78 protein-coding genes are annotated in these 82,211 nt (G+C 68.8%); 49 read left to right on the forward strand and 29 right to left on the reverse strand.

The window, feature by feature from the left end:
- Nucleotides 1-22: 22 nt before the first annotated feature.
- From BKH28_RS06345 to BKH28_RS06365, 5 genes are all read right to left on the reverse strand, one after another.
- Nucleotides 23-1,432 (reverse strand): ABC transporter permease, encoded by a 1,410-nt coding sequence (locus BKH28_RS06345; RefSeq protein WP_075418008.1) that lies wholly within the window; start codon nt 1,430-1,432, stop codon nt 23-25.
- Complete coding sequence (locus tag BKH28_RS06350; protein ID WP_075418009.1) at nt 1,429-2,217, reverse strand: ABC transporter ATP-binding protein; 789 nt, start codon at nt 2,215-2,217, stop codon at nt 1,429-1,431. The genes BKH28_RS06345 and BKH28_RS06350 overlap by 4 nt, the downstream gene beginning before the upstream one ends.
- A complete protein-coding gene (locus tag BKH28_RS06355) occupies nt 2,214-3,281 on the reverse strand; it encodes a biotin/lipoyl-binding protein (RefSeq protein ID WP_075418010.1) in 1,068 nt (355 codons plus the stop codon). Before BKH28_RS06355 ends, BKH28_RS06350 begins: the two co-directional genes overlap by 4 nt.
- A 183-nt stretch (nt 3,282-3,464) precedes the next feature.
- Nucleotides 3,465-4,742, reverse strand: coding sequence for a galactokinase (galK, locus tag BKH28_RS06360; RefSeq protein ID WP_075418011.1), 1,278 nt, complete (start codon nt 4,740-4,742; stop codon nt 3,465-3,467).
- 93 nt (nt 4,743-4,835) lie between these two features.
- Entirely contained in the window at nt 4,836-5,633 is a 798-nt protein-coding gene (locus tag BKH28_RS06365; protein ID WP_075418081.1) for a DeoR/GlpR family DNA-binding transcription regulator, read from the reverse strand.
- A 314-nt stretch (nt 5,634-5,947) separates the two neighbouring features.
- Between BKH28_RS06365 and BKH28_RS06370 the strand changes: the two genes are divergently transcribed.
- From BKH28_RS06370 to BKH28_RS06455, 16 genes are all read left to right on the forward strand, one after another.
- Nucleotides 5,948-6,610 carry a 2'-5' RNA ligase family protein gene (locus BKH28_RS06370; protein ID WP_075418012.1) on the forward strand — a complete coding sequence of 221 codons (663 nt, stop codon included), beginning with the start codon at nt 5,948-5,950 and terminating at the stop codon, nt 6,608-6,610.
- Complete coding sequence (locus tag BKH28_RS06375) at nt 6,607-7,629, forward strand: YihY/virulence factor BrkB family protein (protein ID WP_075418013.1); 1,023 nt, start codon at nt 6,607-6,609, stop codon at nt 7,627-7,629. Before BKH28_RS06370 ends, BKH28_RS06375 begins: the two co-directional genes overlap by 4 nt.
- A gap of 641 nt (nt 7,630-8,270) precedes the next feature.
- Nucleotides 8,271-9,500 carry a mannose-1-phosphate guanylyltransferase gene (locus BKH28_RS06385; RefSeq protein ID WP_075418015.1) on the forward strand — a complete coding sequence of 410 codons (1,230 nt, stop codon included), beginning with the start codon at nt 8,271-8,273 and terminating at the stop codon, nt 9,498-9,500.
- Nucleotides 9,501-10,299: 799 nt separating this feature from the next.
- Nucleotides 10,300-11,400, forward strand: a complete 1,101-nt coding sequence (locus BKH28_RS06395; RefSeq protein WP_075418017.1) for a BMP family lipoprotein — start codon at nt 10,300-10,302, stop codon at nt 11,398-11,400.
- A gap of 57 nt (nt 11,401-11,457) precedes the next feature.
- Complete coding sequence (locus BKH28_RS06400) at nt 11,458-12,987, forward strand: ABC transporter ATP-binding protein (protein WP_075418018.1); 1,530 nt, start codon at nt 11,458-11,460, stop codon at nt 12,985-12,987.
- Nucleotides 12,984-14,318: an ABC transporter permease gene (locus BKH28_RS06405; RefSeq protein ID WP_075418019.1), complete on the forward strand. Its 1,335-nt coding sequence runs from the start codon at nt 12,984-12,986 to the stop codon at nt 14,316-14,318. Before BKH28_RS06400 ends, BKH28_RS06405 begins: the two co-directional genes overlap by 4 nt.
- A gap of 3 nt (nt 14,319-14,321) precedes the next feature.
- Nucleotides 14,322-15,614, forward strand: a complete 1,293-nt coding sequence (locus BKH28_RS06410) for an ABC transporter permease (protein WP_075418020.1) — start codon at nt 14,322-14,324, stop codon at nt 15,612-15,614.
- On the forward strand, nt 15,611-16,045 hold the full coding sequence (locus tag BKH28_RS06415) for a cytidine deaminase (RefSeq protein WP_075418021.1): 435 nt from the start codon (nt 15,611-15,613) through the stop codon (nt 16,043-16,045). Before BKH28_RS06410 ends, BKH28_RS06415 begins: the two co-directional genes overlap by 4 nt.
- Before the next feature lie 39 nt (nt 16,046-16,084).
- Entirely contained in the window at nt 16,085-17,431 is a 1,347-nt protein-coding gene (locus tag BKH28_RS06420; RefSeq protein WP_075418022.1) for a thymidine phosphorylase, read from the forward strand.
- Nucleotides 17,428-18,237, forward strand: coding sequence for a hypothetical protein (locus tag BKH28_RS06425; RefSeq protein ID WP_075418023.1), 810 nt, complete (start codon nt 17,428-17,430; stop codon nt 18,235-18,237). Before BKH28_RS06420 ends, BKH28_RS06425 begins: the two co-directional genes overlap by 4 nt.
- A gap of 47 nt (nt 18,238-18,284) precedes the next feature.
- The gene (locus tag BKH28_RS06430) at nt 18,285-18,617 is read left to right on the forward strand and encodes a VOC family protein (RefSeq protein ID WP_081380066.1); all 333 of its coding nucleotides are present in this window, start codon (nt 18,285-18,287) and stop codon (nt 18,615-18,617) included.
- Nucleotides 18,618-18,708: 91 nt separating this feature from the next.
- Nucleotides 18,709-19,362 carry a deoxyribose-phosphate aldolase gene (gene deoC, locus BKH28_RS06435; protein WP_075418025.1) on the forward strand — a complete coding sequence of 218 codons (654 nt, stop codon included), beginning with the start codon at nt 18,709-18,711 and terminating at the stop codon, nt 19,360-19,362.
- Between the two features lie 164 nt (nt 19,363-19,526).
- Nucleotides 19,527-20,711 carry a metal ABC transporter substrate-binding protein gene (locus BKH28_RS06440; RefSeq protein ID WP_075418026.1) on the forward strand — a complete coding sequence of 395 codons (1,185 nt, stop codon included), beginning with the start codon at nt 19,527-19,529 and terminating at the stop codon, nt 20,709-20,711.
- Between the two features lie 8 nt (nt 20,712-20,719).
- On the forward strand, nt 20,720-21,547 hold the full coding sequence (locus BKH28_RS06445) for a metal ABC transporter ATP-binding protein (protein ID WP_075418027.1): 828 nt from the start codon (nt 20,720-20,722) through the stop codon (nt 21,545-21,547).
- Entirely contained in the window at nt 21,544-22,602 is a 1,059-nt protein-coding gene (locus BKH28_RS06450) for a metal ABC transporter permease (protein WP_075418028.1), read from the forward strand. The genes BKH28_RS06445 and BKH28_RS06450 overlap by 4 nt, the downstream gene beginning before the upstream one ends.
- Complete coding sequence (locus BKH28_RS06455) at nt 22,599-23,483, forward strand: metal ABC transporter permease (protein ID WP_075418029.1); 885 nt, start codon at nt 22,599-22,601, stop codon at nt 23,481-23,483. The genes BKH28_RS06450 and BKH28_RS06455 overlap by 4 nt, the downstream gene beginning before the upstream one ends.
- 70 nt (nt 23,484-23,553) lie before the next feature.
- Here BKH28_RS06455 and BKH28_RS06460 read toward each other — a convergent pair whose 3' ends face one another.
- Entirely contained in the window at nt 23,554-23,973 is a 420-nt protein-coding gene (locus tag BKH28_RS06460; RefSeq protein ID WP_075418030.1) for a DUF6157 family protein, read from the reverse strand.
- 102 nt (nt 23,974-24,075) lie between these two features.
- Between BKH28_RS06460 and BKH28_RS06465 the strand changes: the two genes are divergently transcribed.
- Nucleotides 24,076-24,936, forward strand: a complete 861-nt coding sequence (locus BKH28_RS06465; protein WP_075418031.1) for an AraC family transcriptional regulator — start codon at nt 24,076-24,078, stop codon at nt 24,934-24,936.
- A 30-nt stretch (nt 24,937-24,966) separates the two neighbouring features.
- Here the strand turns inward: BKH28_RS06465 and BKH28_RS06470 are convergent, their stop codons facing one another.
- Nucleotides 24,967-26,706 carry a phospho-sugar mutase gene (locus tag BKH28_RS06470; protein WP_075418032.1) on the reverse strand — a complete coding sequence of 580 codons (1,740 nt, stop codon included), beginning with the start codon at nt 26,704-26,706 and terminating at the stop codon, nt 24,967-24,969.
- A 299-nt stretch (nt 26,707-27,005) separates the two neighbouring features.
- Here BKH28_RS06470 and BKH28_RS06475 point away from each other — a divergent pair, with 299 nt between their 5' ends.
- A complete protein-coding gene (locus BKH28_RS06475; protein WP_075418033.1) occupies nt 27,006-27,761 on the forward strand; it encodes a TIGR00730 family Rossman fold protein in 756 nt (251 codons plus the stop codon).
- Between the two features lie 105 nt (nt 27,762-27,866).
- The gene (locus BKH28_RS06480) at nt 27,867-28,034 is read left to right on the forward strand and encodes a DUF3117 domain-containing protein (RefSeq protein ID WP_009396029.1); all 168 of its coding nucleotides are present in this window, start codon (nt 27,867-27,869) and stop codon (nt 28,032-28,034) included.
- 147 nt (nt 28,035-28,181) lie between these two features.
- On the opposite strand, the gene BKH28_RS06485 is transcribed toward BKH28_RS06480, so the two are convergent.
- Nucleotides 28,182-28,817 (reverse strand): O-methyltransferase, encoded by a 636-nt coding sequence (locus BKH28_RS06485; RefSeq protein WP_009406302.1) that lies wholly within the window; start codon nt 28,815-28,817, stop codon nt 28,182-28,184.
- 159 nt (nt 28,818-28,976) lie between these two features.
- Here BKH28_RS06485 and BKH28_RS06490 point away from each other — a divergent pair, with 159 nt between their 5' ends.
- A complete protein-coding gene (locus BKH28_RS06490) occupies nt 28,977-29,906 on the forward strand; it encodes a twin-arginine translocase TatA/TatE family subunit (protein WP_075418034.1) in 930 nt (309 codons plus the stop codon).
- A gap of 88 nt (nt 29,907-29,994) precedes the next feature.
- On the opposite strand, the gene BKH28_RS06495 is transcribed toward BKH28_RS06490, so the two are convergent.
- From BKH28_RS06495 to BKH28_RS06505, 3 genes are all read right to left on the reverse strand, one after another.
- A complete protein-coding gene (locus BKH28_RS06495) occupies nt 29,995-31,137 on the reverse strand; it encodes an Mrp/NBP35 family ATP-binding protein (RefSeq protein ID WP_075418035.1) in 1,143 nt (380 codons plus the stop codon).
- Nucleotides 31,138-31,206: 69 nt separating this feature from the next.
- A complete protein-coding gene (locus BKH28_RS06500) occupies nt 31,207-31,779 on the reverse strand; it encodes a DUF1003 domain-containing protein (protein WP_075418036.1) in 573 nt (190 codons plus the stop codon).
- A complete protein-coding gene (locus BKH28_RS06505) occupies nt 31,772-33,064 on the reverse strand; it encodes a magnesium transporter MgtE N-terminal domain-containing protein (protein ID WP_075418037.1) in 1,293 nt (430 codons plus the stop codon). Before BKH28_RS06505 ends, BKH28_RS06500 begins: the two co-directional genes overlap by 8 nt.
- A gap of 80 nt (nt 33,065-33,144) precedes the next feature.
- On the opposite strand from BKH28_RS06505, the gene BKH28_RS06510 reads away from it, so the two are divergent.
- Together BKH28_RS06510 and BKH28_RS06515 are read left to right on the forward strand one after the other, a co-directional pair.
- Nucleotides 33,145-33,951, forward strand: a complete 807-nt coding sequence (locus BKH28_RS06510) for a general stress protein (RefSeq protein ID WP_075418038.1) — start codon at nt 33,145-33,147, stop codon at nt 33,949-33,951.
- A gap of 29 nt (nt 33,952-33,980) precedes the next feature.
- Nucleotides 33,981-34,829: a sugar phosphate isomerase/epimerase family protein gene (locus tag BKH28_RS06515; RefSeq protein WP_009395917.1), complete on the forward strand. Its 849-nt coding sequence runs from the start codon at nt 33,981-33,983 to the stop codon at nt 34,827-34,829.
- Between the two features lie 8 nt (nt 34,830-34,837).
- Here BKH28_RS06515 and BKH28_RS06520 read toward each other — a convergent pair whose 3' ends face one another.
- The 4 genes from BKH28_RS06520 to BKH28_RS06535 all read right to left on the reverse strand — a co-directional run bounded on the left by BKH28_RS06520 (nt 34,838) and on the right by BKH28_RS06535 (nt 39,010).
- A complete protein-coding gene (locus BKH28_RS06520; protein WP_075418039.1) occupies nt 34,838-35,800 on the reverse strand; it encodes a cation diffusion facilitator family transporter in 963 nt (320 codons plus the stop codon).
- Nucleotides 35,797-36,168 carry an ArsR/SmtB family transcription factor gene (locus BKH28_RS06525; protein ID WP_075418040.1) on the reverse strand — a complete coding sequence of 124 codons (372 nt, stop codon included), beginning with the start codon at nt 36,166-36,168 and terminating at the stop codon, nt 35,797-35,799. The genes BKH28_RS06520 and BKH28_RS06525 overlap by 4 nt, the downstream gene beginning before the upstream one ends.
- Before the next feature lie 57 nt (nt 36,169-36,225).
- Nucleotides 36,226-37,839, reverse strand: a complete 1,614-nt coding sequence (locus BKH28_RS06530) for an aminopeptidase P family protein (protein WP_075418041.1) — start codon at nt 37,837-37,839, stop codon at nt 36,226-36,228.
- A 70-nt stretch (nt 37,840-37,909) separates the two neighbouring features.
- Nucleotides 37,910-39,010, reverse strand: a complete 1,101-nt coding sequence (locus BKH28_RS06535; protein WP_075418042.1) for a Gfo/Idh/MocA family protein — start codon at nt 39,008-39,010, stop codon at nt 37,910-37,912.
- 36 nt (nt 39,011-39,046) lie between these two features.
- On the opposite strand from BKH28_RS06535, the gene BKH28_RS06540 reads away from it, so the two are divergent.
- A complete protein-coding gene (locus tag BKH28_RS06540; RefSeq protein WP_075418043.1) occupies nt 39,047-39,892 on the forward strand; it encodes a PHP domain-containing protein in 846 nt (281 codons plus the stop codon).
- Nucleotides 39,893-39,948: 56 nt separating this feature from the next.
- Nucleotides 39,949-40,578, forward strand: a complete 630-nt coding sequence (locus tag BKH28_RS06545) for a MarC family protein (protein ID WP_075418044.1) — start codon at nt 39,949-39,951, stop codon at nt 40,576-40,578.
- A gap of 52 nt (nt 40,579-40,630) precedes the next feature.
- On the opposite strand, the gene BKH28_RS06550 is transcribed toward BKH28_RS06545, so the two are convergent.
- Nucleotides 40,631-42,292 (reverse strand): DEAD/DEAH box helicase, encoded by a 1,662-nt coding sequence (locus BKH28_RS06550; RefSeq protein ID WP_075418045.1) that lies wholly within the window; start codon nt 42,290-42,292, stop codon nt 40,631-40,633.
- 564 nt (nt 42,293-42,856) lie between these two features.
- Here BKH28_RS06550 and BKH28_RS06555 point away from each other — a divergent pair.
- From BKH28_RS06555 to BKH28_RS06580, 6 genes are all read left to right on the forward strand, one after another.
- Nucleotides 42,857-43,627: an ABC transporter ATP-binding protein gene (locus tag BKH28_RS06555; protein ID WP_081380068.1), complete on the forward strand. Its 771-nt coding sequence runs from the start codon at nt 42,857-42,859 to the stop codon at nt 43,625-43,627.
- A 37-nt stretch (nt 43,628-43,664) separates the two neighbouring features.
- On the forward strand, nt 43,665-44,852 hold the full coding sequence (locus BKH28_RS06560; RefSeq protein ID WP_143224090.1) for a hypothetical protein: 1,188 nt from the start codon (nt 43,665-43,667) through the stop codon (nt 44,850-44,852).
- Between the two features lie 311 nt (nt 44,853-45,163).
- Nucleotides 45,164-45,481 (forward strand): hypothetical protein, encoded by a 318-nt coding sequence (locus tag BKH28_RS06565; RefSeq protein ID WP_075418048.1) that lies wholly within the window; start codon nt 45,164-45,166, stop codon nt 45,479-45,481.
- 46 nt (nt 45,482-45,527) lie between these two features.
- On the forward strand, nt 45,528-46,205 hold the full coding sequence (locus BKH28_RS06570) for a ferritin-like fold-containing protein (protein WP_075418082.1): 678 nt from the start codon (nt 45,528-45,530) through the stop codon (nt 46,203-46,205).
- Nucleotides 46,206-46,368: 163 nt separating this feature from the next.
- The gene (locus tag BKH28_RS06575) at nt 46,369-47,031 is read left to right on the forward strand and encodes a peptidase (RefSeq protein ID WP_075418049.1); all 663 of its coding nucleotides are present in this window, start codon (nt 46,369-46,371) and stop codon (nt 47,029-47,031) included.
- A 38-nt stretch (nt 47,032-47,069) separates the two neighbouring features.
- On the forward strand, nt 47,070-48,278 hold the full coding sequence (locus BKH28_RS06580; protein ID WP_075418050.1) for an RCC1 domain-containing protein: 1,209 nt from the start codon (nt 47,070-47,072) through the stop codon (nt 48,276-48,278).
- 72 nt (nt 48,279-48,350) lie between these two features.
- On the opposite strand, the gene BKH28_RS06585 is transcribed toward BKH28_RS06580, so the two are convergent.
- Entirely contained in the window at nt 48,351-48,539 is a 189-nt protein-coding gene (locus BKH28_RS06585) for a CsbD family protein (protein WP_075418051.1), read from the reverse strand.
- Nucleotides 48,540-48,793: 254 nt separating this feature from the next.
- On the opposite strand from BKH28_RS06585, the gene BKH28_RS06590 reads away from it, so the two are divergent.
- Together BKH28_RS06590 and BKH28_RS06595 are read left to right on the forward strand one after the other, a co-directional pair.
- Nucleotides 48,794-50,239 carry a purine-cytosine permease family protein gene (locus tag BKH28_RS06590; RefSeq protein WP_075418052.1) on the forward strand — a complete coding sequence of 482 codons (1,446 nt, stop codon included), beginning with the start codon at nt 48,794-48,796 and terminating at the stop codon, nt 50,237-50,239.
- An 86-nt stretch (nt 50,240-50,325) separates the two neighbouring features.
- Nucleotides 50,326-51,108, forward strand: coding sequence for a purine-nucleoside phosphorylase (locus tag BKH28_RS06595; protein WP_430515699.1), 783 nt, complete (start codon nt 50,326-50,328; stop codon nt 51,106-51,108).
- Nucleotides 51,109-51,147: 39 nt separating this feature from the next.
- On the opposite strand, the gene BKH28_RS06600 is transcribed toward BKH28_RS06595, so the two are convergent.
- Nucleotides 51,148-51,528, reverse strand: a complete 381-nt coding sequence (locus BKH28_RS06600) for a nuclear transport factor 2 family protein (protein WP_075418054.1) — start codon at nt 51,526-51,528, stop codon at nt 51,148-51,150.
- 84 nt (nt 51,529-51,612) lie between these two features.
- Here BKH28_RS06600 and BKH28_RS06605 point away from each other — a divergent pair, with 84 nt between their 5' ends.
- The 4 genes from BKH28_RS06605 (at nt 51,613) to BKH28_RS06620 (ending at nt 56,276) form a co-directional block, all read left to right on the forward strand.
- A complete protein-coding gene (locus BKH28_RS06605) occupies nt 51,613-52,206 on the forward strand; it encodes a TetR/AcrR family transcriptional regulator (RefSeq protein WP_075418055.1) in 594 nt (197 codons plus the stop codon).
- A 95-nt stretch (nt 52,207-52,301) separates the two neighbouring features.
- Complete coding sequence (gene fumC / locus BKH28_RS06610; RefSeq protein ID WP_075418056.1) at nt 52,302-53,738, forward strand: class II fumarate hydratase; 1,437 nt, start codon at nt 52,302-52,304, stop codon at nt 53,736-53,738.
- A gap of 227 nt (nt 53,739-53,965) precedes the next feature.
- Nucleotides 53,966-55,795 carry a subtype A tannase gene (locus BKH28_RS06615; protein WP_075418057.1) on the forward strand — a complete coding sequence of 610 codons (1,830 nt, stop codon included), beginning with the start codon at nt 53,966-53,968 and terminating at the stop codon, nt 55,793-55,795.
- Between the two features lie 94 nt (nt 55,796-55,889).
- Nucleotides 55,890-56,276 (forward strand): DUF1304 domain-containing protein, encoded by a 387-nt coding sequence (locus tag BKH28_RS06620; RefSeq protein WP_075418058.1) that lies wholly within the window; start codon nt 55,890-55,892, stop codon nt 56,274-56,276.
- 36 nt (nt 56,277-56,312) lie between these two features.
- Here BKH28_RS06620 and BKH28_RS06625 read toward each other — a convergent pair whose 3' ends face one another.
- The gene (locus BKH28_RS06625; RefSeq protein ID WP_075418059.1) at nt 56,313-57,080 is read right to left on the reverse strand and encodes a DeoR/GlpR family DNA-binding transcription regulator; all 768 of its coding nucleotides are present in this window, start codon (nt 57,078-57,080) and stop codon (nt 56,313-56,315) included.
- A 209-nt stretch (nt 57,081-57,289) separates the two neighbouring features.
- Here BKH28_RS06625 and BKH28_RS06630 point away from each other — a divergent pair, with 209 nt between their 5' ends.
- Complete coding sequence (locus tag BKH28_RS06630; protein ID WP_075418060.1) at nt 57,290-57,730, forward strand: VOC family protein; 441 nt, start codon at nt 57,290-57,292, stop codon at nt 57,728-57,730.
- Between the two features lie 111 nt (nt 57,731-57,841).
- On the opposite strand, the gene BKH28_RS06635 is transcribed toward BKH28_RS06630, so the two are convergent.
- Nucleotides 57,842-58,615, reverse strand: a complete 774-nt coding sequence (locus tag BKH28_RS06635) for a DeoR/GlpR family DNA-binding transcription regulator (RefSeq protein ID WP_075418061.1) — start codon at nt 58,613-58,615, stop codon at nt 57,842-57,844.
- A gap of 123 nt (nt 58,616-58,738) precedes the next feature.
- Between BKH28_RS06635 and BKH28_RS06640 the strand changes: the two genes are divergently transcribed.
- Nucleotides 58,739-58,915 (forward strand): hypothetical protein, encoded by a 177-nt coding sequence (locus tag BKH28_RS06640; protein ID WP_256695520.1) that lies wholly within the window; start codon nt 58,739-58,741, stop codon nt 58,913-58,915.
- 10 nt (nt 58,916-58,925) lie between these two features.
- Here the strand turns inward: BKH28_RS06640 and BKH28_RS06645 are convergent, their stop codons facing one another.
- Nucleotides 58,926-59,933 carry a zinc-binding dehydrogenase gene (locus BKH28_RS06645; RefSeq protein ID WP_081380069.1) on the reverse strand — a complete coding sequence of 336 codons (1,008 nt, stop codon included), beginning with the start codon at nt 59,931-59,933 and terminating at the stop codon, nt 58,926-58,928.
- A gap of 172 nt (nt 59,934-60,105) precedes the next feature.
- On the opposite strand from BKH28_RS06645, the gene BKH28_RS06650 reads away from it, so the two are divergent.
- From BKH28_RS06650 to BKH28_RS06675, 6 genes are all read left to right on the forward strand, one after another.
- Nucleotides 60,106-60,975: an ABC transporter ATP-binding protein gene (locus tag BKH28_RS06650; protein WP_075418063.1), complete on the forward strand. Its 870-nt coding sequence runs from the start codon at nt 60,106-60,108 to the stop codon at nt 60,973-60,975.
- Entirely contained in the window at nt 60,972-61,646 is a 675-nt protein-coding gene (locus BKH28_RS06655; protein ID WP_075418064.1) for an ABC transporter permease, read from the forward strand. The genes BKH28_RS06650 and BKH28_RS06655 overlap by 4 nt, the downstream gene beginning before the upstream one ends.
- The gene (locus BKH28_RS06660) at nt 61,643-62,323 is read left to right on the forward strand and encodes an ABC transporter permease (protein WP_075418065.1); all 681 of its coding nucleotides are present in this window, start codon (nt 61,643-61,645) and stop codon (nt 62,321-62,323) included. Before BKH28_RS06655 ends, BKH28_RS06660 begins: the two co-directional genes overlap by 4 nt.
- Nucleotides 62,320-63,318 carry an ABC transporter substrate-binding protein gene (locus BKH28_RS06665; RefSeq protein ID WP_075418066.1) on the forward strand — a complete coding sequence of 333 codons (999 nt, stop codon included), beginning with the start codon at nt 62,320-62,322 and terminating at the stop codon, nt 63,316-63,318. The genes BKH28_RS06660 and BKH28_RS06665 overlap by 4 nt, the downstream gene beginning before the upstream one ends.
- A gap of 158 nt (nt 63,319-63,476) precedes the next feature.
- Nucleotides 63,477-64,100 (forward strand): NADPH-dependent F420 reductase, encoded by a 624-nt coding sequence (locus tag BKH28_RS06670; protein ID WP_075418067.1) that lies wholly within the window; start codon nt 63,477-63,479, stop codon nt 64,098-64,100.
- A 103-nt stretch (nt 64,101-64,203) separates the two neighbouring features.
- Nucleotides 64,204-64,611, forward strand: a complete 408-nt coding sequence (locus tag BKH28_RS06675) for a winged helix-turn-helix transcriptional regulator (protein WP_081380070.1) — start codon at nt 64,204-64,206, stop codon at nt 64,609-64,611.
- Nucleotides 64,612-64,637: 26 nt separating this feature from the next.
- Here the strand turns inward: BKH28_RS06675 and BKH28_RS06680 are convergent, their stop codons facing one another.
- The 5 genes from BKH28_RS06680 to BKH28_RS06700 all read right to left on the reverse strand — a co-directional run bounded on the left by BKH28_RS06680 (nt 64,638) and on the right by BKH28_RS06700 (nt 68,002).
- Nucleotides 64,638-65,228 carry a dihydrofolate reductase gene (locus tag BKH28_RS06680; RefSeq protein ID WP_075418068.1) on the reverse strand — a complete coding sequence of 197 codons (591 nt, stop codon included), beginning with the start codon at nt 65,226-65,228 and terminating at the stop codon, nt 64,638-64,640.
- Nucleotides 65,225-66,118 (reverse strand): thymidylate synthase, encoded by an 894-nt coding sequence (locus tag BKH28_RS06685; RefSeq protein ID WP_075418069.1) that lies wholly within the window; start codon nt 66,116-66,118, stop codon nt 65,225-65,227. The genes BKH28_RS06680 and BKH28_RS06685 overlap by 4 nt, the downstream gene beginning before the upstream one ends.
- Complete coding sequence (locus tag BKH28_RS06690; protein WP_075418070.1) at nt 66,115-66,813, reverse strand: hypothetical protein; 699 nt, start codon at nt 66,811-66,813, stop codon at nt 66,115-66,117. The genes BKH28_RS06685 and BKH28_RS06690 overlap by 4 nt, the downstream gene beginning before the upstream one ends.
- A gap of 74 nt (nt 66,814-66,887) precedes the next feature.
- The gene (locus BKH28_RS06695) at nt 66,888-67,328 is read right to left on the reverse strand and encodes an OsmC family protein (RefSeq protein ID WP_075418071.1); all 441 of its coding nucleotides are present in this window, start codon (nt 67,326-67,328) and stop codon (nt 66,888-66,890) included.
- 167 nt (nt 67,329-67,495) lie between these two features.
- The gene (locus tag BKH28_RS06700) at nt 67,496-68,002 is read right to left on the reverse strand and encodes a DUF2505 domain-containing protein (RefSeq protein ID WP_075418072.1); all 507 of its coding nucleotides are present in this window, start codon (nt 68,000-68,002) and stop codon (nt 67,496-67,498) included.
- Between the two features lie 177 nt (nt 68,003-68,179).
- On the opposite strand from BKH28_RS06700, the gene BKH28_RS06705 reads away from it, so the two are divergent.
- A complete protein-coding gene (locus BKH28_RS06705; RefSeq protein WP_075418073.1) occupies nt 68,180-69,655 on the forward strand; it encodes a sensor histidine kinase in 1,476 nt (491 codons plus the stop codon).
- 99 nt (nt 69,656-69,754) lie between these two features.
- Here the strand turns inward: BKH28_RS06705 and BKH28_RS06710 are convergent, their stop codons facing one another.
- On the reverse strand, nt 69,755-70,003 hold the full coding sequence (locus tag BKH28_RS06710) for a WhiB family transcriptional regulator (protein WP_003779481.1): 249 nt from the start codon (nt 70,001-70,003) through the stop codon (nt 69,755-69,757).
- 206 nt (nt 70,004-70,209) lie between these two features.
- A complete protein-coding gene (locus BKH28_RS06715; protein ID WP_075418084.1) occupies nt 70,210-73,812 on the reverse strand; it encodes an FtsK/SpoIIIE domain-containing protein in 3,603 nt (1,200 codons plus the stop codon).
- 141 nt (nt 73,813-73,953) lie between these two features.
- Here BKH28_RS06715 and ligA point away from each other — a divergent pair, with 141 nt between their 5' ends.
- Nucleotides 73,954-76,410 carry an NAD-dependent DNA ligase LigA gene (gene ligA, locus BKH28_RS06720; protein ID WP_075418074.1) on the forward strand — a complete coding sequence of 819 codons (2,457 nt, stop codon included), beginning with the start codon at nt 73,954-73,956 and terminating at the stop codon, nt 76,408-76,410.
- Between the two features lie 75 nt (nt 76,411-76,485).
- Here ligA and BKH28_RS06725 read toward each other — a convergent pair whose 3' ends face one another.
- Nucleotides 76,486-78,363 (reverse strand): L,D-transpeptidase, encoded by a 1,878-nt coding sequence (locus BKH28_RS06725; protein ID WP_075418075.1) that lies wholly within the window; start codon nt 78,361-78,363, stop codon nt 76,486-76,488.
- Between the two features lie 416 nt (nt 78,364-78,779).
- Here BKH28_RS06725 and gatC point away from each other — a divergent pair, with 416 nt between their 5' ends.
- From gatC to gatB, 3 genes are read left to right on the forward strand one after another with little or no spacing between them, the layout of a single operon-like run.
- Complete coding sequence (gene gatC, locus BKH28_RS06730) at nt 78,780-79,085, forward strand: Asp-tRNA(Asn)/Glu-tRNA(Gln) amidotransferase subunit GatC (RefSeq protein ID WP_075418076.1); 306 nt, start codon at nt 78,780-78,782, stop codon at nt 79,083-79,085.
- Nucleotides 79,082-80,623 carry an Asp-tRNA(Asn)/Glu-tRNA(Gln) amidotransferase subunit GatA gene (gene gatA, locus BKH28_RS06735; protein WP_075418077.1) on the forward strand — a complete coding sequence of 514 codons (1,542 nt, stop codon included), beginning with the start codon at nt 79,082-79,084 and terminating at the stop codon, nt 80,621-80,623. The genes gatC and gatA overlap by 4 nt, the downstream gene beginning before the upstream one ends.
- A complete protein-coding gene (gene gatB / locus BKH28_RS06740) occupies nt 80,620-82,116 on the forward strand; it encodes an Asp-tRNA(Asn)/Glu-tRNA(Gln) amidotransferase subunit GatB (RefSeq protein WP_075418078.1) in 1,497 nt (498 codons plus the stop codon). Before gatA ends, gatB begins: the two co-directional genes overlap by 4 nt.
- Nucleotides 82,117-82,211 lie beyond the last annotated feature (95 nt).

An 82,211-nucleotide genomic window follows, 5' to 3' on the forward strand; every position in this document is an offset into this window, starting at 1 on the left:
GTGCCCGACCCCGACATCCGTCTCAGTAGCGGATCGCGTCGATCGGCCGGATGCGGGTGGCCACGATCGCTGGGATGATGCCCGCCAGCGCGCCCACGGCGGTGGCCGCGATGAGGCCGATGACGGCCGCCATCATGGGGAAGGGCGGGGTCGTGGTCACCGGGATCCCCAGGAAGGTGCTCAGCGGCATGAAGCGCATCCCGACAATCGCGATCCCGATGCCGACGACGCCGGCGACCACGGTGGCCACCACCGACTCCAGCATGATGGAGAAGAAGATGCGTCTGCTCGTCGCCCCGAAGGAGCGCCGCACCCCGATCTCGTGGATGCGTTGGCGCACGGTCACCAGTGAGATGTTGACCAGGCTCAGGGCCCCCAGCAGCATGACGAACACGCCGGCGGCCGTGACCACCTGGGTGAAGGTGTTCGCGCTGGAGACCATGCCGCCGCCCTGGAGGTTGTCCTCGGTCTGGGTCGAGCCCTGACCGAAGCGCGCGTCCAGGTCCTTCTTGGCCAGGCTGGCGACCTCCTTCGCGCCGTCCTGACCGGCCCAGATCTCCAGTGTGGGGGCGGGGCGGGAAGCGTCCTTGGGCAGCCAGTGCTCGTAAGGCGTGTTGAGGGCGAAGGCGGTCACGGGCTGTGTGCACGGCAGGCCCGCGTCCCGCTCGGGGTCACCGCTGCAACCCATGAGGGAGAGGTCCTCCGCCTCCAGCACGCCGACGATCGTGAAGGAGGTCTGCACGGGGGAGAAGGAGGTGATGGTGACCGGCTCGGTGAGCTCCTGGATCCCCAGTGCGTCAAGGAAGCCCTGGGTGACGACCATACTCGGGGACAGGTCGTCCTCGTCCTGCGCGGTGAACCAGCGCCCCTGGGAGACGGTCTTGTGGTGCAGGAGCCCGTAGCTCAGGCTCACGGTCTGGGTGGGCACGCTCCGAGCCCCGTCGGGGAAGGAGAAGCGGACGTTGGAGGTGTAGGTCGTCGCCCAGGACTTGACGTCGTAGCGCTCGACGAAGCTGTTCATCGCTCCCGAGATCTTCGCTGCGGTCGCAGCGCTGGTCGTGGAGCCTCCGCCTGCGCCACCTGCACCTCCTGCGCCACCCGAGCCACCCGACCCGCCTGCGTCGGCGCCACTGCTGCCGGCTGAGTCGCTGCCGGCGCTCGCCTCGGGTGCGTCGTCGGCCTGGAGTGCCTGGTCCAGGCCCTTGCCGGTGGGGCTGACGTTGATCGTCACCGTGCCCTGGCGGCCGGTGTACTTCTCGCTGACCTTGTTGATGGCGTCGACGGAGACCTGCCCCAGGGCGATGACGAAGGTCATGGCCGCCACCGCCGCCGCCACGCCCACCAGGGACAGCAGGACCCTCAGCTTGCCGATGCGCAGCTGGGCCCAGGCCTCGACGATGGCGCCGAAGAATCCGGTGAGAATGCCGTTCATGAGGCTCCTTCGTGGCTGGTGGAGGGAGATGGATAGGGGGATGCCGGAGGGGCGACGACCTCACCGAACTCCTCCAGGCTGCCGACCTTGCGACGCATGACGGAGATCGGGGTGAGGGTGCCGTGATCGAGCCGGTACTGCGTGTGGGCGCGGCCGGCCACGGCCAGGTCGTGAGTGATGATGATGAGGGCGGCGCCGTTCTCGGCGCACTGTCGCTCCAGGAGCGTCATGACCGAGTTGCCGGTGTCGACGTCGAGGGCTCCGGTGGGCTCGTCGGCCAGGATGACGCTGGGGCGGCGGGACAGTGCTCGGGCGATGGCCACCCGCTGCTGCTCGCCTCCCGACAGACGTGAGATGGGCGAGCCCACCTTGTCTCCCAGGCCCACGGCCTCCAGCAGCTCCGCGGCCCGCGTGCTGCGGGCCCAGAAGGCCCTGCCGGTGTCGTACAGGAGCGGGGCGGCCACGTTCTCGGTGGTGCTCAGCCCCGGGATGAGGTTGAAGGACTGGAAGACGAATCCGAAGGTCTGCCCCCGCAGGTGGGCGCGGCGGCTCTCCCCGAGTCGGGAGGTGTCGGTGCCGGAGAGCGTGTAGTGGCCCGACGTCGGCTTGTCGATGAGACCCAGGATGTTGAGCAGGGTGGACTTGCCCGTTCCCGAGCGTCCCACGATGGCCACGTGCTCGCCGGGGGAGACGCTCAGGTTGACTCCCGTGAGAATCTCCAGGGGCTCGGAGTCGGGAACGGTGAAGGTACGGGTGATCTCCCGCAGCTCCAGCAGCCCGCTCACAGGATCTCCTTGCCTTCGGAGTCGTAGCAGGCGGAGTTGTCCGGCTCGCAGCTATCCGGCGTCCCGGTACGGCGCGTGTCCTTGTTGGGGACGAACTGCAGCACCTGCTGGTCGGCCTTGAGGCCGGCGGTGATCTGGATGTTCGTGCCGTCCGTGATCCCCAGCTTCACGGCGGTCTTGACCGCCTTGGAGGCGTCCCCGGACTCGGGGACCAGCCACACGAAGCCCGAGCCGACCTTGCCCTCCACGGCAGTAACCGGAACCATCAGGGTGTCCGAGGCGCTGCCCGCGTCAACGCTGATGGTCACCGGCATGCCGGCGAAGACCTTCTGATCGCCGGGAACCGCGCAGCGCATTTCCACGCTGGTGCCGTCACCGGAGGTGGTCGTCGTCGAGCCGTCCCCACCGGTGGTCGTGGAGGTGGATGCCTTGGTGCCGACCTTGAGGTTGTTGCACTGGAAGGGAGCCGGGCCCCCTTCCAGGGTCAGGGTCGCGGCAGTGGGGGCGTTGGTGAGCCGGTACTGCTGCGTGGCGCTGACGGTGCCGGTGGCCGAGTAGGTCGAGGGGGTGATAGTGGCCACGACGACGCCGACGCCGGTCTCCTGCTGCTTGATGACCTTGGGGGTCACGGTGCCGCTGACAGGGGCGTAGATCGTGGACCAGGTGACCTTGTCCTCGGTCGGTGTCTGGGTGACGTTGCCGTTCTCATCGGTCTTGGTCGTCGGGGACTGAGACTCGGAGTGCTTGATGTAGAGCAGTGGATCGCCAGCGTTGACCTGGCTGTCCTTCTCCACGGCGACCGAGTCCACCACGCCCGCCAGGTCGGCCTGGACCTCGACCGTGGCGTCCTGAACGATGTGACCCTTGACCGTCACCGTGTTGGAGATGTTGCCGGTGGCAACGGTGGCGGTCTTGACGTCAGCGGCGTAACCGGGGGAGATGTCAGCGGTTGTGCCATCGTTCTGCGAGGGGAAGAAGGCGATCTTCACCAGGGCGACGGCGATGATCACCGCAATGAGGGTCTTGAGGGCGGGCCAGACGAAGCGCTTCACGGCGTCCTCCATGGAAGGCAACGGAATCGGAACCGGGTAGGGAGCCCGCGTTCCTGACTAATACGCACAGAGACTACGGCAGGGGTACTTGTCTGACCTCATCCTGAAGGAGGAACGCTGAAAGCCCTCTCCAACCGAGGTTGGAGAGGGCTGATCACCGTCAAGGTGCGCCGGCCGAGCGGCGTGCTGTACAGCTCAGGCGAGCCGTCCGGCCGGGGCGGCGGGAACCGCGTCGAGGAAGGCCGGTGGGTTGAAACCCTCACGCCGGTAGGCGGCGGTCACGGCGGCGGCCACGTCGTGGACGGCGTCAGCGTCCACCAGGGCGATCGCCGAGCCTCCGAACCCGCCACCGGTCATGCGCGCCCCGTGGGCGCCGGCGGCACGGGCCGCCTCCACGGCCACATCCAGCTCGGGGCAGGTGCACTCGTAGTCCACGCGCAGTGACTCGTGCGAGGCGTCCATGAGCCTGCCCGCCTCGGCGAGCTTCTCACCGCGCAGGGGGCGCCCGTCCTGCAGGAGCGAGACGAGCCGGCGGGTGCGGTCGATCTCGGTGACGACGTGGCGGGTGCGCTTGACCAGCTCGTCGGCGTTGTCGGCGTCGGTGGCGGAGAGCCGCTCCAGGGCACCGGGCAGGTCCTCGACCGCGATGTCCGCGAGGAGCTCCACGCCAAGGATCTCGGCGGCGCGCTCGCAGGCGGCTCGCCTGGCACCGTACTGGCCGTCGTCCAGGGAGTGCTTGGCCTTGGTGTCGATGACCAGGAGGGCCAGCCCCTCGGCGGCCAGGTCGAAGGGCACGTGGGTCACCGAGCCGTCGCGGCAGTCCAGCTCCAGGGCGTGACCCTCGCGGCAGCGCAGGGAGGCCGACTGGTCCATGCCGCCGGTGGGGGCGCCGGCCATCTCATTCTCCGTGCGCACGCAGTTGGACACCAGACGGGCGCGCCCGGCGTCGTTGGGCTCCTCAGGAGTCCCGGCCAGGCCCAGGTGCGCGACCTCGTCAATGGCGACGGCCGCAGAGCACTCCAGGGCCGCCGAGGAGGACAGCCCGCCTCCCAGGGGCACGCAGGAGACGAGTGCGGCATCGAAGCCCGGCAGGCTCTCGAAGCCGTCGCGCTCCAGGGACCAGGCGACGCCGGCGATGTAGGAGGCCCAGTGCGCCACCTCCCCGGGGGTTCCCTTCGGGCCGATCGTGTCGAGGTCCATGACGTCGACCTTCTCCCGGGTCTGGGGGGAGACCAGGCGCACGACGCGGTCGTCGCGGCGCCGCAGCGCCAGGTGCGCCCGGTGGGGCAGGGCGATGGGCAGGGCCAGGCCGCCGTTGTAGTCGGTGTGCTCGCCAATGATGTTGACGCGCCCGGGTGCGTACCAGACGCCGTCGGGCTCGGCCTCGAAGACCTCGCGGAACAGGGCGGTCGCAGCCTCGGCGCCCTCCTGCGGGCTCAGCGCGGGGGCGAAGACGGGAGCATCGTTGGTCATCGTGGTCTCCTGTGAGGGTTGTTCTGTGAGTGAGAGGACGGGTGGTGGGCGGGCTGTGGAAGGGGCGAGAAGGACGGTGAGCGCGGGGTGGGGTCAGGTGGCGATGGTCAGGCGGGTGCCGGCCTGTTGCAGAGCGTCGACGCTGTCGGCGTCGGGCTCGGCCTCGGTCACCAGGACCCCGATGTCCCGGGTGGCGCAGAAGGAGCGCAGCCCCAGGACCCCCCACTTGGAGGAGTCCAGCGTGGCCACCACCGTGCGCCCGGCGGCGACCAGTGCCTGGTTGGCGGAGGCCTCCTGCAGGTTGGGGGTCATGAGCCCGGCCTCGGGTGTGAAGCCGTGGGCGCCCAGGAAGACCCACTCCACGCGCATTGTGCGCAGCGCGTCGATGGCCACCAGCCCCACCAGGGCGTTCGACGGCGTGCGCTCGCCCCCGGTGATGACCACCGTGGGGGCGTCGCGGTTCTCGGCGCGGGCAGCGTCGGCGGCGTCGAAGAGCACCTGCGCGGCGGGCAGCGAGTTCGTGATGACGGTCAGGGTGGGGAAGTGCTCCAGCTCGGTCAGGGCCTGGGCGAGCGCCAGGGTGGTGGTCCCGGCGGACAGCGCCAGGGAGTCCCCGGGGCGGACCATGGCGGCCGCGGCCTGGCCGATGCGGCGCTTGGCCTCCAGGTTGAGAGTCGACTTGGCGGTGAATCGTGGCTCGAGGGTCGTGGGGCCGGCCGCCACCGCCCCGCCGTGGACGCGTTCGACGAGCCCCTGGGTGACGAGCTCAGTGATGTCTCGGCGCACGGTCATCTCGGAGATCCCCAGCTCCTCGACGATGTCGGCCACACGGACCCCGCCGGTGGCCGCGACCCGCTCCAGGATGTGCTCCTGACGCTGACGGGCGAGCATCGGGGCCGGACGGGGCGGGGCGACGGCTGAGGCTGAGGGGCCGGGGTGCATGGGGCCAGTCTGCCAGACCTCGGCCCAGAAAACGCCATGTTCGCACGTTCCCGCACAGAGTCGCACAGGCGGTGGTGGGCGCCACGGTTTCACCCGTTCGGTCGGTCATGGCACACTTATCCCGCTCGTGCTGCACTCTCGGCTGGGATAACGGGGGTGTGACACGGTAATGTGTTCGGGTCCCCCTCGTGGGCGTGCGTTCTCCGGACGCAGGATTTCACATCAACCCGATCGACCAGTCATCCCGTAGGAGCTCAGGAGTCATGCAGATCCCCGCACCAGACGCGCACCAGTGCGTCATCGGTGTGGCCATCGCCCTGCCCTCCCACTACGCCGCCCAGGTGCGAGCGGTGCGGGAGGCCGCCGGGGATCCTCTGGCCGAGGTCGTGCCGCCCCATATCACGCTCCTGCCCCCCACGGCCGTCGACGTCGACTCCCTCGACGAGGTCATGCGGCACCTGCGCGACGTGGCTGCCGGGACGAGTCCCTTCGAGGTGCGTCTTGACGAGGTCGGCACCTTCCGGCCCGTCAGTCCCGTGGTCTACCTCGGTCTGCGCAGCGGTGCCGAGGATTGCGACCGTCTTCAGACGCGGGTCCGCGACCGCCGGGGCCCCCTGGCCCGTTCGCTCAGCTTCCCCTTCCATCCGCACGTGACCCTGGCCCACGAGATCGCCGAGGACGGCCTTGACGCCGCGGCGAGGAAGGGGGCGGATCTGACCATGGACTTCACCGTCACCAAGCTTCATCTCTACCGCCACCTCAGTCGGCCCGCCCGCCGCAGCAGCAGTGGGTGCTCGGCCTCGGAGGGGGGCTGGGAAGTGGTTGCCGCCTTCGCCTTCGGGGGTTCCCTCGCCTCCGACACCTCCGCCGACAGTGAGGCGCCCGCAGCATCGGCGGTCCCGACGACTCCGGTGGTCTCGGTGTGATCGAGCGTGTCAAGGAGCTGCTGGCGGCTGGGCGGCGCACGCGGGTCGGTCGGGCCCTGATCCGCTACGGCACGGCGCGCGGTGCGCTCATGGCCGGCGGGATCGCCTACACGGGTATGTTCTCGGTCTTCGCCGTGCTCGTCATCGGCGTGAGCATGCTCATGGCGATGCTCGGTCGGCACCCCACCATCCGGGCGGCCGTCGTGGACTCCATCAACTCTCTGCTGCCCGGTGTCATCGACACCGGCAACGGCAAGGGGCTGGTCTCGGTCGAGCAGTTGACGCTCACCTCTGCGCTCAACCTGGGCTCGGTGCTGGCGGCCGGGGCCTTCATCTACTCGGTCATCAGCCTCATGGGTACTCTCAAGATCGCCTTGCGGGCCATGTTCGGCCTGGTCAACCCCGTGATGAGACCGGTGGTCGGGCAATTGGCCAATATCGCGGGGTTCCTCGTCATCGTGGCCGGAGTGCTGGTGACCGCCGTCGCCTCGGTGGTGACGACGACGCTGTCGGGCAACGTCGGTCGGGCCCTGGGCCTGCCGCAGTCGCTGACCGGGACCGGGACATGGATGATGACGCTCCTGCTCTCCTTCCTCATCGACACCGGTGTCCTGGCGCTCCTCATCACCATGTGCGGCATCCGCCCTCCCCGACGCGACCTGGTGCAGGGCTGCATGCTGGGCGCCTTCGCGCTGGGCGCGCTGCGCCAGGTGGGAACCGGGGCGGTCGGCTCGGTGACACGTAACCCGCTGCTGGCCTCCTTCGCCGCCATCGCCGTCCTCATCCTGTGGCTGCACCTGACCAGCCGCGTCGTGCTGCTTGTGGCGGCCTGGATGGCCAACCCGCCGCTGCCCCGTGACGTCGGCCACCCCGACGAGGTCCACGCCCACGAGCGCCCCAACTACGTAACGCTCTCCGTGCCTGAGACCCTGGCCTGGCCCCGGCAGTCCATCACCGGAAGTCTCGAGGCGGACCCGACGGCGCACCCTGACTACCTCCCCCCGATTCCGGTCCCCTGAATGTGGATGAAAACACTTTTTGGGAGGGATGGGGAATGGTGGTGCTTACATCTGAAGGTGAATTTTTCACGAATCAAAAGATGGTGTGATGTGTTCCTGAGCCCCTGGTCGCCTACCGAATTGATGGGGTGCGTGCGCGTCGATAGTTCGTGAATTCTGGGGTTGAGATTCTCGTCCATACGGGTAGCATTGCGTGTCGAACACACCCCTTGTTCTCTTTTCCTGAAAGGAATCGTTGTGTCAGCGGCTAAACGAGTGCTCATCTTTGCGTTGGTTCTACTGGTAGCGGGCGTTGGGGCCATCGGGATCAGTCTTATTCCTGCGAGCGGACCGGCCCCCAAGTATGAATGCGTCACCGACGGATCCGTCAGTTCCGGGTTCAGCGATCCGGACCAGGGAGACTGCCCCGTCACCATTGAGAGCTATCGGGCTCGTGCCCAGTGGGAGAGTCAAGGATGGATCGGTGAGAGTGCCTATACGGTTCGCAAAGCAGCGGCTGGTGGAGTGGTACTCGGCATTATTGGTTTGATTGGCGCGGGTGTCATGAAAGCGACTCAGCGGAAGAAGGTCGCCCGGCCCGGGATGTAGATGCTGAGACCGGGGCGGTGGTGTGTGCGAGGTTGTGTTCCGAGCGCTAGCCTGTGCCGGTGACTGATATTTCTGGCAACCCTGGCAAGTCCGATCGCCCCGCACAGCCCGACGGCTCGGCGCCGGCCATTCACGCCATCATCCCCGCCGGCGGCGCGGGCACCCGGCTGTGGCCGCTCAGCCGGCGTCACCGCCCCAAGTTCCTCCTCGACCTCACCGGGGCCGGCCACAGTCTCCTGCAGGACACCGTCGAGCGACTCGCCCCGGTGACCGCGACGACGACGGTCGTCACCGGTGTCGCCCATATCGCCGCCGTGGCCGACCAGCTTCCGAGCATCCCGCGCGACAACCTCCTGGCCGAGCCCTCCCCACGCGACTCCATGGCGGCCATCGGCCTGGCCGCAGCTGTCATCGCCCGCCGTCACGGACGAGACGCCGTCGTCGGCTCCTTCGCCGCCGACCACACCGTGGCCGACCGGGCCGCCTTCGCCGACGCCGTCCGACAGGCCGCCCTCCTGGCCGAGCAGGGCTGGGTGGTCACCATCGGGATCGAGGCCACCGGCCCCTCGACCGCCTTCGGCTACATCCACGCGGGGGACCCCACTGACGTGCCCGGGGCCCCCGACGGTCGTCGGGTCCGGGGCTTCACCGAGAAGCCCGACGCCGACACCGCCGCCGCCTACCTGGCCACCGGCGACTACCGCTGGAACGCGGGCATGTTCGTGGTCCGCGCCGGCGTCCTCCTGGACCACCTCGCCGAGCTCAGGCCCCAGCTGGCCCAGGGCATCGAGGCCATTGCCGCCGCTTGGGACGCCCCCGAGCGTGAGGAGGTCCTGGCCGAGCGCTGGCCGGCCCTGGAGAAGATCGCCATCGACCACGCCATCGCCGAGCCGGTGGCCGCCGCCGGGGGAGTGGCCACCGTGCCGGTCTCCATGGGCTGGAACGACGTCGGCGGTTTCGACGCCCTGACCGAGCTCGTCCCGCCGCGCACCGAGGGGGTGGCGGCAGGGGCAGGCGTACTCGACGACGTCGACGGTTCTGCCTGCGTCGGCGCCGTTGACGGCGCAGCCCTCGCGGCCCCGTGCCCGGAGGTTCGGGCCCTTGACTCCGATGGTGCCCTCATCGCCTCGACGTCCGGACGCACGGTTGTGCTTCTGGGAGTGCCGGGTGCCGTCGTCGTCGATACTCCCGATGCCCTCCTGGTCACCACCCCCGAGCACGCCCAGGACGTCAAGGGCGTCGTCGACGCCCTCAAGGCGGCCGGTCGCGAGGATCTGCTCTAGCCGGACCACTGCGCCGGGGACCGTCTTGGCCCCCGACTTCTGAGGCGCTCACGCCGGCGCGATTCCGGGGTAGGGCTGGTCGCCCTGAAGGCCATGGTGGGCCGATGGGAGAAATCCGGCATCTCGCCAGTGTCCACAGCGCTGACATCAGTTCCGCATCGGCGCCGCGCGCCGAAGACAAACCGCGGCATTCCAACGATTCGCACCGGGCGCTTCCGCGGCGGGTTCGTTGATGTCAGCGCTGTGGACACTGGGCTGCCTTCAGCATCGGCCCAGCGGGGGTCTTGCGGCGCAGCCCGACGCCCTCACCCCAGGTCCGACCCCACTGGCCCCTGCTCGGCTCTTGATCGGGGCCTGGAGGTCGTGGTCCGACGTCGGCTCCGGCCCGGGGCTTGTCAGAGCTGCCCCTACTCCACGAGGGTCGGGATCTACTGGCCAAGGGTTGTGCGTACTGCACGAAGGCCCTACCTACCTGGAGTACCCCCATCCCTCCTCCAGTAGTACCCGGGCCTCGTGCATTGCGACCAGACGACGCTGGACGTCGCCCGAGTTGCTGCGAGTAGCCAGCCTCGCCGGCCCTTGGCGGTAAGGCACGCAGCGGCAATCGGGGTCGGTCAGCTGGCCCTTCGAGGGGCCCAGTGCCGGAAGAAGACGCTCCTCCGGCGCCGGGTCCCTCATCGAAACCACGACGATCATGAGGTCATTCCGGTGGATCAGGTGGTGTGAGAATGAGAGGCTTTCACCTATCCTTGACACTCGGATGTGTCCCCCGTCGCACGTGAGAACCACGGAGGTTTCCATGAAGAAGGCCTGCTCCGCGATGACGCTCGGCGCGGCCCTGGCCCTGGTCCTGGCCGCCTGCGGGACGCCGCCGGCGCAGCGGCCCACCCGTAACCTCGAGGGCGCCAAGGACTTCATCGCCTGCATGCTCTCCGATGAAGGCGGCTTCGACGACCACTCCTTCAACGAGTCCGGCAAGAAGGGACTGGATCGGGCCGGCAAGGAGCTGGGAGTCAAGACCATCGCCGTGCAGTCGGAGAGCTCCGCCGACTACGCCACCAACATCTACGCGCTCATCCAGCAGAACTGCAAGCTCGTCATCGGCGTCGGCTTCAACATCGCCGCCGACCTGGCCGAGTCGGCCAAGGCCAACCCCGACATCCAGTTCGCCCTCATCGACGCCTCCTTCATCGGCGCCGACGGGAAGCCCACCACCCTTCCCAACACCAAACCGCTGCTGTTCAAGACGGCCGAGGCCGCCTACCTGGCCGGATACGCCGCCGCCGGCACCTCACGGACCGGGGTCGTGGGCACCTACGGCGGCAAGCCCCTGCCCACCGTCCAGATCTTCATGGACGGATTCGCCAAAGGCGTGGCCCGCTACAACAAGGACACCGGTGCCTCGGTCCAGGTCAAGGGCTGGGACACCACCACCGGCAAGGGCGGCTCCTTCGTCGGCAACTTCACCGACGCCGCCAAGGGCCAGGCCATCACCGAGCAGTTCATCTCCCAGGGCGCGGACATCATCATGCCGGTGGCCGGCCCCGTCGGTCAGGGCACGCTGGCCTCCGTCAAGCAGAAGAACGACGCCGGTGGCACCAACGCCGTCATCTGGGTCGACTCCGACGGCTACACCTCCACCGGCGACGGCAGCATCATCATGACCTCCGTGGTCAAGGAGATCGGCAACTCGGTCTTCGACACCGTCAAGAACGCCTCCGAGGGGAGATTCTCCTCCGAGCCCTACATCGGAACCCTCAAGAACAAAGGGGTGGCCGCCGCGCCCTTCCACGACTTCGACTCCCGGGTACCGGCGCCGGTCAAGGCCAGGCTCGAGGAGCTGCGACAGCAGATCATCGACGGGTCCCTCGACGTCTCCACCCCCTACGACCCCTCCTGAACGCCCGGCCGGGGCCGGCGCCCCGAGCCTCCACCGCCACCTGGAAGCGAGCCTGTTGTGAAGCTTGAGCTGCGAGGGATCACGAAGGCCTTCGGGCCGCTCGTGGCCAACGACCACATCGACCTGACCGTCGAACCCGGCCAGATCCACGCCCTCCTGGGCGAGAACGGCGCGGGCAAGTCCACACTCATGAACGTCCTCTACGGTCTCCACCAGCCCGACGCCGGAGAGATCCTCATCGACGACGAGCCCGTGACCTTCTCCGGGCCGGGCGACGCCGTGGCCGCCGGCATCGGCATGGTCCACCAGCACTTCATGCTCGTGCCCGTCTTCACCGTGGCCGAGTCCGTCGCCCTGGGCTACGAGCCGGCCGGGCCGCTGGGGATCCTCAACGCCGGTGCCGCCGCGGCCAAGGTCACCGAGATCTCCCGCCGCTTCGGCTTCGACGTCGACCCCGACGCCCTCATCGAGGACCTGCCCGTGGGGGTCCAGCAGCGCGTGGAGATCATCAAGGCCCTGGCCAGAGACGCCAAGGTCCTCATCCTCGATGAGCCCACCGCCGTGCTCACCCCGCAGGAGACCGACGAGCTCATCACCATCATGCGCGAGCTCAAGGCCTCAGGAACCTCCATCGTCTTCATCACCCACAAGCTGCGCGAGATCCGCGAGGTGGCCGACACCATCACCGTCATCCGCCGCGGCCGTGTCGTCGGCACCGCCGAGCCCACCGCCTCGGCCGCCGAGCTCGCCGGCCTCATGGTCGGCCACGACGTCTCACTGACCGTCGACAAGCCACCGGCCGACCCCGGGGACGGCGGGCTCGCCCTGGAGGGCATCAGCCTCGTCGAGGACGGCGCCGTCCTGCTCGAGGACATCGACCTGCACGTGCGCGCCGGCGAGATCCTCGCCATCGCAGGCGTCCAGGGCAACGGGCAGACCGAGCTGAGCGAGGTCATCCTCGGGCTGCGCCCGCCCACAGCCGGCTCCATCGCCTTCGACGGCCACGACGTCACCCGCCACGGAGTGCGCCGCCGCCTGCGAGCCGGACTCGGCTTCGTCCCCGAGGACCGCACCACCGACGGCATGGTCGCCGAGCTCTCCGTCGCCGAGAACATGGTCCTGGACCGCTACGACGACCCCTCCCTGGGGCGGGGCCCGTCACTGTCGCCGACGCGCGTGCGCCACGCCGCCCACCGGATGCGCGAGGAGTTCGACGTGCGTGTCACCGACGTCGGCGACGCCATCTCGACCCTCTCAGGAGGCAACCAGCAGAAGGCCATCCTCGCCCGCGAGCTCTCCCGGCCCCTCAAGGTCCTCGTCGCCTCCCAACCCACCCGCGGCCTGGACGTGGGCTCCATCGAGTTCGTCCACCAGCGCATCGTCGCCGAGCGGGACACCGGCACCGCCGTCCTCATCATCTCCTCCGAGCTCGACGAGATCTATGCCCTGGCCGACCGGATCGCCGTCATGTACCGCGGACGGATCGTCGGCGCCGTCCCCGCCGACACCGCCCGCGACGCCCTGGGCCTCATGATGGCCGGCACCCCTGCCGAGCAGGCCCTCGACCCTCAGGAGCAGACACGATGAGCACCCCCACCACCGGCTCCAGCACCGAACCGACACCGACGCACCAGACCGAGGACCGCCCCGAGCCCGGCTCGAGCGGCCAGTCAGGCAGTCGGCCGGCCGGCCAGGCCGCCCTGCTGCGGCAGGCAGCCTCCTCGCCGGCCGTCGTCGGGCTGCTCGCGGTCCTGACCGCCCTGATCCTCAGCTCGATCCTCATCCTCGCGGCCGACTCCGAGGTGCGCTACACCGCCACCTACCTGTTCAACCGCCCCGGCGACTTCCTCCACGCCACCGCATCCACCCTGAGCGAGGCCTACAGCTCCCTGCTGCGCGGCGCCATCCTCGACTGGCGGGCCACCACGGGCGTGCGCATGATCCGCCCCATCACCGACACCCTGACCAACGCCACCCCGCTCATCATCGCGGGCCTGGGCATGGCGGTGGCCTTCCGCGCCGGCCTGTTCAACATCGGCGGCCAGGGGCAGATGATCCTCGGGGCGATCACGGCCTGCTACGCGGGCATCGCCTGGAACCTGCCGCCGGTGGCCCACCTGCTCGTGGCTGTCATCGGGGCGGCCCTGGGAGGACTGGTGTGGGGCGGCATCGCCGGCGTCCTCAAGGCCCGCACCGGGGCCAACGAGGTGATCGTGACGATCATGCTCAACTCCATCGCCGCCCACCTGCTGTCCCAGGTACTCAGCCTCAAGGCCTTCAACGGTGAGGGCGAGACCGGCAACCGCAAGTCCCTGACCGTGGCGGACACCGCCCAGTACCCCTCACTGGCCGGCGACTCCTTCCGTCTCCACGCCGGTTTCCTCCTGGCCCTGCTGGTCGCCGTGGCCGTGTGGTGGCTCATGGAGCGCTCCCGCCTCGGCTTCCAGCTGCGGGCCACCGGCCTCAACGCCGACGCCGCCCGCACCGCCGGCATGAGCGTGCCCTGGGTGACGAGCCTGGTCATGATGATCTCCGGCGCCCTGTGCGGGCTGGCCGCCACCGCACCGGTCCTGGGCACCCAGAAGGGCATGGACGAGTCCGTCGTGGGCACCATCGGCTTCGACGCCATCACGGTGGCGCTCCTGGGCCGATCCCGCCCCGTGGGGACCGTGCTGGCCGGCCTGCTCTTCGGTGCGCTGCGCGCCGGCGGCACCGCCATGCAGGCCGCCCCCGGCACCCACATCAAGATCGTCCTGGTCCTGCAGTCCACGATCGTGCTGTTCATCGCCGCGCCTCCTCTGGTCCGGGCCATCTTCCGGCTCCCGGAGCGCCGCGAGTCCCTCGGCGGCGGCACCGCGCCGACCCCCGCCTCAGTCTCGGCCGCAGCCCCGGCCGCTCCCGCCGCGAAGGAGGCCTGAGCCATGAACGCATCAACTGCTTCAGCCGATTCTCACGCCGCGACCGCATCGAACACGTCCGCCCTCACCCCGGTTGCGCCCATGGATCTCAAGATCCCGATCACCGGCGTCGTCGTGCTCGTCCTGCAGGGGCTCATGGCACTGGGAGCCCGTGGCTCGACAACCTTCGACCTCACCGCCTCCTCCGACCTGTTCCGGCTCGGGGCCCCCGAGCTCAACGCGCGCCTGGTCATCCTCGTCGCCGCCGGGGCTGTCGCGGCGGCCACCGCCGTCGCCTTCGACCGGGCCCGGCGTCGCAGCAGGATCCCGACCTGGAGCACCGCCCTCATCGGCATCGGATTCGTCATCGCCTTCCTGGCCTGGACCGGGGCCGGACGCGCCGGCGTCATCCCCCTGGTGACCATCCTGTCCTCCGCGCTGGGACTGAGCGTCCCCCTCGTCTACGGCTCGCTGGCCGGGATCATCGGGGAGCGCTCGGGCACCATCAACATCGCCATCGAGGGCCAGCTCCTGGGTGGGGCCTTCCTGGGGGCCGTCGTCGCCTCGGCCTGTTCCAACCCCTGGGTGGGGCTCCTGGCCGCGCCCGTGGCCGGAGTCCTCGTGGCGCTCCTGCTGGCCCTGTTCGGCCTGCGCTACCGGGTCAATCAGATCGTCGTCGGCGTCGTCCTCAACGTCCTGGTCTCCGGGCTCACCGGCTTCCTGTTCTCCACCTTCCTGTCCTCCAGCCCCAGCCTCAACCGGGCCCTGCGCCTGCCCACCCTGGCTGTGCCGCTGCTGTCCCGGCTCCCGATCATCGGGCCGGTCCTCTTCCGTCAGACGATCCTCGTCTACCTCATGTACGCGGCCGTGGCGGTCCTGTCCGTCATGCTCTTCCGCTCCCGGTGGGGGCTGAGGCTGCGGGCCTGTGGCGAGCACCCCAAGGCCGCCGACACCGTCGGCATCAATGTCATGCGCACCCGCGTGGCCAACCTGGCCCTGGCCGGGGCGCTGGCGGGACTGGGAGGGGCCTTCTTCACCGTCGGCTCGGGCCTGTCCTTCGAGAACGACATGACCGCCGGCAACGGCTACATCGCCCTGGCCGCCATGATCCTGGGTGCCTGGCGGCCCCTGGGCTCCCTGGGGGCGGCCCTGCTCTTCGGCTTCGCCACCTCCGTGGCCCAGACCCTGCCGGTCATCGGCAGCTCGGTCTCACCCGACATCATCTCCATGATCCCCTACATCGTCACGATCCTGGCTGTGGCCGGATTCGTGGGCAAGGTACGTGCCCCCGCCGCCGAGGGGGTGCCCTACCCGTGAGCAGCATCGTGCCCACCGATCTGACCGACACCCACTGGCAGGCCCTGCGCGAGCTCGCCGTGGAGGCCATGACCCGCGCCTACGCCCCTTACTCCCGCTTCAAGGTCGGCGCCGCCGCCCTGGTCGACGACGGCCGGCTCGTCTCAGGATGCAACGTGGAGAACGCCAGCTACGGCGTCACCCTGTGCGCCGAGTGCGGCCTCGTCTCCGAGCTCATCCGCACCGGAGGAGGGCGCCTGGTCGCCTTCGCCTGCGTGGATGCCCACGGCCGGGCCTGCGCGCCGTGCGGGCGCTGCCGCCAGCTCCTGAACGAGCACGCCGCCGACGGTATGGTGCTGGCCATGCCCTCAGGGATGATGAGCATCGACGAGGTCCTGCCCGACCGCTTCACCGCCGCCGACGTCGAACGCGTCGTCGGCCAGCAGAGCTGAGGGCCGGCTGACGAGCAGCCACAGATGGAGGAGAGCCCTGTGACCGTCCCCGCCACACCACCGGCCGTCGAGCCCTTCGACGCCGTCGACGTCATCGCCGCCAAGCGCGACGGAGCCGCCCTGACCGACGCCCAGATCGACTGGGTCGTGGACGCCTACACCCGCGGCGCCGTCGCCGAGGAGCAGATGAGCGCCCTGGCCATGGCCATCTACCTGCGCGGCATGAGCCGGGCCGAGATCGCCCGCTGGACCGGCGCCATGATCGCCTCCGGGGAGCGCATGGACTTCTCCGGCCTGACCCGCCCCACGGTGGACAAGCACTCCACCGGGGGAGTAGGGGACAAGATCACCCTGCCGCTGGCGCCGCTCGTGGCCGTCTTCGGCGTGAGCGTCCCTCAGCTGTCCGGGCGCGGGCTCGGGCACACCGGCGGGACCCTGGACAAGCTGGAGTCCATCCCCGGCTGGCGGGCCGACCTCACGGGCGAGGAGATCCTGGCGATGCTCGATGCCGGCGGCCCCGGCGCCGTCATCTGCGCCGCCGGGGCGGGCCTGGCCCCCGCCGACAAGCGCCTCTACGCCCTGCGCGACACCACCGCCACCGTCTCCTGCATCCCCCTCATCGCCTCCTCGATCATGTCCAAGAAGATCGCCGAGGGGACCGGCGCCCTCGTCCTGGACGTCAAGGTCGGCTCGGGCGCCTTCATGAAGGAGATCGACCAGGCCCGCGAGCTCGCCTCCACCATGGTGGCCCTGGGGACCGACGCCGGCGTGACCACCCGTGCCCTGCTGACCGACATGTCCACCCCGCTCGGGCTCACCGCCGGCAACGCCCTCGAGGTCGCCGAGTCCCTCGAGGTGCTCGCCGGCGGGGGACCGGCCGATGTCGTCGACCTCACCGTGGCCCTGGCCCTGGAGATGTGCGCCGCCGCAGGCAGGCCTGTGGAGGAGGACGAGGCCCGCACCGCCCTGGCCGACGGGCGCGCCATGGACGTCTGGCGGAACATGATCGCCCGCCAGGGAGGGGACCCGGAAGCACCCCTGCCCGTCGCCCCGGAGACCGAGACCGTCACCGCCCCGGCCGACGGCGTCCTGACCACCCTGGACGCCCTCGCCGTCGGGGTGGCCGCCTGGCGCCTCGGGGCCGGGCGGGCCCGCAAGGAGGACCCGGTCCAGGCGGTTGCCGGCGTCACCATGCACGCCAAGCCGGGCGACGAGGTGCGCGCCGGCCAGCCGCTGCTCACCCTGCACACCGCCACGCCCGAGCGCTTCACCCGCGCCCGGGAGGCGCTCGCCGGCGGCATCGTCATCTCCCAGGCCGGCTCCCCACAGGCCGCCGTCGCCGTCGCCCGCCGTGGGCATGGCGTCATCCTGGAGCGCATCGGATGACCACGCCCCGGCCGGTGCAGCCGGCCATCATCGCCCGGGCCGTCAACTCCCGGCTACGAGTGGGGCGCCTCACCCAGGCGGGCCAGGCCATCACCCTGACCCAGACCGACGGCACCACCTGCGGGCCCACCTGCCTCCTGGCCGCCCGACTGCTCCTGGCACCCGGCGAGCGCGCAGCCGTGACGGACGACCTCGCCCAGGAGATGGCCGCCTCACAGCCCGGCCGGGAGGGCAAGCACCTGCTGTCCGTCCTGTCCCACCACCAGGTACGGATCCAACGGGCCATGAACGTGCACGGCCTGGGAGTCCTGCCCTGGCCGAAGGTGCTCGGCTCCACGCCCTGGTCCGTGGCCCGGCAGATGACCGAGATCGCGAGCGTCTGCGCCCCGGGCGGCGGGCGCCGTCGCTACACGGTGAGGTGGGTGAGCGACCACGGCCCCGCGTGGGGCACTGAGGTCGCCTCGATCCGTGAGGTGCTTGCAGGTGGGCTCCCGGTCATCCTGGTCACCGGTGGTCCGCTCGTTCTCGATGACGACGCCGAGGGGGACCCCACTGCGAGGGCGAGGCTGCGCGCCTCCCTGGCGCGAACCCCGGCCGTGCCCCGCCACTACGTCCTGGCCCTGCCCTGGCGGTCCGTCGAGCAGGACGACCCCGGTGAGGGGCGCGTGCACATCTATGAGCCCTCCAGCGGATCGGTACGCCCCCTCGACCTGACCGCCCCGCGCGATCCGCACCGCCCCGGCCCCCGCGAGCTCGGCAACTGGCCCCGCGTCATCGCCGTCATCGCGCCCGAAAACAATCCATGACGAGTACCAGTTGTGTGGGAGTGATATCCATGTCGACACGGCGAGCCATGCCACTCATCACTGTGCGCGATCTTGATGCTGCCATTGAAGCCTATCGTCGCCTCACCGGGATGGAGGTGGTCATGAATCATGGCTGGATCGCCACCCTGTCCCCGCCAGGGGATCGTTCCATCCAAATCAGTTTGATCGCCTCTGATCCCACTGCTCCGGTCAACCCGGCGGTCTCCATCGAGGTGGATGATCTGGATGATGCCTACCGGATCGCTCGGGAGAACGGCTGGGAGATCGTGCATGAACTCGCTGTGGAGGAGTGGGGGGTGCGTCGTTTCTTCTTCCAGGATGCGGACGGAAACATCGTGAATGTCCTTTCCCATCTGTGATTCCAGCGTTGACGGTATGTCGTGTGGTTGCTTTGCCCGTGTCAGGTAGGTCAGTCCATGATGGTATGGACGCTCTTGAAAGGACCCCCCCATGACCACGCGCGCCCAGATCGCCCGCCTCATCGACCACACCCTCCTCAAGCCCGAGACCACTGCCGCCCAGGTCGACGCGCTCATCGCCGAAGCCGCCGCCCTGGGCGCATACAGCGTGTGCGTCTCCCCGAGCCTCCTGCCGCTGGAGGTTCCCGACACACTGCACGTGGCCACGGTCTGCGGCTTCCCCTCCGGTGCTCACGCCACTGCTGTCAAGGCTGCCGAGGCCGCCGACGCCCTCACCAAGGGGGCCGAGGAGATCGACATGGTCGTCAACCTTCGCCTCGTCAAGGAGAGCGACGTCGACGCCGTCGAGGCCGACATCCGTGGCGTGCGCGAGGCCTGCCGGGGCGCCGTCCTCAAGGTCATCATCGAGTCCGCCGCCCTCACCGACGACGAGATCGTCTCCACCTGCCGTGCCGCCGAGGCCGCCGGGGCCGACTTCGTCAAGACCTCCACCGGCTTCCACCCCGCCGGCGGCGCCTCCACCCACGCCGTTGCCCTGATGCGTGCCACCGTCGGAGACCGCCTCGGTGTCAAGGCCTCCGGCGGCATCCGCACCGCCGCCGACGCCCTCGCCATGGTTGAGGCCGGCGCCAATCGCCTGGGTCTGTCCGCCAGCGCCGCCGTCCTGGAGGGGCTGGAGGTCTGAAGAGAACCGTGCGTCGTCGCACATCACCGAACATCACTGACGGGCCCGGCATGACAGCCGGGCCCGTTGCCGTCCGCACCGGCATGAAACAGAAAGGGTCGCCTCAACTTGCCAAGTTTCGGGCAACCGAAACTATACTCGGCTCTATGAGAACCATCCCCAGTATGAGTCGCCGCAGCGCCGCGGCACTCGCCTGCCTCGCCCTGTCCGCTCCCGCCCTGGCCGCCTGTGGTCACAGCTCGACCTCGGCCGACGACTCGGGAACGGTCAAGGCAGTCGCCTCCACCACGCAGATCTGCGACTACATCACCCAGCTCGCCACCGGAGACGCCTCCAGTGACCTCTCCTTCGACCGCACCGGAGCGGACGGCAAGACCCAGCACTTCGGCGCCGACGCCGCCACGGCCAAGTCCCGCCTCAAGCTCACCTGCCTGCTGGCCCCCAACGCCTCAGCGCACGAGCACGACATGACCACGGCCCAGTCCAAGGCCCTGTCCGAGGCGGATCTCTTCTTCATCTCCGGCGTCGACCTGGAGCACTTCCTGGACTCCGCCGTCGACTCCACCGGATTCAAGGGCACCATGGTGGTGACCTCCGGGGTCGCCGGGGCCGCCGACGTCGATGACCTGGCGGCCCAGAAGAAGAAGGAGGAGGCCAAGCCCTACAAGGTCGACCGAGGCAGCGCCAAGGTCGAGGTCGCCAAGTGGCCCTTCCCCCCGGAGGAGGGCGAGAGCGAGCCCGAGTTCCGCTTCGACCCGCACGTGTGGACCTCACCGAAGAACGCCATCGTCCAGGTCACCAACATCGGTGCCGCCCTGGAGAAGGCCGCCCCCGACCAGGCCGGCGTCTTCCGCAACCACGTGGACGCCTACGTCGCCAAGCTCAAGAAGCTCGACGAGTGGGCCGCCGCCTCACTCAACTCGGTGCCCCAGAACAAGCGGGTCCTGTTCACCAGTCACGACGCCTTCGGCTACTTCAGCAAGGAGTTCGGCGTGAAGTTCGAGGGCGCCGCCCTGTCCGACTTCAACGCCCAGCAGGACGCCACCGCCGACAAGATCAAGGAGACCGCGGACAAGGTCAAGGCCTCCGGGGCCGTGGCCATCTTCGCTGAGAACTCCAACAACCCCAAGTCCGTCCAGAAGGTCGCCGAGGTCGCCGGAGTCAAGGCGGTCATCGGTGACGAGGCCCTCTACGGCGACTCCCTGGGGACCCCCGGATCCGACGGCGAGACCTACATCGGTTCCATCCTCCACAACGTCTCCAACCTCACCAAGGCCTGGGGCGGTACGGTCTCCGAGATCCCCGCCGACCTCGCCCAGTGGACCCCCAAGGCGTCCGACGTCAAGTGAGGAACCGTATGACAGACCCCCGTGATCGAGCTCCCGATATGGCCACCCCTGCCACCCCAACCGCCACCGCCGAACCGGTCGTCACCCTGGAGGGCGCCTCCTTCTCCTACGGCTCCTCCACCGTGCTCACCGGCGTCGACGGTCAGGTGCCGGCCGGGCAGGCCCTCGCACTCGTCGGCCCCAACGGCTCAGGCAAGACGACACTCATGCGGGCACTGCTCGGCATGGTGACCGTCAGCAAAGGCCGGGTGCGTGTCAATGGGGCGGCACCGGGTAGAGCGCCACGGGGGTCCGTCGGATACGTTCCCCAGCTCAGCGACCTCGACCCCACCTTTCCCGTCACCGTGCGGGAGGTGGTCCAGATGGGGATGTACTCACAGCTCGGCATCCTGCGGCGTCCCGGCGCCGAGGTCCGTCGTCGGGCGCTGGAGGCCCTCGAGAACGTGGGGCTGGCCGACCGCGCCGAACGGCGCTTCGGCACCCTGTCCGGCGGTCAGCAGCAGCGAGTCCTCGTGGCGCGCTGCGTGGCCGCCAGGCCTCGCCTCATCCTCCTCGATGAGCCCTTCAACGGCCTGGACCAGCCCAACCGCGAGGCCCTGCTGTCCATCATCACCGACCTCAAGGAGCAGGGCGTCTCCCTGATCATCTCCACCCACGACCTGGTTCTGGCCCAGGAGACCTGCGAGCAGGCGGCCCTCCTGGCCGGACGGCAGATCGCCTTCGGTCCGCGCGACGACGTGCTCGTGGCCCGCTACATCGACGAGGCCTACGGCGGCCACGGCACGACTCGGCTGCTGGGGCTTCGCTCCGGCGCGGGGGCGCAGGAGCTGTCATGAGTGACGCGATGACGCTCTTCAGCCAGGCCCTCGAGCAGCTGCGCCTGGCGGCCGTCAATGTCCCCGGACTCACGGACCTGGCTGACGCCCCCTTCCTCTTCCGCCCCCTGGTCATGGTGGTGCTTCTGGGCGTCGTCGCCGGTGTCATCGGTGTCATCGTCAACCTGCGCAGCGCCGAGTTCAGTGCCGAGGCCATGGTCCACGCCGTCTTCCCAGGGATCGTCGCCGGCGCCGTCTACTGGGGGATCGACGCGATCATCCCGGCGGCCTCCGTCGTCGCCGTCGTCGCGGCCCTGGTCCTGACCATCGTCTCCCACCGCTCGCGTCGGGGTGAGGCATCCGAGGCCGGCACCGCCGTCGTCCTCACCAGCTTCTTTTCCATCGGGCTCATTCTGTCCCTGGCCAAGGGCGACATGTCCGGCCAGCTCGAGGCCCTCATGTTCGGGCGCCTGCTGGAGGTCACCGATGCGCGCCTCGCGCAGGCGCTCATCGTGTGCGCCGTCGCGCTCCTGCTCATCATGGCGACCTGGAAGGAGCAGGTCGCCTACGCCTTCGACCGCACCGGTGCCCGGGCCTCCGGGCTGAGGCTCCTCATGCTCGACCTGGTCCTCAACACCGCCATCGCGGCCACGGTCGTCTCCGCCTCGACGGCGGTGGGCATCCTCCTCGTCATCGGCTACCTCGTCATCCCCGGGGCGACGGCGCGCATCCTCGCCTTCCGGGTGCGCACCATGGTCCTTGTCGCCATTGCTGTTGGTGTGGGCGGGGGATACCTCGGCATGCTGCTCATGGCTCTGCCCGAGACCCTCGACAAACCGATCTCCCCGCAGGCCACCGTGGCCCTGGTGATGACGGGGATCCTCCTGCTCGCCGTCTGCGTCGCCGCCGTGCGCGAGAGGCTCCGCAGACCGGCTCGGCGCGTTCGCTCGGCGCAGTCCGCAACAGCTGTGTCGACCTCGACGACGGCGAGCGCGGACGGCACCGTTGATCGTGCTGGGGGACCAGAGGGGGCGGCGAGTGCTGTTGCCCCGATGGCCGAAGGAGGCCGAGTATGAGCATCGGTCTCGACATCCTCCTGCTGCCCATCATCGAGGTCGTTCTCATGGGGCTGCTGGCCGGGCTCGTGGGCGCGCTTGCACTGGTCCATCGCCGGATCTTCTTCACCGAGTCACTCACCCACGCGACCTTCCCGGGCGCGATCGTCGGCGTGGTCGCAGCCGCCTGGTTCTCGCGGGTGATCCTCGGTCAGCGGGCCGACTTCACCCTCCTGTCCACCCTGGTACTGGTGGGGGCCGCCCTCATGTGCCTGCCGATGATCTGGCTCATGCGGCGTCTCTCCCAGGTGCCCGGGGTCTCGTCCCAGTCGGCCGCCGGCGTCGTCCTCACCTTCGGCTTCGCCCTGGGCTACTTCCTCAACAAGTGGTTCGCCCCGCTGCCGATCAAGGTGGACTCCTTCCTGGCTGGATCCGTGCTCAACGTCAACCACGTCGACGTCATCGCCGTCGGCGCCGTCCTGGTGATGACGCTCCTCGTGCTTCTGGTGGCCGGGCGGTTCCTCACCTTCTACAGCTTCGACCCACTGGGCTACCGCGCCAGCGGGCTGAACCCCGCCTGGGCCGAGGGAACCGTCATGGTCATGATCACCCTGACCATCGTGATGCTCGTTCCCGCCGTCGGCACGATTCTACCCATCGCACTCATTGCCGCGCCCGCGGCCGCGCTGGCGCCGTGGACGCGCACCATGCGGCACCTGCTGATCGCCGCCCCTGTTCTTGGTGCGGCCACGGCCCTGGCAGGGCTGTTGATCGCGGTGCGGCTCAGCCTATCCGCCGGCGGAGTCATCGCGGTGACCTCCGGGGTGGTCTACCTGGTCTCGGCCCTGGTCCACGGGGCCGTGATGAGCGGATCTCGGGTGCCGCAGCTACGCAGGGGATGAGTCCCCAGCGCCCGAATGAAAACGACCGGCGGTCTCCCGGCCTCCATGAGAACCGGAACGATTGAACACCTCAGGAGGCGCGGCGCGAGCGCATGGCTCCCAGCTGGGTGAGTGAGGAGTCCTCCGAAAGCTCCTGGTAGCGCGTCGAGCCGAGAGGGACCAGCGCCACTCGGCCCTGGCCATCGTGGTGGAATCCCCAGCCGTAGCGCTTGGCCAGTGGTGAGGAGCGCAGGCAGGCCTGGGGCTTGGCGAAGAAGGCCTCCCGCTGTGCGGCCCGCTCCGGAGGCTCAATGTTCTGACGGATGGCGTGCACCTCGAACAGCAGGTCGTCGGAGGTCAGCTCATAGGGGCGCTCACTGAGGAGCCGGTACTGGAGGAGGGCGATCGTCGGGGGCTTGCCCGCCGGGCCGGCAGGAGGCTCCTGCGCGTCCTGCGCCGGGCAGTCCTCGGCGACTCGGATGAATGTCTCAGTGTAGTTGGTGCTGCTCATGACCAGAACGCTAAGGGCGCCGGCCGGGGCGTCATAGAAGAAAGGCGACAGCTGGAGGCCGCCGGCCCCGGCGAGGCACGGGTGCGTGCCACACTAGGAGCCATGTCAGCCGATCCGGACTGCGGTCCACGCCAGTCCCCGATCCGTCCGCAGGAGCGCACAGGGGTGCTGGCACCGGACAACCTCACCCGCTACGGCGCGCACTGGCTGGCACCCGATCCCACAGTGGCCGACGTCGTCGACCAGTACTGGTACGTCTCATGGAACCTGGGCGACCAGAGCGTGGACCAGCGGATCATCGACGCCCCGGCTGTGACCTTGACGGTGGAGGACGGCGACGTGCCCGCGCCCCTGGTGATCACCGGAGTCCAGACCCGCGCCTGGCACCGCACGATCCAGGGTCGTGGAAGGGTCTTCGCCATACGGCTGCGACCGGCGGGACTCGCCGTTCTCGGCGCGCTGTCGCCCCAGTGCCTGGCCAACACCGCGCTTCCCCTGACCGAGGAGCTCGACGCTGGACTGCACGCACTCATGCGCAGGGTCGCAGCCCACCCCACGCCCCAGGCCCGCGCCCAGGCCGCCGATGAGGCGATCCGGGCACGGCTGGCCGAGCACCGGCCCTCGGAGAGCGGTCTCCTGGCCAACAGGGTGGTTGATGAGCTGCGCTCCCGGCTTCACCGGCGCACTGGCGACTCCCTGCCTGCGGCTCTGCACGTCAGTGAGCGCACGATCCAGCGCTGCCTGCGCGCCACCCTGGGACGCGGACCGAGATGGGTGGGGCACCGCATCAGGCTCCAGGAGGTGGTTCTGGCACTCACGGTGCGTCCCGAGGTCGACCTGGCCACGATCGCCGCAGACCTCGGCTTCGCCGACCAGTCTCACCTGTCGGGCGCCTTCAGGGCCGCCTGCGGGCTGAGCCCCAGCGCCTATCGGCGCAGCCTTGAGACCCTCATCAACGGATGACGCGGCGGAGGCCGCGCCTGTGAGGCCCGCTCAGGCGGCGATCCCCAGGATGCCGCGCAGATCCTCCTTGATGGCCTCCAGGCGCTCAGCGGCCGCCTCCCGCACCTCGGCCACCGGAGTGTCATTCGTCGGCAGAATCACTTCGCAGTAGCACTTGAGCTTGGGCTCAGTCCCCGAGGGACGTACGACCACCCGATCATCCGAGGCCGTCACCCACACCAGTCCGTTCGTGGGGGGCAGGGTGCCGCCGTTGCCGTCCGAGATGCCGTCGAGCAGGTCCACCGTCTTGGTGACCGGGGAACCGGCGAGTTTGGCCGGCGCCCCGCCCGAGCGCAGACGCTCCATGGTGCTGGTGATGATGTCGAGGTCCTCGACCCGCATGCTCAACGGGCTCGTGGCGTGCAGCCCGTGCTCGCGTGCGAGCCGGTTGAGCAGATCCTGCAAGGTCCGGCCCTGCTGCTTGAGCACGGAGATCAGCACCGCCAACCTCACCGAGGCGGAGATACCGTCCTTGTCCCGCACCGCGGCAGGATCGACGCAGTACCCCAGCGCCTCCTCGTAACCGAAGACCAGCCCTGGCTCCCGACTGATCCACTTGAAGCCCGTCAGGGTACGGCGGAAGCCCAACCCGTGGGACTGGGCGATCCGGCGCAGCAGGCGGGAGGAGACCACGGAGCAGGCCAGGACCCCGTTGCCGGCAAAGGCGGCCAGCTCGGCGGCCTGCTCGCCCAGGAGGGCGCCGACCTCATCGCCTGTCAGTTGACGCCAGCCGCTGGGAGCATCCGCGTCCGGGATGGCGGCGGAGCATCGATCAGCATCAGGATCGTTGGCGATCACCAGGTCCGCCTCGACCTCCCGAGCCTTCTCCAGCGCCAGGTCCAGCGCCCCGGGCTCCTCCGGATTGGGGAAGGCGACCGTCGGGAAGTCCGGATCCGGCTCGAACTGCTCGGCCACCTCGACGACGTCGGTGAACCCGACTCGCGCGAGCACCTCACGGCAGGTGGCCCCGCCCACGCCGTGCATCGCCGTCAACACGATCCTCACCGGGGCGGGGGCCGTCATCCGAGCGGCCTGAGCGGCCCGATCGATGTACTCCTCCCGGATCTCCGGGTCGACCGTCTCCCAGCCCGACTGCGGGCGAGGTACGGACCCGACCGGGCCCACGGCGTCGATCGCCGCAGCGATCTGGCTGTCATAGGGGGGAACGATCTGGGCTCCCTGACCCGAGTCGGTCACGGCCCGCCCTCCCAAGTAGACCTTGTAGCCGTTGTCCTGCGGCGGGTTGTGCGAGGCCGTCACCATGACACCGGCGTCAGCCTCCAGACGTCGCAGCGCGAAGGCGAGCACCGGGGTGGGGCAATGCGACTCGAAGAGGATGGCCCGCCCACCTGCGCCGGTGACGACCGCGGCCGTATCGCGGGCGAACTGCTCGGAGTTGTGGCGGGCGTCGTAACCGATGACGACGCTGAAACCCTCACCGAGACGGGCCTTGAGATATGCGGACAGCCCCGCCGCGGCGCGGATGACGACGACCCGGTTCATCCGGTTGGGGCCACCGCCCAGGCGACCTCGCAACCCGGCCGTGCCGAAGGCGAGCGTGCCGCTGAATGCGTCGCTGAGGGCCCTGCGAGCCGCCTGGGCCTGCTCGCCCTGTGAGCGGGCGGCACTCAGGAGCTCAGTGAGCTCGGCGCGGGTGGCTGGATCCGGATCATCCTGGATCCATGCGTTCACGGCAGCGTCGTCGTACACGTCTTCAGGGCCTCGGGTCATATCTGCGACGGTACCGCGCTAAAACCGATGGAAACGCTCACAATGGCGCTCCTCACTGGTGTTTCCAAACACAAGGAGAATTCAGTCACGGAAGTGATGGACCGCACCTGAAATAAGATGTCTTAAATTAAAACAGCAAGACAATTCGAGGTTGTTTTGGGAGTTTTGAGATATGTGGTGAAGGTGAGAAAAGAGTGGGCGGTGAGGGCGGTCATCTGGGACCTTTATCCTGTATGTGTCCTCCGCTTCTGTGTGCCGGACACGTCGCCACCTCAGCCGGATTAAGGGATCATGGCCGCATGAGTACACGCGAGTCCTACCGCAAGGGACCAGTGGTGCTGCGCGGCACCCAGATTCCCACCCAGACCACCGACGCGCGACTGCTGAGCAGTGATGCCGACGCCGACTGGCTCCACGCCGACCCGTGGCGGGTCATGCGCATCCAGGCGGAGTTCGTCGAGGGTTTCGGGGCTCTGGCTGAACTGGGGCCGGCCATCAGCGTCTTCGGCTCGGCCCGCACCAAGCCCGAGGACCCCACCTACCGAGCGGCCATGGAGGTGGGGGCGGGGCTGGCCCGCGCCGGCTACGCTGTCATCACCGGAGGCGGACCGGGCATGATGGAGGCCGCCAACCGCGGGTGCCACGAGGCCGGTGGCACCTCGGTGGGCCTGGGCATCGAGCTGCCCCACGAGCAGGGCATGAACGAGTACGTCGACCTCGGGGTCAACTTCCGCTACTTCTTCGCCCGCAAGACCATGTTCGTCAAGTACTCCGACGGATTCGTCGTCATGCCCGGTGGAATGGGGACCCTCGACGAGCTCTTCGAGGCTCTCACCCTGGTCCAGACCCAGAAGATCTCCTCCTTCCCCATCGTCCTGGTGGACCGTGGCTACTGGGGCGGGCTGCTGGAGTGGCTGCGCACCACGATGATTGAGCGCGGCATGATCGCCGCCTCCGACCCTGATCTGCTTCACGTCGTCGACGACGCCGAGGCTGCTGTGGACTACGTGGTCAGTGCTGCTCGCCGGCTGCGCAATGGCCGGGCCGGGGCGTGAGTCGCGTCATGGCGTGAGCATCCTCGAACGTTGCACCTTGAATGTCGTAGAATATGACAGGTCGCGCGGCGATGTGCCCGCGCAGCACTGACGAAAGGTGAGCACATGGCTGCCATGAAGCCCCGGACCGGAGACGGCCCTCTTGAAGTCGTCAAGGAAGGCCGCGCCATCATCATGCGGGTCCCGCTTGAGGGTGGTGGTCGACTCGTTCTCGAGATCACGGCCGACGAGGTCAAGGCACTCGGAGAGGCCCTGGCCAACGCCAAGATCTGATCGATCCTGGCGCCCGGGGGACAGCCGGTACCACTCGGTCCTCGGTGTCGAGGAACCGGTGGCCGGTTCATCCAGCCTATGAGAGAGGGTCGGACCCAATAGGGGTCCGACCCTCTTCCTCGTTCCGCCCCGTTGGAGGGCGCCCTGTCAGGTCTGGCGCACGGAGACGAGCAGGCCGTCTCCGACGGGCAGCAGGGTTGTCAGCAGCGCACGTGAGGCGCGTAGCGCCTTGCCGAGCTCGCGGGCTGCCACGGTGGTGACGTCGCGGCGGGCCGGGTCGGCCACGTGGTCGTTCCACAGGGCGCGGGTGACGGCCAGGACCCCGCCGGGGCGCAGCATCCGCAGGGCGTTGGAGGCCAGGAGGATCGCCTCCTCCGGGGCGACGTCGAGCACCACCATGTCGTAGGAGCGGGCCGCCATCCTGGGCATGACGTCCGAGGCCCGTCCCTGGATGATACGAGTGCGCGAGGAGGGGTAGCCGGCTCCGTCGAAGGCACGGCGGGCCTCGCGCTGGAGCTCGGGCTCGACGTCGATCGTCGTGAGGACCCCGTCGGTGCCCATGCCGCCCAGCAGCCACAGGCCCGAGACGCCGGTGCCGGTGCCGACCTCGGCCACGGACTTGGCGCCCACTGAGGCGGCCAGCATCCGCAGCGCCGCTCCAGTCCCCGAGGACACCGGGGTGATGCCGAGCTCGAGCCCGCGTATGCGGGCCTGGGCGGTGGCCTCGTCCTCCGCGGTGAAGTCCTCCGTGTAGGACCAGCTCAGCGTCTTGTCCGCACTCACTGTGAGCCTTTCTTCTGCTGCGGGGCGCCAGGCGCACCCCTCGACCCACATTGTTCCAGGTGTTCGGCCCGATAGGCGGAAGGGCGCTCGCCCGGGTGAGTCCGCCGGTAGGCGAACCGACTCGGACCGGGCCGGTCGGGACTCCCTATACTGAGCGGCGTGTTCGGCATCAACGGATCTGAGTTCCTCGTCATCATCCTGGTGGCGGTGATCGTGGTGGGGCCGCAGCGCTTGCCCGAGTACACCCGCAAGCTCACGCAGATGGTGCGTCAGCTCAGGGTGTTCCTGGACAACGCGCGCAGCCAGATCGCCGAGGAGGTCGGCCCGGAGATGGCCGACCTGGACCTGTCCAGCCTCGACCCGCGCCAGTACGATCCCCGCAAGATCGTGCGCGACGCCCTGGGTGAGGACATCGACGCCATCCGCGAGGACCTCGCCCACCCCTTCCGCTCCGTCGGCTCGACCGCCAAGGAGATCTCCGACGACGCCGCCCAGGCCGTCAACGACGTGGTCAAGCAGGACCGGGCCAAGTCGCTGAGCAAGCAGATCGAGTCCAAGCGGGCCGAGCAGCTGACCGAGAACGACACCGAGGCCGCTGAGAACGCGGAGAGCTCCCAGAGCTCCGAGAGCACTCAGGACTCGGAGGGGGCTGAGCAGTCCGCAGGCTCCACTCCGCCGCGGGGAGTGCTCCAGCAGGCGGATGACACCGAGCCCGAGGCTCAGTCCGAGCCGGCTGAGTCGGTCGAGTCGGCTGATCCGACTGACGGGTCCGATGAGACCGAGCCTGAGAAGGCCGAGGAGACCAAGGATACTGAGCGATCTGAGGGTGCTGAGCAGTCCGAGGACAACGAGGATGCCGGTCAGGCGGAGTCCGCTGAGCCGTTGGCCAAGCCTGGGCCGGTGGAGGTCCCGACAAGCCTGGTCGAGCCGCAGACCGCTGCCTCCGGTGAGGATTCAGGGGATGCCTCCACGGCGGGCGATGACTCCCGTACCCGCGTGCGCCCTTTGTCCCCGCGTGACATCGTGCGCGCCGCCAACGCCGCCGCCCGCACCCGCGCCGAGGCCGCGCGCGTCGCCGTCGACTTCTGAACCTCTCGAGCCGGGCAGAAAGACCATCGGGCTATGCGAAGAATGCCGGTCCCGGTGAAAGTGCTGCGAGAGAGCCGGGCGGGGTGGCTCAGGCCGGGGTGACCCCCAGGCTCTTGCCTGCCAGGCCGCGGGAGCGGTGAGTCAGGCGCTGGGCCACGGCGGACAGCTCCAGGGCCGCGGGTGCGTCGGCGAACGGCTTGCCGTCGTCGGCCACGGTGGCCGGCAGGCCGGTGTCGGAGCCCTCGCGCAGTCGGATGTCCAGCGGCAGCTGGGCCAGCAGCGGCACCTCGTAGCCGAGGGTCTCGCTCAGGGAGGCGCTGACGATCTCGCCCCCGCCGGAGCCGAAGATCTCCAGGCGTGAGCCGTCGGGCTGGGGCATGTAGGACATGTTCTCGACGACGCCCACCACCTTCTGGTGCGTCTGGGTGGCGATGAGGCCGGTGCGCTCGGCCACCTCGGCGGCGGCCGTCTGCGGGGTGGTGACCACGAGGATCTCGGCGTTGGGCAGCAGCTGGGCCACGGAGATCGTCACGTCGCCGGTCCCGGGCGGCAGGTCCAGCAGCAGGACGTCCAGGTCGCCCCAGAACACGTCGGAGAGGAACTGCTGGACGGCGCGGTGCAGCATGGGACCGCGCCAGACGACCGGCTGCTTGTCCTCCACGAACATGCCGATGGAGATGACCTTCACCCCGTGGGCCACGGGCGGCACGATCATGCCGTCGAGCTGGGTGGGCACCCTGTCCACCCCCAGCATGCGGGGGATGGAGAAGCCGTAGATATCGGCGTCGACCACGCCCACGCTCAGGCCCTGGGCGGCCATGGCGGCCGCCAGGTTCGCGGTCACCGAGGACTTGCCGACCCCGCCCTTGCCAGAGGTCACGGCGTAGACCCGGGTGAGGTTGCCCGGCTGGGTGAAGGGAACCACGGGTTCGGCGGCCCCTCCGCGCAGGCGGCGCCGCAGCTCGGCCTTCTGCTCGTCGTTCATGACGCCCAGGCTCACCTGCACCTCGGTGACACCCTCGACGGTGCCGACCTCGCGCCGGGTGTCGGCGGTGATCGTGTCCTTCAGGGGGCACCCGGCCACGGTCAGGAGCACCTCGACGCTGACCACGCCGTCCTCGGCGATGTCAACGGAGGAGACCATTCCCAGGTCGGTGATGGGGCGGTGCAGCTCGGGGTCGATGACCCTGGCCAGCGCCTCCATGACGGCGTCATGAGTCGGTTGCGGCATGGCCCCATCCTAGGGGTGCCGTCGAGGGCCACGACAGGTGGCGAGTCCCACGTGGGGGCGGTGTGCCCTTCAGTGAGCGGTGCGCTGCTCAGAAGCGGTGCCGGGCTCCTCGTCGCCGCTGTCCTGGAACTCGGCGATCTCCTCACGGGTGAGGCGCTCCTCGGCGAGGATCTCGCTGAGCATGTCACGCAGTTCGCTGCGCACGAAGTCGCGGGTGGCGACGTCGTTCATGGCCAGACGCAGGGCGGCGATCTCGCGGGTGAGGAACTCGGTGTCCTCCAGGTTGCGCTGGGCGCGCTGGCGGTCCTGCTCGGCGGTGACGCGGTCGCGGTCGTCCTGCCGGTTCTGGGCCAGCATGATGAGAGGGGCCGAGTAGGAGGCCTGGGTGGAGAAGGCCAGGTTGAGCAGGATGAAGGGGTAGGAGTCCCAGGCCCGCTGCATCTTGGCCAGGATCAGGTTCGCCACGATCCACACAGCGACGAAGATCGACATGTAGAGCACGAACTTGGGCGAGCCCATGAAGCGTGCGGTCGCCTCGGCGAAGCGGCCGAAGCCGTCCGAGCGCGAGGCACGGGCCGGATGCGTCCTGCGCAGCCACCGCAGGCGACTGTCGGGCAAGGGCTGGTCGAGCTGGTCAGGCATTGGCGCCCCTCTCGATCATCTCGTCGGTGACGGCCTCGTCGGCCACGCGCCAGTCGTCGGGCATGAGGTGGTCCAGGACGTCGTCGACACTGACGGCGCCCAGCAGGCGTCCGGCGTCGTCGAGGACCGGCAGGGCCGTCAGGTTGTAGGTGGCCAGCAGGCGGGTGACGGTACCGATGGAGTCCTCGGGGCGCACGGAGTCGACGTCGGTGTCCACGATGGAGCCGACCATGCGCTGGGGGCGCTCGCGCAGCGCCCTCTGGAAGTGGATCATGCCCACGAACTTGCCGGTGGGGGACTCCAGGGGCGGGCGGCACACGAAGCCGATGGCGGCCAGGGCGGGAGGAACCTCGGCCTTGCGGGACTGGGCCAGGAAGGTCGCCACCGTCGACTCGGGGGGCAGGATGATCGGCTCGGTGGTCATCAGGCCGCCGGCGGTGTAGTCGTCGTAGGCCATGAGGCGGCGCACGTCCTCGGCCTCCTCGGGCTCCATGAGGCCCAGCAGCTCGGTGGCCTTGAGCTGGGGCAGATCGGCGACCAGGTCGGCGGCGTCATCGGGCTGCATGGCGTCCAGGACGTCGGCGGCGCGCCCTGCCTCCAGACGGGACAGGAGGGCGACGGCGTCCTCATTACCGAGCTCCTCCAGGACGTCGGCCAGGCGCTCGTCGGTCAGCTCGGCGGCCACGCGCATCTGGCTGTCCTGGGGCAGGTCGCGCATGACGTCGGCCAGGTCGGCGGGCTTGAGGTCCTCCAAGGTGGCCAGCAGCGCGGTGGCGCCCTGCTGGTCGGCGCTGGCGGCCAGGCCGCTGACCTCGTCGGGGCGCACCGTGAAGGTCTCCCCGCGGCGCAGGCCCAGCGGGCCCGAGGAGGCCCGCTGGACGAACAGGCGGGTCACCTTCCAGTCCATGCCGCGGTCGCGCTCGATGGCCACGTCCCGCACCGTGACGTTCCCCGAGCCGTCGCGCATGGTGACCACCCGGTCCAGCAGCTCGCCGACGACCAGGGTCTCCACGTGGCGCTGGGTGAAGCGGCGGATGTTCATCAGTCCCGTGGTGATAACGGCTCCGGGCTCGATCGCGGTGATCCGGGACAGAGGCAGGAAGACACGGCGCCGGCTGGAGACGTCGATGACGAAGCCAACGGCTCTGGGCTCCCCGCGCATCTGCAGCAGGACGACGACGTCATGGACCTTGCCCACCGCATCGCCCAAGGGGTCGAAGACGGAGGTGCCGATGAGGCGGGCCACAAAAACCCTGCTGGTCGTGCGCGTCCTGGTGTTCTCCACAAGCCAAGCCTATGCGCCTGAGGCGTGATTGCCTGCCGATGGGTCCGTACCGCGTGCCCGCGCGTGCGACGATAGCCCCCATGAACGCCAATCCGAGCCCGTTGTCCTCCCTGACCTCGTCCAGTGGTGGTGTCATGCCCCAGGGGGAGGAGGTGGCCTCCTTCGCGACCTACCCCGAGGCGCAGAGGGCGGTCGACGCTCTGTCGGACCAGGGCTTCCCGGTTCAGCACCTGGCGATCATCGGCACCGACCTGCGTCAGGTCGAACGCATCACCGGGCGTATGAGCTGGGGGCGCGCAGCGATGTCAGGAGCCATGAACGGCCTGTGGATCGGCATGTTCTTCGGCATCATCATGTCGGTGGCCAGCAGCAGCGGGCCCAGACTCAGCTTCTGGGCCTGTGTCCTGCTGGGGGTGCTGTGGGGCATCGTCTTCCAGCTCTTCAGCTACGCCCTGACCCGAGGGCGGCGCGACTTCACCTCCATCAGCCAGGTTGTGGCCTCACGCTACTCGATCATCGCCGCACGTGAGATCCACGAGGCCAGTCAGGCCCTGACTGATGTTCCGGGCAACCTCTCACGCGGAGGAGAGGCGCTGCGGCGCTCCCAGGAGCGTCGTCGGGCTCGGGAGGAGGCCTCCGGACCCACCGCCTTCGGCTCGCGTCCTGACGAGCAGCCCCGCTTCGGGGTGCGGCTGCCGCAGCCCGGCAGCAGCATCCCCGACCGGACCCCCACCACCCCGGCCGGCGCCTCCTCCGACGCCCCGACCGTCTCCGATGACTACGACCCGTTCCTGCGTTCCCCACGGCCGGTGGACCGGAAGGATCAGGGCGCGTCGGCGTCGTCGCAGGAGACCCGCGATGAGGCCGACTCCGGTGACGAGAACTGACCAGTGCTGAGGGACGAGGGAGTTCAGCGATGAGCATTCCGGTGGGGCTGTCGACCGCCTGCGTGGTTCCCGGCAGTGTTCCCGACACCTTCGCCATCGCCCAGGAGCTGGGCTACGACGGCGTCGAGATCATGGTCTGGAGCGAGAAGGCATCCCAGGACGCCATCCGGCTGGCGGCCCTGGTGGAGAAGTTCGACCAGCCGGTGCTGGCGGTCCACGCTCCCACGCTGCTGGTGACCCGCGGCGTCTTCGGCGTGGATCCGTGGGACAAGGTGGACCGCTCCATCGAGCTGGCGCACTACCTCGAGGCCCCCACGGTGGTGCTGCACCCGCCCTTCTTCTGGCAGACCCGTTACGCGCGCTCCTTCATCGCCGGGGTCGCGCAGCGCGAGGCGACCACGGGCATCCACCTGGCGGTGGAGAACATGTTCACCTGGCGGCCCCGCCACGCCCACTCCACGCGTGACTTCCAGGCGTACTCACCTACCTGGGACCCGGTGGGGCAGGGGTACAAGTCGGTGACGCTGGACATCTCCCACGCCGCCACCTCCGGCTCCGACGCCCTGGCCATGGCCCGTTCGCTGGGGCCCACGCTGCGTCACCTGCACCTGACCGACGGCGTGCCCGGGCCCCTGGACGACCACCTGCTGCCTGGGCAGGGCAACCAGGACTGCGCCGGGGTCCTCAAGCACCTGGTGGCCACCGGCTTCGAGGCCGGTGGGGGACAGGTCGTCGTTGAGGTGACCACCCGGTCCATGACGGCCGCCCAGCGCCTCGAGGGGCTCGCCAGCGCCCTGGCCTTCGCCCGGGAGCACCTCGAGGGCGGGGAGCCGGCTCACATCCCTGAGCCGACCCGGAAGCGCTACCGCCGTACCTGAGCCCCGGTCTAGCAGTAGGCGACCTCGTGCTCGAGGTGCGAGACGGGCTCGAGCTGGAGGGTCGCGTGCTGGATCTTGACCGGGAAGTGCTCGGCCACGCAGCCCTGGAGCCGGTCGAGGATCTCCTCGGTATGACCGTCACGCAGGCACTCGTCGCGGACGACGACGTGCGCGGTCAGCACCGGCATGCCCGAGGCGACGGTCCATGCGTGCAGGTCGTGGACCTCCTCGACATGGTCGATGCCGAGCATGTGCGAGCGCACCCGCGCCAGATCCAGCTCCCTGGGGGTGAAGTCCATGAGGACCCCCAGGGCCGAGCGCAGCAGCGTCACCGCCCGGGGCAGGATGAGGACGGCGATGAGGAGGGAGGCCACGGCGTCGGCCCGGGTCCAGCCGGTGCGGGCCACGACGGCGGCGGCGACGATGACGCCCACCGATCCCAGGGCGTCGTTGAGGACCTCCAGGAGGGCGGCCCTCATGTTGAGGTTCTCGCTCTGTCCGTCATGCCCCCGGCCGCCGGAGAGGACCAGCAGCGCGATGACGTTGGCGGCCAGGCCGATGACGCCCATGACGAGCATGCCGGAGGCCTCGACCTGCGGGGCAACCAGCAGGTTGTGGACCGCCTTGAAGGCCACGAAGACGCCGACGACGGCGAGCATGCCCGCCTGGAGCGCGGCCCCGATGACCTCTGCGCGGCGCATGCCCCAGGTCGAGCGGTCCGTGGCCGGACGCGTGGACAGGTGGGCGGCCGTCAGGGCCATTGCCAGACCGGCGACGTCGGTGAGCATGTGCCCGGCATCGGCCAGCAGCGCCAGTGAGCCGGTGAGAAGAGCGGTGACGATCTCGGCCACCAGAACCGTGGACGACAGGCACAGGGCGACCAGGAGCCGTCCGCGCGAGGCCCTGGCGCCGTGGTTGTGCGAGTGCCCGTGGGAATGGTCGCGGTGCTCGTGGCCGTCCGAGGTGCTCACAGGGGCTCCTTGCTCCGGCTCGCGGCGTCCGCGGAGATGGTGGCGGCCAGGGACTCGGCCGCGGAGAGGACCTGCTCAATGGCCTCGGGGTTCTCGATCCGGCTGACATTGGCCCGCCCGTGGGAGTGGCTGGAGATGAGGCCGGCGCTGCGCAGGATCGCCAGGTGCTGGGAGACGGTCGACTGGGCCAGGCCCAGGTGCTCGGTCAGCTCCACCACCCGGTGCTCGCCTCCGTGGAGGTGACGCAGGATCGCCAGACGTGTGGCGTCCCCCAGGACGTCGAGCAGGGAGGCCACAGTGGAGGCCTCGCGCACGGCGCCGTGGTCCTGGGAGCGGTCCTCGGGGAGCAGTCCATGTTTCATCGTCATGCGGCGATGCTATTCGCGGATAACGATGAGAGGCAAGGGAGGTGACCGAGCAGTCAGTCAGGCGATGAGCCCGCTCACCCAGGCCTCGACCTCCTCCACGGTGCGGGGCACGTCCTGAGTGAGGCGCTCCACGCTACCGTCCTCGCGCACGACGACGTCGTCCTCGATGCGCACGCCCGTGCCGCGCATCTCGGCGGGCACCAGCAGGTCGTCCTCACGGAAGTACAGTCCCGGCTCGATGGTGAAGCACATGCCGGGCCTGAGCTCGGCCTCCATGTACATCTCGCGGCGCGCCTGGGCGCAGTCATGGACATCCAGACCCAGGTGGTGGCTGGTGCCGTGAACCATCCAGCGCCGGTGGTACTGGCCCTCGGGGGCCAGGGAGTCGGCGGCGCTCACGCCCTCGGGCAGCATCCCCCACTCCTCCAGGCGGGCGGCGATCACCTCCATGGCGGCGGCGTGGACGTCCTTGAAGCGGCAGCCCGGCGTGCCCGCACGGGCGAAGGCGGCGTCGGCGGCGTCGAGAACCGCCTGGTAGATCCGGCGCTGAGCCTCGGTGAAGCGGCCATCGACCGGGATCGTGCGGGTGACGTCGGCGGTGTAGAGCGAGTCGACCTCGACACCGGCGTCGACCAGGACCAGCTGGCCGGGCTCGACGGCGCCGTCGTTGTTGATCCAGTGCAGGGTGTTGGCGTGGTTGCCGGCCGCGGCGATCGTGTCGTAGCCCAGGCCGTTGCCCTCCTCGCGGGCCTTGGCGCCGAAGGCCCCCTCCAGGACCCGCTCACCGCGCCAGTGGCCGCGGGCGCGGGGGATGGAGCGGATGAGGTCGTCGAAGCCGGCCTTGGTGGCGGCGACGGCGGCACGCAGCTGGTCGATCTCCCAGGGGTCCTTGACCAGGCGGAGCTCGCTGGCGGCCTCGGCCAGGCCGGCGTCGACCTCCGCTGCGGCCTCGCCGGTCTCCAGCCCGACCTGCTGGCGGGTGGTGGCCACCAGGGCGGTGACGGACTCATCGGCTTCGGCGACGACACGCAGCCGCACTGCGCCGGGACCGGCGTCCTTGGCCAGCGCATCGGGCAGGGAGTCGATGTGGGCGCAGCGCATGCCGGTGGACGACTCGACCTCCTCCAGGGAGGGGCGCACGCCCACCCACAGCTCGCCATAGCGGGGGTCGCCGTAGAACTCCTGGCTGGAGCGCGAGGCGCGGGGCCGGAAGTAGAGGACCGCCTCATGCGTCGGGGCGGCACCATCCGCGTTGTCCGAGCAGCCCGCGTCCTGGCCCTGAGAGGTGAGCGGGTCCAGGACGAGCACGGCGTCAGGCTCGAAGTCCGTGCCGGTTCCGGCCAGGTGGGCGAAGGCGCTGTGGGGCCTGAACCGGTAGTCGCAGTCGTTGTTGCGCACCTTGAGAGCACCCGCGGGCAGCACCAGACGCTCGCCGGGGAAGAGCCTTCCGAGGGCCTCACGCCGGGCCGCCGCCCACGGTGCCGCCTCGCTGCGGGCGGGCAGCCCCTCAGGTCGGGGGCCCCAGCCCGAGCCGATGAAGTCCCTGAAGGCCTGGTTGTCGGGCTGGCGGGAGCGGTTGGAGCCTCGCGCCGCCAAGGACTGGGGGGCCTCCTGCGAGGAGGCGGGGGCCTCGTCGGACGGGTGGGTGTCTGCGGGAGAAGTCGATGCCATAGGGGCATCATCCCACTGTTGAGCCCCTGTCGGTGCTGAGCGGCGGGGGAGTCAGGATCCCTGAGGCGGTTCAGCCCTGCTCATCGGCCGGGAAACGAACCCCCACCTGGCGGCGAGCCTCCTGCAGAACCCCGACCGCCGCCACCGAGCGGCTCAGCGGGTGCAGATCGGACTCGCGCGCGCCGGCGCGCACCAGGCGGCACACCTCGGCCAGCTCGTAGGCGAGCTGGTGGCCGGGCCGCGCAGCGCCACGTTCGACCGACAGGTCCTCGTCCGCGCCCCTCACCGCCGCCGGGCCGCGCAGCTCGATGCGCCGGGGCCACTGGCAGTCGTCGATGCTCAGCACATCGTGGTCCCCGGCGAAGCTCGAATCCGTCCCCGGGGAGGTCTTGGAGTGCAGACAGACGACCTCCAGCCCGGCGTGCTCACCGGAGTCGTAGGACAGGACCACCGTGCCTCGTGCGTCGACACGGCAGTCCAGCAGCGCTCCCGTGGCCGTCACCCGGTCCGGCTCACCGAAGAGGTGGATGGCCAGGCTGACCGGGTAGATGCCCAGGTCCATGAGGGAGCCGCCGCCCAGTGCCGGGTCGAAGGCCGGCGGCAGGCCGCCGGAGCGGTAGGCCTCCATCCGCGAGGAGAACTGCTCCTTGGACAGCACCACCCGGTGCAGCCGCCCCAGCCGCGGCAGCTGGTCGCGCAGCCGAGCCACCCCGGGCTCGAAGGCGGAGAGCCACCCCTCCATGAGGAAACGGTCGGCGGCCCGCGCCGCCTCCACCATTGCGTGGGCCTGGGTGGACGTCAGCGCGAAGGGCTTCTCCACCAGAACGTGGAAACCGGCTTCCAGCGCCGCGATCGTATGCTCCGCGTGCAGAGAGTTGGGCGAGCCCACGTAGACGACGTCGATCGGGGCCTTCGAGCCCGGGCCGTGGGCGGCGAGCATCTCCTCGAGCGAGGAGTGGGCATACGGGATCCCGTGCTCGGCGGCGAAGGCGACGGCGCGCTCGCGGTGGGCGGAGGTGACGGACACGATCTGGGCGGCAGGCTCGCCGGAGACGGCCTCGGCGAACCACCGGGCGATGAAACCGGCCCCGATCATCCCGAAGCGGACCGGGGCGTCGTCGGTGCGCTGCGTGGCAGGCGCGGTATCCGTCATTCGGCTCAGCTCGCTCATGTCGTCCAGTCTTCCACGCCTCCCTACACTGTCACGGTGCGCATCGATCCCCACACCCACTCGGCCTGCTCCGACGGCACCGACTCGCCCGCCGAGCTCATGGTTCAGGCGGCCAGGGCCGGCCTCGACGTCGTCGGGCTGACCGACCACGACACGATTGCCGGCTGGGACGAGGCGGCCCGGGCCGTCCCGGACACCGGCGTCGCCCTGCTGCGCGGCACCGAGATCTCCTGCGCCGCGGACGGGGTCACCCTCCACCTGCTGTCCTACCTGCACCGGGCCGACGACGCTGGACTGGAGGCCGCCTTCGCCCACGCCCGCCGTTCGCGTGACAGCCGGGCGCAGCAGATGGTCGAGCGCCTCAGCCAGGACTACCCGGTCACTTGGGAGGACGTCCTTTCCCAGTCGGCCGACTCCCACACGATCGGCCGGCCCCACATCGCCGACGCCCTGGTGGCGGCCGGCTCCTTCCCTGATCGCAACGCCGCCTTCGCCGGGCCGCTGGCCACCGGCTCGCCCTACTACGTCCACCACTGGGCGCTGGACCCGGTGGAGGCCTGCCGCCTGGTGCGCGCCGCCGGCGGAGTCCCGGTGGCGGCCCACCCGCGCGCCTCCTCACGCCAGCGCCGCCTCGTGCCCGATGAGACCTTCGCCGAGATGGCCGAGGCCGGCCTGGCGGCCCTGGAGATGAACCATCGCGACCACGGCCCCGAGCAGCGCGAGCAGGTTCGCCTCCTGGCCCAGCGCCTGGGGCTGGGACTGTCGGGGGCCTCGGACTACCACGGCACCGGTAAACCCAACCGCCTGGGGGAGAACCTCATGCCGCCCGACCTGCTGGAGCGGATCCTCGAGGAGGGCGCTCTCGACCTCATCCGACCCTGACGCACGACCGACCACGGCACCAGACGCCCACCGAGTGCCGGTGATAGAAAAACACCATGCTGCAGTCCGTCTTCGACTCCACGGTCTTCGCCACGACCTTCACGACGCTCCTGGTCATTCAGGACCCCCTGGGCGCCATCCCGATCTTCCTGTCCCTGACCTCTCGGCAGACCCCCGCCGAGCGCGCCGCCTCCGCACGCCAGGCCACGGTCGTCTCCTTCGCCGTCATCGTGCTCTTCGCGGTCTTCGGTCGCTACATCCTGAAGTTCCTGGGCATCTCGGTCCCATCCCTCCAAGTGGCGGGCGGACTGCTGCTGCTCCTGGTGGCCCTGGAGCTTCTGACCGACAAAGTCGACGAGAGCCCCGACCCCGACGCCGTCACCGCCAACGCCGCCCTCGTGCCCCTGGGCACACCCCTGCTGGCCGGCCCCGGTGCCATCGTTGCGGCGATGGTCGCCGTGGACACCACGGGAGGTGGAGTGGCCGGATGGGTCTCCGTGACGGTCGCGATCATCGGCACGCACATCGCCATCTGGGCCTCGCTGCGCTTCTCCCTGGGGCTCAACCGGGTGCTGGGCGCCTCCGGCATCCGGATCCTCACCCGGGTCATGGGACTGCTCCTGGCGGCCATCGCCGTCCAGATCATGGCCGACGGTGTCTTCGCCTTCCTGGAGACCCGTCTCTGACCCGGGCTCGCCCTGAGCCGCTGCTGGTCGGCGGTCTGAGACCTAGGTGAGCCTACTCGCCGGTCGAGCCGTCAACAGGGCGACCGCCGCGAGTGCGCTTACGGGTGCGCTTGCGCCGTGGCTTCGCCTCACCGTCGGCAGAGCGCCGGGAGCGCTCACCGCGCTTGGCGTCCCGACCGCCGCGGCCCCGGCCGCGCTCCGCACGCCCGCCCTGCCGGCCGGACTGCTTCCGTCCGCGCCTGCCGGTCTCACCCAGATCCTCGATCTCCTCGGCGTCCAAGCCCTCCAGGGTGCGCTTGTGGCGGGGGAGGCGGCCGGTGACCTTCTTCGGGATCGACAGGTCGGAGAACAGGTGCTCACTGGTGTGGTAGGTCTCCACCGGCTCCTCGATGGGCAGGCCTAAGGCCTTGGCGATGATCCGCCAGCGCGGCACGTCGTCCCAGTCCACGAAGGTGACCGCCGTGCCGGAGTTGCCGGCGCGGCCGGTGCGTCCGATGCGGTGGACGTAGATCTTCTCGTCCTCGGGGCACTGGTAGTTGATGACGTGGGTGACGTCGTCGACGTCGATGCCGCGGGCGGCCACGTCGGTGGCGACGAGGACGTCCACCTTGCTGTTGCGGAAGGCGCGCAGGGCCTGCTCGCGGGCTCCCTGGCCGAGGTCGCCGTGGAGGGCCGCGGTGGCGAAGCCGCGGGCGCGCAGGTCGTCGGCCACCCGGGCCGCCGTGCGCTTGGTGCGCGCGAAGATGATGGTGCGTCCGCGGCCCTCGGCCTGGAGGATCCGGGAGACGACCTCCACCTTGTTCATCGAGTGGGTGCGGTAGACGACCTGCTGGACTGTCTGGACGGTCATGCCCTCATCGCCCGGGTCCTGGGCGCGGATATGGGTGGGGCGGGTCATGTAGCGGCGCGCCAGGGCAACCACGGCGCCGGGCATGGTGGCGCTGAAGAGCATCGTGTGCCGGTCGGCGCGGGTGCGGGCCAGGATCTTCTCCACATCCGGCAGGAACCCCAGGTCCAGCATCTCGTCGGCCTCATCCAGGACGACGGTGGTGACGTGCGCCAGGTCCAGCACGCCGCGTTCCATGAGGTCGATGAGACGGCCGGGCGTCCCTACGACGACCTCGGCCCCCCGCTCGAGATCCTCGATCTGGGGCTCGTAGGCGCGCCCGCCGTAGACCTGGACGATGCGCACGGTGCGCTTCGCCGCAGCCGTGGACAGCTCCTCGGCGACCTGCTTGGCCAGCTCACGGGTGGGCAGGATGACCAGGGCCTGGGGGCTCCCGGAGGCGGGGTCCTCGTCCCAGCCCTCCTCCCCGGGGCCCAGGGTGTCCATGAGCAGGGGAATGCCGAAGCCCAGGGTCTTTCCGGTTCCGGTCTTGGCCTGGCCGATGATGTCCTGCCCCTCCAGGGCCACCGGCAGGGTGAGGGCCTGGATGGGGAAGGGGTGGGTGATGCCCTTGGCGGCCAGGGCCTCGCAGATCTCCGGCTCGACACCGAAGTCGGCGAAGGTCCTGCGGCTCAGATCGGTCTGCTCGCCCTCATCGGTGATGTCGGGAGTGGCCTCGTCCAGCACGGGGGCGTGGGCGCCGGCCGTCTCGATGATCCCGGACGTGGTGGCAGTGGCACCGGCGTCGGTGCCGTCGATGGCGGTCTGGTCGTCTGTGGAGTTGTTGTCGGGCTCGACGGCGTCGGCCCCGTGGTGCTCGTTGCTCACGAGGTTCCTTGTCTTCTGATCGGGTTGATCCGTTCCGGCGCGGCTGTCGCTCGCGCGCACAGTCGGGTGCGCTGCGTGGGCGTTGGCGCCGTCGGATGTGGTAGCCGATCGCGAGTCATATCTGAGTCCATCTGACGACCGGGCAACCGTGGACGCCGTCAGCGTAGCGGCTTTCCAACGTATTCGCGTCGTTGGGCATCACCATGACGCCTTGAGTGTGGGTGATGTCACGGCGCCGCTAGGAGAGGGGAGGGGGCTGCGTGCTGAGAGAGGGGCTGGGCTGAATCTACTGCCGCTTTCGCGTCGACCTGAGGTGGACTTCAAGTAAGACCTCTCTGGCAGTTCATTGAAAAATTGCTGACCGGGGTTGTTGTCAGGAGTTTGGTGGTCAAAAATGAATGGTGTTCGAGTGTGTTTATAGAGTAGCTGCAGGATGGGTGTGAGCGTGTCGTTTGCCTGTCAGGGGGCGGTGGTCTGTGTGCAGGCGAGAGGTTCCTGTGCTTGATTGCTGTTCAGCAATGCCGGTCCCGCCTTTGACTACTGATCAATCGAGTACTGAAAAGCATGTCTATTTCTATCCTTGATGTCGATAATCTGCATGTCAGTCTGCGAAAAAAACCTGTGCTTCGCGAGGTGTCCCTGTCCTGCGGTTCCGGTGTGACGGCTCTCGTGGGGGCGAACGGAAGTGGCAAGTCTACTCTACTGCGCGCAGTACTGGGGTTGGTTCCACTGGTCTCCGGAGCGGTTTCGGTGGCTGGTGTGGATCTGCGTCCAGGGCTTCGGCGGGCAAGAAGGAACATGGGGTACCTCCCTCAGATTCCTTCATTTCCGGGAGGCTTCACCGTCGTGGACGCGCTCTTCTATGCCGCGTGGCTTCAGGAGATGGGGAAGGGCGATGCTCGCAAGGCGGTTGACGACGTCGTGTCCAGTTTCAATCTCACTGATGTCGTGGACCAGCCGCTCGGGTCGCTGTCAGGGGGGACGCGTCAACGTGTTCTGCTGGGGCAGGCAGTCATCCATCAGCCACCGCTGGTGCTTCTGGATGAGCCCACCTCCGGTCTGGACCTGACGCAGCAGGCGTCATTCCGGGCTGCGATATCGCGATTGTCTCAAGAGTCGGCGATCCTTCTCTCCACCCATCACACGGATGATGTCGACCTGCTGGCGGACCGTGTCCACGTGCTGTCGCAAGGGCGGCTGGTGTGGAGCGGCAGTGTTGACGAGCTGGAGGGCCGTGCGGGCGACGAGGTGCAGGGTGGTCGTCGTCTGCGACTTGAGTCCTCCCTCTCTGCGCTCATCGGCGCTCGAGACGGGAGTGGTGATGGTGGTCGATAGGGTGCCACGGCCGTTATGGCAGTACATGCTGACGTGTATGGCGACCCGTTACTGGGGGCCGTGCCTGCTTCTGATTATTGTCCTCAATTCTTTCGGCAGGTCATGGCACTGGGAGTTCGAGTGGCTCTGGGCAGTTGAGACACTCACGTTCTCATCAATTTTCATCGTGCCGCTGTGTGCCGGCGTGTCGGCCTTCGAGGCAAGCAGGTTGGCGACGGCTCGTGATCTGATATCTGTGGCACCCAGAGGAGTGAGGGCGGTACTCTCTATCGTCGTCATCGTCTGGTCGGTTGCGGTGGCAAGTGTCCTTCTGTCCCTCGTTCTTGTGGGCGGGTGGGTTCTTCATCGAACTGCAGGACTGCTCCCTCGATGGAGTGACCTTGTCTCATTGGTGCCGCTCTTTCTTCTCATCGCGCTCGGGTGCTCCGTCGGCGCCCTCGCAGGGTGGCGGTTCCCGGCGAAAGTGACTCCGGGACTCACTGCGACAGGCGCCTTCGGCCTCATGATGATGGGCTATGTGATAGGGAACGGGTCGTTGTCCGGGCTCGTCTCCACCGGGGGCGCCTCTGGGAGCCTCATCGGACTGAAGGTCTCTCTGCGGCTTATCGCCTGGCAGTCCGCCCTCTATCTATCCCTGACGCTACTTGCCTCCTGCCTGATTGGTGCATGTGTTCTCGTCATGTCGCGGCGCTTCAGGACGTGTGCGGTTCTCAGTGCGGTAGCCGTAGCGGCTTCAGTAGTCGGTGTCCTGGGCGCGGGGGAGCGCTACACGAGCGATCCGTCATCTCAGCTCGTCTGTGAAGGCGGGCATCCTGAGATCTGCCTCGTCCGCGGATACGATGGCCGGGCACATGATGTTCGAGCCGTCCTGACTCCCTACTACCAGGCATTGGAGGCCGCCGGAGTCGAGGTGCCTGACCGGGTCGTGCAAGGTACGGGCGAGTCCTCGCAGGACCTATTGGTCATTGACTCCAGTGATGTTGTGAGCCCGAATGACCAGACCCTGCGCAACTCCTTCATCCATTCACTCAGCGACAACAAGTGCCCCACCTGGGGAGGAGACCGTGAGAATGACCCGCTGCCGGTGATCTGGGACTGGTTCAGTGTGAGAGTCAAGGGCGAGGCCCCTTATGCGGGCAGCGGAGTGGATCTGGCGTCAATGACCACCGATCAGCAGGACTCGCTCCTGCGTGAGTCGATCCACAGGCTTCAACAGTGCCGCTGACTCGGGTGCGGAGCTGGTGCGGGCGGCCGCGGGGGTGTGTCGATCGACCGTGGCGGGCGGCCCTCGGATATCTCCGAGTGCGTCAGGTCGCAGGGGTCTGCCTTGTGACGGCACTCCTGTGCGTTGTCGTCCCCAAGCAGCCGGTACCAGTGCCCGGAAGGCTGAACGTTCGCGCGGTCGTGACAAATGTGCTTCCAGTCTTCCCCGCACTTTTCATTGTGAGCTCTGCGGCCGCAGTGGGGGTCAGGGAGACGGTGTCTGCTCGAGGTCGCCTGCGTGTACTGGGCGTTCTGCTGGGATGTGATGGGGCGGTGGTTGCACTGACCAGTCTCCTCGCCTGGGCGGCGGGCGTCCCCACCTTCGGGCGCAACAGCCTGTTCCTCGTGTCCGTTGGCTTGGGACTGTCCATGTGGGTGGGAGCGCGAGCGGCCGGTGTGGCGGTGACGCTGCTGGTGGCCGGCAACTGGATGGCGGGCATCGACGCCTTCAACGAGGCGAAGTGGTGGGCCTGGCTCATGGCTCCCCCTGACCGGTTCAGTGCCTGGGTGGGAGTGCTGTTGACCGCGCTCGTCGCCGTTGTGGCACTGCTCGTGGGGCCACGAAACCACGATCAGGACAGTGGCGGCTGAGGCGGGCGCCACGGCAAGGCTGCTCGGCGAGGATGTGCTGGCTACGATGATGGTCATGCCTCAGATGCCGACTCCTTCACCTCAGCCCAGTGCCTCCACTCCGATGCAGGTCGGCCCTCACGAGCTGTCCGTCGTCGGCGTCGTCGCGATCTCCAGGACGGCGGCCTGCACCCGTTACGCCAAGGACGCCGACCGGGCTCCGCGGATGACGGCCCGGGTTGACCTGCTGCGCATGAGCGCCTGGGAGGTCGCCTCCTTCGACCGAGTCGTGGCCCTGGCGTCGACCCACGGCATCGACGCCCTGGGGGCGGCCGAGCGCTTCACTGACGTCCTGGGCGACTTCGACGAGCGGCTGCGGCCACTGGACTGGGCCGAACGCCTGCTCAAGACCTACATCACCTTCGGGCTGTTCATCGACTTCGGGATGGCGCTGAGCGAGTCCCTGGACGATCTCCTGCGCAGTGGACTCGTCCACGAGCTCAGCCAGGATCCGATCGGTACGTACGCCGTCGCCGAGCTGGAGGAGGTCATCGCAGCCGACCCGCAGCTGGCTGCCCGACTGGGGCTGTGGGGCCGGCGCGTCATCGGTGAGGAGATCGGAACCTTCCAGAGGCTCCTGGGGCAGTTCCCCGAGCTTCTCGGCTCGATGGCTCAGGAGCAGCTCCACTCGGTACTCTCCCAGGGGGCCGTCTCACGTATGAGAGCGCTGGGGCTGAGGGTCTGACTCCCGTCATCCCGACGCACCGATATGTGAGGTGTCCAACAGTGGGAGTGGTGCCCGTGTCGGTGGCGTGACAGGACCGGGGCTGCGCCGGGTAAGGTGGCCGTATCCACATCCTCGTAACCCGACGTGAGAGCCATGGCTCTTAAGTCCTGAAGGAGTTCCCATGAAGCGAAGCGTATGGATGGCCGCGTCCGCGGCCGTAGCCCTGTCCGTCGTCCCGGTCGGCGCGGCTGCTGCTGAGACGGACCCCGCCCCTGCTGCCGAGCAGGCGGCGTCGCAGGCCGGTGAGGCCAAGGCTGACGCCCCGCAGCCCAATACGCCCGCCCCCGCCGTTCCCAGCCCTGAAGGCAACAAGCCCGCTCCCGCACCTGCCCCGGCGCCCGCTCCGGCGGACGACGCCGGCAAGGTCGACCCCCAGGCCTCCGGTGCCAACAATGCTGCGGCGCAGCAGCAGAACAAGCCGGAGGCGCCGGCCGAGCAGCCCCAGCAGAACCAGGGTGACCAGCAGCAGGGCGACTCCGCCGCCCCTGAGGCCGCTCCCGAGCAGCAGGCCCCTCAGGAGCAGGCGCCCGAGCAGCCCGCTGAGGGCGGCGCTCCCGCGGCCTCCGAGGAGGGTGCAGCCCCGGGCTCCGCGGACGTCTCCGGTGAGCAGGCCGCCGCTCCCCGCGACGAGCAGGCCGCGGCTCCCCGCCAGGGCGGCGCCACCAGCGCAGGTCGCTCCACCCTCGCACAGACCGGTGCGGGGACGACCGCCGCCTGGATGGTGCTGGGCACCGGTGCGACGGGCGCTGCCATGCTCATGGCGCGCCGTAGGCTGACGTACTGACGCGCATCGGTCCTTGACGTTGAGGAGAGGTCTGGCCCATGGATGACCGGATGCTCGACGGGGACAGGGTGCTGTGGTTCATCGGCGGCAGTCCTGAACGGGCTCAGGAGGCCCTCGCCGCCGGACGCGCCTGGACACCTGAGCAGCGTGCACAGCTCGAACAGATCGCAGCCTCTGCCGGATATCCCCCTCAGCAGCCAGCCGGGTACTCGCCTGCTCAGCAGCAGGTACCCGTTCAGGAGCCCGCGCCCTCGTACGGGGCGCCTGGAAACCTGGTGGCCTTTGATGACCCATTCAGAGGCGACGACGTCGGTGGCGGCACCGTGGACTACGGGGCTGCGGATTACGGGGCGACTCAGCCCACCGCGGCAGGACCGCCCCAGCCGCAGATGGCGACGCCGACGCAGCCTCAACCACAGGGCTACAGGCTTCAGCCGCTGCCCGCGGTGACTGAGATGGAGGCGCCCCAGGGCGGCACCACCCAGTACTCCAGCAGTGCTCCACGCCGCGGGTGGGTCCTCCCGGTCGTGGCGGCTGGCGTGCTTCTTCTCGGGCTGGCCGGAGGCGCTCTGGGAGGTCACTGGCTGTGGCCCAGCAAGGAGGCGGCGACTCCGTCGTCGCCCTCCGCAGCGGCAGCCCCCGCCGCCACGAAGCCGACGTCCCTGCGTGCCGGCAGCGGTTCCTTCGTCTGTTCCTCCAGCGGCACCGGAGTCTCCTGCTGGGGCGCTGACGCACAGGCCAACACCCAGGGCGCACGTGTCTCGCCGACGGCGGTGCCCGGGCTGGAGAAGGTCAAGGTCTCAGCCCTGAGCGTGGGCAAGGGCTTCGCCGTCGCCGTGGACGATTCGGGCACGGTCTACGCCTGGGGGGCCAACGAGGTCGGCCAGCTCGGCAAGAAGACCGATGAGGCGCTGGTCAATCAGGCCGTCAAGGTCGGTCAGCTGCCGGCCGTCCCCACCGAGCTCGTCTCAGGTTACGAGCACACCTGCGCACTCACCGGGGGAGCAGTCTGGTGCTTCGGCTCCAACCGCTACGGACAGGTCAACGGCACTGTCTCCGACACCCCGTCAGGGCTGGTGCAGGTGGACAAGATCGACGGGGCCACCCAGATCGGCACCTCCGGCTATGACACCTGGGCCACTGTCGACAAGGGAACCTGGACCTGGGGGAACAACTCCTGGGGTCAGGCCGACCCCTCGCAGAGCGTGGTCAACGTGGCGCCGACGCTCATTCCTGCGGAAAGCTGACGCCGGTATCGGCAACAGAACAGCGCCCAGCCTCCTTCGGGAGGCTGGGCGCTCGGCGTATTGCGCGACGCTCTACTTGTCGCCCTTGAGGCGGTTGACCGCGCCCTGGATGGCGTCCTTGGCGTCCTCGGCGACCTCCTTGACCTTGCCCTCGGCCTGCTGGAGCTTGCCCTCGGTCTCGGTCTCCTTGTTACCGGTGATCTTGCCCGCGGCCTCCTTCGCCTTGCCGGTGATCCTGTCGAAGGTTCCGTTGTCGCTCATGAGAGCTCCTTTCCATGGTGAGTCTCCGCGAGGCGGAGACGTGGAGGACAGATAGACTATACATGTGTGCATCTGAGACAGCGCTCAGTATCTAGTGGGAGTTTCTATGGAGATCACCTGAAATGTGTGGCACACCCTATTCTCGGGGTGGGGTGCTCGTCTCTTCGGCGTCGTCCGCCACACCTGAAAACGCATAGACTTCATACACCTCTCGTTCGAGAGCCTCCCGATAACGACACTGAGGTCGATCACCCATGAGCAGCGCTGCTGACGCATCCACCGCTACCCGCGTCGAGAACGCCGGTCTTGACGTCATTTCCGAGTCCGATCGCAAGGGGCGGCCGAGTGATCTCTTCATGCCCTGGTTCGCGGCCAATATCTCCGTTCTGGGACTGTCCTGGGGCGCCTGGGTCCTCGGATTCGGACTGTCCTTCTGGCAGGCGGTCGTCGCGGGCAGCGTCGGCGTCATCATCTCCTTCCTCCTGTGCGGTGTCGTGGCCGTCCTGGGCAAGCGAGGTAGCGCCCCCACCCTGGCCCTGTCCCGAGCGGCCTTCGGCTACAACGGCAATCGCCTGTCCGCGGCGCTGTCCTGGATCCTCACAGTCGGCTGGGAGACCGTCCTGTGCGTCTCGGCCACCCTGGCCTCGGCAACGGTGTTCCAGGCCCTGGGCTGGCACAACCAGGTCGGGGCCCAGATCCTCGGCTTCCTGCTCACCGTTGGCCTGGCCGCCAGCGCCGGCATCCTTGGCTTCGAGGCGATCATGAGGGTCCAGACCTGGATCACCTGGGCCACCGCGATCCTCACGATCATCTACCTCGTCCTCGTCGCTCCCCAGATCAGCTTCCGCACAATCCTGGCGCTGCCTTCCGGGGGTCCTGCGGCCTTCGTCGGAGCCCTGGTCATGGTGGCCACAGGCTTCGGCCTCGGCTGGGTGAACGCCGCCGCCGACTACTCCCGCTACCTTCCTCGCAAGGCCTCGACGGCCGGCGTCATCGGCTGGACCACGCTGGGATCGGCCCTGCCCTGCGTGGTGCTCGTCTTCTTCGGCATCCTCCTGGTGGGGTCCGACGCCGAGCTCGGACAGGCCATCAACGCCGACCCCATCGGTGCTCTGACCACGATCCTGCCCACATGGTTCCTCGTCCCCTTCGCGGTCGTCGCCATCCTCGGGCTGGCCGGAGGCATCATCATGGACCTGTACTCCTCAGGTCTGTCCCTGTTGGCCACTGGTCTGCCGGTGCGCCGGCATGTGGCCACCTCGATCGACGCCGCCATCATGACTGCGGGCACCATTGCCGTCATCTTCGGTGCCGATGACTTCCTCGGTCCCTTCCAGGGGTTCCTCACCACCCTGGGAGTCGTCATCGCCGCCTGGGCCGGCGTCATGGTCGCCGAGGTCATCATGCGTCGCCGCGACTACGACGAGGAGGCTCTCTTCACGCCCGACGGCGTCTACGGCTCAGTCAACTGGGAGGCCATCGCCCTGGTGGCGGCCGGCTCCGTCGTCGGCTGGGGGCTGGTGGTCAACTCGGCCGCCTCCTGGTTGTCCTGGCAGGGCTATCTGCTCGGGCCTCTAGGAGGCCGCGAGGGGGCCTGGGCCGGAGCCAACCTCGGCGTGCTGGTCGCCCTGCTCATCGGCGTGCTCGGGCACCTCGCCCTTGGTCGAGGCCGAGTGGCCCGCCAGGAGGCCCGTTCGTGAATGACCGTACGTCCATCTTCACCCTCGAGTCTGAGCGTCTGGAGGCCCTGAGCGCCTCCGCCGGAGCGGAAGGCCCCGGTTCGGCCATGGAAGGCGCCCATCAGATCGCCCGACGTACCGGCGTGCCTTGCCACGACCTCCTGGTGGTCCTGGGATCCGGTGCAGCTGACGCCGTGGCCGCTTGGGGTGAGCCGGCCGCGAGCCTGCGCCTGTCCGATCTGCCCGGTGTCCTCGTCCCGGTTGCGCCGGGACATGAGGATCGCCTCGACTCCTATGTCGTCAGTCGTGGCCAGAAGGTGGGCGGGGGAGGGCGGCGCGTGCTCGTGGCCCACGGACGAACCCACCTCTATGAGGGACACGGACCCGGGCCGGTGGTCGCCCTGGCCCGGATCGCGGCCGCTGCCGGCGTACGCGGGGCCGTCCTGGTCAACGCCGGCGGATGCCTGCGCAGCTGGAGGATCGGCGAGGTCATGGTGATCACCGACCACCTCAACCTCACCGGCTCCTCGCCCTTCGACGGCCCGGTCTTCACCGACGTTCGCTGCGTGTGGGACGACGAGCTCGCCGACATCCTGGGCGGTGTCTCAGAAAGGTCAGGCGTCTACGCCGCTCTACGCGGCCCGGAGTACCAGACCATGGCGGAGACACGGATGTTGGAGTCCATCGGTGCCGACTGCGTGGGCATGTCCACCGTCCTGGAGGCCATCGCCCTGCACCAGCTCGGTGTGCGAGTGGCCGGCATGAGCATCGTCTCCGACCTGTCCTTCGCGCAGGCGCCCACCGAGCCCGACGAGGTCGTCCGCCTCGCGGCCGCCGCGCACACGACGATCGCCGCCGGCATCGAGGCGGTGCTGGCGGCGATGTCCTGAGCTGTCGGCGTCGAGTCGGGTCGCTGGAGCTCCCTCGGGTCAGCTCACGCCCATGAACATGTAGGCGCGTGTCACCTTGCCGTCGATGTCGCGGAAGACGGTGTCGACTCCGCGTCCGATGACGTCGCCACTTGGGGCGGTCATCGACCAGCGCAGCAATACTGCGTCGCCGGACTCCATGCGCTGGTCATAGCTGAAGGTCAGGCCCTGGCCTGCAATGCGGTCGTTGTGGACGCGGTTGATGTGCTCGGCGATGTCGGCTGTTCCTGTGACGGTCAAGGTGGGTGAGGAGATGTGCAGCGACCCGTGCGGGGCCCACATCTGCTCGATGAGTGCAAGGCGCTTAGCGGCGTCGGGCTCAGTCCAGGTGCGCAGGTAGTTCGCGTCGAAGTCGGCGCCGGTCTGGGTGGTGTCGGTCATGACTCATTCCTCTCCTCAAGTTAAGTTGACAATGTCAGCATAGCCGGAAAGTTGACTATGTCAACATGTGGGTATGCTTGAGTCGTGAGCCCTCGTGATCCAGGTCCGACGCGTGCCGCCATCCTCGACGCCGCTGCAGCGCTGCTCGAGGACAGGGGGCCTGAGTCGGTGACGCTGCGCGCCGTTGGAGAAGCTGCGGGTGTGTCCCGCTCGGCGCCCTATCGTCACTACGCGGATAAGGCCGCGCTCATGCGTGCCCTGGCGGGACGGACACTGCGGCAGATCGCAGAGCGGATTCGTCACGGTTCGGAGCGGCATCGGGATGCGTGGCAGCGGTTGCGCGCCGGCTGCTGGGCCTATATCGACTATGCGGTCGAGTGTCCCCACCACTACCAGCTGGTCTTCGGAGACGCTCCGATTGCCGAGCCGGACTCAGGGCTGGAGGAGGCCGCTGACGACGCCATGGCCGCCGTCGGTGAGCTCGTCGCTCAGGCTCAGGATGCTGGTCTGCTGCGCCCCGGCCCCACCCGTGAGATCGCCACCGTCGTCTGGGTTCTGCTTCATGGGCTCGCTGCCCTGCAGATCACGGGTCATCTCCATGAGCCCCGGACCATTGACGGCAATGAGCATCTTGCGGATCTGCTTGACCTGGCCCTGGAGCAGCTGCGACCCGTGTGATGCGCCTTCGGTGATGTCGGCCGGTAGCGATCTGAGACGTGCCTGGGACGCCCGTCCTCGCACGGCGGGGACCATGAGCGCCTAACCTTGCACCTATGACAACTGATGCAAAGACGCCAGACCAGGCTGTCACGACCCGTACCGAATCCGACTCCATGGGCACCATCGAGGTGGATGCCAACCGCTACTGGGGGGCCCAGACCGAGCGGAGTCTGCACAACTTCGACATCGGCCGTGAGACCTTCGTGTGGGGCCGCCCCATGATCAAGGCCCTGGGAATCCTCAAGAAGTCCGCCGCCCTGGCCAACGCCGAGCTCGGCGAGCTGCCCACCGACATCGCCGAGCTCATCGCCAAGGCCGGCGATGAGGTCATCGCCGGTGACCTCGACGCCGAGTTTCCGCTCGTGGTCTTCCAGACCGGCTCGGGCACCCAGTCCAACATGAACTCCAACGAGGTCATCTCCAACCGAGCCATCGAGCTGGCCGGTGGTGAGCGCGGCTCCAAGACCCCGGTCCACCCCAACGACCACGTCAACCGCGGCCAGTCCTCCAACGACACCTTCCCCACGGCCATGCACATCGCCGTCGTCAACGAGCTGGCCGCCATGTACCCGCGTGTCCAGCAGTTGCGCGACACCCTCGACACCAAGGCCAAGGCATACGCCGACGTCGTCATGGTGGGCCGCACCCACCTGCAGGACGCCACCCCCATCACCCTGGGGCAGGTCATCAGCGGCTGGGTCGCCCAGATCGACTTCGCCCTCGACGGCATCCGCTACGCCGACTCCCGCGCCCGCGAGCTCGCCATCGGCGGGACCGCCGTCGGCACCGGCCTCAACGCCCACCCGAAGTTCGGTGCCCTGTGCGCCAAGAAGATCTCCGAGGAGACCGGCATCGAGTTCACCCAGGCGGACAACCTCTTCGCCGCCCTGGGCGCCCACGACGCCCTGGTCCAGGTCTCCGGCGCACTGCGGGTCCTGGCCGACGCCCTCATGAAGATCGCCAACGACGTGCGCTGGTACGCCTCCGGCCCCCGCAACGGCATCGGCGAGCTCCTCATCCCGGAGAACGAGCCCGGCAGCTCGATCATGCCCGGCAAGGTCAACCCCACCCAGTGCGAGGCCATGACCATGGTGGCCACGAAGGTCTTCGGCAACGACGCCACCGTCGGCTTCGCCGGATCCCAGGGCAACTTCCAGCTCAACGTCTTCAAGCCGGTCATGGCCTGGTGCGTCCTGGAGTCCATCCAGCTTCTGGGTGACTCCTGCGTCTCCTTCGACACCAACTGCGCCTACGGCATTGAGCCCAACACCGAGCGGATCGAGGCCAACCTGGAGACCAACCTCATGCAGGTCACCGCCCTCAACCGCCACATCGGCTACGACAAGGCCTCCAAGATCGCCAAGAACGCGCACCACAAGGGCCTGTCCCTGCGCGAGTCCGCCCTCGAGCTCGGCTTCGTCACCGCCGAGGAGTTCGACAAGTGGGTCGTCCCCATGGACATGACGCACCCCAGCGCCGCTGAGGACTGAGCCTCAGGGCTGTTCTTCAATCCGACGACGGCGCCGCCCTTCACACGAGGGCGGCGCCGTCGTCGTTCGGGCGAGTGGCGCCCCATGCGCTCGCCATCAGGCGGATGCCGACTCACAGAAGCGGCACAGCCACGTCCTGGGGTCGTCCTTGCCTTAAGGTGATGTGCTAGTCACGTACGCAGACACCCGAGCGAGGCACGCCACCGACTGTGCCGGAGGGAAGCACGATGAACCTGCCACGACGCACTATCCTCACCACCTTGCCCGCCACGGCGGGACTCCTGGGCCTGGGCGCCTGTTCCACGGGAGGGGCCACCGCGCAGGCCTCCGCCACGGCATCGTCGCAGGCGCCCACCGACACGAAGCTCGCCCTGGACAACACGGCCTGGCGCTACGACGCGGACCACAAGGTCTACTACCAGCTGGGGCTGCGCTACGTGACCACTCCCCAGGCCTCGGACTATGAGACCCTGGGCATCTACGTGCCCGGCGCCTATCTCAAGGGAACCGACAACGGCAACGGCACCTACACGGCCACGATCAACGCCTCCGGCACCGTCGGCAGCTTCACCGCCGCCACCGCACCCACCGTCTTCCCGGTCAACACCCCGGGGTACTCCGCCCAGAAGCCGCCCACTGAGTACTCCTACGAGACCATCAAGGCCTATATGGAGGCCGGCTTCATCTACGTCCACGCCGGCCTGCGCGGCAAGGACTCCAACTCCCAGACCTACTCCGGCAACGCGCCCTGGGGTGTCACCGACCTCAAGGCCGCCGTGCGCTACCGGCGCTACAACTCCGCCTCCGTGCCCGGCGACGCAGCGAAGGTCTACGTCTTCGGGCACAGCGGAGGAGGGGCGCAGAGCGCCGTCGCAGGGGCCTCAGGGGACAGCGAGCTGTTCGCCCCTTACCTGGCCGCTCTGGGTGCCGCCACCACTGACACCAGTGGCAAGGCTCTGTCCGACGCCGTCGCCGGAGCCATGTGCTGGTGCCCGATCACCAGCCTGGACAGCGCCAACGCCGCCTACGAGTGGAACATGGGGCAGTTCGCCTCCTCCGATACTCGGGCCGAGGGCACCTGGACGCGGGCCTACTCCCATGACCTCGCGGCCGCCTTCCCCGCTTACCTCAATGGGCTGAAGCTCACTGACGCCCAGGGCAAGCCCCTGACCCTGGAGTCCTCCTCCCAAGGCACCTACCTGGCCGGCTCCTACTACGACCATCTCGTCGCGGTCATCCAGAAGTCCCTCAACGACTTCCTGGCGGCCACGACCTTTCCGTACACGCCCTCGTCCACCGAGATGGCGGGGATGGAGCCCGGCGGGGGTGGCGGTGCGCCGTCGGGAACTCCGCCCAGTGATGGCGGTGGCACGCCTCCCAAGGGCGGGGCGTCCGGAGGCGGCAGCAAGGGCAGTAGCAAGTCCACCACCTACAACACGGTGGAGGAGTACATCGCCTTCCTCAACTCATCCTCGCAGTGGGTCACCTATGACGCCTCCAAGAAGACTGCGACGATCACCGGCCTGCAGGGCTTCGTCGCCTCCCAGAAGAACGCCTCCAAGGATGTGGGGGCCTTCGACGGCGTCGATCGGGGACAGACCGAGAACCTCGTCATGGGCTCGGGGGAGAGCAAGCTGCACTTCTCCTCCTTGAGCCGCGAGGTCATCTCCAAGGGGCAGTCGAGGTACTCGGGGCTGTCCGGCTGGAGCGACGACTACGGTGCCACCGCCTACGAGAAGGACCTGGCTACGAAGGACTCGGTCGGCACCGACATGGCCACGCGCGTGTCGATGTACGACCCCCTCTACTACCTCACCCAGGACTCCAAGGGGCGTGGCACCTCGACCATCGCCCCGGCCTGGCGAATCCGCACCGGCATCACCCAGGGCGACACCGCCTCCACCGTGGAGGTCAACCTGGCCCTGGCGCTCCAGCAGGCCGGAGCCGACAGCGTCGACTTCGCCACCATCTGGGGGCAGGGGCACACGATGGCCGAGCTGACCGGCACCGGGGAGGAGAACTTCATCGCCTGGGTGACCAAGCAGGCCTCCTCCTGAGCCGGGAAGGTTCCGGGGATCGTCCCCCGGAATAACGACAGCGGTGGGGCAGTTGAGGTTCCGGTTTCTGCTCGTCCTCATGAATCGAGAAATCGTGCTGACTGCTGCCATGGTTTTCGCCGTCCTGGCCTCCGCCCTCCACGTCCTCATCTTCTACATGGAGTCCATCGCCTGGGAGGGGCCTCTGGCCCGCAAGACCTTCGGCGGCACTCCCGAGGAGGCCAGGGCGCACGCCTTCTACGCCTTCAACCAGGGCTTCTACAACCTCTTCCTGGCTCTCCAGGCGATCATCGGGGTCGTCCTCGTAGCCCTGGGGCACACGGCGATCGGGGCGGCCCTGATGCTGGCCGGGACCGGAGCCATGCTGGCGGCGGCGATCGTCCTGGCCCTGGCGTCGGCGCCCCACCGCAGCGCGGCGGCCAAGCAGGGGACCTTCCCGTTGCTGGTCGTTGTCTGCACTCTCGCAGCACTCCTGGGCTGAGCCGCTCCGCTTCGATCCGGTCCCGGTCGTTCTCCGTTAGTCGCACAGCACGACGTCGACCCCGGCGCCCCGCAGCTCCTCGAGGGTGTCGGGGGCGATCTGACTTGTTGTCAGTAGTGCGTCGAGGTCCTCGATGCGCCCGAACCGGTAGGTGTTGGTCTGGGTGATCTTGCTCGGAGCGGTCGGCAGAATGCGTCGGGTGGAGGAGGCCATGATGGCGCGTTTGACCATGGCATCGTCGGACTCCATGACGGTCAGGCCCTCACGGGTGGACACGGCGCAGGTGGACAGGACTGCGACGTCGGCTCGGAACGCGCGCACCGCGTCGACCGCCTCGGCGGAGAACAGGGAGAGGGACTCCGGATCAACCGGGCCGCCCGCGATGGTCACCGCGGCTCCACGCACGGAGGCCACTGCCGCACCGGCGCCCAGCGACAGGCACAGGACCCGGATGTCGCGGCCGGCGAGCTGCTCGGCCACCATCTCGCAGGTGGTCCCGGAGTCGATGATCACCGCCTCCCCGTCCTCGATGAGCTCGGCGGTGGCCTGCGCCAGACGGCGCTTGATCTCCACGTCCTGCCTGCGACGCATGGAGGCCGGCCGGGCGGCCCCACGGCGTGGTGCGCGCAGAGCTCCGCCGTGGACCCGGGTCACCAGGCCCTCATGGGCCAGCTCGGCCAGGTCCCGGCGGATGGTGATGACCGAGACCCCGGTCAGCCGGGACAGCGCCTGCACACTGTGGACCGTGGTGGGGCTCAGGGCGCGCAGTATCGTGCGGCGCCTCTCGTGGGGACTGTCAGACATGATTCCTCCGCATCGGCAGCGATGAGGTGATCGTTTTGCTGGAGAACGAGCAATGACAATGATCGTATGGTCTCTTATTGTTGATGTCAACGGAGATGTGGTCAGCCAATCCGTTGAATTAACAGCAGAAAATCGCTGTTGAGAAGAGTGATCGTACGATTATCTCTGGTCGTTAACAGTGATTCCGCACCGTCACGAAGGGAACGATCATGCCGCACCTCGACCACGTTGCCATCTGGGTCGCCGATCTCGACAGCGCCCGCGACTTCTACTCCCACTGGTTCGACGGGCACGCCAACGGCCTCTACGAGAATCCGAAGACCGGCCTGCGCACCCACATCCTCCACTTCGCCGAGACTCCCGCGGACGAGCGGCGGACTCGCCTGGAGATCATGACCCGTCCGGAGCTGGGCGAGGGGTGTGAGGACCTGAGGCTGGGGTGGGCTCACGTCTCCTTCGGTCTGCCGGGACGCGAGGAAGTCGACCGTTTGGCCTCCAATATGTCCGAGGCCGGTGTGCCGGTCATTGACGGGCCCCGTGAGACCGGTGACGGCTACTACGAGGCCACCGTGCTCGACCCCGAGGGTAACCGTGTCGAGCTCGTCGCCTCCGACTACTCCGACGACGTCGCCCTGCGCCCTACCTTCTGAGCAGGAGAGGCGGCGAAAGCACTCAGTGATCCCCGGTACTCCCCGGTGGGGCTGCGCTTGACGGCGTGGCCCCACCGTACTGCTGGGTGGGACCGCGTCTCTACACGGTCTCTACACGTCGTGCACCTCGACGGACACACCTGCCTCCTGCAAGCCTGTCAGTGTTTCCGGGTCGATGTCGGTCGTTGTCAGCAGGGTGTCCAGGTTGCTCAGCTCGCCGAAGCCGTAGGTGGAGGAACGCGTCAGCTTGCGTGGCGGAGCGGGCATGAGACACCGAGATGACGAACCAATGATGGCCGCCTTGAGGACGGCGTCGTGATCCTCGGTGCAGGTCAGGCCGCTTTGCGCGGAGACGGCGCAGGCGCCCAGGATGGCGACGTCGGCGCGGAAACGGCGCACGGCGTCGACCGCGGTCGTCGTCAGCATCGCCAGCGTGTCGGTCTCGACGATCCCTCCGGGGACGGTGACGACCGGGCCGGGCGTGGAGGCCAGTGTCGCAGCGGCCGACAGTGACAGGCACAGTGCTCGGATGTCGCGCCCAACGAGATTCTCGGCCACCATCTCGCAGGTGGTTCCGTTGTCGATGATGACGCTCTCCCCGTCATCAACAAGTGCTGCTGTGGCCCGGGCCAGTACCCTCTTGGCCTCCAGGTCCTCGCTGCGGCGCAGGGAGATCGGCTGGCTGGCCCCGCGCCGAGGTGCGCGCAGGGCGCCGCCATGAACACGGGTGACAAGACCCTCGTGCGCGAGTTCCGCCAGATCGCGACGAATCGTCACTCCGGAGACATCGGTGAGTCGCGACAGGGCGTTCACGCTCATGACCGTCGTCGTGCTCAGGTTCTTGAGGATCTGACGCTGACGACTGGTGGGGGAGAAGGTGCTCACGTATGATCACTTTACGTCAAAATGACGATTCCAGATGATCATATGGTCTCCTACAGTAGTGGGTGTCGAAAGAGATCGACACAGAACTCGTTGAAATACCAGTGATTTACCAAGGAGGCCATCATGATCGGAAATGCTCTCAATCGTGTTGCCATTGCCGTCGACGCCGCCTACTCCCCGTGGCTGGAGGATGTGCTGGGTCGCACTGCAGGACCTGCGGCAAGCTCCTACGCACAAGGCATCCAGGCCCTGATCAAGGGTGACTTCCGAGTCGATGACGCCGTGTCCCTGGCGGCCTGAGCGCGTCGACTCAGTCCCAGGGCAGACCGACGAGCTTGCCTACGTAGCGTCCCAAGGCCATGTCCTCGTGCGCCTGGGCGATGTCGGTCAGAGGGTAGGAATGGACGGGCAGGAGATCGAGACCGCCCGACTCGATCCGGTCCAGGATCCGCTGAAGCACCTCTGCCGGCAGGTCCTGGGCCTGGCCGGAGTAGGCGGTCAGACGTACCCCGTTGGGGATCCAGTCCATCGGGTAGAAGTCAGAGATCGTCCACGAGTCAGACAGCATCCCGGAGAAGCAGACCGTTCCGTGAACCGCCGTCGCCGCCAGCGAGTCCTGCAGCGTCGGCACGCCGACCAGCTCAAGGACGGCGTGAACCCCACTCGGCTCTGCCTCGCGCAGCCGCGGAGCGACCTTTCGGTCGTCCAGGAGCGGGATGGCGCCTCGTGAGCGCAGTAGCTCCAGCCCGGCCTCGCGGCGGGAGGTCGCATAGACCCGGCAGCCCATGTCGGTTGCGAGTGCGGTCGTGGTCAGTCCGAGCGCCGAGGTACCTCCGCGTACGAGCAGGCTCTGCCCCGGCTGGAGATCCAGGCCTGTGGTCAGGGCTCCGTAGGCCGTCTGTAGTGTCTCGGGCACCGAGCCGATGACCTCCCAGGGCAGGCTGGAGCGGAAGGTGATGATCTGCGTGCGCGGTACGATGACGTACTGGGCGTATCCACCGTCGAAGACCCGTCCCATTCCGCCCATCATCGTGACCGCCTGGGTGCCGGGTGCCAGGATGCCCTCGGGGTCCAGGTCGATGACCCCGGAGGCCTCGATCCCCAGGATGCGAGGGAAGGTCATCCCCTCAGCCATGCCGTGCACGGAGTGGTACTCGCTGCGGTTGAGGCCGAAGGCCATGACCTTTAGACGCACCCAACCCTCGGGCGGGGCGGGAACCGGGAGCTCGACGACGTGGAGGTTGCTGATGCTCCCCGGTTCGCTGAGCCGGGCCGCCAGCATGGTTGGGGGAGTAGTAGCGTCAATCGTGTCCGGCATGTCTGCGCCTCCAGGGGACGGGGGTGGGTACCTGGGTATTTGCTTTCAATCCTGCACCAATAGTCTTGGGAAAGGCTGCCACCTGGCAGATCGGCAGGTGGCGGCTGGTACGGTGGCAATACGCCATCGGGGCGCGCCGCCAGAGGCCACGAGAGGACACCCGACACCTGCTATGAGCAGCACCATTACCTTCGATGCCGTCACCAAGTCGTACCCGGCTGGGAGGGGCGCCGGATCCGGTTCTCCCGCCGTCGATTCCTTCACAGCCCGTATCGAGGCCGGCACTACCACCGTTCTGCTGGGATCGTCCGGCTGCGGCAAGACCACGCTGCTGCGCATGGTCAACCGGATGGTGGAGCCATCCAGCGGACGGGTCCTCATCGACGACGAGGACGTCGCCACCCGCGACGCCGTCGCCCTGCGCCGCTCCATGGGCTACGTCATGCAGAACGCGGGGCTGCTGCCGCACCGACGCGTCATCGACAACATCACCCTCGTACCCCGCCTCCAGGGCGCGGACCGCCGCGACGCCCGACGCCGGGCCGTCGAGCTCATGGACATGCTGGATCTCGACCGCGACCTGGCCGGGCGCTACCCTCACCAGCTCTCCGGCGGTCAGGCCCAGCGGGTCGGCGTGGCCCGGGCGCTGGCCGCCGACCCCGAGGTGCTCCTCATGGACGAGCCCTTCGGCGCTGTCGACCCCCTCGTGCGCCGCGACCTCCAACGCGAGATGGTCCGGATCCAGGCCGAGCTGGACAAGACGATCATCTTCGTCACCCACGACGTCGATGAGGCCCTCGCTCTGGGCGACGAGATCATCCTCCTGCGCGAAGGCGCCCAGGTCGCCCAGCGCGGCAGCGGCCCCCAGCTGCTGGCTAACCCGGCCGACGACTTCGTCGCCCGCTTCCTCGGCCTCGACGACGCCGCACGCCAGTTGAGGCTCAAGGATGTCGCCGAGTTCCGCATCGTCCTGGACCGGGCCGGTCGCGCCGTCGGGCGCCTGGCCGACGAGTCCTCCACGGAGGCGGAGGAACGGGCATGAGCTGGGTCCTGGCCAACCTGCCCACCATCGCCGGACACCTGCTGGCTCACCTGCTCCAGGCGGTTCCCGCGATCATCGCCTCCTTCGTCCTGGCGATCCCCATCGCCCGGCTGGCCCGCACCGCCCGCCCGTTGCGAGTTGTGCTCGTGACCGGCTCCTCGCTGCTCTACGCCGTCCCGTCCCTGGCCCTGTTCGTCATCCTCCCCATCATCCTGGCCACTGGCATCCGCGACCCGCTCAACGTCATCGTGGCCCTGACCCTCTACGGGCTGGCGCTCCTGGTGCCGGCCACTGCCGACGCGCTCGACGCCGTTGACGCACGCGTCCTGGACGCCGCCACAGCCATGGGCATGGGGCGCATCCGCTGCTTCCTCACCGTCGAGCTGCCACTGGCCGGCCCCGCCATCCTCACGGGCCTGCGCGTGGTGACGGTCTCGACGATCTCACTGACCACCGTCGGGGCAGTCCTCGGTGTGCGCAGCCTCGGCTGGCTGTTCACCGACGGCTTCCAGCGCGGCATCACGGCCGAGATCGTCACCGGCCTGGTGTCCACCGCGGCCCTGGCCCTCATCCTGGACGGGCTCGTCCTCGCACTGGGGCGGCTGTGCCTGCCCTGGACCTGGAAACGCGCCGGCGCCGCTACCTCCGGGAGTCAGGAGGATAAGGAGTGAGGTTCGTTCTGGCCGCGCTGGCGTACATCGCCGACGCCGCTCACTGGAGCGGTGCCATGGGCATCGGCCCACTGCTGGTCCAGCATGTTCTCTACTCCCTGGCCGGTGTCCTCATCGCCGCCCTCATCGGGGTGCCCGCCGGCTGGTGGGTGGGGCACACCGGACGCGGGCGCACCTGGGTGCAGCCGCTCAGCGGTGCCGCCCGTTCCCTTCCCACCCTGGGCCTCATCACGCTGTTCGGCCTTGTGCTCGGGGTCGGCCTGAGTGCCCCTATGATCGCCTTCGTCATCCTGGCCCTGCCCAGTGTCCTCGCCGGAGCCATGAGCGGCGTGCGGGCTGCCTCGACCACGGCCGTCGACGGCGCCCGGGCCAGTGGCATGAGTGAGCTCCAGGTGCTGGGGCGGGTCGAGATCCCCCTGGGGGCGCCGCTGCTCGTCGGCGGGCTGCGCTCGGCCAGCCTCCAGGTCATCTCCACGGCCACACTGGCCGCCTACACCGGTGCCGGCGGGCTCGGCCGGCTCATGTTCCTGGGCCTCAAGACCCAGGACTACGTCATGATGCTCGCCTCGGCGCTCCTGGTCATCGCCCTCGCCCTGGCCTCCGAGGCCCTCTTCGCCCTCATCCAATGGGGTGTCACACCCCCGGGCGCCCGGCAGCACCGGAAGGAATCAGCATGACCGCACAGTCCAACCCGCGCCCCGGAAAGCAGCTGACACGACGCGGTCTGCTGGCCGGCGTCGGCGCAACCACCGGCCTGCTCGCCCTGAGCGCCTGCTCCGACACCGACCCCTTCGCCATTGACCGGGCCTCCGGGGGCTACTCCGGTGGCCCGATCATCATCGGCAGCCAGCAGTACTACTCCAACGAGATCATCGCCGAGCTCTACGCCCAGATGATGGAGAAGACCGGCCTGACCGTCACCCGCCAGTACCAGATCGGCCAACGGGAGGTCTACCTGCCCGAGCTCGAGGCCGGCAAGATCCACGTCATCCCCGAATACGGCGGCAACCTGCTGGAGTACTACAGCAAGACCTCCGCCTCAGGCAGCCCTACCGCCGCGGCCGGCACCGCAGCCCCCTCCCGCACCGCCAGTGACACTGCCTCCATCCAGGACACCCTGCTGAGGACTCTGCCGCACTCGTTGACCGTCCTGAATCCGGCCGAAGCGACGGATCAGGACTCCCTGACCGTCACCAAGGCCACCGCCCGGGCCCACTCCCTGACCTCCATCGGCGACCTGGCCTCACTGGGGCGGCCCATCACCATCGCCGCGAACTCGGAGTTCACTACCCGCCCCTACGGTCCCAAGGGACTCAAGGCCGTTTACGGCGTCGACGCCTCCGTCACGCCGGTGGAGGACTCCGGCGGACCGCTGACCGTCAAGGCGCTCACCGACGGCACCGTCGACGTCGCCGACATCTACTCCTCCGATCCCGCCATCGGGGTCAAGGACCTCGTCATCCTGTCCGACCCTCAGATGCTCATCCTCCCGCAGAACGTCACCCCGCTGGTCTCCGCCTCACTGCCGGCCATCGCGGCCACCGCCATCAACCGGGTCTCGGCCCTGCTGACACCCGACGAGCTGCGCGCCCTCAACCAGCGCTCCACCGGTGAGAAGCTCAGCTCCAAGGTCATCGCCACCGACTGGCTCACCTCCAAGAAGCTGCTCTGAGCGGCGAGAGGACCGCGGCGCTCGGCGTGTCAGTGATGACAGGGAGCGTGCGGGACGACAATCAGTGATCTCTTTCATACAGTCACTCTCTATTAGAAAGTGAGTGCGTGTGAGAGAGTTTAGTTGTTCGTTCAACAACTAACGCTCAAGGAGCTCTCATGTCCGTCCCCTCCATCTCCATCATCGGCGCCGGCAACATCGGATCAGCCGTCGCAGGCCTGGCGGTCAAGGCCGGCGCCAGCACTCAGGTCCTGGTCCGTGACACCTCCAAGGTCACCGGCCTGTCGGGTGTCGACGTCGCCGAGATCGGCTCGCCCCTGAGCGGCGACATCGTCGTCCTCGCCCTGCCGTACGCCGCCATCGACGACGTCATCGCCACCTATGGCGCGCAGGCCTTCGCCGGCAAGGTCGTCGTCGACCCGACCAACCCCCTGGACTTCACCACCCTTGACTCCGTCGTGCAGGCCGGTAGCTCTGCGGCCGCCGAGCTCGCCGTGAAGCTCCCGGGCGCCCAGGTGGTCAAGGCCTTCAACACCGTCTTCGCGGCCGTCCTCGCCGCCGGAACCGTTGGCGGTCGCCCGGCCACTGTTCTGGCCGCCGCCGACTCCGCCGAGGCCAAGGCGAGCCTGCGCTCGTTCGTCGAAGCCGCCGGGCTGAGGTGGGCGGACGCCGGAGAGCTCAAGCGGGCAGAGCGTCTGGAGGCGCTCGGGGCGCTGGGCATCGCCCTGGGCGTTACTGAGCAGATCGGTTGGACCGGGGGACTCGCCGTCGTCGCTGAGTGAGGCGCACGATCCGCAGGTAGCCTGTCGCCAACATCCGTCGTCGGCCGCTCACACTCGTGGGCGTCCGACGACGGATCAGCGACCAAGCACACGAGGAGACAATGTGGCCGACACTGAGCAGCCGACCGGCACGCATAAGGTGGGGGAGATGGCCCCCGACCCTTACAGCCGCAACTGCCCCTCACGCCCCCTACTCAAGTCGCTCGGTGACCTGTGGACCGTGCTCGTTATCGGGGCGCTGCATCATGCGGACCGGCCGCAGCGCTTCAAGGAGATATCGGTTCAAGTCGACGGTATCTCCACGAAGATGCTCACCCAGACGCTACGGGGGCTTGAACGCGATGGACTTCTTGAGCGCCATCAGTATCCAGAGATCCCACCGCGAGTGACCTACGAGCTCACTGACTCAGGGAAAGGGCTGGCGGAGGCGCTCGCTCAGGTTGAGGCCTGGGCCACCGACCACCTCGGTGCTGTCACTGAGGCGCGGGCCCGTTATGATGCCGCCCACTGAAGACCTGTTGTGCCCACTGAGCGCGTCTAGAGGTGCCGCCAGGTCTCCACTCGCCAGCGCGCGTCCCCCGACACGGGGCGCCACTGCCCTTGCGGGTCGGAGCGGGCCGGGTCGATGGCCCACTCCTGAGTGCTGATCCCCGGTGCGCGCACCAGCACTGAGTCGGGCAGGCCGCGCTCGCGGGCCCGCTCGGTGGCATCGAGGTCCAGGACGCTGACGACGAGCACATCGGGCAGACCGTCGGCCAGAGCCTGCTCGTAGACGCTTCCGCCGCCGATGACCCACAGGCGGGGCAGCCCGGCAGCATCCCCCTCACGAGGATCGTGCCCCAGGTCGGCGGTCAGGCCCCGCGCCGCCACCGAGAGCCCCTCACGCAGCGAGCCGGCACGGGTCGCCCCCTCAGCCCGCCAGGACCGGTCACGGGTGAGAACCACGTTACGCCGCCCGGGCAGGGGGCCTCCCAATGACTCCCAGGTAGTGCGTCCCATGACCAGTCCGCAGCCCATGGTCGTGGCCTTGAAGTGGGCGAAGTCCGCCGGCACACGCCACAGCATGCCGCCGTCGGCCCCCAGGATGCCGGTGACGTCCTGGGCCCAGATCATCCCCAGGCCGCTCATACCGCGACCGGGGCCTTGATCGTGGAGTGGTGCTCGTAGCCCTGGGAGGCGTCGATGTCATCCATGTCGTAGGCGTCGATGGACTCGGCCCGCTCCAGGCGCAGCGTCGGGAAGGGATGGGCGCTCGGCACCCGGGAGAGCTGGGTGCGGACCTGCTCGACATGGTTGTCGTAGATGTGGCAGTCCCCGCCGGTCCAGATGAGTTCGCCGGGCTCCAGGCCCGACTGCTGGGCGAGCATGTGGGTGAGCAGCGCGTAGGAGGCGATATTGAAGGGCACCCCCAGGAACAGGTCGGCGCTGCGCTGGTAGATCTGCAGGCTCAGGCGGCCATCGGCCACGTAGCACTGGAAGAAGGCGTGGCAGGGGGCCAGGGCCATGGAACCCAGCTCGGAGACGTTCCAGGCCGAGACCAGCATGCGCCGCGAGTCCGGGTCGGTGCGCAGCGTGTCGATAAGACTGGAGATCTGGTCGATCGCATCCCCGTCCCGGGTGGGCCAGGAGCGCCACTGCGAGCCGTAGACCGGCCCCAGCTCGCCGGAGTCATCGGCCCACTCGTCCCAGATGGTGATACCCCGCTCCTGGAGCCAGCGCACGTTCGTGTCCCCGCGCAGGAACCACAGCAGTTCGCCCTTGACGGCCTTCATGGCCACGAACTTCGTGGTGATACGCGGGAAGCCACGTCCCAGGTCGTAGCGCAGCTGGCGGGCGAAGAGCGAACGCGTCCCGGTACCGGTGCGGTCGGACTTCGGGGTCCCATTGGTCACAACGTCCGCCAGGAGGTTCTCGTAGGCGACGTCGACGTCCGGCGGGGGGACGAGCCCCATCTGCGCGAGCGCCGGGTACTGGGCGGCCGACGGCGACGGCTCGCTGGCACTGCCGAATCCGTTCATGCGTCGATCACCTCGACGTGGGAGTTGTCGACGTAGCCGCCCAGAGCGAGCTGGGGTCCCAGCGCCGCCTGTGCCCCCTCAATGACCTGGTTGGCCAGTGCCCGGCCTCCGGACCAGCCGATGGCGGCCCCGATCCCGAAGGGGAGCAGACGCCCCAGCGCCAGCGCCCCGCCCTTGGCGGCCGAGCGCTTGGCCACCCGTTTGATGAGGTGGGCATTGATCGACTTCACCGAGGGCAGGGGCATCTGCATGAGCAGCTGAGCCGCCCAGAACATCGAGGACAGGCCCAGCTGGCCCTGAACCGCCTCAGAGCCCTCCTTGCCCAGGAGGGCGGAGAGAACCAGGGCCCGACGGCGCTCGGTGTCGACGACATGGACCCCCTGGATCTCCGCGACAGTGAGAACGTAGGTGACGGCCGAGGCGATGAAGGCGGCGCTCTGGCCGACAGTCAGAGCGGCGGCCGCGCCCGTACTGATGGCCGGTATGGCCGCGGAGGCCCCGACGGCCCCCGACGACAGCCCCGCGTCCCGCCGGAAGCGGGAGGCGGCCATCTCGACGAGCTCGGCGGCGTCGGCCCCGGGGCGGTCCCGACGCATCCGTGCGACGCGCTCCTCGATGCGGGCGGCCGGGATGGCGATGGCCTTGTCGAGTGCACGTTCCAGCGCGGTGGAGCGCCCAGAGCGGGAGGTGTTCACGGTGGTCTCCTTACCTGATGGCACAGGGGGGCCTCGGGGACGGCGGCCGGTTCAGCGGATGGGGCGCTGAGCGCTCAGTCCTCGTTGGGGTCGACGATCGTCGTCGTGTAGGAAGCGCCGTGCTCGATGGTGTGACCCACGGTGCAGTGACGGTCGACGGCGCTTGCGACCCGCTGGTTCAGCAGCTCGCGCTGATCGGCGTCGAGCGAGGACAGATCGGTGACGATCTCGACCTGGAAGGACTCGTAGCGCTCCTCGGCGTCGTTCTTGACGGTCGAGCAGCCCACGGTGGCCTCGAAGTCCTCGCCCAGAGCCTTGGCCAGACGGTGGTCGGCGGACAGGGTGTTGCAGGTGGCCAACGCGATCTTCATCAGCTCGCCGGGGGAGAACTCGCCCGGCCCCATGCCGATACGGACCTCGGCGCCGGAGGAGTTGCGACCGATGTACTGCCGGGTGCCCGCGCGCTCGGCCCACACGGCGTTAGGGGCGGAGGCGGCTGTGTTGGATGTGCTCATGGCCTGATCGTGCCATGAAACAGGGCGCGACTCGGTGTCGGAACCGGTACACGGCCCCGTGCTGCGCCACTGGCGGACAGGGGCGCAGCACGGGAATAACAGCACCGGGCGACGTAGCGCACAGTGAATGACCGAGGTGAGAGATCGAGATGCGATGGAGACGGGGATCAGTGCTCGGCGAGCCAAGCGGTGGCGCGGCGCTCCTCGTCCGCCACGACTCGGCCCACCATGCCCATGGCCTTCTCCTCGATGGTCTTGCCCACCAGGGGCACAGTGACCTTGAGATCGACGTCGACGGTGACGGTGGTGGCCTCACCGGCGGCGTCCGCGGCTGGAGCCATGGTGGAGGTGGCACTGACCTTGACCGGGGCGTTCTTGATCGTCACGTCGTAGCCGCCGGAGCGTGATCCGTCGTCCTTCGGCTCGCCCCAGGACTCGGCTACGGTGAAGGACACCGCCGAGCGCACGAACCGCGAGGCGACCGAGGGCAGCTGGGAGGGCTGGACGCTCCCGGCGATGGTGGAGACGAACCCCTGGCCGCGCTGAGCGACGTCGACTGAGGCATTGTCGAGCCCGGCTCGCGAGACCCGTTCCTCCTGGTAGGCGGGGTCGGCGAGCATCTGCGCGGTGCGTGCCGGACTTGCGGGATAGGTGATGGTGATGGTCTTCCTCATGGTGCGATCCTGTCATGTTTCACCGGGCCGGGGCATGCTCCGATCATGGCGGGGCCGGGAGCCGTGACGCGGCTCGTACGGTTGAGTACGGGATTGCTCAGGTCCCGAACATGTGTCCTGCTTGGCAATTAGTCGGCTCAACGAGCCGGGTCCGCTCACTGCCGATAACCTTGAGAGGTGCCTAATCTTCTGCCCAGCGCCCTCAGAGACGCAGTCGACCTCGCCGAGGCCGACCTCGACTGGATCCACCAGCTGGTGGCCGACTGGCAGCTGATTGCGGACCTATCCACCTCTGACCTGGTCCTGTGGGTGCGTACCCGCGCGGGGCGTTTCATTGCCGCAGGCCATACCCGCCCCTCTGGTGGAACCACCGTCCACCTCGAGGACGTCGTCGGGCGGCGCATGCCGGCCTCGCGTGAGGCCATGGCCATGGAGTCGCTGTCCACCTCTCAGATTCAGGACGCCGCCGAGCCCTACTGGACCGGTACCGCCGCGGTCCAGGAGGAGTACATCCCGGTTGTTCACGCCGGCACGCCGATCGCCGTCGTGACTCGGGAGACCTCGGTGGGTGTTATCCGGGGCGGGCGCATCGTTGAGCGGGAGATGGAGGAGATCGCCGAGGTCCTGTGCCAGATGACCGCCTCGGGCGAGTTCCCCATCCAGGGGGCCGGCACCACGATCCGCCACGGCACGCCGCGCGTGGCCGACGGCGTCCTGCGCCTGGACGAGGAGGGGCGGATCGTCTACGTCAGCCCCAACGGGCGCTCCTGCTTCCACCGCCTGGGGATTGAGGGAGAGCTGGAGGGGATCCTGCTGGCTGAGGCCGTCACCTCGATCATTCCTGCTCGTACCCCCGTCGATGAGACGCTGGCCGTGGTTCTCATGGGCAGGCAGGCCTGGCTCACCGAGGTCGAGGTCGGGGGAGTGTTCCTGTCTGTGCGCTCCATTCCCCTGACGCTCCGAGGACGCCGCTCCGGGGCTGCGCTCCTGGTCCGTGATGTCACCGAGGTGCGTCGGCGTGAGCAGGTCCTGCTCAATAAGGACGCCACCATCCGGGAGGTCCACCACCGGGTCAAGAACAACCTGCAGACCGTCTCGGCGCTGCTGCGTATGCAGGCCCGCCGCGCCTCGAACGAGGAGACCCGTCAGGCCCTGTCCGAGGCCGAGCGCCGGGTGACCACTATCGCCACCGTCCACGACGCCCTGAGCCACAACGTCAACGAGCACGTGGACTTCGACGAGGTCTTCTCCTCCATCCTGCGCATGGCCGCGGTCGTGGCCACGCCCACGGGCGAGGTCAGCACCAAGCTGGAGGGCTCCTTCGGCGTGGTCGATGCCGACACGGCTCAGGCGCTGGCCACGGTGCTGGCCGAGCTCGTGACCAATGCCGTCGAGCATGGCCTTGACGGACGTGACGGCCGAGTGACAGTCACGGCCCACCGCGACGAGGACCACCTCGAGGTCCACGTGATGGACAACGGTGCAGGCCTTGCGCCGGACACCCTCATGACCGGTCTGGGAACGCGGATCGTCACCACGCTCGTGCGTGGGGAGCTGCGGGGGGTCATTGACTGGGAGCCTCTGAGCGGCGGGGGGACCGACGTCGTCATTCACGTCCGCCTTAGCCAGAGGGCTGCCAGGGCTGAAGCCTGACCTTTCGAATCCGGGCTGCTGAAAACACCTGGATCGACAAAAACGGTGTTCGCACGATTAACCGTGCGAACACCGCGACACGAAGAAGTCGATCAGTTTTCAGGATGATCGCCGCGCGCGAGCCGCCCGACGCTTGAGGGAACGACGCTCATCCTCGCTCATGCCTCCCCAGACGCCGGCGTCCTGACCGTTCTCCAGTGCCCACTTCAGGCAGGTGTCCACCACCTCGCAGCGGCCGCACACCTCTTTCGCCTTGGCGATCTGGGCAATGGCGGGACCGGTGTTCCCCACGGGGAAGAAGAGCTCCGGGTCAACGGTGAGACATGCGGCTTGGCTGCGCCAGTCCATAAAGGCCCCCTACAAGGTCATCGGTCATACGGCTATCGCCGGTCCGGTTTGACAGGGGACGGCGGCCGCGTCTGAGAACAACTTTCACATGACGTGGGGCAGCGGGCAAGACCTCGATCATGAGACCTGTGCCGATACCCTGTCGTGATCCTCACAGGAGGCTGAGGTATTGAGATAACACCACTTTCCATCATTGAGAATGCCTGTTAAACAGACCATTCAATAGGACGGTCATCGTCTTCGGACCGCGGCAGCACGACCTGAATGGGCAGGCACGTTCCGCGATGGACGAGTGCTCCACGACCAGGAAGCGTCATCGCCCTCGGGTCGGTGACAGCCCGCAAGGACATGCCGGCTGCCTGATCGGCATGACGCAGACCGGGCCACAGCACGACGATGGCCTCGCGCTCACGCATGGTGGAGATCGCGCCGCGGAAGGTCGTGGCGACCTTCTCCGTCGAGGCGGAGGCCAGAACCACCTCGGAGCGCGCCAGCGCGGCCTCCACCTGAGTGGTGGTGGCCACGTCCGCCAGGTCCAGGTCGTCGACAACGAGCGCGTCTGAAGGAATCGCCTGAGCCAGTGCCCGCAGGGTCGTGGAGCGCCCCGAGCCGGGTGGCCCGGTGACCAGGACACTGGTGTGAGCCGGGAGGGCGACCGGTGCTGCCGCGTCCCCTCCCACAGCCCAGGTACCGTCCGGAACGTCCTTCCAGGTGGGCCGTGTCGGCAGCGGCTCGAGCCGCAGCACACGGCCGCCGTCGCGGTCGGAGCCGGACACAGGGGGGTCCTCCCGGAGCACGATCTGACAGGCGGTCGTCGCCGCTCCGTCCAGGATGACGCCCCGCCCTGGGACGCCTCCGGTGACCACCCCGCGTGGAAGACCGGCGAGGGCGGCCTGCGTGCCAGTGGACGCACCGAGAACCAGCCTGGGCCCCATGGATCCGGCCCACCGGGCGGTGGACGCGCCCAACGGGGCGGTCAACAGCAGGGGAGTGCCCGTTGCGGATGCGGTTCGGATGACGGCCTCCAGCAGGGCGTTGCCCTGACCTGGGCCCAGCACTTCATCGATGGTCGGGATGAGTGCGTCGACGTCATCGAGGCACAGCAGGTCCCCGCCCAGCCGCCCACTGGCCGCAAGCCCCCACAACCGGGCCAGGCGCCGAGGGTCCTCCGTACCGACGACCGTGCCCACTCCGGGGTGTGTGAGGAGTCCGCGCACGGGTGAGGCAGCGTCCGTGGCCCCGCCGGAGCCGTCGGAGGCCGGCGGAGCGAGCCCGCACAGGTGCACCCCTCTGCCCGAGCTCAGTGCCGCCGTCGCGGCCGAGACGACGAGAGTGGAACGCCCCGACCTCGGGGCCCCGAGGACCAGCAACGGGCGAGCGACCCACCAGTGCCACACCCCGAGGCTCTGCTGGCGAGGAAGGTCGGTGACGGCGAGAAGAAGACGGTCGTCGTGGATGGTCGGTGGTGCGTGGCCGGCGAGGTCCGCGAGGGCGAGCGCCCCATCCTCCCCCTGCTTCTCAGTCCCACCGGGTGCCTGGGGGCCTCGGAACCGTCCCAGCTCGAGTGCCTCGGCCGCGTTGATCGAGATGGGCAGGGCCGGCGCCCACGGGCGCCACGGGGAGGCGTGTCCCTCGGCTGCGCGTGAGACGAGGTCAACGATCTCTTGGACCTCACGCGTCGAGCCGCACCAGGGGGCCTGAAGCACCTGGCTGCTAGGGCTGCTAGGGCCAATAGGTCCGTTGCCGAGACCTCGTGGGCCGGGGTCGTCCTCCTGCTCGCCGCCGGCTCCACTGATCAGGACTCTGCCGGGATGATGACCGAGCCGAGCGGCCCCGTCGTGCCCCAGGACGTCTCTGGAGTCAGTGGCGTCGAGTACTCGTAGACACACTCGCAGGGAGGTATTGGCTCGAATCGCCGGTGACACGGCCCCCTGAGGGCGCTGAGTGGCCAGAATGAGGTGGATCCCCAGACTGCGTCCCTGGGCGGCGATGCGCACCAGAGACTCCAGGACCTCGGCGTGCTCACCGGCCAAGGTGGCGAACTCGTCCACCGCCACCACCAGATCGGGGACGACGACCCGTGGCGGCAGGCAGGAGAGATCCTTGGCGCCATGGGCGGCCAGGATCCGCTCGCGGCGATGCACCTCGGCCTCCAAGGAGGACAGGGCTCGCTGAGTGCCGGCAGGATCCAGATCCGTCAGGACCCCGGCCGTGTGCGGCAGGCCGGCGAGAGGACCGAAGGCGGCACCACCCTTGTAGTCGACGAGCACCAGTGTCAGGCGATCCGGTGCCCGACTCAGCGCCAGCTGCACCAGCCACGAGATGAGCAGCTCGGATTTTCCTGAACCCGTCGTCCCGGCCAGCAGGGCGTGCGGGCCGTCCGCCACCAGGTCGGCACTCACCGGCCCCCGCGATCCCACTCCGAGCACCGCCGACAACGCCGGGGCATCCCGGGCCGGCGAGCGTGACTGCTCCTCCCACCGAGTCCGCAGCTCGTGGGCGTCGAGGTCGTCCATGACCGCACTGAGTGGGACCAGATCGGGAATGCCGTCGACATGGGACGACCCCTGCGGCGGTGACGTGATCCGGGAGCGGCTCAGGTGGCGAACCGCATCCCACCAGGTCGGTGAGCACGACGGCGCCCCTGCCGGAGCGGGCCGCGTGCACAGTGCCTGCGGCGGGACCTCATCACACGAGCAGGTCAGTATCAGCGCGCTATGAGGGTGTGCCTGCGGACCCCAGGTGAGGTGGAGCCCCAGCCGGTCGCCTGCCTCCTCACGCTCCTCCCTGTCCCGATCACCCGCGTGCCCATCCTGGGGGTCTCCCGGCAGGTCATCCATCACGGTCACCCGGACCTCATCGCGGGCCAGGAGCTGGGTGCACCACCATCTCAGTGCGTTCCCGGCCCCCTTGCCCGACAGGGCCACGCTCTCGCCGTCGGAGAGCGACAGGACGCAGCGTCGTCGGCGCTCGGCACTCCAGGCGGTCAGGACCTCTTGGGAGGTCGACACCGGCGTCGGGCCCTCGGCCTCGGAACCCCGGACGGGATGAGACATGCTGGACCGTGCCGCGACGGCCAGCAGCATCGTGGCAGGGTCCGGCTCGCCGTGCCTCCAACCCGGTCGGCGTCCTCGGCGGCGCCGGCGACCACGCCATCGGGACCCGCCGGCGCTCCCGGTGCGCTGGGCTCGCCGGCGTTGCAGGAACGGCACCAGGCGCATGATCGTCATCGCGATCATGGGCGCCACCATGATCATGCCCATCGCACCGCGGCTTCCCGTCCTGACCGCTATCGCCGCCGAGCCGGCCATGACCAGGACGCAGACCAGTGAGCCCGCCATCAACCATGCCGTTGACGAAGCCGGCGCCGCAGGGGCCGCCACCACCAGGTCGCAGGGGCGCCTGCGCAGCTCGAGCACGCTGCCTCCCAGCCTCAGGAGCGCCCCCTCCCTCAGCCGCATCTCCTCGCGAGCACGTAGCCACAGCCCCAGGTGCCAGTAGCGGTAGGAGCCGTTGGCCGATCCGCAGTCCTGCGCCAGGACATGGCCGCCATGAAGCCGCAGGCGCAGATGACGGCGTGAGATCAACGGGTCGCTGAGAACCTCTCCCCGCCCCAGGAAGGCGCCGTCCCTGACAGGGATCACCAGGCCGCGGTCAGGTCCATCCAGGACCGCAAGGTGCCACGGGCCGGCCAAGGCGGCGAGAGCCGCGTCCGCGGCGACCTCACCCACCGACTGCCGGCACAACGAGAACGAGGCCTCCCTCGGCAGGGGTGAGGGGAGGTCCAGGACGTCGGCGGTAGCGCTCATTCCTCCAGAATCACCGCTGTCGTCCGTCACGTCGCCGGCGGGCAGCACCGGGTGTGGACAACCTCCCCATTCGGGGATGCTCATGCTCACTGTGGATACGCGCAGAACCCGGTGTGAACCCGGTTGAGGGAAGATGGCCCCATGACTGACACCGACGTGCCCCGCGGCTCCGCTCCTAGCCAGGCCCCCGCTTCGGCACACTCCGATCAGCAGAGCCCCGTGGATCTGAGCGTCATCCCCACTGCCGCCCGGGAACGCTGGAGTGAGCTGGTGCGTGACATCGAGGCGGCCCGCGACGCCTACTACAACGCGATCGACGCCGAGAGCCCCCTGTCCGACGCCGACTACGACGTCCTCTACCGGGAGCTGGAGGAGCTGGAGGCAGCCCACCCCCTCCTGGCCAGAGCCGGATCACCGACTCGCTCCGTGGGTGGGCGCGCCGTCACCGACTTCGCCCCCGCCCCGCACCACGAGCGCATGTACTCCCTCCAGGACGTCTTCTCCCTTGACGAGGTCCAGGAGTGGGCCGAGCGCATGGTCGCCGAGACCGGGGTCGGCGACAACGAGCTCGCCATGACCGCCGAGGTCAAGATCGACGGCCTGGCCGTGGCCCTGACCTACGAGGACGGGATCCTCACTCGGGCCGCGACCCGCGGTGACGGCACGACCGGTGAGGACGTCACCGGCAACGTGCGCACCATCGGCTCGGTCCCCCTGGTCCTGGCCGGCGACGCCCACCCCTCCCTGCTCGAGGTGCGCGGCGAGGTCTACTTTCCCACCCAGGACTTCGAGGCCTTCAACGAGGAGCGCCGCACCCGCAACCTGCGGCGGCAGAAGGACGGCTCCCCCCTCCTGCAGGTCTTCGCCAACCCCCGCAACGCGGCTGCGGGCTCGCTGCGCCAGAAGAACCCCGCCGTCACCGCCTCCCGGCCCCTGGCGATGATCGCCCACGGAGTCGGCGCGATCACCCCCGCACCGGGGGAGAGGCTCCCCACCCGGCAGCACGAGTGGTATGAGCTGCTGGCCGGCTGGGGGCTGCCGGTGTCCCCCTACAACACCGTGGTCCGGGGACGGGTTGAGCGCGAGGCCTACATCGAGCGCTACGCCAACCACCGCCACGACCTCATCCACGAGATCGACGGCATCGTCTTCAAGCTCGATGACCATACCCTCCAGCGCCGCCTCGGTCACACCTCCCGAGTGCCCCGCTGGGCCACTGCCTACAAGTACCCGCCCGAGGAGGTCCGCACCCGGTTGCTGGACATCGCCGTCCAGGTCGGGCGCACCGGACGCGTCACGCCCTTCGGCATGATGGAACCGGTCCTCGTCGCCGGCTCGACGGTGGCCCGCGCCACCCTCCACAACGCCACCGAGGTGGCCCGCAAGGGCGTGCGTATCGGGGACATGGTCATCGTGCGCAAGGCCGGCGACGTCATCCCTGAGATCCTGGGGCCGGTCGCCGACCTGCGTGACGGCACCGAGCGGGACTTCGTCATGCCGACGCACTGCCCCTCCTGCGGCACCGAGCTGGCACCGGCCAAGGACGGCGACGTCGACCTGCGCTGCCCCAACACCCGTTCCTGCCCCGCCCAGCTCACCGAGCGGATCGCCCACATCGGTTCCCGGGGCGCCCTGGACGTCGAAGGACTGGGAGACGAGGCCGCCGGCGCCCTCACCCGACCCGACGCCGGACGCCGCGAGGCCCTGACCGCGCTCGCGGCAGGGCGGAGCCTGGAGACCGAACGCGGACGGCTCAGCCTCCCGCCCGGCGAGCTCGACTCCCTCCACGTCTCCCAGCGTGTGGAGGCCGTCGAGGAGCTCCTGAAGCAGTCGGGGATCACCGAGCAGACACCGGTGCTCACCGGCGAGGCCACTCTGTTCGACCTGACCGAGGACGACCTTCGCGAGGTCTTCGTCTGGCGCCCCGTCTCCCGCCGGGGGGTCCCCACCGGCGACTGGCGCCTGAGCCGCTTCTTCTGGACCAAGCAGACTTATGACGCCGACGGACGGGTCAAGAAGGCGACGGCGCCGGGAAAGAACGCGACCGCCATGCTCTCCCAGCTCCGGCAGGCCCGGACCCGTCCACTGTGGCGCATTCTGGTGGCCCTGTCCGTGCGTCACGTCGGCCCGACTGCCGCCCGCGCCCTGGCGGCGCGTTTCAGGTCCTTGGAGGCCCTGTGTCGGGCTGACGTCGCCGAGCTGGCCGAGGTCGACGGCGTCGGCCCCACTATTGCCGAGTCCTGGGCGCGGTGGCGTGAGGTCGACTGGCACCGCGAGATCCTCAGCCGCTGGGAGTCCGCCGGGGTCCGTACCCGGGAGGATGCCTCGGACCAGCAGGAGGAGTCGGCGCGCACTCTGGAGGGCCTGACCGTCGTGGTCACCGGCTCCCTGGAGGGATTCACCCGGGACAGTGCCAAGGAGGCCATCGTCTCGCGCGGCGGCAAGGCCTCCGGCAGCGTCTCGAAGAAGACGAGCTTCGTCGTCGTGGGGGACAAGGCGGGCTCCAAGGAGACCAAGGCCCGTGAGCTGGGGCTGGCGATCCTCGATGAGGAGGGCTTCGTGGCGCTCCTGGAGGGAGGACCCCAGGCGGTCTCCTGAGGACTCACGACTGGGGCGGGGCACCTCCTTGTCAGGAAAGTGCCCCGCCCCAGTTATGACTCGGCTGATACCGGCTCAGTAGTGGCTCTGGACCACTGTGTTCGTGTCGACCCAGTTGTAGATCCACTGCGCCTCGGGGACCGGCATGTTGACGCAGCCGTGGGAACCGGAGTAGCCGAAGCTGGAGCGCCACCCCGCGCCGTGGAAGGCGTAGCCCTCGTAGAAGTAGCTCACCCACGGGACGTTCTCCGCAACGTACTCATCCCCATTGGGCTCCAGACCACGCATGGTCTGGGACTGGTACTGCAGGTAGACCTTGTAGGTACCGGTGACTGTCGGAGTCGCGGCCCCGCCGTCGACGATGGAGACCGGACCGTGCACGACGGTTGCGCCCTCGTAGGCGGTCACCGTCTTGTTCGACAGGTTGAGGTCGACCCACTTCTCACCCGGAGCGGCCTGGTAGGGCAGCTTCTCCGCGCCATTGGCAATGGTGCGCTCCTTCCACTCCGCCTTGACCGTCGTCGCCTCGAAGGAGCCGGAGTAGGCCTTGCTGCTGCCCAGGGACTGCGTGATCGAGGAGGCGACCGCATCGGCGTTGTTGACGGTCTTACCGTCCTTGGCCTCGGTCGGGGTGGAGACCACCTGGCCGCTGGCATTGATGTTGCGCTCGCCGGTGACGGGCTCGGAGCTGGCCTCCTCGGCCTGTGTCTTCACCCACTGGGAGACCTTTGAGGAGTCCACGGCGATGGTCGGAGCGGTGTCGGTCGAGTTCTTCACCGTGATCCACGAGGCCTTGTCCGTGCTCTCCGCCGTGTAGGAGTCCTCACCCATGGTGATGGTGATGTCCTGGGCGACCCAGCTGTTGGCCTCGTCAGCAACCTTCTGGGCGTCGGAGTCGGAGACCTTCGGGTCGGCATTCGTGATCGTCATAGAGATCGACGACGAGTCCAGGGAGGTAGCGGCCTTCTGCGCGGCCTGGGCCAGGGCGTCGGCATCCAGCGAGGAGCCTTTGGCCGAGCTCGTGGTGGTGAAGGTGGTGCCGTCCTCACCGAGGACCACGGTGGCGTTGCGTGCCTTGGCGCGGTCCTCCGGGATCAGAGAAGTGGCGTAGCTGCTCACCTTGGTCTTGTCGGTGGTGGTGACCACCGGGACCTCGCCCTTGGAGACCAGAGCGTGGAACTTCTCGCCGAGCGTATTGCCTCGAGCCATGACGGCATCGGCGGTGGCCTGAGCATCCACGGTGGTTCCCAGGTCTGCCAGGGAGGCGCTGGCGGTGACGTCCCCGGAGATGTCGACCTTGGTGCCCTTCACGCGCTCCTCAATGGCGGCGACCACCTCCTCCCGGCTCTTGCCGGAGACGTCGGTGCCGGCCACGGTGGTCCCCGGGACGGCCCGGCCGTCGTAGTGCGCGGCGTAGGCGTAGCCACCGGCACCGACGACGCCCAGCAGGAGCAGCGCGGCGGCCGCGACCCCCAGGGGCCAACGGCGACGACGCCGGGGCTCGTCCAGGGTCGACTCCGCATCGGGGTACGTGGCCGCGGGGAAGGAGGAGGGGGCCAGGCCGGCTGCGGTGGGATGACCGCCACTGCCGGTGCTGTCGGCATTGCCGATAGTGTCGGTACCGCCGGTGCTCGCAGCGCTGACGATGCTCTCGGCTCCCGAGGCGCCCTCGGTGCTCGGCTGATCGCCCGGCTCGCTGCCGGCGCCCGGCTCAGAGGTCGGGGTCGGGACGACCGCCTCGATCTCCTCGGTGCTGCCCTGCTCCTCCTTCGTGCCGCTTGAGACAGCGTTGGCCGAACGCGCATGCGGTGCCGCGGCGTTCGCAGCCGCCTGGAAGACGGACTGGCGACGTACGCCTTCAGACTGTCCGTAGGGCGTACTGAGCACAGGGGTCTCGCTCTGTGAGGCTTCTCCCTGGTGCTGTACACCAGTGGGGGAAGTGTTGCTGCTCATGCATCCTCGTCCCTCGGCCACCTGCCCCGTGCGGGGAGGTACGTGGCCGAATCCAGTGGTCCATCTGACCTCCGGTGGTCCAACTTCCTGGAAGGAGGTCTGATCCAAGGGCTGTTCCTGGTCCGACCTGCGTCGACGTGGCAGTGCCGTCGCCGGCGGGTCGGTCCTCACCCTGGTGATCACCATGACATCCGTGAAACGAGACGATGTCAATCATCCTCGGGGATGAGGCGCTGTGAGATCGCACGAATCCGATTTCAGTTTCGTTTCGCTGGAACCCGCGGGCTCGACGCCCACGCTCTGCCTGCGGGGAGAGGGACGTCGCTGTGGGGCCGATCCTCGCAGTCGATCATGCCTCGACGTGATGTCGACGTGATGCGGCCGCAGCACGGCTCAGCCCGGCTAGACTCCACACCATGTCTGCTATTTCCACTGATGAGGTCGCGCGGGTCGCGGCGCTGGCTCGGGTCGCCCTGAGTGATGAGGAGGTGACGCGCCTGGCCGGAGAGCTGGACGCGGTCACCTCCTCCTTCGCCCGGGTCACGAGCGTGGTCACGTCCGACCTGCCGGCGACCTCCCACCCCGTGCCCCTGACCAACGTGCTGCGTGAGGACGTTCCGGCCCCCACGCTCGACGTCGACGAGCTCCTGGCCGGTGCGCCGGCCTGCGAGGACTCCATGTTCCTCGTGCCGCAGATCCTGGGGGAGGACTCCGCTTCATGAGCACTCACAGCACCACCGCACTGGCCGGCCTCATCAGGAGCAGCGCCGCCGAGCAGGCGGCGGCCCTGGCAGCGGGGGAGGTCTCCTCGCGCGAGCTCACCCAGGCCCATCTTGACCGCATCGCCGCTGTGGACGGTGCCGTAGGGGCCTTCCTCAACGTCGATGCCGAGTGCGCCCTGAGCCAGGCCGACGCCGCCGACGCCGCCCGCAAGGAGGGACAGACGACCAGCGAGCTGACCGGTGTGCCGGTGGCCGTCAAGGACCTCATCGTCACCCGTGGCCAGGTCACGACCGCCGCCTCACGGATCCTCGAGGGATGGGTGCCGCCCTACGACGCCACCCTTGTGCGCAACCTGCGCGCCGCCCGCACCCCGATCCTGGGCAAGACCAATCTCGACGAGTTCGCCATGGGTGGCTCCACCGAGCACTCGGCCTTCGGGCGCACGGCCAACCCCTGGGACCTCGGGCGCATCCCCGGAGGGTCCTCCGGAGGCTCGGCCGCAGCCGTCGGGGCCTACGAGGTTCCGGTGGCCGTCGGCACCGACACCGGCGGCTCGATCCGCCAGCCCGCGGCCGTCACCGGCACAGTCGGCGTCAAGCCGACCTATGGCACGGTCTCGCGCTTCGGCGTCATCGCCATGGCCTCCTCCCTCGACACGCCCGGCCCCATGGCCCGCACGGTGCTGGACACGGCTCTCCTGCATGACGTCATCGCCTCCCACGACCCGCTGGACTCCACGTCGCTGCCGGACGCGCCGCGCGGCATGGCCGCCGTGGTTCGGGCCGCGCAGGAGGGGCGGGACATGACCGGACTGCGGGTCGGCGTCATCTCCGAGCTCGACGGCGGCGAGGGCTACCACGACGGCGTCGTGGCCTCCTTCCACGCCGCCCTGGAGCTGCTCGAGGCGGCGGGCGCGCAGGTGGAGACCGTCTCCCTACCGCATCTGGAGTACGCGCTGGACGCCTACTACCTCATCATGCCCGCCGAGGCATCCTCCAACCTGGCCCGCTACGACGGGATGCGCTACGGCCTGCGGGTCGAGCCGACGTCGGGACCCGTCACCGCAGAGACCGTCATGGCGGCCACCCGCGGGGCGGGCTTCGGTGACGAGGTCAAGCGCCGCATCATCCTGGGCACGCACGTGCTGTCGGCCGGCTACTACGACGCCTACTACGGCTCGGCCCAGAAGGTGCGCACGCTGGTGCAGCGCGACTTCGACACCGCCTGGGACAAGGCGGACATCCTCGTCTCGCCCACCGCTCCGGTGACGGCCTACCGCTTCGGGGAGAAGGATGACCCGCTGGCGATGTACAAGCTGGACGTGACCACGATTCCGGCCAACCTCGCGGGGGTGCCCGGCATGAGCCTGCCCTCGGGCCTGAGCGATGACGGGCTTCCGGTGGGCTTCCAGATCCTGGCGCCGCAGAGGGCCGATGACCGCCTGTACCGCGTGGGTGCCGTCCTGGAGGCCGCGCTGGAGGAGACATGGGGGGCGCCGCTGCTGTCGCGTGCGCCCGAGCTGGAGGAGACACGATGAGTGACACGCTGATGGACTTCGACGAGGCCGTTCGTCGCTACGACCCGGTCCTGGGGCTGGAGGTGCACGTCGAGCTGGGGACCGCCACCAAGATGTTCGACGCCGCACCCAACGTCTTCGGCGCTCAGCCCAACACGATGGTGACCCCCACGTCGGTGGGACTCCCCGGTGCGCTTCCGGTGGTCAACGCCCGCGGCGTGGAGTATGCCATCCGTATCGGCCTGGCCCTGGGCTGCGAGATCGCAGAGTCCTGCCGCTTCGCCCGGAAGAACTACTTCTACCCGGACCTTGCCAAGGACTTCCAGACCTCCCAGTCGGATGAGCCCATCGCCTACGACGGCGCCCTGGAGATCGAGATGGAGGACGGATCCTTCTTCACTATCCCGATCGAACGGGCTCACATGGAGGAGGACGCCGGCAAGAACACCCACATCGGAGGCGCCGACGGCCGCATCGAGGGCGCCAGCCACTCCCTGGTGGACTACAACCGCGCCGGCGTGCCGCTGGTGGAGATCGTCACCCGCCCCATCGAGGGCGCCGGTGCCAGGGCGCCTCAGGTCGCCGCCGCCTACGTGCGCACTCTGCGCGACATCTTCCGCGCCCTGGGGGTCTCCGAGGCACGCATGGAGCGCGGCAACGTGCGCGCCGACGTCAACGTCTCCCTGCGCGAGTCGCCCGACGCGCCGCTGGGAACCCGCACCGAGACCAAGAACGTCAATACCTTCCGCGGGATCGAGCAGGTCGTCCGTTACGAGATCCAGCGTCAGGCCGCCATTCTGGCCGCCGGGGGAGAGGTGCTCCAGGAGACCCGTCACGGCCAGGCCGACGGCACCACCCGCGCCGGTCGCGTCAAGTCCGACGCCGACGACTACCGCTACTTCCCCGAGCCGGATCTCGTGCCGGTGGCGCCCAGCCGCGAGTGGGTCGAGCAGATCCGTGAGGAGCTGCCCGAGATGCCCGCGGCCAAGCGCCGTCGCCTCAAGGCCGAGTGGGGCCTGAGTGACACCGAGATGCGCGACGTCGTCAACGCCGGAGCGCTCGAGCTCATCGAGGCCACTGCGGCAGCAGGAATCACCGGTCAGGCCGCCCGGAAGTGGTGGATGGGGGAGCTCTCCCGCACGGCCAAGGAGCAGGAGACCGTCCTGGAGGACATGGCCGTCACGCCCGAGCAGATCGCCGAGTTGCAAGGGCTGGTGGACTCCGGGCGTCTGACCGACAAGCTGGCCCGCCAGGTTCTCGAAGGGGTTCTGGCCGGAGAGGGTGATCCTGAGGCCGTGGCCGCCGCTCGCGGGCTTGAGGTCGTCTCCGACGACTCGGCACTGCTGGCTGCCGTGGACGAGGCGCTGGCCGCCAACCCGGACGTGGCGGACAAGATCCGCGGCGGTAAGGTCCAGGCGGCCGGCGCCATCGTCGGCGCCGTCATGAAGGCGACTCGCGGCCAGGCCGACGCCAAGCGTGTGCGTGAACTCGTCATGGAGCGAGTACAGGGCTGAGGCGGGTCTCGCCACTCGTTTCCTGCCCTCTCCTTCCTCCCAGCATCGTCCTCTCGGATCGAGGGCGGCTCTGAACAGTCCGGCCTGTGACCGCT

This window comes from Actinomyces oris (genome assembly GCF_001937665.1).
Taxonomy (GTDB): domain Bacteria; phylum Actinomycetota; class Actinomycetes; order Actinomycetales; family Actinomycetaceae; genus Actinomyces; species Actinomyces stomatis.

Bases quoted from the DNA above. Each gene is read 5' to 3' on its own strand.
- gatB (WP_075418078.1), top strand. From the start codon at position 80,620: ATGAGTGACACGCTGATGGACTTCGACGAGGCCGTTCGTCGCTACGAC.
- deoC (WP_075418025.1), top strand. From the start codon at position 18,709: ATGACCACGCGCGCCCAGATCGCCCGCCTCATCGACCACACCCTCCTC.
- BKH28_RS06655 (WP_075418064.1), top strand. From the start codon at position 60,972: ATGAGCTGGGTCCTGGCCAACCTGCCCACCATCGCCGGACACCTGCTG.
- BKH28_RS06425 (WP_075418023.1), top strand. From the start codon at position 17,428: ATGACCACGCCCCGGCCGGTGCAGCCGGCCATCATCGCCCGGGCCGTC.
- BKH28_RS06695 (WP_075418071.1), bottom strand. From the start codon at position 67,328: ATGAGCACATCCAACACAGCCGCCTCCGCCCCTAACGCCGTGTGGGCC.
- BKH28_RS06545 (WP_075418044.1), top strand. From the start codon at position 39,949: ATGCTGCAGTCCGTCTTCGACTCCACGGTCTTCGCCACGACCTTCACG.
- BKH28_RS06395 (WP_075418017.1), top strand. From the start codon at position 10,300: ATGAAGAAGGCCTGCTCCGCGATGACGCTCGGCGCGGCCCTGGCCCTG.
- galK (WP_075418011.1), bottom strand. From the start codon at position 4,742: ATGACCAACGATGCTCCCGTCTTCGCCCCCGCGCTGAGCCCGCAGGAG.
- BKH28_RS06555 (WP_081380068.1), top strand. From the start codon at position 42,857: ATGTCTATTTCTATCCTTGATGTCGATAATCTGCATGTCAGTCTGCGA.
- BKH28_RS06410 (WP_075418020.1), top strand. From the start codon at position 14,322: ATGAACGCATCAACTGCTTCAGCCGATTCTCACGCCGCGACCGCATCG.
- BKH28_RS06510 (WP_075418038.1), top strand. From the start codon at position 33,145: ATGAACGCCAATCCGAGCCCGTTGTCCTCCCTGACCTCGTCCAGTGGT.
- BKH28_RS06455 (WP_075418029.1), top strand. From the start codon at position 22,599: ATGAGCATCGGTCTCGACATCCTCCTGCTGCCCATCATCGAGGTCGTT.
- BKH28_RS06570 (WP_075418082.1), top strand. From the start codon at position 45,528: ATGATGGTCATGCCTCAGATGCCGACTCCTTCACCTCAGCCCAGTGCC.
- BKH28_RS06475 (WP_075418033.1), top strand. From the start codon at position 27,006: ATGAGTACACGCGAGTCCTACCGCAAGGGACCAGTGGTGCTGCGCGGC.
- BKH28_RS06430 (WP_081380066.1), top strand. From the start codon at position 18,285: ATGCCACTCATCACTGTGCGCGATCTTGATGCTGCCATTGAAGCCTAT.
- BKH28_RS06725 (WP_075418075.1), bottom strand. From the start codon at position 78,363: ATGAGCAGCAACACTTCCCCCACTGGTGTACAGCACCAGGGAGAAGCC.
- BKH28_RS06515 (WP_009395917.1), top strand. From the start codon at position 33,981: ATGAGCATTCCGGTGGGGCTGTCGACCGCCTGCGTGGTTCCCGGCAGT.
- BKH28_RS06500 (WP_075418036.1), bottom strand. From the start codon at position 31,779: ATGCCTGACCAGCTCGACCAGCCCTTGCCCGACAGTCGCCTGCGGTGG.
- BKH28_RS06440 (WP_075418026.1), top strand. From the start codon at position 19,527: ATGAGTCGCCGCAGCGCCGCGGCACTCGCCTGCCTCGCCCTGTCCGCT.
- BKH28_RS06525 (WP_075418040.1), bottom strand. From the start codon at position 36,168: ATGACGATGAAACATGGACTGCTCCCCGAGGACCGCTCCCAGGACCAC.
- BKH28_RS06615 (WP_075418057.1), top strand. From the start codon at position 53,966: ATGAACCTGCCACGACGCACTATCCTCACCACCTTGCCCGCCACGGCG.
- BKH28_RS06355 (WP_075418010.1), bottom strand. From the start codon at position 3,281: ATGGAGGACGCCGTGAAGCGCTTCGTCTGGCCCGCCCTCAAGACCCTC.
- gatC (WP_075418076.1), top strand. From the start codon at position 78,780: ATGTCTGCTATTTCCACTGATGAGGTCGCGCGGGTCGCGGCGCTGGCT.
- BKH28_RS06465 (WP_075418031.1), top strand. From the start codon at position 24,076: ATGTCAGCCGATCCGGACTGCGGTCCACGCCAGTCCCCGATCCGTCCG.
- BKH28_RS06670 (WP_075418067.1), top strand. From the start codon at position 63,477: ATGTCCGTCCCCTCCATCTCCATCATCGGCGCCGGCAACATCGGATCA.
- BKH28_RS06595 (WP_430515699.1), top strand. From the start codon at position 50,326: ATGGAAGGCGCCCATCAGATCGCCCGACGTACCGGCGTGCCTTGCCAC.
- gatA (WP_075418077.1), top strand. From the start codon at position 79,082: ATGAGCACTCACAGCACCACCGCACTGGCCGGCCTCATCAGGAGCAGC.
- BKH28_RS06710 (WP_003779481.1), bottom strand. From the start codon at position 70,003: ATGGACTGGCGCAGCCAAGCCGCATGTCTCACCGTTGACCCGGAGCTC.
- BKH28_RS06345 (WP_075418008.1), bottom strand. From the start codon at position 1,432: ATGAACGGCATTCTCACCGGATTCTTCGGCGCCATCGTCGAGGCCTGG.
- BKH28_RS06665 (WP_075418066.1), top strand. From the start codon at position 62,320: ATGACCGCACAGTCCAACCCGCGCCCCGGAAAGCAGCTGACACGACGC.
- BKH28_RS06365 (WP_075418081.1), bottom strand. From the start codon at position 5,633: ATGCTCGCCCGTCAGCGTCAGGAGCACATCCTGGAGCGGGTCGCGGCC.
- BKH28_RS06640 (WP_256695520.1), top strand. From the start codon at position 58,739: ATGATCGGAAATGCTCTCAATCGTGTTGCCATTGCCGTCGACGCCGCC.
- BKH28_RS06405 (WP_075418019.1), top strand. From the start codon at position 12,984: ATGAGCACCCCCACCACCGGCTCCAGCACCGAACCGACACCGACGCAC.
- BKH28_RS06645 (WP_081380069.1), bottom strand. From the start codon at position 59,933: ATGCCGGACACGATTGACGCTACTACTCCCCCAACCATGCTGGCGGCC.
- BKH28_RS06580 (WP_075418050.1), top strand. From the start codon at position 47,070: ATGGATGACCGGATGCTCGACGGGGACAGGGTGCTGTGGTTCATCGGC.
- BKH28_RS06560 (WP_143224090.1), top strand. From the start codon at position 43,665: ATGGCGACCCGTTACTGGGGGCCGTGCCTGCTTCTGATTATTGTCCTC.
- BKH28_RS06630 (WP_075418060.1), top strand. From the start codon at position 57,290: ATGCCGCACCTCGACCACGTTGCCATCTGGGTCGCCGATCTCGACAGC.
- BKH28_RS06715 (WP_075418084.1), bottom strand. From the start codon at position 73,812: ATGAGCGCTACCGCCGACGTCCTGGACCTCCCCTCACCCCTGCCGAGG.
- BKH28_RS06600 (WP_075418054.1), bottom strand. From the start codon at position 51,528: ATGACCGACACCACCCAGACCGGCGCCGACTTCGACGCGAACTACCTG.
- fumC (WP_075418056.1), top strand. From the start codon at position 52,302: ATGACAACTGATGCAAAGACGCCAGACCAGGCTGTCACGACCCGTACC.
- ligA (WP_075418074.1), top strand. From the start codon at position 73,954: ATGACTGACACCGACGTGCCCCGCGGCTCCGCTCCTAGCCAGGCCCCC.
- BKH28_RS06585 (WP_075418051.1), bottom strand. From the start codon at position 48,539: ATGAGCGACAACGGAACCTTCGACAGGATCACCGGCAAGGCGAAGGAG.
- BKH28_RS06650 (WP_075418063.1), top strand. From the start codon at position 60,106: ATGAGCAGCACCATTACCTTCGATGCCGTCACCAAGTCGTACCCGGCT.
- BKH28_RS06535 (WP_075418042.1), bottom strand. From the start codon at position 39,010: ATGAGCGAGCTGAGCCGAATGACGGATACCGCGCCTGCCACGCAGCGC.
- BKH28_RS06470 (WP_075418032.1), bottom strand. From the start codon at position 26,706: ATGACCCGAGGCCCTGAAGACGTGTACGACGACGCTGCCGTGAACGCA.
- BKH28_RS06460 (WP_075418030.1), bottom strand. From the start codon at position 23,973: ATGAGCAGCACCAACTACACTGAGACATTCATCCGAGTCGCCGAGGAC.
- BKH28_RS06680 (WP_075418068.1), bottom strand. From the start codon at position 65,228: ATGAGCGGCCTGGGGATGATCTGGGCCCAGGACGTCACCGGCATCCTG.
- BKH28_RS06450 (WP_075418028.1), top strand. From the start codon at position 21,544: ATGAGTGACGCGATGACGCTCTTCAGCCAGGCCCTCGAGCAGCTGCGC.
- BKH28_RS06700 (WP_075418072.1), bottom strand. From the start codon at position 68,002: ATGAGGAAGACCATCACCATCACCTATCCCGCAAGTCCGGCACGCACC.
- BKH28_RS06495 (WP_075418035.1), bottom strand. From the start codon at position 31,137: ATGCCGCAACCGACTCATGACGCCGTCATGGAGGCGCTGGCCAGGGTC.
- BKH28_RS06685 (WP_075418069.1), bottom strand. From the start codon at position 66,118: ATGAACGGATTCGGCAGTGCCAGCGAGCCGTCGCCGTCGGCCGCCCAG.
- BKH28_RS06625 (WP_075418059.1), bottom strand. From the start codon at position 57,080: ATGTCTGACAGTCCCCACGAGAGGCGCCGCACGATACTGCGCGCCCTG.
- BKH28_RS06445 (WP_075418027.1), top strand. From the start codon at position 20,720: ATGACAGACCCCCGTGATCGAGCTCCCGATATGGCCACCCCTGCCACC.
- BKH28_RS06590 (WP_075418052.1), top strand. From the start codon at position 48,794: ATGAGCAGCGCTGCTGACGCATCCACCGCTACCCGCGTCGAGAACGCC.
- BKH28_RS06480 (WP_009396029.1), top strand. From the start codon at position 27,867: ATGGCTGCCATGAAGCCCCGGACCGGAGACGGCCCTCTTGAAGTCGTC.
- BKH28_RS06530 (WP_075418041.1), bottom strand. From the start codon at position 37,839: ATGGCATCGACTTCTCCCGCAGACACCCACCCGTCCGACGAGGCCCCC.
- BKH28_RS06575 (WP_075418049.1), top strand. From the start codon at position 46,369: ATGAAGCGAAGCGTATGGATGGCCGCGTCCGCGGCCGTAGCCCTGTCC.
- BKH28_RS06370 (WP_075418012.1), top strand. From the start codon at position 5,948: ATGCAGATCCCCGCACCAGACGCGCACCAGTGCGTCATCGGTGTGGCC.